The sequence below is a fragment of the Amycolatopsis sp. VS8301801F10 genome (assembly GCF_046195355.1).
GTDB lineage: Bacteria > Actinomycetota > Actinomycetes > Mycobacteriales > Pseudonocardiaceae > Amycolatopsis.
Genome location: NZ_CP176065.1, coordinates 2,830,126 through 2,944,140, shown reverse-complemented (window position 1 = coordinate 2,944,140; position 114,015 = coordinate 2,830,126). Strand labels below are relative to the sequence as shown.

General features: G+C 69.7%; 102 protein-coding genes and 2 pseudogenes (1 of these 104 only partly in view). 39 read left to right on the top strand and 65 right to left on the bottom strand.

Annotated features, from left to right (window positions below; all coding sequences use genetic code 11):
* Positions 1 to 59 precede the first annotated feature (59 nt).
* Complete coding sequence (locus F9C11_RS14170; RefSeq protein WP_409185320.1) at positions 60 to 1,289, top strand: MFS transporter; 1,230 nt, start codon at positions 60 to 62, stop codon at positions 1,287 to 1,289.
* Between the two features lie 126 nt (positions 1,290 to 1,415).
* On the opposite strand, the gene F9C11_RS14165 is transcribed toward F9C11_RS14170, so the two are convergent.
* Complete coding sequence (locus tag F9C11_RS14165; RefSeq protein WP_409185319.1) at positions 1,416 to 2,798, bottom strand: amidase; 1,383 nt, start codon at positions 2,796 to 2,798, stop codon at positions 1,416 to 1,418.
* Positions 2,780 to 3,727, bottom strand: a complete 948-nt coding sequence (locus tag F9C11_RS14160) for a D-2-hydroxyacid dehydrogenase (RefSeq protein WP_409186906.1) — start codon at positions 3,725 to 3,727, stop codon at positions 2,780 to 2,782. Before F9C11_RS14160 ends, F9C11_RS14165 begins: the two co-directional genes overlap by 19 nt.
* 161 nt (positions 3,728 to 3,888) lie before the next feature.
* Between F9C11_RS14160 and F9C11_RS14155 the strand changes: the two genes are divergently transcribed.
* From F9C11_RS14155 to F9C11_RS14140, 4 genes are all read left to right on the top strand, one after another.
* A complete protein-coding gene (locus tag F9C11_RS14155) occupies positions 3,889 to 4,629 on the top strand; it encodes an Asp/Glu/hydantoin racemase (protein WP_409185318.1) in 741 nt (246 codons plus the stop codon).
* 46 nt (positions 4,630 to 4,675) lie between these two features.
* Positions 4,676 to 5,410: a maleate cis-trans isomerase gene (locus tag F9C11_RS14150; protein WP_409185317.1), complete on the top strand. Its 735-nt coding sequence runs from the start codon at positions 4,676 to 4,678 to the stop codon at positions 5,408 to 5,410.
* Positions 5,411 to 5,413: 3 nt separating this feature from the next.
* On the top strand, positions 5,414 to 6,100 hold the full coding sequence (locus tag F9C11_RS14145; protein ID WP_409185316.1) for a GntR family transcriptional regulator: 687 nt from the start codon (positions 5,414 to 5,416) through the stop codon (positions 6,098 to 6,100).
* Positions 6,101 to 6,214: 114 nt separating this feature from the next.
* Entirely contained in the window at positions 6,215 to 6,421 is a 207-nt protein-coding gene (locus F9C11_RS14140) for a hypothetical protein (RefSeq protein WP_409185315.1), read from the top strand.
* 131 nt (positions 6,422 to 6,552) lie between these two features.
* On the opposite strand, the gene F9C11_RS14135 is transcribed toward F9C11_RS14140, so the two are convergent.
* From F9C11_RS14135 to F9C11_RS14120, 4 genes are all read right to left on the bottom strand, one after another.
* The gene (locus F9C11_RS14135) at positions 6,553 to 7,053 is read right to left on the bottom strand and encodes a GNAT family N-acetyltransferase (protein ID WP_409185314.1); all 501 of its coding nucleotides are present in this window, start codon (positions 7,051 to 7,053) and stop codon (positions 6,553 to 6,555) included.
* A 53-nt stretch (positions 7,054 to 7,106) separates the two neighbouring features.
* Entirely contained in the window at positions 7,107 to 7,574 is a 468-nt protein-coding gene (locus tag F9C11_RS14130) for a DUF4262 domain-containing protein (RefSeq protein WP_409185313.1), read from the bottom strand.
* A 70-nt stretch (positions 7,575 to 7,644) separates the two neighbouring features.
* A complete protein-coding gene (locus tag F9C11_RS14125) occupies positions 7,645 to 8,700 on the bottom strand; it encodes a tartrate dehydrogenase (protein WP_409185312.1) in 1,056 nt (351 codons plus the stop codon).
* The gene (locus F9C11_RS14120) at positions 8,697 to 10,160 is read right to left on the bottom strand and encodes an NAD-dependent succinate-semialdehyde dehydrogenase (protein ID WP_409185311.1); all 1,464 of its coding nucleotides are present in this window, start codon (positions 10,158 to 10,160) and stop codon (positions 8,697 to 8,699) included. The genes F9C11_RS14125 and F9C11_RS14120 overlap by 4 nt, the downstream gene beginning before the upstream one ends.
* Positions 10,161 to 10,253: 93 nt before the next feature.
* Here F9C11_RS14120 and F9C11_RS14115 point away from each other — a divergent pair, with 93 nt between their 5' ends.
* The 4 genes from F9C11_RS14115 to F9C11_RS14100 all read left to right on the top strand — a co-directional run bounded on the left by F9C11_RS14115 (position 10,254) and on the right by F9C11_RS14100 (position 15,747).
* Positions 10,254 to 11,510 (top strand): aspartate aminotransferase family protein, encoded by a 1,257-nt coding sequence (locus F9C11_RS14115; protein ID WP_409185310.1) that lies wholly within the window; start codon positions 10,254 to 10,256, stop codon positions 11,508 to 11,510.
* A gap of 3 nt (positions 11,511 to 11,513) precedes the next feature.
* Positions 11,514 to 12,014 (top strand): DUF3830 family protein, encoded by a 501-nt coding sequence (locus tag F9C11_RS14110; RefSeq protein WP_409185309.1) that lies wholly within the window; start codon positions 11,514 to 11,516, stop codon positions 12,012 to 12,014.
* A gap of 779 nt (positions 12,015 to 12,793) precedes the next feature.
* Entirely contained in the window at positions 12,794 to 14,179 is a 1,386-nt protein-coding gene (locus F9C11_RS14105) for an FAD-binding oxidoreductase (protein ID WP_409185308.1), read from the top strand.
* Between the two features lie 5 nt (positions 14,180 to 14,184).
* A complete protein-coding gene (locus F9C11_RS14100) occupies positions 14,185 to 15,747 on the top strand; it encodes an acetolactate synthase large subunit (RefSeq protein WP_409185307.1) in 1,563 nt (520 codons plus the stop codon).
* Here the strand turns inward: F9C11_RS14100 and F9C11_RS14095 are convergent.
* On the bottom strand, positions 15,744 to 17,147 hold the full coding sequence (locus tag F9C11_RS14095) for an MFS transporter (protein ID WP_409186905.1): 1,404 nt from the start codon (positions 17,145 to 17,147) through the stop codon (positions 15,744 to 15,746). The genes F9C11_RS14100 and F9C11_RS14095 overlap by 4 nt on opposite strands.
* Before the next feature lie 122 nt (positions 17,148 to 17,269).
* A complete protein-coding gene (locus F9C11_RS14090) occupies positions 17,270 to 17,431 on the bottom strand; it encodes a DUF3761 domain-containing protein (RefSeq protein WP_409185306.1) in 162 nt (53 codons plus the stop codon).
* Here F9C11_RS14090 and F9C11_RS14085 point away from each other — a divergent pair.
* Positions 17,387 to 17,623, top strand: a complete 237-nt coding sequence (locus F9C11_RS14085; RefSeq protein ID WP_409187105.1) for a hypothetical protein — start codon at positions 17,387 to 17,389, stop codon at positions 17,621 to 17,623. The genes F9C11_RS14090 and F9C11_RS14085 overlap by 45 nt on opposite strands.
* Before the next feature lie 185 nt (positions 17,624 to 17,808).
* Here F9C11_RS14085 and F9C11_RS14080 read toward each other — a convergent pair whose 3' ends face one another.
* The 3 genes from F9C11_RS14080 to F9C11_RS14070 form a co-directional block, all read right to left on the bottom strand.
* Positions 17,809 to 20,631, bottom strand: a complete 2,823-nt coding sequence (locus F9C11_RS14080; RefSeq protein WP_409185305.1) for an ABC transporter substrate-binding protein — start codon at positions 20,629 to 20,631, stop codon at positions 17,809 to 17,811.
* 468 nt (positions 20,632 to 21,099) lie between these two features.
* On the bottom strand, positions 21,100 to 23,271 hold the full coding sequence (locus F9C11_RS14075) for a 3-hydroxyacyl-CoA dehydrogenase NAD-binding domain-containing protein (protein ID WP_409185304.1): 2,172 nt from the start codon (positions 23,269 to 23,271) through the stop codon (positions 21,100 to 21,102).
* 8 nt (positions 23,272 to 23,279) lie between these two features.
* A complete protein-coding gene (locus tag F9C11_RS14070; RefSeq protein ID WP_409185303.1) occupies positions 23,280 to 24,491 on the bottom strand; it encodes an acetyl-CoA C-acetyltransferase in 1,212 nt (403 codons plus the stop codon).
* 160 nt (positions 24,492 to 24,651) lie between these two features.
* Between F9C11_RS14070 and F9C11_RS14065 the strand changes: the two genes are divergently transcribed.
* Positions 24,652 to 25,833 carry a TetR/AcrR family transcriptional regulator gene (locus F9C11_RS14065; RefSeq protein ID WP_409185302.1) on the top strand — a complete coding sequence of 394 codons (1,182 nt, stop codon included), beginning with the start codon at positions 24,652 to 24,654 and terminating at the stop codon, positions 25,831 to 25,833.
* 402 nt (positions 25,834 to 26,235) lie between these two features.
* Complete coding sequence (locus tag F9C11_RS14060; RefSeq protein WP_409186904.1) at positions 26,236 to 27,531, top strand: acyl-CoA dehydrogenase family protein; 1,296 nt, start codon at positions 26,236 to 26,238, stop codon at positions 27,529 to 27,531.
* Between the two features lie 167 nt (positions 27,532 to 27,698).
* Here the strand turns inward: F9C11_RS14060 and F9C11_RS14055 are convergent.
* Positions 27,699 to 28,016 (bottom strand): annotated as a pseudogene (locus F9C11_RS14055) (acyl-CoA dehydrogenase family protein); the annotation flags it as partial.
* On the opposite strand from F9C11_RS14055, the pseudogene F9C11_RS14050 reads away from it, so the two are divergent.
* Positions 28,016 to 28,630 (top strand): annotated as a pseudogene (locus tag F9C11_RS14050) (acyl-CoA dehydrogenase family protein); the annotation flags it as partial. The pseudogenes F9C11_RS14055 and F9C11_RS14050 sit on opposite strands and share 1 nt — an antisense overlap.
* A 47-nt stretch (positions 28,631 to 28,677) precedes the next feature.
* On the opposite strand, the gene F9C11_RS14045 reads toward F9C11_RS14050, so the two are convergent.
* Positions 28,678 to 29,415, bottom strand: a complete 738-nt coding sequence (locus tag F9C11_RS14045) for a hypothetical protein (protein WP_409185301.1) — start codon at positions 29,413 to 29,415, stop codon at positions 28,678 to 28,680.
* A 311-nt stretch (positions 29,416 to 29,726) separates the two neighbouring features.
* On the bottom strand, positions 29,727 to 30,089 hold the full coding sequence (locus F9C11_RS14040) for a winged helix-turn-helix transcriptional regulator (RefSeq protein WP_409185300.1): 363 nt from the start codon (positions 30,087 to 30,089) through the stop codon (positions 29,727 to 29,729).
* A gap of 75 nt (positions 30,090 to 30,164) precedes the next feature.
* On the opposite strand from F9C11_RS14040, the gene F9C11_RS14035 reads away from it, so the two are divergent.
* Positions 30,165 to 31,094 (top strand): NADP-dependent oxidoreductase, encoded by a 930-nt coding sequence (locus F9C11_RS14035; RefSeq protein WP_409185299.1) that lies wholly within the window; start codon positions 30,165 to 30,167, stop codon positions 31,092 to 31,094.
* On the opposite strand, the gene F9C11_RS14030 is transcribed toward F9C11_RS14035, so the two are convergent.
* The 9 genes from F9C11_RS14030 to F9C11_RS13990 all read right to left on the bottom strand — a co-directional run bounded on the left by F9C11_RS14030 (position 31,091) and on the right by F9C11_RS13990 (position 40,784).
* Positions 31,091 to 32,038: an NADPH:quinone reductase gene (locus F9C11_RS14030; protein WP_409185298.1), complete on the bottom strand. Its 948-nt coding sequence runs from the start codon at positions 32,036 to 32,038 to the stop codon at positions 31,091 to 31,093. The two genes, F9C11_RS14035 and F9C11_RS14030, sit on opposite strands and share 4 nt — an antisense overlap.
* 72 nt (positions 32,039 to 32,110) lie before the next feature.
* Positions 32,111 to 33,166 (bottom strand): alpha/beta fold hydrolase, encoded by a 1,056-nt coding sequence (locus tag F9C11_RS14025; RefSeq protein ID WP_409185297.1) that lies wholly within the window; start codon positions 33,164 to 33,166, stop codon positions 32,111 to 32,113.
* Between the two features lie 103 nt (positions 33,167 to 33,269).
* Entirely contained in the window at positions 33,270 to 34,133 is an 864-nt protein-coding gene (locus F9C11_RS14020) for an SDR family oxidoreductase (protein ID WP_409185296.1), read from the bottom strand.
* Positions 34,134 to 34,194: 61 nt separating this feature from the next.
* On the bottom strand, positions 34,195 to 34,704 hold the full coding sequence (locus F9C11_RS14015) for a GNAT family N-acetyltransferase (protein WP_409185295.1): 510 nt from the start codon (positions 34,702 to 34,704) through the stop codon (positions 34,195 to 34,197).
* A 59-nt stretch (positions 34,705 to 34,763) separates the two neighbouring features.
* Complete coding sequence (locus F9C11_RS14010; protein ID WP_409185294.1) at positions 34,764 to 35,921, bottom strand: acyl-CoA dehydrogenase family protein; 1,158 nt, start codon at positions 35,919 to 35,921, stop codon at positions 34,764 to 34,766.
* Entirely contained in the window at positions 35,918 to 37,903 is a 1,986-nt protein-coding gene (locus tag F9C11_RS14005; RefSeq protein WP_409185293.1) for an acetyl/propionyl/methylcrotonyl-CoA carboxylase subunit alpha, read from the bottom strand. Before F9C11_RS14005 ends, F9C11_RS14010 begins: the two co-directional genes overlap by 4 nt.
* A 5-nt stretch (positions 37,904 to 37,908) precedes the next feature.
* A complete protein-coding gene (locus tag F9C11_RS14000) occupies positions 37,909 to 39,522 on the bottom strand; it encodes a carboxyl transferase domain-containing protein (protein WP_409185292.1) in 1,614 nt (537 codons plus the stop codon).
* Positions 39,523 to 39,643: 121 nt separating this feature from the next.
* A complete protein-coding gene (locus tag F9C11_RS13995) occupies positions 39,644 to 40,141 on the bottom strand; it encodes a hypothetical protein (RefSeq protein WP_106964916.1) in 498 nt (165 codons plus the stop codon).
* 52 nt (positions 40,142 to 40,193) lie between these two features.
* Complete coding sequence (locus tag F9C11_RS13990; RefSeq protein WP_409185291.1) at positions 40,194 to 40,784, bottom strand: TetR/AcrR family transcriptional regulator; 591 nt, start codon at positions 40,782 to 40,784, stop codon at positions 40,194 to 40,196.
* 196 nt (positions 40,785 to 40,980) lie between these two features.
* Between F9C11_RS13990 and F9C11_RS13985 the strand changes: the two genes are divergently transcribed.
* Positions 40,981 to 41,751 carry an SGNH/GDSL hydrolase family protein gene (locus F9C11_RS13985; protein WP_409185290.1) on the top strand — a complete coding sequence of 257 codons (771 nt, stop codon included), beginning with the start codon at positions 40,981 to 40,983 and terminating at the stop codon, positions 41,749 to 41,751.
* Positions 41,752 to 41,809: 58 nt separating this feature from the next.
* Here the strand turns inward: F9C11_RS13985 and F9C11_RS13980 are convergent, their stop codons facing one another.
* Positions 41,810 to 42,937, bottom strand: a complete 1,128-nt coding sequence (locus F9C11_RS13980; RefSeq protein ID WP_409185289.1) for a homoserine O-acetyltransferase — start codon at positions 42,935 to 42,937, stop codon at positions 41,810 to 41,812.
* Positions 42,934 to 44,241 carry a bifunctional o-acetylhomoserine/o-acetylserine sulfhydrylase gene (locus F9C11_RS13975; protein ID WP_409185288.1) on the bottom strand — a complete coding sequence of 436 codons (1,308 nt, stop codon included), beginning with the start codon at positions 44,239 to 44,241 and terminating at the stop codon, positions 42,934 to 42,936. The genes F9C11_RS13980 and F9C11_RS13975 overlap by 4 nt, the downstream gene beginning before the upstream one ends.
* A 169-nt stretch (positions 44,242 to 44,410) precedes the next feature.
* Here F9C11_RS13975 and F9C11_RS13970 point away from each other — a divergent pair, with 169 nt between their 5' ends.
* Entirely contained in the window at positions 44,411 to 44,899 is a 489-nt protein-coding gene (locus F9C11_RS13970) for a hypothetical protein (protein ID WP_409185287.1), read from the top strand.
* A 71-nt stretch (positions 44,900 to 44,970) separates the two neighbouring features.
* Positions 44,971 to 46,539 carry a PucR family transcriptional regulator gene (locus tag F9C11_RS13965; RefSeq protein ID WP_409185286.1) on the top strand — a complete coding sequence of 523 codons (1,569 nt, stop codon included), beginning with the start codon at positions 44,971 to 44,973 and terminating at the stop codon, positions 46,537 to 46,539.
* Positions 46,540 to 46,635: 96 nt separating this feature from the next.
* Here the strand turns inward: F9C11_RS13965 and F9C11_RS13960 are convergent, their stop codons facing one another.
* Entirely contained in the window at positions 46,636 to 47,577 is a 942-nt protein-coding gene (locus F9C11_RS13960) for a zinc-binding dehydrogenase (RefSeq protein ID WP_409185285.1), read from the bottom strand.
* A gap of 190 nt (positions 47,578 to 47,767) precedes the next feature.
* On the opposite strand from F9C11_RS13960, the gene ald reads away from it, so the two are divergent.
* On the top strand, positions 47,768 to 48,883 hold the full coding sequence (ald, locus tag F9C11_RS13955; protein ID WP_409185284.1) for an alanine dehydrogenase: 1,116 nt from the start codon (positions 47,768 to 47,770) through the stop codon (positions 48,881 to 48,883).
* 514 nt (positions 48,884 to 49,397) lie between these two features.
* A complete protein-coding gene (locus F9C11_RS13950) occupies positions 49,398 to 53,153 on the top strand; it encodes an ABC transporter ATP-binding protein (protein WP_409185283.1) in 3,756 nt (1,251 codons plus the stop codon).
* A 317-nt stretch (positions 53,154 to 53,470) separates the two neighbouring features.
* On the opposite strand, the gene F9C11_RS13945 is transcribed toward F9C11_RS13950, so the two are convergent.
* The 6 genes from F9C11_RS13945 to F9C11_RS13920 form a co-directional block, all read right to left on the bottom strand.
* Entirely contained in the window at positions 53,471 to 54,232 is a 762-nt protein-coding gene (locus F9C11_RS13945; protein WP_409185282.1) for an ABC transporter permease, read from the bottom strand.
* The gene (locus F9C11_RS13940) at positions 54,229 to 54,999 is read right to left on the bottom strand and encodes an ABC transporter ATP-binding protein (protein WP_409185281.1); all 771 of its coding nucleotides are present in this window, start codon (positions 54,997 to 54,999) and stop codon (positions 54,229 to 54,231) included. Before F9C11_RS13940 ends, F9C11_RS13945 begins: the two co-directional genes overlap by 4 nt.
* Positions 54,996 to 55,379, bottom strand: a complete 384-nt coding sequence (locus tag F9C11_RS13935) for a DUF1048 domain-containing protein (RefSeq protein WP_409185280.1) — start codon at positions 55,377 to 55,379, stop codon at positions 54,996 to 54,998. Before F9C11_RS13935 ends, F9C11_RS13940 begins: the two co-directional genes overlap by 4 nt.
* Positions 55,369 to 55,710, bottom strand: coding sequence for a PadR family transcriptional regulator (locus F9C11_RS13930; RefSeq protein WP_409185279.1), 342 nt, complete (start codon positions 55,708 to 55,710; stop codon positions 55,369 to 55,371). The genes F9C11_RS13935 and F9C11_RS13930 overlap by 11 nt, the downstream gene beginning before the upstream one ends.
* 200 nt (positions 55,711 to 55,910) lie before the next feature.
* Positions 55,911 to 56,183, bottom strand: a complete 273-nt coding sequence (locus F9C11_RS13925; RefSeq protein ID WP_409185278.1) for a hypothetical protein — start codon at positions 56,181 to 56,183, stop codon at positions 55,911 to 55,913.
* A 246-nt stretch (positions 56,184 to 56,429) separates the two neighbouring features.
* A complete protein-coding gene (locus F9C11_RS13920) occupies positions 56,430 to 57,410 on the bottom strand; it encodes an acyltransferase domain-containing protein (RefSeq protein ID WP_409185277.1) in 981 nt (326 codons plus the stop codon).
* 134 nt (positions 57,411 to 57,544) lie between these two features.
* On the opposite strand from F9C11_RS13920, the gene F9C11_RS13915 reads away from it, so the two are divergent.
* Positions 57,545 to 58,579: a ketoacyl-ACP synthase III family protein gene (locus tag F9C11_RS13915; RefSeq protein WP_409185276.1), complete on the top strand. Its 1,035-nt coding sequence runs from the start codon at positions 57,545 to 57,547 to the stop codon at positions 58,577 to 58,579.
* Between the two features lie 61 nt (positions 58,580 to 58,640).
* Here F9C11_RS13915 and F9C11_RS13910 read toward each other — a convergent pair whose 3' ends face one another.
* The 6 genes from F9C11_RS13910 to F9C11_RS13885 are packed head-to-tail and all read right to left on the bottom strand — an operon-like array spanning position 58,641 to position 65,014.
* Positions 58,641 to 59,414, bottom strand: a complete 774-nt coding sequence (locus F9C11_RS13910; protein WP_409185275.1) for a cyclase family protein — start codon at positions 59,412 to 59,414, stop codon at positions 58,641 to 58,643.
* A gap of 17 nt (positions 59,415 to 59,431) precedes the next feature.
* Positions 59,432 to 60,181, bottom strand: coding sequence for an SDR family oxidoreductase (locus F9C11_RS13905; protein ID WP_409185274.1), 750 nt, complete (start codon positions 60,179 to 60,181; stop codon positions 59,432 to 59,434).
* Positions 60,178 to 62,031 carry an AMP-binding protein gene (locus tag F9C11_RS13900; RefSeq protein WP_409185273.1) on the bottom strand — a complete coding sequence of 618 codons (1,854 nt, stop codon included), beginning with the start codon at positions 62,029 to 62,031 and terminating at the stop codon, positions 60,178 to 60,180. The genes F9C11_RS13905 and F9C11_RS13900 overlap by 4 nt, the downstream gene beginning before the upstream one ends.
* Positions 62,024 to 62,983 carry an aromatase/cyclase gene (locus tag F9C11_RS13895; protein WP_409185272.1) on the bottom strand — a complete coding sequence of 320 codons (960 nt, stop codon included), beginning with the start codon at positions 62,981 to 62,983 and terminating at the stop codon, positions 62,024 to 62,026. The genes F9C11_RS13900 and F9C11_RS13895 overlap by 8 nt, the downstream gene beginning before the upstream one ends.
* 13 nt (positions 62,984 to 62,996) lie before the next feature.
* Entirely contained in the window at positions 62,997 to 63,782 is a 786-nt protein-coding gene (gene fabG, locus F9C11_RS13890) for a 3-oxoacyl-ACP reductase FabG (RefSeq protein ID WP_409185271.1), read from the bottom strand.
* Entirely contained in the window at positions 63,779 to 65,014 is a 1,236-nt protein-coding gene (locus tag F9C11_RS13885; RefSeq protein ID WP_409185270.1) for an FAD-dependent monooxygenase, read from the bottom strand. Before F9C11_RS13885 ends, fabG begins: the two co-directional genes overlap by 4 nt.
* A gap of 159 nt (positions 65,015 to 65,173) precedes the next feature.
* Between F9C11_RS13885 and F9C11_RS13880 the strand changes: the two genes are divergently transcribed.
* Both F9C11_RS13880 and F9C11_RS13875 read left to right on the top strand, forming a co-directional pair.
* Complete coding sequence (locus tag F9C11_RS13880) at positions 65,174 to 65,635, top strand: nuclear transport factor 2 family protein (protein ID WP_409185269.1); 462 nt, start codon at positions 65,174 to 65,176, stop codon at positions 65,633 to 65,635.
* Positions 65,632 to 66,054 (top strand): nuclear transport factor 2 family protein, encoded by a 423-nt coding sequence (locus F9C11_RS13875; protein WP_409185268.1) that lies wholly within the window; start codon positions 65,632 to 65,634, stop codon positions 66,052 to 66,054. The genes F9C11_RS13880 and F9C11_RS13875 overlap by 4 nt, the downstream gene beginning before the upstream one ends.
* A gap of 200 nt (positions 66,055 to 66,254) precedes the next feature.
* Here F9C11_RS13875 and F9C11_RS13870 read toward each other — a convergent pair whose 3' ends face one another.
* Complete coding sequence (locus tag F9C11_RS13870) at positions 66,255 to 67,013, bottom strand: SDR family NAD(P)-dependent oxidoreductase (RefSeq protein ID WP_409185267.1); 759 nt, start codon at positions 67,011 to 67,013, stop codon at positions 66,255 to 66,257.
* 169 nt (positions 67,014 to 67,182) lie between these two features.
* On the opposite strand from F9C11_RS13870, the gene F9C11_RS13865 reads away from it, so the two are divergent.
* Positions 67,183 to 68,205 carry a methyltransferase gene (locus tag F9C11_RS13865; protein ID WP_409185266.1) on the top strand — a complete coding sequence of 341 codons (1,023 nt, stop codon included), beginning with the start codon at positions 67,183 to 67,185 and terminating at the stop codon, positions 68,203 to 68,205.
* A 21-nt stretch (positions 68,206 to 68,226) separates the two neighbouring features.
* Here the strand turns inward: F9C11_RS13865 and F9C11_RS13860 are convergent, their stop codons facing one another.
* The 8 genes from F9C11_RS13860 to F9C11_RS13825 form a co-directional block, all read right to left on the bottom strand.
* The gene (locus tag F9C11_RS13860; protein WP_409185265.1) at positions 68,227 to 69,756 is read right to left on the bottom strand and encodes an MFS transporter; all 1,530 of its coding nucleotides are present in this window, start codon (positions 69,754 to 69,756) and stop codon (positions 68,227 to 68,229) included.
* 35 nt (positions 69,757 to 69,791) lie between these two features.
* Positions 69,792 to 70,049 (bottom strand): acyl carrier protein, encoded by a 258-nt coding sequence (locus F9C11_RS13855; RefSeq protein WP_037817205.1) that lies wholly within the window; start codon positions 70,047 to 70,049, stop codon positions 69,792 to 69,794.
* Positions 70,050 to 70,148: 99 nt separating this feature from the next.
* Complete coding sequence (locus F9C11_RS13850; RefSeq protein ID WP_409185264.1) at positions 70,149 to 71,354, bottom strand: ketosynthase chain-length factor; 1,206 nt, start codon at positions 71,352 to 71,354, stop codon at positions 70,149 to 70,151.
* Entirely contained in the window at positions 71,351 to 72,604 is a 1,254-nt protein-coding gene (locus F9C11_RS13845) for a beta-ketoacyl-[acyl-carrier-protein] synthase family protein (protein WP_409186903.1), read from the bottom strand. The genes F9C11_RS13850 and F9C11_RS13845 overlap by 4 nt, the downstream gene beginning before the upstream one ends.
* Positions 72,605 to 72,828: 224 nt before the next feature.
* On the bottom strand, positions 72,829 to 74,916 hold the full coding sequence (locus F9C11_RS13840; RefSeq protein WP_409185263.1) for a BTAD domain-containing putative transcriptional regulator: 2,088 nt from the start codon (positions 74,914 to 74,916) through the stop codon (positions 72,829 to 72,831).
* 123 nt (positions 74,917 to 75,039) lie between these two features.
* Positions 75,040 to 75,762: an SDR family NAD(P)-dependent oxidoreductase gene (locus F9C11_RS13835; RefSeq protein ID WP_409185262.1), complete on the bottom strand. Its 723-nt coding sequence runs from the start codon at positions 75,760 to 75,762 to the stop codon at positions 75,040 to 75,042.
* Positions 75,763 to 75,914: 152 nt separating this feature from the next.
* Complete coding sequence (locus tag F9C11_RS13830; protein ID WP_409185261.1) at positions 75,915 to 77,465, bottom strand: FAD-dependent oxidoreductase; 1,551 nt, start codon at positions 77,463 to 77,465, stop codon at positions 75,915 to 75,917.
* Complete coding sequence (locus F9C11_RS13825) at positions 77,462 to 78,484, bottom strand: methyltransferase (RefSeq protein ID WP_409185260.1); 1,023 nt, start codon at positions 78,482 to 78,484, stop codon at positions 77,462 to 77,464. The genes F9C11_RS13830 and F9C11_RS13825 overlap by 4 nt, the downstream gene beginning before the upstream one ends.
* A 269-nt stretch (positions 78,485 to 78,753) precedes the next feature.
* Between F9C11_RS13825 and F9C11_RS13820 the strand changes: the two genes are divergently transcribed.
* Both F9C11_RS13820 and F9C11_RS13815 read left to right on the top strand, forming a co-directional pair.
* Positions 78,754 to 80,253 (top strand): FAD-dependent monooxygenase, encoded by a 1,500-nt coding sequence (locus F9C11_RS13820; RefSeq protein WP_409185259.1) that lies wholly within the window; start codon positions 78,754 to 78,756, stop codon positions 80,251 to 80,253.
* Between the two features lie 306 nt (positions 80,254 to 80,559).
* Positions 80,560 to 84,246 (top strand): multifunctional oxoglutarate decarboxylase/oxoglutarate dehydrogenase thiamine pyrophosphate-binding subunit/dihydrolipoyllysine-residue succinyltransferase subunit, encoded by a 3,687-nt coding sequence (locus F9C11_RS13815; protein ID WP_409185258.1) that lies wholly within the window; start codon positions 80,560 to 80,562, stop codon positions 84,244 to 84,246.
* 78 nt (positions 84,247 to 84,324) lie between these two features.
* On the opposite strand, the gene F9C11_RS13810 is transcribed toward F9C11_RS13815, so the two are convergent.
* Positions 84,325 to 84,792 carry a nitroreductase family deazaflavin-dependent oxidoreductase gene (locus F9C11_RS13810; RefSeq protein WP_409185257.1) on the bottom strand — a complete coding sequence of 156 codons (468 nt, stop codon included), beginning with the start codon at positions 84,790 to 84,792 and terminating at the stop codon, positions 84,325 to 84,327.
* Positions 84,793 to 84,941: 149 nt separating this feature from the next.
* Here F9C11_RS13810 and F9C11_RS13805 point away from each other — a divergent pair, with 149 nt between their 5' ends.
* From F9C11_RS13805 to F9C11_RS13795, 3 genes are all read left to right on the top strand, one after another.
* Entirely contained in the window at positions 84,942 to 86,180 is a 1,239-nt protein-coding gene (locus tag F9C11_RS13805; protein WP_409185256.1) for an FAD-dependent oxidoreductase, read from the top strand.
* Positions 86,181 to 86,238: 58 nt separating this feature from the next.
* Positions 86,239 to 87,438: an MFS transporter gene (locus F9C11_RS13800; RefSeq protein ID WP_409185255.1), complete on the top strand. Its 1,200-nt coding sequence runs from the start codon at positions 86,239 to 86,241 to the stop codon at positions 87,436 to 87,438.
* Positions 87,439 to 87,552: 114 nt separating this feature from the next.
* The gene (locus tag F9C11_RS13795) at positions 87,553 to 88,080 is read left to right on the top strand and encodes a GNAT family N-acetyltransferase (RefSeq protein ID WP_409185254.1); all 528 of its coding nucleotides are present in this window, start codon (positions 87,553 to 87,555) and stop codon (positions 88,078 to 88,080) included.
* A 22-nt stretch (positions 88,081 to 88,102) separates the two neighbouring features.
* Here F9C11_RS13795 and F9C11_RS13790 read toward each other — a convergent pair whose 3' ends face one another.
* Genes F9C11_RS13790 through F9C11_RS13775 form a run of 4 tightly spaced genes read right to left on the bottom strand, consistent with a single transcriptional unit; the run spans position 88,103 to position 91,474 of the window.
* Complete coding sequence (locus tag F9C11_RS13790; RefSeq protein ID WP_409186902.1) at positions 88,103 to 88,981, bottom strand: ABC transporter substrate-binding protein; 879 nt, start codon at positions 88,979 to 88,981, stop codon at positions 88,103 to 88,105.
* An 11-nt stretch (positions 88,982 to 88,992) separates the two neighbouring features.
* The gene (locus F9C11_RS13785) at positions 88,993 to 89,697 is read right to left on the bottom strand and encodes an ABC transporter permease (protein WP_409185253.1); all 705 of its coding nucleotides are present in this window, start codon (positions 89,695 to 89,697) and stop codon (positions 88,993 to 88,995) included.
* Entirely contained in the window at positions 89,694 to 90,386 is a 693-nt protein-coding gene (locus F9C11_RS13780; RefSeq protein WP_409185252.1) for an ABC transporter permease, read from the bottom strand. Before F9C11_RS13780 ends, F9C11_RS13785 begins: the two co-directional genes overlap by 4 nt.
* Positions 90,386 to 91,474, bottom strand: a complete 1,089-nt coding sequence (locus F9C11_RS13775) for an ABC transporter ATP-binding protein (RefSeq protein ID WP_409185251.1) — start codon at positions 91,472 to 91,474, stop codon at positions 90,386 to 90,388. Before F9C11_RS13775 ends, F9C11_RS13780 begins: the two co-directional genes overlap by 1 nt.
* Before the next feature lie 96 nt (positions 91,475 to 91,570).
* On the opposite strand from F9C11_RS13775, the gene F9C11_RS13770 reads away from it, so the two are divergent.
* On the top strand, positions 91,571 to 92,995 hold the full coding sequence (locus tag F9C11_RS13770) for a bis-aminopropyl spermidine synthase family protein (RefSeq protein WP_409185250.1): 1,425 nt from the start codon (positions 91,571 to 91,573) through the stop codon (positions 92,993 to 92,995).
* Positions 92,996 to 93,142: 147 nt separating this feature from the next.
* Positions 93,143 to 94,396, top strand: coding sequence for an ATP-binding protein (locus tag F9C11_RS13765; RefSeq protein WP_409185249.1), 1,254 nt, complete (start codon positions 93,143 to 93,145; stop codon positions 94,394 to 94,396).
* Positions 94,397 to 94,538: 142 nt separating this feature from the next.
* Here F9C11_RS13765 and F9C11_RS13760 read toward each other — a convergent pair whose 3' ends face one another.
* The gene (locus F9C11_RS13760) at positions 94,539 to 95,720 is read right to left on the bottom strand and encodes an NADP-dependent malic enzyme (protein ID WP_409185248.1); all 1,182 of its coding nucleotides are present in this window, start codon (positions 95,718 to 95,720) and stop codon (positions 94,539 to 94,541) included.
* Positions 95,721 to 96,094: 374 nt separating this feature from the next.
* Between F9C11_RS13760 and F9C11_RS13755 the strand changes: the two genes are divergently transcribed.
* Positions 96,095 to 96,703, top strand: coding sequence for a dTDP-4-dehydrorhamnose 3,5-epimerase family protein (locus F9C11_RS13755; protein WP_409185247.1), 609 nt, complete (start codon positions 96,095 to 96,097; stop codon positions 96,701 to 96,703).
* On the opposite strand, the gene F9C11_RS13750 is transcribed toward F9C11_RS13755, so the two are convergent.
* Positions 96,700 to 98,322, bottom strand: a complete 1,623-nt coding sequence (locus F9C11_RS13750) for a GMC oxidoreductase (RefSeq protein WP_409185246.1) — start codon at positions 98,320 to 98,322, stop codon at positions 96,700 to 96,702. The two genes, F9C11_RS13755 and F9C11_RS13750, sit on opposite strands and share 4 nt — an antisense overlap.
* Before the next feature lie 124 nt (positions 98,323 to 98,446).
* A complete protein-coding gene (locus F9C11_RS13745) occupies positions 98,447 to 98,923 on the bottom strand; it encodes a hotdog fold domain-containing protein (RefSeq protein WP_409185245.1) in 477 nt (158 codons plus the stop codon).
* 86 nt (positions 98,924 to 99,009) lie between these two features.
* Between F9C11_RS13745 and F9C11_RS13740 the strand changes: the two genes are divergently transcribed.
* Together F9C11_RS13740 and F9C11_RS13735 are read left to right on the top strand one after the other, a co-directional pair.
* Positions 99,010 to 99,600, top strand: coding sequence for an acid phosphatase (locus tag F9C11_RS13740; RefSeq protein ID WP_409185244.1), 591 nt, complete (start codon positions 99,010 to 99,012; stop codon positions 99,598 to 99,600).
* Position 99,601: 1 nt separating this feature from the next.
* The gene (locus tag F9C11_RS13735; RefSeq protein WP_037355555.1) at positions 99,602 to 100,084 is read left to right on the top strand and encodes a GNAT family N-acetyltransferase; all 483 of its coding nucleotides are present in this window, start codon (positions 99,602 to 99,604) and stop codon (positions 100,082 to 100,084) included.
* 44 nt (positions 100,085 to 100,128) lie between these two features.
* Here F9C11_RS13735 and F9C11_RS13730 read toward each other — a convergent pair whose 3' ends face one another.
* Together F9C11_RS13730 and F9C11_RS13725 are read right to left on the bottom strand one after the other, a co-directional pair.
* The gene (locus F9C11_RS13730) at positions 100,129 to 101,706 is read right to left on the bottom strand and encodes an alpha/beta hydrolase (RefSeq protein ID WP_409185243.1); all 1,578 of its coding nucleotides are present in this window, start codon (positions 101,704 to 101,706) and stop codon (positions 100,129 to 100,131) included.
* Between the two features lie 120 nt (positions 101,707 to 101,826).
* Entirely contained in the window at positions 101,827 to 102,309 is a 483-nt protein-coding gene (locus F9C11_RS13725; RefSeq protein WP_409185242.1) for a hypothetical protein, read from the bottom strand.
* 349 nt (positions 102,310 to 102,658) lie between these two features.
* Here F9C11_RS13725 and F9C11_RS13720 point away from each other — a divergent pair, with 349 nt between their 5' ends.
* A complete protein-coding gene (locus F9C11_RS13720) occupies positions 102,659 to 103,585 on the top strand; it encodes a diacylglycerol/lipid kinase family protein (RefSeq protein ID WP_409185241.1) in 927 nt (308 codons plus the stop codon).
* A 271-nt stretch (positions 103,586 to 103,856) separates the two neighbouring features.
* Positions 103,857 to 104,111: a WhiB family transcriptional regulator gene (locus tag F9C11_RS13715; protein ID WP_009082948.1), complete on the top strand. Its 255-nt coding sequence runs from the start codon at positions 103,857 to 103,859 to the stop codon at positions 104,109 to 104,111.
* 579 nt (positions 104,112 to 104,690) lie between these two features.
* Here F9C11_RS13715 and F9C11_RS13710 read toward each other — a convergent pair.
* Positions 104,691 to 104,816 (bottom strand): hypothetical protein, encoded by a 126-nt coding sequence (locus F9C11_RS13710; protein ID WP_409185240.1) that lies wholly within the window; start codon positions 104,814 to 104,816, stop codon positions 104,691 to 104,693.
* Positions 104,817 to 104,845: 29 nt separating this feature from the next.
* Positions 104,846 to 106,366, bottom strand: a complete 1,521-nt coding sequence (locus tag F9C11_RS13705; RefSeq protein WP_409185239.1) for a sensor histidine kinase — start codon at positions 106,364 to 106,366, stop codon at positions 104,846 to 104,848.
* Between the two features lie 193 nt (positions 106,367 to 106,559).
* Between F9C11_RS13705 and F9C11_RS13700 the strand changes: the two genes are divergently transcribed.
* Positions 106,560 to 106,634 carry a 50S ribosomal protein bL37 gene (locus F9C11_RS13700; RefSeq protein ID WP_098515123.1) on the top strand — a complete coding sequence of 25 codons (75 nt, stop codon included), beginning with the start codon at positions 106,560 to 106,562 and terminating at the stop codon, positions 106,632 to 106,634.
* 68 nt (positions 106,635 to 106,702) lie between these two features.
* Here the strand turns inward: F9C11_RS13700 and rsrA are convergent, their stop codons facing one another.
* Complete coding sequence (gene rsrA / locus F9C11_RS13695) at positions 106,703 to 107,044, bottom strand: mycothiol system anti-sigma-R factor (RefSeq protein WP_409185238.1); 342 nt, start codon at positions 107,042 to 107,044, stop codon at positions 106,703 to 106,705.
* Positions 107,041 to 107,667 carry a sigma-70 family RNA polymerase sigma factor gene (locus tag F9C11_RS13690; protein WP_409186901.1) on the bottom strand — a complete coding sequence of 209 codons (627 nt, stop codon included), beginning with the start codon at positions 107,665 to 107,667 and terminating at the stop codon, positions 107,041 to 107,043. Before F9C11_RS13690 ends, rsrA begins: the two co-directional genes overlap by 4 nt.
* A 188-nt stretch (positions 107,668 to 107,855) precedes the next feature.
* On the opposite strand from F9C11_RS13690, the gene ybaK reads away from it, so the two are divergent.
* Positions 107,856 to 108,335, top strand: a complete 480-nt coding sequence (gene ybaK / locus F9C11_RS13685; protein ID WP_409185237.1) for a Cys-tRNA(Pro) deacylase — start codon at positions 107,856 to 107,858, stop codon at positions 108,333 to 108,335.
* Here ybaK and F9C11_RS13680 read toward each other — a convergent pair.
* Together F9C11_RS13680 and F9C11_RS13675 are read right to left on the bottom strand one after the other, a co-directional pair.
* The gene (locus tag F9C11_RS13680; RefSeq protein ID WP_409185236.1) at positions 108,332 to 109,027 is read right to left on the bottom strand and encodes a class I SAM-dependent methyltransferase; all 696 of its coding nucleotides are present in this window, start codon (positions 109,025 to 109,027) and stop codon (positions 108,332 to 108,334) included. The genes ybaK and F9C11_RS13680 overlap by 4 nt on opposite strands.
* A 26-nt stretch (positions 109,028 to 109,053) precedes the next feature.
* Positions 109,054 to 110,016 carry an Lrp/AsnC family transcriptional regulator gene (locus F9C11_RS13675; protein WP_409185235.1) on the bottom strand — a complete coding sequence of 321 codons (963 nt, stop codon included), beginning with the start codon at positions 110,014 to 110,016 and terminating at the stop codon, positions 109,054 to 109,056.
* 149 nt (positions 110,017 to 110,165) lie between these two features.
* Here F9C11_RS13675 and F9C11_RS13670 point away from each other — a divergent pair, with 149 nt between their 5' ends.
* Together F9C11_RS13670 and F9C11_RS13665 are read left to right on the top strand one after the other, a co-directional pair.
* Positions 110,166 to 111,062, top strand: coding sequence for an MBL fold metallo-hydrolase (locus F9C11_RS13670; RefSeq protein ID WP_409185234.1), 897 nt, complete (start codon positions 110,166 to 110,168; stop codon positions 111,060 to 111,062).
* A gap of 190 nt (positions 111,063 to 111,252) precedes the next feature.
* Positions 111,253 to 112,683 (top strand): carboxylesterase/lipase family protein, encoded by a 1,431-nt coding sequence (locus F9C11_RS13665; protein ID WP_409185233.1) that lies wholly within the window; start codon positions 111,253 to 111,255, stop codon positions 112,681 to 112,683.
* A 145-nt stretch (positions 112,684 to 112,828) separates the two neighbouring features.
* Here the strand turns inward: F9C11_RS13665 and F9C11_RS13660 are convergent, their stop codons facing one another.
* On the bottom strand, positions 112,829 to 113,437 hold the full coding sequence (locus F9C11_RS13660) for an alpha/beta family hydrolase (RefSeq protein WP_409185232.1): 609 nt from the start codon (positions 113,435 to 113,437) through the stop codon (positions 112,829 to 112,831).
* Positions 113,434 to 114,015, bottom strand: partial view of an SOS response-associated peptidase gene (locus F9C11_RS13655; protein ID WP_409185231.1) — the 3' portion only. Its footprint extends 174 nt past the window's final position; the window shows 582 of its 756 coding nt (coding positions 175-756); the start codon falls outside the window, past its right edge — the gene reads right to left on this strand; the stop codon is at positions 113,434 to 113,436. The genes F9C11_RS13660 and F9C11_RS13655 overlap by 4 nt, the downstream gene beginning before the upstream one ends.

The following is a 114,015-nucleotide window of genomic DNA, read 5'->3' as shown; positions in this document are numbered from 1 at the left end:
CCGGCGCGAATGCTCCCACGTGCTGATTATTCGGTTGACAGTCGCGGGAAACTCAGCCGGTGCGCTTCCTGGAGCCGTTGCGGCACCGCAGTTTCCGCGCCCTCGCCGCCGGCCGGACGCTTGGTGCCTTCGGCAATTCGGTCGCTCCGGTCGCCCTCGCGTTCGCGGTGCTCGACCGCACCGGGTCGGCGGTCGATCTCGGGCTGGTCGTCGGGGCCCGGTCGCTGGCGAACGTGCTCCTGCTGCTTTTCGGCGGGGTGCTCGCGGACCGGCTGCCGCGCGCGGTGATCCTGCAGGGCACCGAGACCGCGGCCGGGCTCAGCCAGGCGCTGATCGCCGTGAGTGTCCTTTGTGGATTCTCCACGCTTCCGTTCCTCGTCTCGCTGAGCGTGGTCAACGGGGCGGTCTCGGCGATGTCGATGCCCGCCGCGGGCGCGATCACCCCGCAGACCGTGCCGAGGGAGCTGCTGGCTCCGTCGAACGCGTTGCTGGGGCTGCTGATCAACGGCGTCCGCATCGCCGGGGCGGGAGTCGCCGGGGTCGTGGTGGCGGCGGCCGGATCCGGCTGGGCGCTGGCGGTGAACTCGCTGCTGTTCTTCGCCGCCGCGCTCGCCTATCACGCGGTCCGGCTGCCGAGCGGCGAACGAACGCCGGGCAGCAGGCCGATCGCCGATCTGGTCGCCGGATGGCACGAATTCCGGTCCCGCACCTGGGTGTGGGCAGTGGTGGCGCAGTTCGCGGTCGTCAACGCCGCCGGATTCGGCGCGCTCTCGGTCATCGGGCCGGTCGTCGCGGACGAGACCTTCGGCCGGTCCGGCTGGGGCCTGGCGCTGGCGACGCAGACCGCGGGCGCGCTGCTGGGCGGGATCGTCGCGGCGCATTGGCAACCGCGGCACGCCCTGTTCCTCGGGGTCGCCCTGGTGGCGTTGGACGCGCTGCCGGTGCTGACGCTCGGCTGGTGGCCGTCGTTCGTCCCGGTGCTGATCGCGATGCTGGCGGCCGGGCTGGCGATGGAGCAGTTCAGCGTCGCGTGGGACGTTTCGCTGCAGGAACACATCCCGCCCGACCGGCTCGCGCGCGTGTACTCCTACGACATCCTGGGGTCGATCGCCGCGATGCCGCTCGGGCAGATCGCGGCGGGTCCCCTCGTGCAGCACTTCGGCCGCGAGCCGGTGCTGGTCACGTGCGGAATGCTGAGCCTGGTCGCGACCGGGCTCGCGCTGTGCAGCCGCGAGGTCCGGAAACTCACGAACCGGCCGGCGGCTCCGGCCGTACCGACCGGAAGCTGACCGCGCTCGCGCTGAACACCAGCTCGTCGTCGCCGTTGAACGGCTCCATCCGAGTGCGCACGAGGCCGCGGTCGGGCTTCGCCTTCGCCTCCGCCGGGTCGACGTGGAAGCTCCGCGGGCCGTACCTCACGGCGCGGCCCAGGGCCGGACCTCCTCCAGCAGCTTCGCGACCGCCAGCACCAGATCGTCCGAATGCCGGGGGCCGACGATCTGCAGGCCCACCGGAAGGCCCGCTTCGGTGCGCCCGGCCGGGACGCTGATCGCCGGCTGCTGCGTCATGTTGAACGGGTAGGTGAACGGCGTCCACTCCGGCCATTCGGTCATCCCGCTGCCCGGCGGCACGTCGTGGCCCGCCTCGAACGGCGGGATCGGGACGGTCGGCGTCAGCAGCACGTCGTAGCGGGTGTGGAACTCGCCCATCAGGATGCCGAGCGCGGCGCGCTCCGCGGTGGCGTCGAGGTAATCGCTCGCGGAGTAGGTGTGGCCGCGTTCCCACACGCGCCGCAGGCCCGGGTCGACCCGCGGTTCGCTGCCCGGCGGGAACGCGTCGAGCGATTTCGCCGCGCCCGCCGACCACAGCACGTCGAACGCGTCCTTCGGGTCGGCGAATCCGGGGTCGGCCTGCTCCACCTGCAGCCCGGCGTCGGCCAGCGACTGCACCGCCGACTGGACGATCGCCGCGACTTCCGGGTCCACGTCGACGAAACCGAGCGACGGCGAGTACGCGGCGATCAGCCCGCGCACGTCGCGCCGCACTGCCTCGCGGTACGCGCTGACCGGCGGCGCGAGCCCGGTCGGGTCGCGGTGGTCCGGCAGCGCGAGGACGTCCAGCAGCAACGCCGTGTCGTCCACGCTGCGCGCCATCGGCCCGGCGTGCGCGAGCGGGCCGAACGGGCTCGCCGGGAACAGCGGGACCCGGCCATGCGTCGGCTTCATGCCGACGATTCCGCAGAACGACGCGGGAATCCGGATCGAGCCGCCGCCGTCGGTGCCGACGGACAGCTCGCCCATCCCCGCCGCGACCGCGGCCGCGCTGCCGCCGCTGGACCCGCCCGCCGTCATCCGCGGGTTCACCGGATTGCGCGTGATGCCCGCGAGCGCGCTGTCGGTGACGCCCTTCCACGCGATCTCCGGCGTGGTCGTCTTGCCGAGCACGACCAGGCCCGCCTCGCGCATCCGCGCCATCACCGGGCTGTCGACGTCCCACGGCTGGTCGACCGGGATGCTCGTGGAACCGCGCAGCGTCGGCCAGCCCTGGGTGAGGAAGATGTCCTTGATCGACGCCGGCACGCCGTCGAGCGCGCCGATCGGATTCCCGTCGCGCCACCGGGCCTCGGCCGCTTTCGCCTGGTCGAGCGCCCGCTCGGCGTCGACGAGGCAGTAGGCGTTGACCTCGCCGTCGCGGTCCTCGATGTTCTGCAGGGCCGCCTTCGTCGCCTCGACCGGCGACAGCTCGCCGGTGGCGTAGGCGGCGACGAGTTCGCTGGCGGTCAGTTCCCGGTCGCCCATCCGGCGCCTCCCTGCGATTCGGACGGCACGTAGCCGAGCCGTTTGTCCACGACGTTCCACAGCGGTTCGCCGGCGAGCCAGCGCCGGAAGTTCCCCTCGAACACCTCGACCAGCGTCCGCCGCCAGCCCAGGAAGTCGCCCGACATGTGCGGGGACAGCAGGACGTCCGGCATGGTCCACAGTGGACTTTCGGCGGGCAGCGGCTCGGTTTCGAAGACGTCGAGCGCGGCGCCGGCGATCTCCCCGGCCCGCAGCGCGGCGATCAGGTCGGAAGTGACCACCAGCTCGCCGCGGCCCACGTTGACGAACCGCGCGGACGGCTTCATCGCGGCGAACGCGGCGGCGTCGAACATGCCCTTGGTCTGGTCGGTGAGCGGCGCGACCGCGACGACGTAGTCGAACTCGGGCAGATACCGCGTCAGCTCGGCGGATTCGCGCACGACGCCGAAATCCGGATCCCCGGCCCGGGCGCGGCGGCCCGCCCCGGACACCCGCATCCCGGCCGCGCGCAGCATCCGCGCGATGGCCCTTCCGATCGGCCCGGTGCCGACCACCAGCACCTCCCGCCCGGCGATCCGCTCGGTCTCGCGGTGCTGCCACGTGCCGGCGCGCTGCAGGTCGAGCGACCGCGCGAAGTCCTTGGCGAACGCCAGCACGACGCCGAGCACGTACTCGGCGATGGCGTCGTCGAACACGCCGCGCGAGTTCGTGAGCACGACGTCGCTCTCGCGCAGCCCCGGGAACAGCACCGGATCGACGCCGGCGCTCGCGATGTGCAGCCACTGCAGCCGGTCCGCCGATTTCCACGCCGCCGGGACCGCGGTGGAGAGGAAATCGTAGACGAACAACGCGTCGGCTCCGGCCAGCGCAGCGGCGAGGCCGCGCTCGTCGGTGTAACGAACTACCGCCGCCTCTTCGATAGCGGCCATGTCCGGTGGTTGGGCCGCCCCGCAGAGCACGGCCAGGACGGGAGTTTCCGGGGCGTTCACGATTGACACGGTAAAAGTGGCTCGTATGATTGTCAACAATCCGAGGACCACCCCCGGAGCACCGGACGGGCATCGGCACAGCGTATTCCGGAGGCTGAACCTTGGATCTGGACTTCCTCGCGTTCGAGGGCCCGCTCGCCCAGCGCGGCATCGGCGTGATCGCGCCGTTCGACCTCGCGCTCGAGCGCGAACTGTGGCGCTGGGTGCCGATGGAGGTGTCGCTGCACCTGGCCCGCACCCCCTACGAACCGGTCCCGGTGAGCATGGAGATGGCCCAGCTGGTGAGCGACAGCCGGCACCTCGCCACGGCCACGCGCGACGTGCTGCACGTGGAGCCCGAGGTGGTCGCGTACCTGTGCACCTCGGGCAGCTTCGTGAACGGCATCGACTACGAACGCTCCCTCACCAAGGCGATCTGCGACGCGGGCGCGCCGGACGCGGTCACCACCTCCGGCGCCCTCGTCGAGGTGCTGCACCAGCTCGACCTGCGCCGGGTCTCGGTGCTCACGCCGTACGACGCCGACCTCACCGGCAAACTCCACGATTTCCTCGCCGAGGTCGGCGTGACCACCGTGTCCAGCGACCATCTCGGACTGGGCGGCGGCATCTGGAAGGTCAGCTACCGCACCATCGCCGAGCGGATCCTGGCCGCGGACCACCGCGAAGCCGAGGCGATCTTCGTCAGCTGCACCAACCTCCCCACGTTCGACCTGATCGAACCGCTGGAGAAGGCGCTCGGCAAACCCGTGCTGACCGCCAACCAGCTGACCATGTGGGCCTGCCTGCGCCGGATGCGGCTGCCCGTCGTGGGACCCGGCCACTGGCTCCGGGAGGTGTCTTGACCGCTCCCGCTAATATTGTCGACAATCTGCGCATCCCGGAGGTTTCGTGACCACGATCGGCTTCATCTACCCCGACCACGCGGCCGAGGACGACTACCCGCTCGCGGAACAGCTTCTCGGCGGCTCCGATTCCGCCGCCGGAGCCATCAGCCTGCCGGTCGCGCACATCTACGGCACCGACCTGCACGCCGTGCCCGAACTGCTCGACCTTGGCAGCGAAACCCGGCTCGCCGAAGGCGCCCGGCTGCTCGCCAAGCACCAGCCGGAAGCGGTGGTGTGGGCTTGCACGTCCGGCAGCTTCGTGTACGGCTGGGACGGCGCGCGCAACCAGGCCGACCAGCTCGCCAAGGCCGCTGGGGTCCCGGCTTCGAGCACCTCGTTCGCCTTCGTGCACGCGGCAAAAGCCCTTGGCGTGCAACGAGTCGCGGTGGCCGCGAGCTACCCCGACGACGTCGCGCGGCTGTTCGTGGACTTCCTCGCCGCGGGCGGCGTCGAGGTGCTCTCGATGTCGAGCGCCGACATCGACACCGCCGCCGAGGTCGGCCAGCTCACGCCCGAGGCCGTGGTCGATCTGGCGGTCAGCCACGACCACCCGGACGCCGACGCGGTCCTGGTGCCGGACACCGCGATGCGCACGCTCGGCGAGATCACCGACATCGAGGCGAAGCTCGGCAAGCCGGTGCTGACCGCCAACCAGGTGACCGTGTGGGAAGGCCTGCGGCTGACCGGCGAGACCCGGCTGGTGCGTTCGCTGGGCGCGTTGTTCCGGACGAGGGGCTGACCCGTGGTCGCACTGCCTGACATAGAACCGGTGAGCCGGGAATCGACCGCCGCCGTGATCGCGCGCCAGCTGCGCGACGCGATCATGACCGGAGCCCTGCCCCCGGGAACCCAGCTCGGCGAAACCGATCTGGCCGCCCGCTTCCAGGTCTCGCGCGGCCCGCTGCGCGAGGCGATGCAGCATCTCGTGTCCGAGGGTTTGCTGCGCAGCGAACGCCACCGGGGCCTGTTCGTGATCGACCTCGAACCGGCGGACGTCTTCGACATCTACCTCGCCCGCTCGGCGGTCGAACGGGCGGCCCTGCTGTGCGCTTTCCGCGGCGACCGCGAGGCGGTGGCCACCACGCTGGAACAGAACGTGGCCGACATGGCGGCGGCCGCGGACGATCCGGCCGCGCTGTCCGAGGCTGATCTGCGCTTCCACGAGGCGCTGATCAACGCGTCGGGCAGCAAGCGGCTGGTGCGCATGGCCCGGACGCTGCTGATCGAGACGCGGATGTGCCTGACGTTGCTGCAGAGCACGTACCAGGGCGTGGAGGACCGGGTGGAGGAGCACACGCGGATCATCGAAGCCCTGCGCTCGGGCGACGAGGAGACCGCGCTGCAGTTGCTGGACGCGCACATGGAGGACGCGATCAGCCGGTTGCTTCCGGGCCGGAGCTTGAAGGACCGGGCGGCGGCCGCGGAGTGAGGTCGCGCTCCGGTGCCTGCCGTGGGCGGAGGTCATAGCCCCAGCACCTCCGCCATCGTGCCGCCCAGGACCCGGTCTCGTACTTCTCCGGGCTGGGTCACGCGTTCGATCGTCGTGCGGGACAAAACTGGGTCGCCGTACGGCGGCGGAGCCGTGCACGACCATCGGGAGTCCACTGTGGTCAGTGGCCGCTCGCAGCACTGGCTCGATCCGCGCGGCGGTGCCGGGAGGCGAGGTCAGTTCGCCGATTCCGGGGAAAACCCGGGCGGCGTGGTCGATTCCGGCGACGAGCTGGCCCGCGGACACGTCCAGGCGGACTGAGCGGAAGCCCAGGAAGCGGCCGCTTGTCCGGGAGCGCTGGGCGAACTCGACCGCCGGGCGGAGGACATCGCGCAGGCGCGGCGCACGCTTCGGGAGGCCATCGCGGCGACGGAGAGCGCCGGCTGAACAGCTCAGGCCGCCGCCGGGTCCACCGTGATCCAGTATCGCCGCACCAGCCCATGGCCGGTCTGGCGAACTTCCTCCAGCACCCCGCCAGCGCGTTCGATCGTCTTGGCGGACGCCAGATTCTCCCCCTCGCACACCAAGAGCACGCGAGACAAGCCCAGCCGCCGCGCTTCGGGCAGCATTTCGCGCAGCGCCCAGGAAGCGAGACCACGGCCGCGCGCGGACGGACGGAGGCCGAAGCCAAGGTGCCCAGCCCAGCGGACGTACTCGGCCGGTCCAGTGCGCAACGCGATTCCGCCGAGCACCCGTCCGTCTTCGACCAGCCAGCGGTGGACAGCATGGTCTGCGGCCAACGAGCCGACCCAGGCGGCGAAGCCGGCCGGCGAATCGACCTGGTCCGCCGCCGAAAGGCCGAAGCCGTCCTCGTGCAAGCCCGGACCCCACTCGCGGTGTGCTTCCAGCCAGGCGCGGTGCAGGCGGACGGTGGGGGCCAGCAGTTCGGGCATGCTCCGATCCTACCGGTGGCAAACGAAGAAAACCCTGGCGCGGCAAGGGAAACTCAACCATGCCGCACCCCCAGCACCGGCTGTCCGCCGCGGCCGGAGTTGTACCGCGGAGACCACGGGAACCAGCCCGCGGAGTCGGCGTACACCAGCTGTCTCGCTTCGATTCCCGCGCCGTAACAGCACACCGCGATATGCAGATGCGCCGCGGGAACGCTGACCTGGACGATTTCCAGCCGCGGCAACCGGGGCAGCAACCACTGTTCGCCGGGCACCGGCGGTCCGGTGCGCAGCGACTGTTCGGCCGCGGCGTTGAGCAGCCGCACCGCGTGGTGCGGCAGCAATCCGGTGACCACCAGCTCGGGCAAGCCCTGCACGGTCAGGCCCGCGGTGTACGCCCAGGGCGGCCGGGAACCCGTTCCCAGCACGCCCTGGACGCACCAGCCGTGCTCCCTGATCTCGTCGAGCACCTCGATCAGGTACTGCTCCTCCGGTCTGTCCGGTTCCTCGCACCTCTGGCACATCGCGCCCTCCTCCCCTCGGGGACCCGTCGGCGGGTCAGGGAAGAGTCAACCGCGCGGCACCGACGAAAAATCAGCGGAGCGAAGCGGCCACCGCGGCGCCGAGCGCGGTTGTGGTAGAGGTTCCGCCGAGGTCGGGGGTGAGCGTTTCGCCCGCGGTCAGCACCTCGTCGACCGAGGCGCGGATCGCTTGTGCGGCAACGGTTTCCCCGAGGTGGTCGAGCAGCATCGCGGCGGCGAGGATCTGCGCGACCGGGTTCGCGATGCCCTGTCCGGCGATGTCCGGGGCACTGCCGTGGACCGCCTCGAACATCGACGGAAACTCACCCGATGGGTTGATGTTTCCGGACGGAGCCATGCCCAGTCCGCCGGTGATCGCGGCCGCGAGGTCGCTCAGGATGTCGCCGAACAGGTTCGACGCCACCACCACGTCGAGCCGGTCCGGGGCCTGCACCATCCGCGCGGCGAGAGCGTCCACATGGCACTGTTCCGCGCGCACGTCCGGGTGCTGGGCCGCGACCTCGGCGAAAATCTCGTCCCAGTACGGCATCGAGTGGATCAGCCCGTTGGATTTGGTCGCCGAGGTGACGTGCCGGGAGCGGGTGCGCGCGAGTTCGAAGGCGTACCGGATGATCCGTTCCACCCCGACCCGCGTGAACACCGATTCCTGCAGCACGAACTCGTCCGGCCGCCCGGCGTTGTGCCGTCCGCCGATTTCGGAGTACTCGCCCTCGGAGTTCTCCCGGACGATCACCATTTCCAGCTCGTCGGCCTTCCGCCCGGCCAGCACCGAGGACGTCCCCGGCAGCAGCCGGACCGGCCGCAGGTTGACGTACTGCTGAAACGCCCGCCGCAACGGGATCAGCAGGCCCCACAAGGAAACGTGGTCCGCGACGCCGGGGAAGCCGACCGCGCCGAGCAGGATGCCGTCGAAACCCGACAGCTGCTCGACGCCGTCTTCCGGCATCATCGCGCCGGTCTTCGTGTACCGCTCGCAGCTCCAGTCGAATTCGGTCCACTCCAAGGAGAAACCGTATTTGTCCGCGGCCGCGTCGAGGACCCGGCGCGCTTCGATCGTGACGTCGACCCCGATTCCGTCGCCCGGGATGCTGGCAATCCGGTGTGTCACAGGCTCACCGCGATGTACTTGGTCTCCAGGAACTCGTCGATGCCGACCGTGCCGCCCTCGCGGCCGAGCCCGGACTGCTTGACGCCGCCGAACGGGGCCGCCGGGTTGGACACGATGCCCTGGTTGAGGCCGATCATCCCGGCCTCCAAGCGTTCCGACACCCGCAGCGCGCGCTTCAGGTCGCTGGTGAACAGGTAGGACACCAGGCCGAATTCGGTGTCGTTGGCCTTCTCGACCGCCTCGTCCTCGGTGTCGAACGGCGTGATCGGCGCGACCGGGCCGAAGATTTCCTCCCTGGCCAGCCGGGCGTCCACCGGCACGTCGGTGAGCACGGTCGCCGGGTAGAAGTGCCCCGGGCCGTCGACCCGCGAACCGCCGGTGAGGACCCGCGCGCCCTTGTCCGTGGCGTCCTTGACCAGCTCGGTCACCTTCTTGACGGCGGCCTCGTCGATGAGCGGGCCGACCACGACGCCCTCCTCGGTGCCCCGGCCCATCGGCAGCGCCTGCATCCGCTCAGTGAGCCGGCGGGAGAACTCCTCGGCCACGCCGCGCTGCACGTAGAACCGGTTGGCCGCGGTGCACGCCTCGCCGATGTTGCGCATCTTCGCCTGCATCGCGCCCTCGACCGCGGCGTCCAGGTCCGCGTCGTCGAACACGACGAACGGCGCGTTGCCGCCCAGCTCCATCGACGTGCGCAGCACCTTCTCCGCGCACTGCTCCAGCAGCTTGCGCCCGACCCCGGTCGAGCCGGTGAAGGACAGCTTGCGCGCGCGTCCGTCGCGGATCAGCGGCTCCATCACGCCGCCCGCGTCCTTGGTGGTGACGACGTTCAGCACGCCCTCGGGCAGCCCGGCGTCGGCGAGGATCTGGGCGAGCGCGAGCATCGACAGCGGCGTCTGCGCGGCCGGCTTGATCACCATCGTGCAGCCCGCGGCGACGGCCGGGCCGATCTTGCGCGTGCCCATCGCCATCGGGAAGTTCCACGGCGTGATCAGCAGCGTCGGACCCACCGGCTGGCGGGTGATCAGGAACCGGCCGTTGCCGTTGGGGGCCACCGCGTAGCCGCCGTCGATCCGCACCGCCTCCTCGGCGAACCAGCGGAAAAACTCGGCGGCGTACGTGATTTCCCCGGCGGCCTCGGCCAGCGGCTTGCCCATTTCCAGGGTCATCAGCAACGCCAGCTCGTCGCGGCGCTCGATGAGCTTGTCGTAGGCCCGGCGCAGGATCTCGCCGCGCTCCCGGGGCGCGACCGCGGCCCAGCCGGACTGCGCCGCGACCGCCGCGTCGAGCGCCGCGAGACCGTCTTCCGGCCCGGCGTCCGCGACCTGGCACAGCACCTCGCCGGTGGAGGGGTCCTGCACGTCGAAGGTCTTGCCGCTGCGCGCGGAGACCCACTTGCCGCCGATGAAGAGTTCCTTGCCGACCGCGCCCACGACGCCGTTCTCGGTGATCCCGCTCATCCAGCTCGCTCCTGTTCCTGTTGTCCCGAACTCATGCTATGGATATTGTCAACAATCGACAACCGTCTCCACCCGCACCCAGGAGGGCGCCGCATGGCCCAGCTTTCCCCGCTGCTCAAGCAGGCAACGCCCGTCGTCGTCGACCACGGTGAAGGGGTTTACCTCTACGACGTCGACGGGAAACGTCACCTCGACTTCACCGCGGGCATCGGGGTGACCAGCACCGGGCACTGCCACCCCCGCGTGGTCGAGGCCGCGCGCGAGCAGATCGGCAAGCTCGTGCACGGCCAGTACACGACGGTGATGCACCAGCCGCTGCTCGAACTGACCCGCAAGCTCGGCGACGTGCTGCCGTCCGGGCTCGATTCGCTCTTCTACGCGAACTCCGGCAGCGAGGCCGTCGAGGCCGCGCTGCGGCTGGCCCGGCAGGCGACGAAGCGGCCGAACGTGATCGTGTTCCAGGGCGGTTTCCACGGCCGCACGGTCGCCGCCGCGACCATGACCACCTCCGGCACGCGGTTCAGCGCGGGCATCTCGCCGCTGATGTCCGGCGTGCACGTCGCACCGTTCCCGTACGCCTACCACTACGGCTGGGACGAGCAGACGGCGACGAAGTTCGCCCTGCGCGAGCTGGACTATCTCTTCCAGACCGTCTCCGCGCCGAGCGAGACCGCCGCGTTCTTCATCGAGCCGGTGCTCGGCGAGGGCGGCTACGTCCCGGCCAACACCGAGTTCATGGCCGGGCTGCGCGAGCGCGCCGACCGGCACGGGATCCTGCTGGTGCTCGACGAGGTGCAGGCCGGGTTCGGCCGCACCGGCAAGTTCTGGGGCCACGACCACTTCGACGTCCGCCCGGACGTCGTGCTGATCGCGAAGGGCCTCGCCAGCGGCTTCCCGCTGTCCGGCATCGCCGCTTCGGAAGAGCTGATGGCGAAGGCGTACCCGGGTTCGCAAGGCGGCACGTACGGCGGCAACGCGGTGTCGTGCGCGGCGGCGATCGCGACCCTCGACGTCATCAAGGACGAAGGCTTGGTCGAGAACGCCGCGGAGCGCGGCCGTCAGCTCCTCGAAGGCGCGCGCGTCATCGCGGACAAGACGCCGGCCATCGGCGACGTACGCGGTCTCGGGCTTCTCGTGGGCACAGAGTTCACCACGGCAGACGGCGAACCCGACACCGCCACCGCGCAGGCCGCGCAGCAGGCGGCGGCGAAGAGCGGACTGCTGCTGCTCACCTGCGGCGCGTACTCGAACGTCGTGCGCATGGTGCCGCCGCTGGTCGTCAACGCGGAACAGGTCGACGACGCCCTGCGCATCTGGGGCGAGGTCGTCACGTCGGTCACGGGGAGCTGAGGCATGGCGCGCTACATCACCATCAGCCTCGACAAGCGCGGCGTCAGCTGCCGTGCCCGGCTGCTCGACGACGAAGCACCGCGTACCTGCAAGGCCGTGTGGGACGCGCTGCCGCAGAGCGGCTCGGCCTACCACGCGAAGTACGCGCGCAACGAGGTCTACACGCTCGTGCCGCCCTTCGCCGAACCCAAACCGGGCCGCGAGAACCCGACCATCACCCCGATTCCCGGCGACGTGGTCTACTTCGGATTCGAGGCCTGGGAAATCGGCAACCCGGCGTACGGCTACGACGAGGGCAGCGAGGCGCACAGCGACCAGGGTGCCACGGATCTCGCGATTTTCTACGGCCGCAACAACCTTCTGATCAACGGCGACGCGGGCTGGGTCCCCGGCAACGTGTTCGCCACGATCGAGGAAGGCCTGTCCGAGATGGCCGCGGCCGCGCAAGACCTGTGGCTGCGGGGCGTGGAAGGCGAGACGCTGTCGTTCGCCCGCGCTGACTGACAGTCGCTCCAGGGCCGGTTCCTCCACCGCGGAGGGACCGGCCCTTTTCGCTGCCCGATCGGGCCAGATTGTCTCTCCAGAGTGAAGCTGGGTTGACCCTCCGCGATCATGGTCGAGACCCCGAATCCCCTGCCGGACAAGGGATCCAGCCTTGATGATCACCCGGCGGTGTGAACCTCGGGAACTCACCAATCGTGGTTTCGCATTCACCGGTTCGAGGGGCGGCTCCGCCCGGTTGCCGCAGCGCGCTTCTGCTACCGAGGGTGAGCGGAGCCGGGGTTCGCTACGAACCGTGGCGAAGAGTCCACAGTGCACCCCCGGCGGCAAACCCGAAAGCCTTACATGTTTAACATGGGAAGATTCCCCGGCCGCCGATCCCTTGCCAGCACAGGGAAATCGGCGTTTTGACACCGCGAGTCCGGCGGTGGAAATCTGCGTTGGCTCCTCGCGAGAGCACCAAGAAAGAACAATCCGAACAAGGAGCCCCTCAATGCAGATGTTCACCCAGCACGCGCACCACGGCCACGACCTGATCTCGGGTCTGCTCGCGCACCTGGCGCACGTGCTCGGCTGGCTCGTCTGACCGGCACCGAGGATTAACCCAGGGGCCGGCCTGTTGGCGCGGGCCGGTCCCTGCTTGGGTTCTCCCCCTTCCTGGCCACGCGCGCGGCGTGGCCTTTTTCGTGCCCGCGTCGGCTAACGTGAAAACTATTCATGGCCAGTCCCGTACCAGAACGGCTAGGCTGCGGCCACGAAGCACGCGCGCACGAGGGAGTGGCATGAGCGAGATCGCAACACAGCTGGCAGGTGCCGTCGGACCGGGAAACCTGCTGACCGGTGACGCGATTTCCGACGACTACGCGCACGACGAGGCGCTCAGCACGCCCGGCCAGAAACCGGCGTACGTCGCGAAGCCGGCCACTGCCGAAGAAGTCTCCGCACTGGTGAAGATCGCCGCCGCCGAGGGCATCCCGGTGACCGCGCGCGGATCCGGCAGCGGCCTGTCCGCCGCGGCGCGTCCGGTCGAGGGCGGCCTGCTCGTCTCGTTCGAGCGGATGAACTCGGTGCTCGAAATCGACACCGGCAACCACGTCGCCGTGGTCCAGCCGGGTGTCACACTGGCCGAACTCGACGCGAAGACCGCCGAGCACGGCCTCACCTACCCGGTTTATCCCGGCGAGCTGAGCGCGAGCGTCGGCGGCACCGTCGGCACCAACGCCGGCGGCATGCGCGCGATCCGCTACGGCATCACCCGCGGCAACGTCTCCGGCCTGCAGGCGGTGCTCGCGACCGGCGAGATCATCCGCACCGGCGGCCGGATGTCGAAGATTTCCAGCGGCTACGACCTCACCCAGCTGATCATCGGCTCCGAGGGCACGCTCGCGCTGGTGACCGAGGTGACCGTGAAGCTGCAGCCCCGGCTGCCGCACGGCGCGACGGTGCTGGCCCCGTTCGACGATTTCGACCAGGTCATGGCCGCGGTGCCGAAGATCGCCGCGAGCGGTCTCGCCCCGCAGATCCTCGAGTACATCGACAACCTGACGATGGCCGCGATGGTCTACAACGACAAGCTCGAACTGGGCGTCCCGGCGGAAATCCGCGACCGGACCCAGGCGTATCTGGCCGTGGCGCTGGAAAACCGGGTGGCCGACCGGCTCGGCGAGGACGTCGAATCGCTCGGCGAACTGCTGGTCGAACTCGGCGCGATCGACGCGTACGTGCTCGAAGGCGGTGCCGCCCGCAAGCTCATCGAGGCCCGCGAAAAAGCCTTCTGGAACGCCAAAGCCGCGGGCGCGGACGACGTGATCGACGTGGTGGTGCCGCGGACCGCGATGCCGCAGTTCCTGGCCAAAGCCCGCGAGCTGGCGATGGCCGCCGGCGGCGGCGCGATCGGCTGCGGGCACGCCGGCGACGGCAACGTCCACCTGGCGATCTTCTGCAAGGACCCGGACACGCGCTCGCAGCTGCTCACCGACATTTTCGGCTACGCCTACGAACTGGGCGGCGCGATCTCCGGCGAGCACGGCCTCGGCCGCACCAAGACCAAGTACTACGCCAAACTCGAGGACCCGGCGAAGCTCGACCTGCTGCGCCGCGTCAAGGAAAGCTTCGACCCGGCCGGGATCCTGAACCCCGGCGTTCTGTTCGCGCAAACCGGAAAGTGAGCACAGTGAGCACGCTCAACGGCGCCCAGTCCCTCATCCGCACGCTCGTCGACAGCGGGGTCGACGTGTGCTTCTCCAACCCCGGCACGTCGGAGATGCACTTCGTCGCCGCGCTCGATTCGGTGCCGGAGATGCGCGGCGTGCTCGCGCTGTTCGAAGGCGTCGTGACCGGGGCCGCGGACGGGTACGCGCGGGTCGCCGGCAAGCCCGCCGCGACGCTGCTGCACCTCGGCCCCGGGCTGGGGAATGGCCTGGCGAACCTGCACAACGCGCGGCGCGCGCACACGCCGGTGGTCAACGTGATCGGCGACCACGCCACCTATCACAAGCAGTACGACGCCCCGCTGGAGTCGGACATCGACGCCATCGCGGGCTCGCTCGAAGGCTGGGTGCGCCGGTCCGGGCACACGAAGGACGTCGGCGCGGACGCAGCGGCGGCGGTCGCGGCGGCGCAGGACGCACCGGGCCGGGTCGCGACGCTGATCCTTCCCGCCGACGCGTCGTGGGGCGAGGGCGGCGAAACCTGCGAGCCGATTCCGCCGCGCGTGCCGCAGACGGTCGACGCGACGACCGTGCAGCGGATCGCGGACGTACTGCGCAGCGGCGAACCGGCGGCGTTGCTGATCGGCGGATCCGCTTGCCGCGAAGCCGGTTTGCGCGCGACCAGCCGGATCGCCGCCGCGACCGGGGTCAAGGCGCTCGCCGAGACCTTCCCGGCGCGGCTGGAGCGCGGTGCCGGCCTGCCGAACATCGAACGGCTGGGATATCTCGCCGAGCAGGCCAAGTACCAGCTGGACGGCATCAAGCACCTGATCGTCGCGGGCACGAAGGCCCCGGTGTCGTTCTTCGCCTACCCCGGCATGCCGAGCGAGCTGACCCCGGAAGGTGCGGAGGTCCACGTCCTCGCGACCGTCGGTCAGGACGTCCCGGCCGCGCTGGAAGCGGTCGCCGCGTTGGTCGCCGCGGACACCGAACCGGTGTTGCAGGAGGCCGGACGGCCGGAGCTGCCGAGCGGCCCGCTCACCGTGCAGAACTGGGTCGACGTGATCGGCGCGATGCTGCCGGAGAACGCGATCATCGTGGACGAGGCGAACACGTCCGGTCTCCTGCTTCCCGCCGCGACGGCGGGCGCGCCGCGGCACGACGTGCTGACCCTGACCGGCGGCGCGATCGGCTACGGAATGCCGGTGGCCGTCGGCGCGGCGATCGCGGCTCCGCGACGGCCGGTGATCAACCTCGAATCCGACGGCAGCGCGATGTACACGATCTCCGCGCTGTGGACGCAAGCGCGCGAGAACCTCGACGTGACCACGGTGGTGCTCAACAACAACGCGTACGCGATCCTGCGGATGGAACTGCAGCGCGTCGGTGCGTCCGGGGACGGGCCGAAGGCGAAGGACCTGCTGGACATCGGCCGTCCGGACCTGGATTTCGTGAAGATCGCCGAGGGCATGGGCGTTCCGGCGACCCGCGCGACGACCGCGGAGGAGCTGGCCGAGCAGTTCCGGCGCGCGGTCGCCGAGCCGGGGCCGCACCTGATCGACGCGGCCGTTCCGCCGCTGCTCTAGACCCGGGCGAGTTCCGGGCTGGCGGCACGGAACCGCGGCACCACCGCGGTCAACGCCAGCCCGGCCACCGCCGCGGCCGCGGCGACCGCGAACGTGGCACGGAACCCGGCGAGCGACGGCACGGTGAACGAACCGACGGTGATCGTCAGGTGGGCGAGCATCGTGGCCATCACGGCACTGGACGTCGAGGTGCCGACGGACCGCATGAGCGAGTTGAGCCCGTTCGCCGACGCCGTTTCGGTGACCGGCACCGCGCTCATGATCAGCGCGGGCATCGCGGCGTACGCGATTCCGACGCCGGCCCCGATGATCACCGACGCGATGATCAGCTCGACCGCGTTGGCCATCAGGAAAATCGCGAAGACATAGCCGACCGCGATCACGATCGCCCCGGTCATGAGCGTGACGCGCGCGCCGTAGCGGTTGGTCAGCCGCGCGGAAACCGGCGACAGCGCCATCATGACCAGGCCGTTCGGCGCGAGGCACAGCCCAGCTTCCACCATGCTGAGCCCGAGCCCGTAACCGGTCGCCGATGGCGCTTGCAGCAACTGCGGGAACGACAAGGACATCGCGTACATCGCGAAGCCGACCAGAACCGACGCGAGGTTCGTGAACAACACCGGCCGCCGCGCCGAGACGCGCAGATCGACCAGCGGGTCCCGGCGACGCAGCTGGTACCAGCCCCAAGCCGCGAGAACGACCACGGCGGTCGCGGCGAACCCGAGCGTCGGCGGACTCCCCCAGCCCCACTCGCCACCCTTCACGATCGGCAGCAACAAGCTGGTGAGGCCGACGATCAACCCGAGCGTGCCGAGGAAATCGAACGGCGCCGGCGTGCGGACCGGCGATTCCGGCACGAACCGCAGGATCAGCAGCGCACAGCCGAGGCCGAGCCCGGCCGCGCCCCAGAACAGGACGTGCCAGTCCGCGTGCTGGGCCACGATCGCCGCGACCGGCAACCCGATCGCGCCGCCGACCCCGAGCGTCGCGCTCATCAGCGAAATCGCGCCGCTGACGCGTTCCGGCGGCAGTTCGTCGCGCATGATGCTGATGCCGAGCGGGATCACGCCCATCGCACAGCCCTGCAGCCCGCGGCCGACGATCATCAGCGCGAGCGAACTGGTCAGCGCCGAGACGACGGATCCGGCGATCAGCACCGCCAGACTGATGAGCAGCACGCGCCGCTTGCCGTAAAGATCCCCGAGCCGCCCGGCGACCGGCGTACACACCGCCGCGGCGAGCAGCGTGACGGTAACGACCCACGACGCGTCCGTCGGCGTGGTGTGCAGGAGTCGCGGAAACGCCGGGATCAACGGGATGACCAGCGTCTGCATGAACGAAGCGACCAGCCCGCACGAGGCGAGCACCACGATGATCGGCCCCGAACCCGCCCGCGCCACCACGTCCCCCGTCCCGTATGCCGTACCGGATTCGCACGCTACCGGTCGGGAGGAGCGGAACGGAGGGTTCGTGATGGATCCGACTTAACGGGGTGGTCCGTTTGGCCCAATGCCGGGCTGGGTCAAAGCCATTGCTTGACGCCGCCGTGGCGGGAGCAGGTTCCGGAGCGGTGCTGGCTGTAGCTGTAGGTGCCGTCGTTGCACTGGGCGGTCGCCCCGGAGGGGTTCGAGTCGGGGCGGTGGACGCAGTTTCCGGAGGAGTTGCGGTAGTAGTCGGGCCGCATTCGGCGGGACCCGGATCCGGCGCGGCCTGGTCCGGCACGTCGGCCTTCGGCGTCGTGCTCCGCGGGACGGTCTTGGGTTTGGCCGCCGTAGTTGGCGGCGCGACCAGCGGTGCGACCGGCTGCGTGGTCACCGGGAGCGCGAACGACGTCGGCGGTGTCGTCAGCGTCGCCGACGTTTCCGGTGCGCTGTAGGTACTCGGCGGCGGCGAATACTCGCTGGTGACCGCCGACGGCGCGGTCCCGGCCGGGGCCGCTCCGCATCCGGCGACCAGAACGCCCGCAGCCAACGCCATCCCCAGTTTTCGCAACACGCGGCACCTCCTCGCGATCCAATGCGAGGAGGTCGAGAATCCGCGGGAAACTGTTACAGCCGAGCCTCAGCCGTCCGCCGGGCACCACGGGTCCGGGGCTCGGGAGACCGCCTTGCCGCAGAAGCCCTGGAGTTCCGGGTCGACCTCGCCGCCTTGGACGCGCAGTACCGCGAGCGGTTTGTCCTGCGGGACGTGCCTGCCGATGTCTCCCCCGTAGTCGATGGTTCCGCTGACTCCCTCGATGTATTTGTTGGTCTGGTTGGCATCCGGCCGCGAGGTGTGGATCGCGGCGATCTCGCGCCATACCGCACCGGGCGTTACCGGGATTTTCGACGACGTCTCCCGCAGGTACGCGGTCGCGGTGATCATCACCAGCGCGGCGTCGTAGGACAGTGCCGCGTGGCCGTCGAACGACCGGCCTTTTTCGGTGCGCTCGAAGGCGAACTTGGCGTTGAGCGTGGCGTAGAAGTCGCGCGCGAGGCCTTTCGCAGGCGTGGCGGGTGCGTTCGCGAGCGCGAAATAGTAGTACGGCAGCGCGCGATGGTCTTCCCTCGCGACGGAATCAGCGACGAAACGCGCGACGTCGTCATCGCCGATGATCGTCGCGGTGCTGCCGCACTGCGCGGCTCCGGTCAGGAACGCTCCGAAATCGGGGACGCCTCGGCCGGCGAAGAACGCGTATCCGTCGTAGGAGCAGCTGTCCCGCCCGGCAGCGCCCGCGTTGCCCACGAGCCGGTCGCCGTACCGGAGGTGCGCGGGCCTCGCCGTTTGCCCTTCGTCCGGTACGAACGCGCGTGCTTCGACCGCGAAACCCTTGTCCTTGAAGGCTTTCAGCAGGTTGTCGCGAAGGTTGGGACTGTAGAAATCGGTGTCGTCGTCGGAGTAGTAGACGCGGAGCGAGCGAGGGCCGGGACGCTCGGCGGCGAACGCCGCGGCCACCGCTGCTTCCCGGCGGTTTTGCGGCGCGACCTGGAAGTAGATCGGGTTCTGGTCCGCGAGCTGGTCTGCCGTGAGCGTCGCGGCGACCACCGGGATGCCCGCGTCGCCGAGCGCGCGGATCGTGTTGGCGGTCGGCTCGCTGCTCATGTCCAGGCCGACCACGCCGACGATGCTGGGGTCCTGTTTCGCCATCTCCAGCAGCGTCCTGGCGACCGCCGCGCCTTGGAGCATTTCCTTGCCGCCGTTGGCGATCAGCATGCGCACGATCGGCTCGGCCGCGGCGGTCGCGTTGAGTTGCCGCGACTGGGCGACCGCGAAGCCTTCCAGCGATTCCCGTTCCGCGGTGAGCCCTTCGGCGGTGCCGTTCGACGACGTCAGCGCCTCCAGGTCGACCAGCGTGATGTACGGCCGTTCCGGATGCTGCTGGTGCAGTTCCTCGGCCCGCCGGTTCTGATCCGCGACCACCGCTTCGACCTGCTGGATCGTCCCCTCCTTGTCGAGCGGGGAGAACAGCGTGAAGGTGCCGTCGGACACCCCGACGCACTGGTCGTCCACCCAGGTCAGCCACTCGCTCGAGGTGCCGCAGTGACTGTCCAGAAAGGACTGATACCGCACGACCGCGAACCCGGCGACCAGCGCGAGCACCACCGCGGGCACCCCGGCCCGGACCCAGCGCGTCGTCCACCACGCCGCGCGTCCGCCGGAGAGGTCGTAGTGCTCGCCAAGGGTCAGCATTCCCTTGCGCACCCCGGTTTTTTCGTCCTCCGTCCGCGGCGGGTCGAGGCAGATCGGCAGGTACCACGCGGTGGGGCGCCGGGCGCGCCGGTCGGCGCCGAGCAGGTTCTGCCACGCCTGGTACGCGATGGCAGCCTCGACGGCATGGAACTTCGGCCGCTCCTCGCTCGGCTCGGCGTCCGGCGGGGGACCCTGGCTCGCGCTCACCACGAGCAGCGGATCGAAGAGACCGACCTGGTTGCGGACCTCGTTGATCAGCTCCAGCAGCCGGTAGCCGCCGTTGGCCGGGCCGACCTCGTCGAGCAGCAGCACCGGGTAGGTCATCCGGCGCCGCCGCCAGAACTGCCACGGCCGCAGCCGGTACTCCCGGCGCAGGTCCTCCAGGAACGAGTTGACCAGCAACCGCGCGACATACTGGGGCGATTCGTTCTGCCATTCGCCGTGGGTGAGACGCATCGCGAAGCGCACGAAGCTGCCGGACATCTCCGGCGCGAGGTGCGGCTGGCGCAGGAACCAGCGGTACCGGCCGGACAGCCCCGGCACGCGCCCGGTGACGGCGACGCGGAAGACGACGAACGTCAGCAATCGCAAGAGCAGCAACGGAAACCGCCAGGCCGGATGCTGCGGCACCAGCTCGCGGCTGGCGCTGTCGATGGCTCCGCGGAAACGGACCAGGAGATTGTTTTCTTGCAGTTCGCGCAGCAGGACTCGCTCAGGATCGGATTCGCCCGGCGAGAACTGCTTCGCCATGAGCTGGTCGACCAGCGTGAACAGCCGGAACCGCAATCGGCTTTCCCGCGTACGGGAGTTGCTGACGAGAGTATTGCGGACCTGCCGAAGAATCTCGCGCACCGCCTCGACGCTCTCCTTGGTCGCCTCGCCCGGCTTGTCGGAATCCGCCCGTTTGGCGAGCGAGAGGTAGGCCGAACGCACCGTGCCCGCCGGCTTCGCGTTCCGCAACCGGGAGGCCAGCTCTTCGAGCACCCCTTCGCGCGCGTCGCCGACGAGGCACACCATGGGCAGTCCGCGCCGCTCGGCGCGCTCCTGGTGATAACCGCGCTGCCATTCCCCGTTGTCCTGCAATTCCCGCGGCCGGTCGCCGACGCGGGGCCGCTGATAAAGCGCCCCGATCAGCTTGACGAGCCGATCCGCCCCAGCGAACGCGAGCTGCTCCCTCGCGACGGCCACCGTCTGGTCCATGCCGAAGTAAACCACGCTCCGGAAGGGAGGGGTCCCGGAATTATGCCGACATGGCAAGGTTTCCCGGTTTTCCGCGAGCGGCTTGCGACTGTTCGAGTGACGGCGGGTTCAGCCATTCTCTGGAAACGTGGTTGCGCTCAGCAACGGGTTTCTCCACGCCGGTTGATCAATTTTCCGCCTTGCTACGAAAATCGTAGATCATCACTTCGGAAATAGAGAATTAATTGTTCGCCTGTCGCGCGATCGTTCCCCGCATCCGCCGCGTGCCGAGGACGTGCCCGCCGCTTCCGATGACGAGCAAGCGGTCGCCAACCCCGAATATTCCAGGAAGCCGAGCCCGGCTCTCGGCTCGGATCACGGTCCGTCCCGCAGCGGGTGTTGTGGAACCTGGTGGTCGGTTCGGTGTGTCGGCCGCCATCGCCCCCTCCACGAAAAACGGGGCCGCCCCGGGAAATCCCGAAGCGGCCCCGCCACCACAGATCCTTATTCGTAGATCTCGCCCTTGGCGGCCTTCTCCACCAGCGACTGCGGCGGCTCGAAGTGGCTGCCGTAGCGCGCGGCCAGTTCTCGGGCGCGGTCCACGAAGCCCTGCAGGCCGCCCTCGTACTGGTTGATGTACTGGATCACGCCGCCGGTCCAGGCCGGGAAGCCGATGCCGAAGATGGACCCGATGTTGGCGTCCGCGACCGAGGTCAGGACGCCCTCGTCGAAGCATTTCACCGTTTCCAGCGCTTCGGCGAAGAGCATGCGCTCCTTGAGGTCCTCGAACGGCACGTCCGCCGAACCCGAGTTGAACGCCTCGCGCAGGCCCGGCCACAGGCCGGTGCGCTTGCCGTTCTCGTCGTACTCGTAGAAGCCCGCCCCGGTGCTGCGGCCCTTGCGGTCGTACTTGTCGATCATCGTGTCGATGACGGCCTCGGACGCGTGCGGCGTCCAGGTGCCGCCCTCGGCCTCGATCGCGGCGCGGGTTTCCGCGCGGATCTTGCGCGGCAGCGTCAGGGTCAGCTCGTCCATCAGCTGCAGCGGCGGGGCCGGGTAGCCTGCCTGCGAACCCGCCTGCTCGATCGACGCCGGCTCGACGCCCTCGCCCAGCGCGGCGACCGCCTCGTTGATGAAGGTGCCGATGACCCGCGAGGTGAAGAAGCCGCGGCTGTCGTTGACGACGATCGGGGTCTTGCGGATCTGCAGCGTGTAGTCGAAGACCTTCGCCAGCGTGGCGGGCGACGTCTTCTCGCCGCAGATGATCTCGACCAGCGGCATCTTGTCCACCGGCGAGAAGAAGTGGATCCCGATGAAGTCCTCGGTCCGCTGCACGCCTTCGGCGAGGGTGGTGATCGGCAGCGTCGAGGTGTTGGAACCCAGCACCGCGTCCGCGTTGACGATGTTCTCGATCTCGCCGAACACCTTGTGCTTCAGCTCGACGCTCTCGAACACGGCCTCGATGACGAAGTCGACGCCCGCGAAGTCGGCCGGGTCGGCGGTCGGCTTGATCCGCGCCAGCAGCGCGTCCGACTTCTCCTTCGTGGTCTTGCCGCGCGAGAGCGCCTTCTCCTCGAGCTTGACCGCGTAGCCCTTGCCCTTCTCGGCCGCCTCCTGCGAGACGTCCTTGAGCACCACGTCGATGCCCGCCTTCGCGGACACGTAGGCGATCGCCGCGCCCATCATCCCGGCGCCGAGCACGCCGACCTTCTTGGCGGTGTACTTCTCGAACCCGTCCGGACGCGAACCGCCGGAGTTGATCGTCTGCAGGTCGAAGAAGAACGCCTTGGTCATGTTCTTCGAGACCTGCCCGATGGCCAGGCTCACGAAGTAGCGCGTCTCGACCAGGATCGCGGTGTCGAAGTCGACCTGCGCGCCCTCGATCGCGGCGGCGAGGATCGCGCGCGGCGCGGGCATCGGCGCGCCCTTGAGCTGCTTGCGCAGGTTCGCCGGGAACGCGGGCAGGTTCGCCGCGAAGCTCGGGTTCGACGGGGTGCCGCCCGGGATCTTGTAGCCCTTGACGTCCCACGGCTGCACGCCGCCCTCGGGGTTGGCCTTGATCCACGCCTTCGCGGCGGGCACCAGCTCCTCGACGGTGTCCACGACCTCGTGCACCAGGCCCACTTCGAGCGCCTTGCGCGGCTTCATCCGCTGGCCCTGCAGCAGCACGTTCAGCAGCGCGTTCTGGATGCCGAGCAGCCGCACGGTGCGGACCACGCCGCCGCCGCCGGGCAGCAGGCCCAGGGTGACCTCGGGAAGGCCGATCTGACTGCCCTTGACGTCGGCCGCGATGCGGTGGTGCGTCGCGAGCGCGATTTCGAGGCCGCCGCCGAGCGCCGCGCCGTTGATGGCCGCGACGACCGGCTTGCCGAGCTGCTCGAGCCGGCGCAGCTGGCCCTTCATCGCGGTGCTGGACGCGGTGATCTCGGCCGCGTGCTCCGGCTTCGCCTGGATCAGGTCGCGCAGGTCGCCGCCGGCGAAGAAGGTCTTCTTCGCCGAGGTGAGCACGACACCGGTGATGTCGTCCTTCTCCGCCTCCAGCCGGTCCACGGTCGCGGCGAGCGACTCGCGGAAGGCCTGGTTCATCGTGTTCGCCGACTGGTCCGGGTCGTCCAGGGTCAGCGTGACGATGCCGTCGGAATCCTTGTCCCAGCGGATGGTCTTGCTCTCGGTCATCTCGGTCCTCACACCCGCTCGATGATGGTCGCGACACCCATGCCGCCGCCGATGCACAAGGTCACCAGCGCGCGGCGCGCCTGACGGCGTTCCAGCTCGTCGACCACGGTGCCGACCAGCATCGCGCCGGTGGCGCCGAGCGGGTGGCCCATGGCGATCGCGCCGCCGTTGACGTTGATCTTCTCGTCCGGAAGGTGCAGGTCCTTCTGCCACTTGAGCACGACGGACGCGAACGCCTCGTTGAGTTCCCACAGGTCGATGTCGTCCGGGGTCAGGCCCGCGGTCTTCAGCACCTTCTCGGTGGCCGGCGTCGGACCGGTCAGCATGATCGTGGGCTCGGACCCGATCGAGGCGGTGGCGACGATGCGCGCCCGCGGCGTGAGGCCGAAGGTCTTGCCCGCCTGCTCGGAGCCGACCAGGACGATGGCCGACCCGTCGACGATGCCGGACGAGTTGCCGCCGGTGTGCACGTGGTCGATCTTCTCGACCTGGTGGTACTTCTGGAGCGCGACGGCGTCGAAGCCGCCCATCTCGCCGATCGTGGTGAAGGCCGGCTTGAGCTTCGCCAGCCCCTCCAGCGTGGTCCCCGGACGGCGGTGCTCGTCGTGGTCCAGGATCGTGACGCCGTTCATGTCCTTCACCGGCACCACGGACTTGGCGAAGTAACCGCCGGACCAGGCCGCCTCGGCCTTCTCCTGCGAGCGGACCGCGAAGGCGTCGACGTCCTCGCGGGTGAAGCCCTCCATCGTCGCGATCAGGTCCGCGCCGATGCCCTGCGGCGCGATGTAGTGGTCGTAGGCGGTGGCCGGGTCCATGAACAGCGCGCCGCCGTCGGAACCCATCGGCACGCGCGACATCGACTCCACGCCGCCCGCGATGACCAGCTGGTCCCAGCCGGAGCGGACCTTCTGCGCCGCGACGTTCGTGGCCTCCAGGCCGGACGCGCAGAACCGGTTGAGCTGCACGCCCGCGACCGTCTGCGGCAAGCCCGCGACGAGCGCCGCGGTGCGCGCGATGTCCGCGCCCTGCTCGCCCACCGGGGACACGACGCCGAGCACGATGTCGTCGATCGCCTGCGGATCGAGGTTCGGGTGGCGGACCTTCAGCTCCTGGATGAGGCCGACCACCAGGTCGACCGGCTTGGTGCCGTGCAGGGCACCGCCCTTGTTCTTGCCCCGGGGCGTGCGCAACGCCTCGTAGATGTAGGCCTCGCTACTCACTGAACACTCCTCCGCGAAGCGGCGTCGTTGGACACTGCGGTGTATCTCGCTCGCCGACTATACCGGCCAGTAGGTGCTAATGGCCATTAACATAGCCCCGGTGAACCCCATGGTGTCAATGGGTTGCTGTCGTTCCGATTAGCGCTATGGTCAGTTCACCATGAGTACGTCTCCCGCCCGCGGCACGCGCCCTCGCGACCGCAAGGCCCAGCTCGCTGCCGTCGCGGCCGAGCTGTTTCGCGCGCGGGGGTTCCACGGCGTAGGGATCAACGACATCGCCGCCGCGGCGGGCGTCACCGGCCCCGCGCTGTACCGGCATTTCTCCGACAAGCAGGCGATCCTGGCCTACGTTGTGCTCGCCGGGATCGACGACATGGAATCGGCCACCGCGGCCGCGCTCGCCGATTCCGCGCCGCCGCCCGAGCAGCTGAACGCCCTGCTCACCGGCCTCGCGACGCAGGCGGTCGAGCGCCGGGAGATCGCCGCGCTGTGGCGCTGGGAAGGCCCGCATCTGCCCCGCGAGCAGCGCCGGGAGATCCGCCGCCGCTCCGGCGCGGTGCTCGACGCGTGGACGAAAGCCCTGCTCACCCTGCGTCCGGAGCTGTCCGCGGACGAGGCCGAGCTGCTGTGCTGGGCCGCGCTGTCGGTGTTCGGAAGCGTCGCGGTGCACCACACCTCGGTGGCGCGCAAACGCTTCGTGCCGCTGCTGGTCGAGCTGGCTCTGGCAGTGCTCGACGTCTCACTGCCGGTTCCGGAAGAGCCCGCGCCGCCGGTCGCGAGCAGCCTCGGCACGCCGTCCCGCCGCGAGCAGGTGCTGACCGCCGCGACCGGCCTGTTCGCCGAACGCGGCTTCCACACGGTGAGCATGGAGGACATCGGTGCCGCGGCAGGCATCGCCGGGCCCAGCGTCTACCGGCATTTCCCCAGCAAGGCCGCGCTGATGGTCGCCATCGGACACCGCGCCGCCGACCGGCTCGCGCTGGCCGCCGAACAGGCGCTGCAGGCCGCCGACGAACGGTCCGCGCTCGGCCGGCTCGCCGCGTCGTACGTGCACATCCTGCTGCGCACCCCGGAGCTGCTGGTGTCCTTCACCGCGGACCGCGTGACCATGCCGGAACGCGACAAGGCCGACCTGCGCCGAGTCCAGCGCGACTACGTCGACCAGTGGGTTTCCTTGCTGTGCGCGGTGTTTCCGGAGCTTCCGGCGCGCGAGGCGAAGATCCGGGTGCACGCCGCGCTGACCATCGCGAACGACCTCAGCCGGACCGGGCGGATCAAAACCAGGCCGAATCTGCAGGCGGAGCTGACCGCGGTGCTGCACACGGTCCTCGGGCTCCGCTGAACGCGGCGAGGTCTTCGAAAGTGGTTTTCTGTTTTGAGTTGTGACTTCAGCAGTGAAGTACTTCAGGGGTGAAGTCACGGCTTCAGAGAGAAGAGAACCTCGCGAGGTCGGTCGCACGCTGTCAGCGAGACCGCTCCGATCGGTCGCCCATCCGGGGCACCCTCTGCCGTGCCCACGAGGTATCGCGCGGACGGAGGCCACCGCGGCACGACCCTCGAGCACAGCTGGCGATGTTCGGCGCGATGGGCGGTGATGTTCCTCGTCACGCACGTCGCTGGCCCGGCGGCCGGTCTCCGAGTGAGCCGGGCCGCACTGGCGGATTCCGGATCGCCACGCTAACCTACTCGTGAGTAGGTAACGTGAGGGAGATGCTGCATGGCTGCGCCAAGGAAACGAGACGCGATGGGCCTCGGCCTGGCCGCGCTCACCCGGTTGGCCGGGAGCAAGGCGATCGACCGGGTCGGGCTGCGCGGACCGGTGCAGAACCTGGTCAAGACGGGGACCCGCAACGGTTTCCGCGTGGCGGGGGCGGCGACCCGGTCGTTCACGTCGGTGCAGCGGCTGGGCAAACCGGCGCGGCTGGCGAAGCCGGACGACCGCGGGCTGTTCGACCTGACGCCGGACGAGGACCAGAAGCTCATCGTCGAGACGGTCAGCGAGTTCGCCGCCGAACAGCTGCGTCCGGCCGCCGCGGACGCCGACGAGAAGCTCGCCGCGCCGGAGGGCCTGCTGAGCCGCGCGGCCGAGCTGGGCATCAGCCTCGTCGGGATTCCGGAGGAGCTGGGCGGCGCGGGCACTGAGCGTTCGGTCGTGACGAACGCGCTGGTCGCGGAAGCGCTCGCGCACGGAGACCTCGGGCTGGCGGTGGCCGTGCTGGCCCCGTCGGCGGTGAGCACCGCGCTGGTCGCGTGGGGCGACGAGCAGCAGCAGGCCGACTACGTGCCCGCGTTCACCGGCGAGCAGGTGCCCGCCGCGGCGCTCGCGCTGCTGGAGCGGACGCCGTTGTTCGACCCGTTCAAGCCCGCCACCAAGGCGAAGCGCACGCCGAAGGGCTACCAGCTCGACGGCGTGAAGTCGCTCGTCCCGCGGGCGGCGGAGGCCGAGCTGTTCCTGGTTTCGGCCGATCTGGAGGGCCGCGGCCCGGCGTTGTTCCTGGTGGAATCGTCGAACGCGGGCGTGACGATCGAGTCCGAACCGGCGATGGGCCTGCGCGGCGCGGCCACCGGGAAGCTGCACCTGGAGAAGGTTTCGCTGCCCGCGGGCGCGCTGCTCGGCGGCGGAAAGGCGGACGTGTTCACCGAGGTCGTCCGGCTTTCCCGGCTCGGCTGGGCGGCGCTCGCCGCGGGGGTCGGCAAGGCCGTGCTGGACTACGTCGTGCCTTACGTGAACGAGCGCACCGCGTTCGGCGAGCCGATCAGCCACCGGCAGGCGGTCGCGTTCTCGGTGGCGGACATCGCGATCGAGCTGGAGGGGCTGCGCCTGGTCACGTTGCGCGCGGCTTCGCGAGCCGAACAGGGCAAGGAGTACGCGCGGGAAGCGGCGCTCGCCCGCAAGCTCGCGACGGACAAGGGCATGCAGATCGGCAACGCCGGCGTGCAGCTGCTGGGCGGGCACGGGTTCGTGAAGGAGCATCCGGTGGAGCGCTGGTACCGCGACCTGCGAGCGATCGGCGTGATGGAAGGCGCCGTCCTCCTCTGACCCGCTCCCCTCGTGAGTGCTCATTGCGGTTCTCACCGGCGTTGCCGCTCACGACCCCCTTCCGAAAGGCACCCCCATGATCAACCTGGAAGCTCCGAAGAAGGCCGGCGCGCTGATCAACCAGGCGTACCAGGCCGCGGCCGAGGTGTTCCGGCCGATCTCGCGCAAGTGCCCTTCTCCACCACGAACGATTTGATCGCGGCGCGGCCCTTCGTGCGGTCGAGCGTCGCCCAGACCACGACGGCGTCGGCGCGCTGGCCGGACGTTACGAAGATCTTCTCGCCGTTCAGGATGTAGTCGTCGCCGTCCTTGGTGGCCGTCGTGGTGATGGCGGCCGAGTCCGAACCGCAGCCGGGTTCGGTGATCGCCATCGCGGCCCACAGGCCCTTGAACCGCTCGAGCTGCTCGTCGGTCGCCACGGAGCCGATCGCCGCGTTGCCAAGGCCCTGCCGCGGCATGGACAGCAGCAGGCCGACGTCGCCCCACGCCCGGCTTCGAGGTCGTGCGCGTGGAGCACAAACTGGGCATCCGCGCGTCCGACACCGCCGTGCTGCGGTTCGAAAACTGCCGCGTCCCTGCCGAAAACCTCCTGGGCACGCCGGAAATCGACACGGCCAAGGGGTTCGCCGGGGTCATGCAGACCTTCGACAACACCCGCCCGCTGGTGGCCGCGATGGCGATCGGCGTCGCCCGCGCGGCGCTGGACGAAACCCGCCGCATCCTGACCGAAGCGGGCGTGGTCATCGACTACGACCGCCCGGCCCTGACCCAGCACGCGGCGGCCGCGACCTTCCTGCAACTGGAAGCGGACTACGAGGCGGCGTACCTGCTGACGCTGGAGTCGGCGTGGATGGCGGACAACCGTCAGCCGAACTCCCTGCAGGCGTCCATGGCGAAGGCGAAGGCCGGCCGGACCGTGGTCGACGTGACGTTGAAGTGCGTCGAGCTTGCCGGGGCGTACGGGTACACGGAGGAATCGTTGCTGGAGAAGTGGTCGCGGGATGCCAAGATCCTGGACATCTTCGAGGGGACGCAGCAGATTCAGCAGCTGATCGTGGCCCGGCGGGTGCTGGGGAAGACTTCCGCTGAACTGAAGTGACCGAGGCCGCTCGGCCCGCCTCACCGGGGGCGGGCCGAGCGGTTCCCTTACTCCATCTGCTTCTTCCCCGTCGACTGCCCGAAGAAGTAGCCCAAAATCAGCAGGAACGCGCTCGACAGCACCTGGTTGATCTCCACGTGCGCGAACATCGCGGCCACCACCGACAGGCACATCACCAGCAGGATCGCCGCTCCGACGTAGGTCGCGACGGATTCCTTGGCCAGGAAGTTCTGCCACACCTTGGCTTTCCGCTCGTACTTGTCGATTTCCGCGGCCATCGCCGCCGCGTCGACCTCGGCGATCTTGCGGCTCGTTTCCTTCAGTTCGCCGTCGATCTCGCCGGTTTTGCTTTCGAACTCGCCGAGCAGCCGGTGGAATTTCTCCTTGGTTCCGGCGTCGTCGACCACCGACACCGCGTTCCTGAGCTTGTCGATCTCCTCTTCGACGGTCAATCCGTTGATCAATTCGAGGATCTGCTCGCGCCGTTCCAGGCAGAACTTCAGCGCGCTGCGGTCGGAGTTCACCTTCCGGGCGGCGTCGGAACGTCCTTTCGCCGCCTTCTCCGTCGCCAGCGCCGCCTTGTGCAGCGCGAGCTTCTTCCGTTGCCGGGCGATGACGGCGTCGAGCCGCTCCAGCGACGAGCGGAGTTCGTCGACGGACTGCGTCTCGAGCGAGGAGCTGTCCAGTCTGTCCTTGACGAATTCCAGCTCCATCCGCCTCCGCAACCGGCCGTTCCGATGGTCGGTTTCTTCGAATTCGACTACGCGATCTTCTGGAACGCTCATGGTATTTCCTGTTTGCTGGAGTGCGTGATTCCGGACCGGGGACGCGCCGTCAGCGACGCGTCGGTCGTCTACGCAGCTCCTGGTCCGCCGCTTCGGACCGCGGCGGCATGCTCGCCCCCTGGAACACCATCGGCCTCCCTCTGCCGACTGCAGTGACCTGCGGATCGCGGGCGGGCCCTCCGGCGTTGCACTCTGTTGCCAGCCGTCGCCGTTCCGAATTCGAATCGTGACCGTGCCTGCCGCGTGACTGATTACGAAAAGCGCAGTTCAGCCGGTATTAAAAGGTGGAATTCACCGTTAACAGGTCTTGCTCAGCCGTTTTGCGCGGCTGAATCCAGTGCGTCCAGAACCGCGTCCCCATTCGCGCGGGCCCACTCCGTCAGGGTGTGGATCGGCTCGATCAGCGTCGCTCCCAGCGGGGTCAGTTCGTATTCGACGCGCGGCGGGGCCTCCGCGTACGCCTGGCGGCGGACGAGACCGTGCGCTTCGAGGCGGCGCAGGGTCTGGGTGAGCACTTTCCGGGAGATGCCGCCGATCAGCTCGACCAGGTCGCCGTGCCGGACTGGGCCCTTGCTGAGACCGGCGAGCACAACCACTGTCCACTTGTCGGCGATCAGCTCTACTGCCAGCCGCGCCGGGCAGTCGGCGAGGAAGACGCCGCGGGAACCGCTCATGGAATCCAAGGTACCCGCAGGTACCTATCGGACTCCTAGCCTGGTTTTCGTTCCCCTCCAGAAATCAGGAGAGTCATGCGAGTCATCACCCAGCATCAGCTCGGCGGCCCCGAAGTGCTCACGATCGCGGACGCGCCCGAGCCCCGGGCCATCCCGACCGAGGTCCTCGTCCGGGTCAAGGCGATCGGGCTGAATCCGTTGGAGGCGCGGCTGCGCGAGGGCGAGTTTCCGTTGCTCGGCGAGCCGCCGTTCGTGCTCGGCTGGGATGTCAGCGGGGTGGTCGAAGAGGCGTTGACGTGGCGGTTCCGGCCGGGCGACGAAGTGTTCGGGATGCCGTTGTTCCCCCGTGCGGCCAACGCGTATGCCGAGGTCGTGGCTGCTCCGGCCCTGCATCTGGTCCGCAAGCCGAAGGAGCTTTCGCACGTCGAGGCGGCGGCGTTGCCGGTCGTCGGGCTGACGGCGTGGCAGGGGCTGGTCCACCTCGGCGGCGTCGAGGCGGGCAGTCGCGTGCTGGTCCACGGCGGGGGCGGCGGCGTCGGGCACGTCGCGATCCAGATCGCGAAAGCCCTTGGCGCGCACGTGATCACGACCGCCAGCGAGAGCAAGCGGGAGTTCGTCGAGGGGCTCGGCGCCGACGAGGTCGTCGACTACCGGAAGGTCGACTTCGCCGAGACGGTGCGCGAGATCGACGTTGTGCTCGACACTCTTGGCGGCGACAGCGCCGAGCGGTCGCTCGGGGTTCTCCGGCCGGGCGGGCATCTGGTGACGGCGGTCGCGGACGAAGACACGGAGTTGATCGCGAAGTTCGAGGCGGCCGGAATGCGGTTCAGCGGCATCGCGGTGGACCCGGATCCGGACGGGCTGCGCGGGCTGGTCGACCTGGTGGAGCAGGGCAAGCTCCGGGTCCACGTGCAGGAGACGTTTCCGTTCGAGCGCGTCGCCGACGCGCATCGGCTGCTGGACCGCGGGCATCTTCAGGGCAAGGTCGTGCTCACGGTGGCTTAAACCGTCAGCACGATCCGGCCTCGCGCCTCGCCTGATTCCTGCAATCGGTGCGCCTCGGCGGCCTCCGACAGGGGCAGGCGAGCGCCGATCCGGGGGCGCAGGATTCCGGTGGACAGCGCGCGGTTGACGACGCGGGCCGCGGAACCCAGTGCGGCGATGCCGGCGTTGCTGATGGCGAAACCGCGAATGCTGGCGTCGCGCGTGTACAGCTGGCCGATCGGCAGGGTCGGGGTCGACTGCATTCCGGCCATCGCCACGATGCGGCCGCCGCGGGACAACCGCGGCACCGCCGAGACCAGGTCGTGGTGTCCGGCGTTGTCCCACAGCAGATCCACTGCCGGGAGCTTGCGGTAGAGATCGGGATCGGCGTAGTCGAAAACCTCGTCGGCACCGCATTCCCGGCACCACTGCGCGTCGTCGGCGCGGGCGGTCGCGATGACGCGTAGACCGGCGGTCGAAGCAAGTTGGACGACCGCGCTGCCGACGCCGCCGCCCGCGCCCAGCACCGCGATCGTCTCGCCGTACCCGGCGTCGGCGTGCTCGAAGAGGCCAAGGTACGCCGTCGCCGCGGTGTGCAGGACGGCTACGGCGTCGTCGGAAACGCCTTCCGGCAACGGGTAAAGCCGGTCTTCCGGCACCGCGCAGAGTTCGGAAAAGGAGCCTTGCCTGCCGTCGTGGCCGAGGCTGTTGCACCACACGCGGTCGCCGGGCGCGAAGCGGTCTACTGGCGATGAGACAACAGTGCCCACCAGATCCCGGCCGATGACGAACGGGAACGTAAGCGCGGTGGGATAAGCGCCGGAGCGGATGAAAGTGTCGACGTGGTTCACCGCCACCGCGGACACTTTCACCAGCACTTCGCGCGGACCCGGCTCGGGATCCGGGAGCTGACCGACCTTGATCTCGGAACTGTCGCCGGGCGACGTCACGTATGCAGCGATCACCGGTTCACGGTACCGCCGGTTTTTCCCGGCCGCGCGCGGATTCCCCGCCGCCCGCGATTCCCGCGGAAACGGTCAGCTGATCCGGTCGTCCAAAAACTCGTCCAGGTAACGCCAGGTCGTGCCCCGCGCGCGGCGTCCGGTCAGCACGCCGAGATGCCCGCCGGGCGCGGTGCGGAACCGGACTTCCGGCGCGTTTTCCAGCAGCTGCACCACGCGTTCCACCGACGCTTGCGGCGCGATGGTGTCGTTTTCGCCCGCCACCACCAGCATCGGCGTCTTCACGTCGGACAGGCTGATCTTGCGCCCGTTCAGGTCGACGGTGCCCTCGGCGAGGTCGTTGGTGCGGAACAAGCGGTGGTACAGCTGGCCGAACGTCCGCCCGGGGTAGGCGTACATGTTGTCCATGAAGTGGTCCACCGCCTCGATCTGCGCGAGGTAGTCGCGGTCGTCGAGGTTTTTCAGGATCGCCAGCGGTTTCGTGATCTCCTTGGAGATCCCGGTGGCGCGGAACACCCGGGTGACCAAATAGGACGGTGCGCCGCCGAACACCCGGTACACCGGGGTGAGCAGATGGCCGCCGGTGAGGTCCACGAGCGGGCGGAACGGCGCGACGATCGGGATCGCGGTGAAATCGACCGGCGAGCCGACCGCGGTGATCGAGTCGATCGGGAGGCCCGGCTGGTCCGCGCTCACCAGCATGGAGAAAATCCCGCCGAGCGACCACGACACCAGGTGCACGCCCTGGCCGCCGGCGTCCTCGCTGACCTTCCGGATCGCCCTGGGCAGCACCTCGTCGATCCAGTGCTCGATGCCGAGGCGGCGGTCGGAGAACGCGACCATGCCGTAGTCCACGAGGTAGGTCGGCCGCCCGCCCTCGACCAGGTGCTCGATGAGGCTGCAGCCGCGGCGCAGGTCGAAGCACAGCGCGGGTGCGGCCAGCGGCGGGACCAGCAGCACCGGCGGGCCCGAGACCTGCGACGCGCCGTGCGTCATCCGGTACACCGACCGGTTGGGCCCCTGGTCGATCAGCACCCTCGGCATCGGCCGCAGATCGGCGACCCCACCCTGGAAAACCTTGCCCACGACGTTGGCCGCCGCGGCAGCCAACCGGGCCGGTGGGGAAACCATCTAGCGCCTCCTGGAACTCGTCTTCTGCCGGGCATCTTGCCGTGCGGGCGGGCGCGGCATCAACACGCCACTCCCGCAAGCACCGGGCAAGCGCATGTCCGGCTCAGCTGCTCTCACCAGGCGGGATGGACGGCGCGCTCCGGGCGGCGCGGCCCTCGTACTCGGCGCGCTCGGGCGAATGCGCGGCCGACGCCAGCAGCTGGTCGCCGCCGAGCGCGCGCACCAGCCACTCGCCGAACGCACGCGGGAACAGCCGGGTGATCCGGCCGGTCAGATCGAGCGATTTCGGGACGAAGACGTCGAACTTCGGCCGCTCCAACGCGTCGACGATCGCCGCCGCGACGTCTTCCGGGCCTACTGACTTGATGAACCGCGCCTCGCCCAGCCCGGACGCGAGTTCCGTGCGCACCACCGCGGGCATCACGCACGACACCTCGACGCCGGTGCCGCGCAGCTCCAGCCGCACCGCCTCGGACAGACCGACCACAGCGTGTTTCGTGGCGCAGTACGTGGCCGCTCCGGAGAATCCGGACTTTCCGGCCATCGACGCCACGTTAACGATGTGCCCGCGGCCGCGCGGCTTCATCCGCTTGACGGCCTCGCGGGTGCCGTGCACGACGGCGTGCACGTTGATCTCCAGCAGCCGCCGCGTGGCCGCGTCGTCCTCCTCGTCCAGCGGGGAGAGCGGCATGATCCCGGCGTTGTTGATCAGCACGTCGAGCGGTCCGACGGTGCGTTCGACGTCGTCCAGGAACGCGGTGAAGGCGGCCGTGTCGGTGACGTCCAGCGGCGCGGCGACCACGTCCGGGGCCAGCTCGCCGGCGGTTTTCTCGGCGCGGACCCGGTCGAGGTCGCCCAGCACCAGCCGGGCCCCTCGCCGGTGCAGCGCGGCGGCGGTGGCCGCCCCGATGCCCTGCGCGCCGCCCGTGATCACGACGACCTTTCCGGAGAGCGACTGCCTGGCCATGGCGGACTCCTCGGCTCTATTGACACTTAGCCAATATCGTCCTCCGGATCAGTCCGGGCCGCTATCCCCCAACCCGCTGTTCGAGGACCTGGCCGAGCCAGCCGTCGACGGTGAACTGCTCGGCCGGCGTGAAGCCCTGGCTCTCGTAGTAGCGCGGCAGATCGCCGTCGCCGCCCGCCCAGCAGTCGACGCGGACGAGATCGATCCCGCGCCGTTTCGCCTCGTCCATCGCGTGCTCAAGCAGCCGCGAGCCGACGCGGTGCCCGGTGAACTGCCGGGAGGTGATCAGCAGCCGCACGTACAGTTCGGGCTCGTCGACCTTCGGCGCGTACGGCATCGCTTCCCCGAGGATCAGCGCGCCCGCGGGCTTTCCGTCGATCTCCGCCATCCGGAACTCGGGATCGGCCGCGTACTCGCGCACCCGCTCGACCCGCTTCGGGATCGTGCTCCACGGTTCGGTGCCCCACTGGCCCGCGCTGCCGCGCGCGACCAGCCACTCGACGGCGTCGTCGAAAAACCCCAGCAGTACGTCTGCGTCTCCGGCGACCCCAGGCCGGACAGTGAACTCCATAGGGACAAGTGAAGCAGCGCCGCCGGGACTCCGCCCGGACGCCCCGGCGGCGCTGGGTCTCAGGCCCCCACTCCGAGGTGGCGCGCGATCAGCATCTTCTGGACCTCGCTGGTGCCCTCGCCGATTTCCAGGATCTTCGCGTCGCGGTAGAAGCGGCTGACCGGGAACTCGTTCATGAAGCCGTATCCGCCGAAGATCTGCGTCGCGTCGCGGGCGTTGTCCATCGCCGCGTTCGACGCCACCAGTTTCGCGATCGACGCTTCCTTCTTGAACGGTTCGCCGCGCAGCATCTTCGACGCCGCCTGGTAGTACGCCAGCCGGGCGGTGTGCGCGCGCACTTCCATGTCCGCGATCTTGAACTGGATCGCCTGGTACTCGCCGATCCGGTGGCCGAACGCGACGCGGTCCTTCGCGTACTTCAGGCATTCGTCCACGCAGCCCTGCGCGAGCCCGACGCTCAGCGCGGCGATCGCCACCCGTCCTTCGTCCAAAATGGACAGGAACTGCGCGTAGCCACGGCCCCGCTTGCCGACCAGGTTGTCCGCCGGCACCCGGACGTCCGAAAAGGACAGTTCGTGGGTGTCCGAGCAGTTCCAGCCGACCTTCGAGTACTTCGGGGCCACCGCGAAGCCCGGCGTGCCGGACGGGACGATGATCGCCGAGATCTCCTTGCGGCCGTTCTCCATCACGTCGGTGACCGCGGTGACGGTGACCAGCTTCGTGATGTCGGTGCCGGAGTTGGTGATGAACGCCTTGCTGCCGTTGATGACCCACTCGTCGCCGTCGAGCCGGGCGCGCGTGCGGGTGGCTCCGGCGTCGGAACCGCCGCCGGGTTCGGTGAGGCCGAATCCGCCGAGCGCCTCGGCCGTGGTCAGCATGGGCAGCCAGGTTTCCTTCTGCTCCTGGGTGCCGAAGCGGTAGATGGGCATCGCGCCGAGCGAAACCCCCGCCTCCAGCGTGATCGCGACCGAGGAGTCGACCCGGGCCAGCTCCTCCAGCGCGAGGCACAGCGCGAAGTAGTCCCCGCCCATGCCGCCGAATTCCTCCGGGAACGGCAGGCCGAACAGGCCCATCTCGCCCATCTTGGCGACCAGTTCGTACGGGAATTCTTCCTTCTCGTACAGCGGGCCGATCACCGGCGCGACCTCCGCCTGCGCGAAGTCCTCGACCGTCTTGCGAAGCGATTCGTATTCCTCGTCCAGCCGGAAGTCGATCACTGCTTCTCCTCTGCTGCGCTCACCACGGCCAGCGTCTCGTCGAGCGCGACCTGCTGGCCGGCCCGCACCGAAAGCTCAGTCACCACACCGTCGATCGGCGCGGTCACGGTGTGCTCCATCTTCATCGCCTCGACGACCAGCAGCGGCGTGCCCGCGCTCACCACGTCGCCTTCGGCGGCCTTGACCACCAGCACCGTTCCCGGCATCGGGCTCTTCACCGGACCGGCGCCCGCCGCCTCGCCGCGCGAGGACAGCGTCACTTCCTGGTCGGCGAACGCGAACGACTTGCCTTCGCGGGCCAGCCACACTGTCCGTTGTGGACCGTCGGCGCAGCGGTAGCGCTCCACGCCGTTCGCCCGGCGGACTTCGAGCAGATCGCCTTCGCGGCGGGCGGAAACCCGCACTGGTTCGGAGTCGTCCACTCGCACCGTAGCGTCCGACGGCGTGCCCTCGACGCGCACCACGGCCTGGTTTTCCCCAGTGCGCAAGCGGAAAGTGATCCCACCGGGTCCGCTGAGCCGCCATCCGCTCGGGATGTCCCACGGGTCCACGACCGCGCCGGTCGGCTGCAGCGCGAGCAGCCGGTCCATGGCCGCGGCGACGAAGAACCCGGCCGGGACTTCCGAGGAGACCAATTCGGACAGTCGCCGGTCGACCAGTTCGGTGTCCAGCCGTCCGGCGCGGACGTCCTCGTCGGCGAGCAGGCCGCGCAGGAACGCGATGTTCGTGCCGAGCCCGAGCAACGCGGTGTCGGCCAGCGCGCGGTCCAGCTTCTGCAGCGCCGACGCGCGGTCCGGGCCGTGCGCGATGATCTTCGCCAGCATCGGGTCGTAGTTCGAGCCGACCACCGCGCCGACCGACATCCACGAGTCCACCCGCACGCCGTCGCCGGAGGGCTCGTGCACGGCCAGCACCGTGCCGCCGGTCGGGATGAACCCGCGCGCCGGATCCTCGGCGTAAACGCGGGCTTCGACGGCGTGCCCGTCGAGGCGCACGTCTTCCTGCGTCAGTCCGAGCGGCTCCCCCGCCGCCACCCGCACCTGCCAGGACACCAGGTCGAGGCCGGTCACCATCTCCGTGACCGGGTGCTCGACCTGCAGCCGGGTGTTCATCTCCATGAAGAAGAACTCGTCCGGGTTGTGCGCGGACATGATGAACTCGACGGTGCCCGCGCCGACGTACCCGACCGACCGCGCGGCTTCGGCGGCCGCCGCGCCCATTTTCGCCCGGGTCGCCTCGTCCAGCAGCACCGACGGCGCTTCCTCGATGATCTTCTGGTGCCGCCGCTGCAGGCTGCACTCGCGCTCGCCGAGGTGCAGCACGGTGCCGTGGGCGTCGGCCAGCACCTGGATCTCGATGTGCCGCGGCGTGGTGACGAACCGCTCCATCAGCAGCGTGTCGTCGCCGAACGAACTCTTCGCCTCCCGGCGCGCGGACTCGATCGCGGCGTCCAGTTCGGACTCATCGTGGACCAGCCGCATGCCCTTGCCGCCACCGCCGGCGGACGGCTTCAGCAGCAGCGGGTAGCCGACTTTCGCCGCCGCTTCGGCGAAGCCGCCTTCCGGAATGTCCACATCGGACGCACCGGGCACCACCGGCACCCCGGCCGCGGACACCGTGGCCTTCGCCCGGATCTTGTCGCCCATTTTGTCGATCGCTTCCGGCGGCGGGCCGATGAACACCAGCCCGGCCTCCGCGCACGCCCGCGCGAACGCGGTGTTCTCGGCGAGGAAGCCATACCCCGGGTGCACCGCCTGCGCGCCGGTTTCCCTTGCCGCGTCGATGATCGCCGGGATCGACAGGTAGCTCTTCGCCGCTTCGGCCGGGCCGAGGCGCACCGCGGTGTCGGCCTCGCGCACGTGCCGGGCATCTGCGTCCGCGTCGCTGTACACCGCGACCGAACGGATCCCGAGCGCACGCAGCGACCGGATTACGCGAACCGCGATCTCCCCGCGGTTGGCGACCAGAACAGTCTCGAACACCCTCATCACATCCGGAAGACGCCGTAGTTGACCTCGGGCAAAGGCGCGTTGGCCGCGGCCGACAGCGCGAGCCCGAGCACCGTGCGGGTGTCCGCCGGGTCGATCACGCCGTCGTCCCACAGCCGCGCCGTGGAGTAGTACGGGCTGCCCTGTTCCTCGTACTGCTCGCGGATCGGGTCCTTGAAGGCCTCTTCGTCCTCAGTGGACCATTCGCCGCCGCGGCCCTCGATCGCGTCGCGGCGGACCGTCGACAGCACCGAGGCCGCCTGCTCGCCGCCCATCACGGAAATCCGCGCGTTCGGCCACATCCACAGGAATCGCGGCGAATACGCCCGGCCGCACATGGAGTAGTTGCCCGCGCCGAAGGAGCCGCCGATGATCACGGTGAACTTCGGCACCCGCGCGCAGGCCACCGCGGTGACCATTTTCGCGCCGTGCTTGGCGATGCCGCCCGCCTCGTACGCGCGGCCGACCATGAAGCCGGTGATGTTCTGCAGGAACACCAACGGGATCGAACGCCGGTCGCACAGTTCGATGAAGTGCGCGCCCTTCATCGCGGACTCGGCGAACAGCACGCCGTTGTTCGCGATGATGCCGACCGGGTGGCCGTGGATGTGCGCGAAGCCGGTGACGAGCGTCGAGCCGTATTCCTTCTTGAACTCCGCGAACCGGCTGCCGTCGACGATGCGGGCGATGACCTCGCGCACGTCGTACGGGGTGCGCGAGTCCGTCGGCACCACGCCGTACAGCTCGCGTTCGTCCACCGCGGGCGGTTCGATCTCCTTGACGTCCCACGGCCGCGGCGTGCGCGGGCCGAGCGTGGAGACGATGTCGCGGACGATGCGCAACGCGTGCGCGTCGTCGTCCGCGAGGTGGTCGGTGACGCCGGACTGGCGCGCGTGCACGTCGCCGCCGCCCAGTTCCTCAGCGGTGACGACCTCGCCCGTCGCGGCTTTCACCAGCGGCGGGCCACCGAGGAAAATGGTGCCCTGATTGCGCACGATGACCGCTTCGTCGCTCATCGCCGGGACGTACGCGCCGCCCGCGGTGCACGAGCCGAGCACGGCGGCGATCTGCGGGATCCCGCGCGCGGACATGGTGGCCTGGTTGTAGAAGATCCGGCCGAAGTGCTCGCGGTCCGGGAAGACCTCGTCCTGGCGCGGCAGGAACGCGCCGCCCGAGTCGACCAGGTAAATGCACGGCAGGTTGTTGTGCAGGGCGACTTCCTGCGCCCGCAGGTGCTTTTTCACCGTCATCGGGTAGTAGGTGCCGCCCTTGACCGTGGCGTCGTTGGCCACGATCACGCATTCGCGGCCGGACACCCGCCCGATCCCGGTGATGATGCCCGCCGACGGGGCCTCGTCGTCGTACAGCCCGGTGGCCGCGAGCGGCGAAAGCTCGAGGAACGGGGATCCCGGGTCCAGCAGCGTGTCCACCCGGTCCCGAGGCAGCAGTTTGCCGCGTTCCACATGACGGGCGCGCGATTTCTCCGGCCCGCCGAGCCGGGCGGCGGCGAGCCGCTTGTGCAGATCCTCGACCAATTCTCCGTGCGAGGTGACGCTCCGGGCGAAGGCGTCGCTGTTCGGGTCCGCGGAACTGCGCAGTACCGGCGTGTCCATGGCTCTCCGTCGAGACGTTAGCGGTCGTTAACTCCGCCGGAGATGTTAGTGCTCGTTAACCGCCGTGTCCAGCCCAGCACGAAGCACCCGGCCGCGCGACCGGGTGAAAGGAGGGAGCAGGTCAGCCCGCGACGGCGTCGGAGATCCAGCCGGCCACCGGCAAATCCCGTTCGAGGCATTCGACCGACAGCCGGATCGTCCAGCGCAGCGCCTGCAGCAGGAGGCTGTCCACCTCGTTCGGCGCGGCGCTCGCCAGCGCGATCTCGACCTGTTCGCGCGCGGCGGCGGTGTTGCCGTGCACCTCGGCGAGCAGCGTGCGAACGGCGGTGCGCACCGGCGGATCCGCCTGGTCGATCGAAACCTCTTCGCCCGCTTCGTCGAAAACCTGCACCTTGACCGGGGCGGTGCCGCCGTCACCGAGCGTGGACACCATCGCGCTGCACTCGCCGAAGAGCAGCAGCATCAGCTCTTTGGTTTCCTCGTCGCGTTCGCCCGGCTCGTCGGACGAGGGCGTGACCTCTTCCAGCGCCTCCGTGTCCTCGCCAAGGCTGATGGCGACGAGCGCGCGCTGTGCCTTCTCGACGAGCCGCTGCTCGCCCTCGCTCCGGTCCGCGGTCACGTGCCTATCAAACACCAGACCGGCGGTCGGCGGGATACCCCGGATCGCGGCCTCAGCCCGCCGCGGAAAGGGCGCCCAGCGCGAGGCGGCACAGCAGATCGGCGAGCGCGCTGTCACCGAGATGGCGGTTGTAGGGCGTGGAGTTGATCAAGCCGAACACGGCGTGTGCCGCCGACCGGGCCTGGCGTTCGCCGAGGCCGGGCACAGCTTCGCGAATCGCCCGCACCCACACCTCGACGTACTGCCGCTGGAGCGCGCGCACCTGCTTGCGGTCACCGTCGGTGAGGTTCGCGAGATTGCGCTCCTGCACGGTGATCAGCGACGGATGCTCGAGCGCGAAGTCGACGTGGAAGCGGACGAGCGCGGCCAGCAGCTCGTCCGGGGCGCCGCCCGCCGCGGCGAGCTTGGTGCCGCCTTCGAGCAGGTAGTGGCTGATCGAGTTGAGCATTTCCCCGAGAATCGCGTCCTTGCTGCGGAAATGCCGGTACAGCGCGGGACCGGAGATGCCGACGGCCGCGCCGATGTCGTCGATGCCGACGCCGTGGAAACCGTGGTGGGCGAACAGCTCCGCGGCGGCGGAGAGGATCTGTTCCCGCCTGTTCGGCTTCGCGCCGTTCACCAGTGGGAGGGAATTCGCCGACATCCGCACATAGTAGGTCCCGCGGTTAGCGAACGCTAACTTACCGTCCTACTTCCTGCTTGAGCCAAGTGGAGGCACCCGGATTTGAGGGGTGTCTCGTGGGGATTGCACCTGGTAAAGCTTTACCGCGTCAAGCTGTCACGACAGGAGTGACCTAATGGCTGCAAACACCCGTCAACCATCACGACGCATCTTTCGGATGTGCGCGGCCCTGGGGGTCGCTCTCGCTGCCTCGCTCGGCTTCGCCACCGGTGCGAGCGCTGCGTCGCAAAACTACGTCGCGCTCGGCGACTCCTACTCCTCCGGAGTGGGCGCCGGGAGCTACGGCGATTCCGGCAGCTGCAAACGCAGTGCCAACGCGTACGGCCAGCTGTGGGCCAACGCCCACTCCGGCACCAATTTCACCTTCCTCGCCTGCTCGGGCGCGAAGACCGGCGACGTGCTGAACCAGATCAGCTCGATGCCGTCCAACGCCACCTTGATCACGCTCACCGTGGGCGGCAACGACGCCGGGTTCACCGACGTGATCAAGACGTGCACGCTGGGCAGCGACCAGACCTGCGTGGACCGGGTCAACACCGCCAAGACCTACGTCCAGAACACCCTGCCCGGGCTGCTGGACAAGGTGTACTCGGCGGCCAAGAGCAAGGCCCCCGGCGCCAAGCTGGTCGTTTTGTCCTACCCGCGCTTCTACACCGTGCCGGGTTCGTGCAACGTCGGGCTGAGCGACACGAAGCGGTCGGCGATCAACTCCGGGGCGGACACGCTGGCTTCGGTGCTGTCGTCGCGGGTTTCCGCCGCCGGCGGCAAGTTCGTGGACGTGCGCTCGGCGTTCGTCGGGCACAACATCTGCTCGTCGGCGAGCGACTACCTGCACAGCTTGACCTGGCCGGTGGACGAGTCCTACCACCCGACCGCCGCCGGGCAGCGGGGCGGCTACTACTCGCCGTTGACCTCGGCGATCGGCTGACAGTTTTCGCGAAGACGCGTGAGGGCCGCCTTGGTTTCGAGGCGGCCCTCACCGCGTCTCAGCCCAGCAGGGTCTTGACCAGCGCGGCGATCTGCTCGGTCTCGATGAGGAACGAATCGTGGCCGTACGGCGAAGTCAGCACCGCGGCCTCGCCCCCGACCGCGCCGGCGATCTCGTGCGACTGGTACGGCGGGTAAAGCCGGTCGCTGTCCACCGCGGCGACCACCGTGCGCGCGGTGACCCGGCCCAGTGCGGCGGCGACCCCGCCTCGGCCGCGGCCGACGTCGTGGGTGTTCATGGATTCGGTGAGCACCACGTAGGAACCCGCGTCGAACCGGCGGACGAGTTTGTCCGCGTGATGGTCCAGATAGGACTCGACCGCGAACCGGCCGCCGGTCAGCGGATCCTCGTCCGGCTGCGGCCGGTTTCCGAAACGCGTTTCCAGTTCGGGTTCGCAGCGGTAGGTGACGTGCGCGATCCGCCGGGCCACGCCCAGTCCGCGGTGCGGGCCCTCGGCGGCGGTGTAGTAGTCGCCGCCGTGCCAGGCCGGATCGCTCCGGATCGCGTGCAGCTGCGGTGCGGCCCAGGCGATCTGCTCGGCGGACGCGCGGGCGGTCGAGGCGAGAACGAGCGCGGAGGCGACCCGATCGGGTTGACTTGCCGCCCATTCGAGAGCCCGCATCCCGCCCATCGAACCGCCCGCGACGGCGGCCCAGCGTTCGATGCCGAGCGCGTCCGCGAGGGCGGCTTCGGCGGCGACCTGGTCCCGGACGGTCAGGGCCGGGAACCGGCTGCCCCACGCCTCGCCGTCCGGAGCGGGCGAGGACGGGCCGGTCGACCCCTGGCAGCCGCCGAGCACGTTAGGGGCGACGACGAACAGCTCGCCGGTGTCGAAAGCCTTGCCGGGGCCGATCAGTCCGTCCCACCATCCGGGACTCGGATGTCCGGGTCCGGCGGGACCGGCGGCGTGGCTGTCGCCGGTGAGCGCGTGCTCGACGAGGACAGCGTTGGACCCGTCGGAGTTGAGCGTTCCCCACGTTTCGTACGCGAGGGTGTAGCCGGGCAGGGTCGCACCGGCCTCCAGCGCGAGCGCGCCGGGGCCGGTGAACCACTGCCGGTTGCCGGGTGGGTCCCCCGCCCGCCACGCGCCGGTGACGGGCGGAGGACTCGCGCCGGGATCCGTCACAGCGCCGCCTTGGCGGCCCGGAAGCCCGCCTCGAGGTCGGCCTTCAGGTCCTCGATGCCTTCCAGCCCGACGGCGAGCCGCACGAGGCCCGGCGTGACGCCGGCGGCGACCTGCTCGTCCGGGCCGAGCTGGCTGTGCGTGGTCGACGCCGGGTGCACGATCAGGCTGCGCACGTCGCCGAGGTTCACCAGCTGGCTGTGCAGTTCGGTGCCGTCGACGAACTTCCGGCCCGCCTCGACGCCGCCGCGCAGCTCGAACGACAGCACCGCGCCGACGCCGCGCGGCAGGTACTTCTGCGCCGCCGCGTGGTACGGGCTCGACGGGAGACCGGCGTAGTAGACCTTCTCGACCTCGTCGCGCTCCTCCAGCCATTCCGCGAGCGCCTGCGCGTTGGCGGAGTGCCGTTCCACGCGCAGCGACAGCGTCTCGATGCCCTGCAGGATGAGGAAGCTGTTCAGCGGGGCGATCGCCGCGCCGGTGTCGCGCAGGATCTGCACGCGCGCCTTGGCCGCGAACGCGCCCGGGCCGAGCGCCTCCCAGTACTTGAGACCGTGGTAGCTCGGGTCGGGCTCGGTGAAGCCGGGGAACCGGGCCGGGTCCTTGCCGAAGTCGAAGGTGCCGCCGTCGACCAGCACGCCGGCGACCGTCGTGCCGTGGCCGCCGAGGTACTTCGTCGCCGAGTGCACGACGATGTCCGCGCCGTGCTCGATCGGGCGGACCAGGTACGGCGTCGGCACCGTGTTGTCCACGACCAGCGGGACGCCGACCTCGTGCGCGACGTCGGCGACCTTGCGGATGTCGAGGACGGCGCTGCTCGGGTTGGCCAGAGTCTCGGCGAAGAACAGCTTGGTGTTCGGCCGGACCGCGGCCCGCCACTGCTCGGCGTCGTCCTGGTCGTCGATGAAGGTGACCTCGATGCCGAGCTTCGGCAGCGTGTAGTGGAAGAGGTTGTAGGTGCCGCCGTAGAGCGACGGGCTGGTGACGAAGTGGTCGCCCGAGTTGGCCAGGGTCAGGATCGCCGCGGTGACCGCCGCCGAACCGGAGGCGAACGCGAGACCGGCGACGCCGCCTTCGAGGGTGGCGACGCGCTGCTCCAGCACGTCCTGGGTCGGGTTGTTGATGCGCGTGTAGATGTGGCCGGGCTCGGCGAGGCTGAACAGGTCCGCCCCGTGCTGCGTGTCGCGGAAGACGTACGAGGTGGTCTGGTAGATCGGCGTCGCGCGGGCTCCGGTGGCCGGGTCGGGCGCCGCCCCCGCGTGGATCTGCTTGGTCTCGAAGGACCAGCTCGTGGTGTCTTCCGGCATGTGCTCGCTCCTAGCGGTCGGGATCGGGTCGGCTGGGCGCGACGCTAACCAGGCCGGACGAAACGCCCAACCGCTCTCACGGGATGAGAGCCCTACGCACCCGGACGTAGGAAGAAATGCCGAGCGCTGACGGACGACGCGACACTCCGGTAAAGCGCACGCTCAGCGCATGGACTGGAGAATGCGGCCGGCGACCCGGAAGTGGTTCCTGTTCGGCCACGTCGTCACGTCGGTCGGCTGGATCGGAGCCGAACTCGCGGTGCTGATCTGCAGCGTTCTCGCGATCGCCGAGCTCGATCCGGTGACCACGCGCAGCGCGAACGTCATCGCCGGGGTGCTCGCCGGGGCGCTCTACTTCCCGGCCAGCCTGCTCGCCCTGGCGACCGGGGTCGTGCTCGGGCTGGGCACGAAATGGAAGCTGGTGCGCTACCACTGGGTGCTGTGGAAGCTGGTGGCGACGCTGGCCCTCTTTGTCGGTGGGAACCTGCTGGTGGTGCCCTCTTTCGTCGCGCACGGCGAGCAGGCGGCGCGCGGCGAGGTCGTCGGCGCGAGCGCGGTGTCCGGCACGGGGGCGATGAGCGTCGGGTTGACGTTGCTGTTGGCGGCGACGCTGGTGTCGTACTTCAAACCCTGGCCGAAGGTGTTTTGCGCTAACTAGTGCCGCGGGTGGCGAAACCGGGGCAGTCTTCTACCGTTCCAGCAAGAACGTCAGAAGCGCTGGAGGTAGCTGTGGTTTCGGTGCGCAGCGTCGTGGACCGGGTCGGTCCCACGCTGCTCCACGCGCTTCTCGTGCCCGAAGGCTGCCCCGCGGTCGGCGACGTGGTGATCGCCGAGCCGGGGGCGGAGTCCGCCATCGCGGCCGGCGACCTGGTGCTCGGCGTGGCGACGGTCGAGGCGGCCGACGCCGCGGAACTCGTCCGGGTGAGCGCCGGCCGCGGTGCGGCGGCCGTGTTGCTGAAACCGCCGCTGGCCGCGAAACAGCCGGTGCGGCGCGCGGCGAAATCGGCGGGGATCGCGTTGATCCAGGTGCACGCGGCGACGTCGTGGGCCCAGCTGGTCTGGCTGTTGCGCACGGTTCTGGACGCGCTCGCCGACGAATCCGAAGCGCTCGAAGAAGGCGGCGACCCGGGTTCCGGCGATCTTTTCCGGCTCGCCGACGCCGTGGCCGCGGTGGTCGACGCGTCGGTGACGATCGAGGACACCAACTCGCGCGTGCTCGCCTACTCCGCGCGCCAGGACCTCACCGACCCGGCGCGCGTCGCGACGATCATGGGCCGCCGCATCCCGGACGACGTGCTGGCCCGGTTCCGCTCGCGCGGCGTGTTCCGCGAGCTTTCCCGCGGCAGGCAGACGATCTTCGTCCCGGCCCAGCGCGACGGCACCCTGCCGCGGCTGATCGTGCCGATCCGGATGGGCGGCGAACTGCTGGGGTCGATGTGGGCGGTCGTCCCCGGTCCGGTCTCGGAGGAACGCGCAGCGGCTTTCGCGGACGCGGCCCCGGTAGTCGCCTTGCACCTGCTTCGCCGCCGCGCGCACACGGACGCGCAGCGCCGGGCATCCGCCGAATTGCTGCGCGCGGTCTTGGAGGGACAGGTCCCGCCGCGGCGGGTGGTCGCCGAACTGGACCTGTCCGACGAGCCGCACCGGGTCGTGGTCGTGGATGTCAGCGGCGGCGACAGCCGGGACGCCGAGGGCCTGTTGCTGGCGTTGCTGGAACGGATTTCGCAGGGTTTCGGACGCCGCCCGGTCGCGGCCGATCTGGGCGGGCTGTTGTACGTCGTGGTGCCGGACCGCCCCGGCGAGGGCGGCTGGCCGGAACTGCGGGAGGCACTGCTAGCCCAACCCGCTTCCCGCCGCGGCGGACTCCCCCGCGCGGCCGCGGGCGCGCCAGGCGACCCGACCGCGCTGGCTGCGTCCCGCGCCCAAGCGGACGAGGCACTGGGCCTGCTGCGAGCCGGGCTGGTCGAGGGCCGCGTCGTGGCTTACGACGAGGCCTGGACCGCCCTGGTCCTGCACCGCGCCGCCGCCGGAGCAGCGGCGGCGCAGGTGTCGGAACTCGGCCCGCTCGGCGTGCTGCGCGAACACGACGAGGCGAGCAATGCGGGGTATGTCGACACTCTTTACGAATGGCTCCGACACCCCGGCGACCCGCGCGCGGCCGCGGAACGGTTGCGCATTCACCCGAACACGTTGCGGTACCGGATGAAACGGCTGCTGGAACTTGTTCCGCTAAACCTGGACGATCCGGATGTCCGGCTTGCTTTGCTTACCCAGCTGATCGCCCTTCGCTGGAGCTGACCCGGTAGCTGAGGTCGTTGGCGCGCAACCGGAACCAGGCTGCGGCTCGGCTTCCGGAGAAGTCCGCCGCCCCGAACGAAACCGCAGCGAACCGCGTCACGCGACCAGCAGCGTCTTCCCGATCGTCCCCCGAGATTCGATCGCCGCGTGCGCGTCAGCCGCCCGTTCCAACGGGAATCGCTGCCCGATCACCGGGGTGAGCTGCCCAGCCGCGGCCGCCGCCAGCGCCGATTCCGTGTAGCCGCGCATCGCCGCCGCGTCGCCGATCGACCGGACCAGCTTGACCCCGCGCGCGGCAGCGTCCTCTTCGGACACTTCCGCCCACGAACCGCTTGCCAGGCCGTAAATCGCCATCCGCCCGCCGGGGCGCACCAGGCTGAACGCCGCGGTGCCGACCGCGCCTCCCACGCCGTCGAACACCACGTCCACCTCCCCGGCCCGCGCGGTCCACTCCGGATCGGTGTAGTCGACCGCCAAGTCCGCACCCAGTTCCCGGGCGCGGGCAAGCTTTTCCGCGCCACCCGCGGCAGCCACGACCTCCGCGCCCGCGGCCTTCGCCAGCTGCACCAGGAGGCTGCCGACCCCTCCGGCGGCGGCCTCGACGAGCACCCGTTCCCCCGGAGCCACCGCGGTCGCGTGCACCAAGCCGGTCGCGGTCCGGCCGTCGGCCAGCAACGCGACCGCCGCGTCGAGGCTCAGCGCGTGCGGCACCGGGAACACCGACGCCGCGTCCACGACCACGCGCTGCGCGTAACCGCCGCTGCCGCCGGTCGACGTCACCACGCGTTTCCCGACCAGCGCCGAGTCGACGCCCTCCCCGGCGCGGCTGATCACCCCGCCGACGCCGTTGCCGGGCACCATCGGAAGCGTGCTGCCGAACGGTCCCGTCCCGGTCGCCCGGAACTGGGTTTCCACGAACGTGACGTTCGCGAACGCCACCTCGATCAGCACCTGCCCCGGCCCGGGAACCGGATCGGGCGCCTCTCCCGCCTTCAGCACCGCCGGCCCGCCGAATTCCCGCAGCCACACCGCTCGCATGTAAGCCCTTCCTCGAAGTCTCCGCCAAGGTCCAGCCAACTACCTCAAGTGCGGTCGAGGTCAAGGGCATTGTCCTGGCAGCACTATCGACCGGGCGCAAGACTGTGGCGGCGGGATGATGACACCGCCGTCCGGGTAGATCACCGTGAGTGGCAACACCTTCGACAGAACCGCCGCCAGGAGGCAAGCAGTGCGCATCGCCGTTCCCCGTGAGATCAAGAAGCACGAGTACCGGGTCGCGTTGACCCCGGCCGGCGTGCACGAACTGGTCGGTCGCGGGCACGACGTCTTCGTCGAGACGGGTGCCGGGACCGGGTCGTCCATCACGGACGAGGAATACGTCGCCGCGGGCGCGAAGGTGCTCGCCACCGCGGAGGAGACGTGGGCCGAGGGCGAGCTCGTGCTGAAGGTGAAGGAGCCGATCGCCGAGGAGTATCCGCGCCTGCGCAAGGATCTGGTGCTGTTCACCTACCTGCACATCGCCGCGGACCGTCCGCTGACCGACGCGCTGCTGGCCGCGGGCACCACCGCGATCGCCTACGAAACGGTGCAGAAGGCGAACGGCGCGCTGCCGCTGCTGGCCCCGATGTCCGAGGTCGCGGGCCGCCTCGCCCCGCAGGTCGGCGCTTACGCCCTGATGAAGCCGAGCGGCGGCCGCGGTGTGCTGCCCGGCGGCATCCCCGGCGTGCACCCGGCCCGAGTCGTCGTCATCGGCGGCGGCGTGGCCGGCCTCAACGCCGCCCGCGTCGCGCTGGGTCTTGGTTCGGACGTGGAAATCCTCGACACCAACGTCGACCGCCTCCGCCAGATCGACAACGACTTCGGCGGCCGCATCCGCACCGTAACCTCCAACCGCCTTTCGGTGGAACAGTCGGTCCTGGAAGCGGACCTGGTCATCGGCGCGGTCCTGGTCCCCGGCGCGAAGGCGCCGAAGCTGGTCTCCAACGACCTGGTCTCCCGCATGAAGCCGGGCAGCGTCCTGGTGGACATCGCCATCGACCAGGGCGGCTGCTTCGCGGACTCGCGCCCGACCACGCACGACGACCCGACCTACACGGTCCACAACTCGGTCTTCTACTGCGTAGCGAACATGCCCGGCGCAGTCCCGCGCACGAGCACCTACGGCCTGACCAACGTGACCCTCCCCTACGCGGTGCAGCTGGCAGACAAGGGCTGGAAGCAGGCCCTGTCCGCCGATCCCGCCCTGGCCCTGGGCCTCAACACCCACTCCGGCGCCCTGACGAACGCCCCAGTGGCCACCGCCCACAACCTCCCCCACACCCCCGTCGAAACCGCCCTCGCATAACCCACCCCCAAACGAAAGCGGCGAGGCCCCATCGGCCTCGCCGCTTCTCTTACACCCAACGCTTTTTGTTCCAACCCACTCCCCCACCCAACCGCCGCCGAACGCACCGTGGGGGTCCGGGGGGCTCGGCCCCCCGGGCAATACGACGCCCCTTCATGGGCGAAGCGCCGCCAGGCGCGAGCACACGAAGGGGAGAAGGGGCGACCCGCTCAACCAGCCTGGGGGTCACTGGGAGCGGGTCGCCGAGTACTAGCTTAAAGAACATTGGGCGGGAGCGCTCGTCCGGGGGTGGATTTGGCCCGGGTTCTCCCCGGTGGCCAGGTGAACGTTCAACCTTCCTCCGGTGCCGCCGGGACCAGGGTTTCCCTGCTCCACGACGCTTCCCGGTCCCCGCGGAACCCGTTGGCGTGCCCTTCGTCACCTCGGCTCGCGGGAGCGCCGGTTGTGCCCGTTTGGTCCGGGCCGGGGGCCGCGCGGGGAATAAATTGTCGGTGCCGCTCCCTAACCTTGTGATGTGACCACCACTGCGACGCCCGCGCGTCAAGACCGTCCGATTGCTGAGACGGCGCCCCGGCACCTCGGCTGGGTGCGCCGGTTGTCCGCTGCCTGCTGGGAGCACCGCGGGGTCGTGGTGCTCGCGATGACGGCGGCGGTGCTGAGCGTCGGCGTGCAGGCGGCGAGCCCGTTGCTGGTGCGGTCGGCGGTGGACGACGCGGTGGCCGGGCACACCTCTCAGCTGACCGGGCTCGCGGTGGCGCTGGTGGCGTTGCAGCTGGTCGCGTTCGGCTCGGCGTTTCTGCGCCGGTATGTCGGCGGGCGGCTGGCGCTGGACGTGCAGCACGATTTGCGGAACCGGGTGTTCGGCGCGGTTTCGCGGCTGGACGGCGGGAAGCAGGACGCGTTGCGCACCGGACAGGTGGTGTCGCGGGCGATTTCGGATTTGCAGCTGGTCACCGGGTTGCTGATGCAGGTTCCGCTGTCGGCGGGGTCGGTGATTTTCGCGGTGCTGTCGCTGGGCGCGATGGTGTGGATGTCGCCGTTGCTCACCCTCATCGCGCTGGTGGTCGCGCCCGCGGTGGGGATTGTCGTGGCGTTGAGCAGGCGGCGGTTGTTCCCGGCGACGTGGTCGGCGCAGCAGCGCGCGGCGGACGTCGCGCAGCAGGTCGAGGAAACCGTCACCGGCGTGCGCGTGGTGAAGGGTTTCGGGCAGGAGGCGCGCGAGGTCGCCCGGCTGGAGCGCACGGCGCGGAAGCTTTTCGCGGAGCGGTTGCGCGCGGCGAAGCTGTCCGCGTTGCCGACGGCGACCACGTCGGCGCTGCCCGCCGCGGGTCAGGTCGCGGTGCTGGCGATCGGCGGCGTGCTGGCGTTGAACGGGCAGATCAGTCTTGGCACGTTCCTCGCGTTCGCCACCTATCTCGCGGCGTTGATCGGCCCGGCGCGGTTCCTGTCCGGTCTGGTCGTGCAGGCGCAGCTCACGCGTGCTGGCGCGGAGCGGGTGTACGAGCTGATCGACGCGCAGCCGGAGGTTGCCGACAGCCCCGACGCGCGGCCGTTGCCGCCGGGCGCGCTGGGCGTCGAACTCGACGACGTGAAATTCGGGTACACCCGCAGCGATCCGGTGCTCGACGGGCTCACCCTGGAGGCGCGGCCCGGCGAAACGCTCGCGCTGGTGGGCACGGCGGGGTCCGGCAAGTCCACGATTTCCCTCCTGCTGCCGCGGTTTTACGACGTGCACTCGGGTTCGGTGCGGGTCGGCGGGCTGGACGTGCGCGACGTGCCGTTGAAGGACCTGCGGCAGGCGATCGGCGTGGTTTTCGAGGAAGCGTTCCTGTTCTCCACGTCGGTGCGCGACAACATCGCGTACGGCCGCCCGGACGCGAGCGACGAGGAAGTCTTCGCGGCCGCCCGCGCGGCGGAGGCGGACGAGTTCATCCGCGCGCTGCCGGACGGGTACGCCACCGAGGTCGGCGAGCGCGGGCTCACGTTGTCCGGCGGGCAACGGCAGCGGCTCGGGCTGGCTCGGGCACTGCTCACCGATCCGCGCGTGCTGATCCTGGACGACGCGACGTCGGCGATCGACACCGTCACCGAAGCCGCGATCCACGACACGCTGCGCGCGGTCACCGCCGAGCGCACCACGCTGCTCATCGCGCACCGACGGTCGACGTTGCAGCTGGCGGACCGGATCGCGGTGCTGGACCAGGGCCGGGTGGTCGACGTCGGCACCGAGGAAGAGCTGCTGGCGCGGTGCGCGCTGTTCCGCGAACTGGTCTCCGGGCCGGGCGACGACGTCGAAAAGCCGCACCGCCGCGACAACCTCGAGCCCGGCGAGGACGGCACCACGGCGGTGCTGTGGCCGGACGACGACCGCGACGAGGTCGACGCTCTCGCCGAGGCCGCGCAGGCCCGCGGCGGCCTGCCCGGCGGCGGCAGCGGTTTCGCGGGCAGCGGCGGCGCGGACGTGCCGCCGACCCCGGAACTGCTGGAAGGCGTCCGCCGGTTGCCGCCCGCGACCGACCGGCCCCGACTGTCCGATGTGGACGTCACGGCCCCGGACCCCGGTTTCCGGCTGTCCCGGATCCTGCGCCCGGTGCGGTGGCCGCTCGTCGGGGTGATCGCGCTGGTCGCGGCCGACGCGGTGGCCTCGCTCGCGTTGCCCGCGCTGTACCAGCGCGGGGTCGACCACGGCGTGCTGCCCGGCGTGGCGAGCGTCGTGTGGCTGCTGGCCGGGATCGGCGCGCTGGTGGTCGCGGCGGACTGGTTCGTCGTGCGCTGGCAGACGCGGCTCACCGCCCGGGTCGGCGAGACCGTGCTGTACTCGCTGCGCGTGCGCAGTTACGCCCACTTGCAACGGCTCGGGCTGGACTATTACGAACGGGAACTGTCCGGGAAGATCATGACCCGGATGACCACGGACGTCGACGCGTTGTCCACGTTCCTGCAGACCGGTCTCGCCACCGCGGTCGTCAGCGCGCTCACGCTGGTGGGCATCACGGTCGCGTTGCTGGTCACCGATGCCGCGCTGGCGGTGTACGCGCTGGGCATGCTGCCGATCCTGCTCGTGGCCACGCTGATCTTCCGGCGGGTCGCTTCGCGGGCGTACAGCGAGGCGCGCGAGAAGGTGAGCGTCGTCAACGCGGACATGCAGGAGAACGTCAGCGGTCTGCGCGTCGCCCAGGCGTACACGCGCGAAGAGCGTTCGGCGAAGGCGTTCGCGTCGCGCAGTGACGACTACCGCCGATCGCGGCTGCGCGCGCAGCGGTACATCGCGACGTACTTCCCGCTTGTCTCGCTGCTGTCGGATCTGGCGACCACCACCGTCCTGGTCGTCGGCGCACACCGCGTCGCGGGCGGCACCCTCGAAGCCGGTGTGCTGCTCGGATTCTTGCTGTACCTGCAGCAATTCTTCTCGCCGATCCAGCAGCTGTCGTCGGTGTTCGACGGCTACCAGCAGGCCCGCGTCGGGCTGAGCCGCATCGGCGACTTGCTGCGCACGCCGACGTCGGTGCCCCCGGCCGAGCACCCGGTCGAACTGCCCGCCCGGCTGTCCGGCGAAGTGCGGTTCAAGGACGTCGATTTCTCCTACACCGGCGCGGAAAAGCCCGCGCTGGAGAACCTGACCCTCGACGTCGCGGCGGGCGAAACCGTCGCGCTGGTCGGCGCGACCGGCGCGGGCAAGTCGACCGCGGTGAAACTCGTCGCGCGCTACTACGACGCCACCGGCGGCTCGGTGCTGATCGACGGGGTCGACGTCCGCGAGTACGACCTGCCCGCCCTGCGCGCGCGGATGGGCGTGGTGCCGCAGGAGGCGCACCTGTTCTCCGGCACCGTCGCGGACAACGTGCGGTACGGCCGCCCGGAAGCCACCGACGCGGAAGTCGAGGCCGCCGTGCGCGCGGTCGGCGCACTGGACGGAGTAGCCGCGCTGCCCGCCGGTTTCCGGCAACCAGTAGGCGAACGCGGCCGCTCGCTGTCCGCCGGGCAGCGGCAACTCGTCGCGCTGGCCCGAGCCGAACTGGTCGACCCGGACGTGCTCCTGCTGGACGAAGCCACCGCCGCCCTGGACCCAGCCACCGAAGCCGCGGTCCTCCGCGCCACGGAACACCTCGCGCGCCGCCGCACCACCTTCGTAGTGGCCCACCGCCTGGCAACCGCCGCGAAAGCGGACCGGATCGTGGTGCTCGACCACGGCCGCATCGTCGAACAGGGCACGCATTCCGAACTCCTCGCCGCGAACGGGCATTACGCGCGGTTGTGGGCGCTGGGGTGAGTCAGGAGAGCTCGCGCCGGTAGCTCGCCTTTTGCCGATCCCGGAAGCGACCGACGAGCGCCGCGCACGCCGCTACCGGACGCGCCACGCGACTACAGCTGCGTCGCCGAACAACACGCCCCGCGCCGACAAGCACGTCGCTTGAACGGCACGCGCCCGGAGGCGACCGTGTGCCCCGCGAGCGCCGCTACCCACCGGGCCCGCGCGGAGGAATCAGGAGATCTTGCACCAGTGAACCGCCTGGCTGATCCCGGAGGGCGACCGACGGACCACGCGAAGCACCGCTACCCACCGGACCCGGCCAACGCGCGCAGGAATCAAGAAATCTTGCGCCGGTAAATCACATTCGCGAAGACATACGCCACCACCAGAATCCCCACGCACCACGCCAGCGCCGTCCAGATTCCGGTGCCGGCTGGGCGTTCCGCGAACAGGTCTCGGATGGTGTTGACGATCGACGTCACCGGCTGGTGTTCGGCGAATGCACGGACCGGGCCGGGCATTGTGGTGGTGGGCACGAAGGCCGAGCTGACGAACGGCAGGAAGACGAGCGGATACGAGAACGCGCTCGCGCCGTCGGCGGATTTGGCCGTCAGGCCGGGGATCACCGCGATCCAGGTCAGTGCCAGGGTGAACAGCACCAGCATGCCGAGCACCGCGAGCCACGCCAGTGGGCCGGCGCTGGTGCGGAAGCCCATCGCGAACGCCACCAGCACCACGACGGCGACCGAGATCAGGTTCGCGATCACCGAGGTCAGCACGTGCGCCCACAGCACCGCCGAGCGCGCGATCGGCATGGACTGGAAGCGTTCGAAGATGCCGGTCTTCAGGTCGAGGAAGAGCCGGAACGCGGTGTAGGCGATCCCGGAGGCGATGGTGATCAGGAGGATCCCGGGCAGCAGATAGGTCACGTATGACTCGGCGCCGGTGTTGATCGCGCCGCCGAAGACGTAGGTGAAGAGCAGCAGCAGCACGATCGGCGTGATCGTCGTCGTGATGATCGTGTCCAGGCTGCGGGTGATGTGCCGCAGCGACCGTCCTAAAAGGACTAAACTGTCACTGGCGAAGTGGCCGCTCATTGTCCGTCCCCCTTGCTTCCGCTGCCGACCAGGGAGAAGAAGACGTCCTCCAGCGTCGGCTGTTTCTCGACGTATTCGACCTTGGCCGGGGGAAGGAGCCGCTTCAGCTCGTCCAGGGTGCCGTTCACCAGCACCCGGCCCTCGTGCAGGATCGCGATCCGGTCGGCGAGGTGTTCGGCCTCGTCCAGGTACTGCGTGGTGAGCAGCACCGTCGCCCCCTGTTCAGCGAGCTCCTCGACCGCGCGCCAGACGTCGTTGCGCGCCTGCGGGTCGAGTCCCGTCGTCGGCTCGTCGAGAAAAATGACCTGCGGGTTCCCGATCAGGCTCATCGCGAGGTCGAGACGACGGCGCATGCCGCCGGAGTACGTCGAGACCTTCCGCGCCCCGGCCTCGGTCAGCGCGAACCGCTCCAGCAGGCCGTCCGCGATCTCGCCGGGGTTCTTGAGGTGCCGCAGTCTGGCGACCAGCACTAGATTCTCGCGCCCGGTAAGGATTTCGTCGACCGCCGCGAACTGCCCGGTGAGGCTGATCGACTCGCGCACCTCCGCCCCCTGGGCCGCCACCGCGAACCCGTTGACCTCCGCCTCCCCCGCGTCGGCCTTGAGCAAGGTGGACAGAATCCGCACGACCGTGGTCTTGCCCGCCCCGTTGGACCCGAGCAGCGCGAAAATACTGCCGCGCGCCACCTCGAATTCAACGCCGCGCAGCACTTCCAGCTTGCCGTAGGATTTCCGCAGCCCCCGCACCCGGATCGCCGGCGCCGTCATGCCGCACCGCCCACCGCGCGGTCGATCGATTCGGTCAGCCGCGCCCGTTCCCGGGAAATCCAGTTCCCCTCGGGATAACTGCGGAGAAACTCCTCGGCGAATTCGACCGGCTCGCCGCCGACGATTTCCCGGACCGTCGTCCCGTTCGCCACGCTCTGCTCGAACAGGTCGATCAGATCGTCCAGCATCCGCAGATGCCCCTCCGCGGTGCCGGGCCCGAAGTACTGCACGTACCGGTGCAGCGCCTTGATCGCCGCCCGGTGATCCGGCGGCAGCTCCTCGACGCGGGCCTTGTACCGCCGGTACCGCTTTTTGTCCTCCAGCGGCCCGGTGACCACTTCCAGATAATGCAGATACCGGCTCTTTCCTTCATTCCCCATGTTCGATCCCCTCCTTGCGCAGCTGTTCGAGCCGGTCCGAGAGAAACCGCCAGTTCCGCCAGAACTCGTCGAGACTCGCCCTCCCTGAGGCGTTCAACGTGTACACCTTCCGCGGCGGCCCTTTTTCGGACGGCACTTTCTCGACGTCGACGAGCCCGCGCTGCTCGATCCGCACGAGCAACGCGTAAACGGTGCCCTCGGCGAGATCGGTGAACCCCCGTTCGCGCAACCAGGAGGTGATCTCGTACCCGTAGGCGGGCCGCCAGGCAAGGATCGCGAGGACGATGCCCTCCAAGGTCCCCTTGAGCATCTCCGTCGCCTGCTTGCCCATCGAACGCCCTTTAGCTAGTCAGTGTTGCGGAGTACCAGTAGATAGTAACACTGACTACCGGCGACAGGGAGCGGCAAACGAGGAGAAGAGTCGAAACCGCATGAGCGAGCGGACCGAGAAGGTCAGCGAACCCCTTGTCTCGCAACAGGAACCCGCGCGGGTTCAGAACCCGCCGGGCAAAGTATCCGTACCGCTGAGGTTCAGGGCAGCTCGCGCCAGCGCAGGTCGCCCCAGCCGGCCGAGGTGACGTCGGCCAGTTCGGCCCAGCGGGTCGTGCCGGGACGGACGTGCGTGTCCGGACCGATGGACCACTCGGGGGCTTCCGGCTCGACGTGGTCGAACTCCTCGACACTGGCCGGGGTCCGCCACACCGCGGTGCAGGAATCGCACATCAGCACGACCTTGCCGTGCTCGGTGACGAGGGGGCGAATCAAGCCCTGGTCCCAGAACGACGGACATTCGACCAGCCACATCGCGTCACCACCGCCTCGCGCCTCGAAAACCGCTGCGTCCGAGTGAGGCCGCAGCCTTTCGACAGCACAACACCGCTCAGTGAACGATCCGCTACCCCCATGCCAACTCGGCCGGAACAGGCGCGGACGACCCCTCTCCGCAACAGCCGGGAGGCCATCTCGAGGGCTGGACCCCCATCACCGCGCAGACAACCCGTCCGCAGGCCGACAGCGCAGGCACAGCTCAGCGAACCGAAGCAGCGGACCTCACCTGCCCAGCGCCTCCCGGCAAGCCGCCACCGCGGCGAGATCCGCCTCCGGACCCCAGGCCCGGGCAGGCAGCAGCGCCAGCACCGAGGCCTCCCCCGCCCGCACCACCGGATGGATCCGCGCGGCCTTGGCCAGCAGCTGCGACGGTCCCGTCTCCACCAGAACCCGCTGCCCCTCCGCCGAGAGCGGCGAATCCGCGCCCAGCAGCGTGCCCAGCGCGGGCCAGAACCGCACCGGTTCGACGGGATGGGAAGCCCAGTACGAAGGGTCCGTCGCCTCGGTGTCGGTGAGCAGGCGGCCGGTGTAGCCCGAGACCATCGGGATTTTCGGCGGCGAAGGCTGTGCCGCGGCCACCGACGGGAGGCACCGGGCGGCGGCCTCGGCCAGGGCGGGGCTGTGGAAGGCCGACGTCGCGGGGACGGGGAGACAGGTCCGGCCGTCGGCGCGCAACTTCGCCGCGGCCTCCGCCAACGGCGCTGCCGGGCCGGAGAGGATCAGCTGCCGGGGAGCGTTGATCGCGCCGATCACTACCTCGTCGGTCAGGACCTCGGCGACGTCGTCGACCGTCGCGGCCACCGCCAGCATTCCGCCGGCCGGGGCGGACGCCAGTTCCTGCACTCGACGCCACATCAGCTCCGCGGCAGCCGGGACTTCGAAGACCCCGGCCAGGGTCGCCGCGGCTACTTCGCCGACGCTGTGGCCCAGCAGCGCGGCTGGCCGCACTCCCCACGAAAGGATCATCCGGCCCAGCGCGTGCCCGACGGTGAAGAGCAGGATTTGCGAGCGGGTCACGTGGTCCAGCGGGACGGCGGGCGAGTCGGTCAGCCAGTCGGCGCGGACGGCGGCGCCGTCGGGGCCCAGCGCCGCGAAGACCTCGTCCGCCGCGGCGGTGAAGACTTCGTCGTGCCCGTACAGGCCGGCGGCCATCCGGACGTGCTGCGAGCCTTGCCCCGGGAACAGCAGTGCGACCTCGGTCATGGAACGAAACTCCCTCCGCCCGGAAACAACCGGATCGTCCGGCACGGCGGTCGACGGCTGCTCGACCCCTGCTGGACCGCCAGGTCGAGCCCGTTCCCACAGGCTGTCGAGAGCCCGCCGGAAGGCTGGCCGGCATGAGATTCGACGGGCTGTACCTCGCCGGGCTCGGGAGCTGGCTGCCCCCGGCGACGACGACCGCCGAAGCGGTGCGGAGCGGGCAGTGCTCGGCCGAGACGGCGCGCAAAAGCGAGATGGAATCGGTCCTCGTCGCCCCGGAAGGGATCGCGCCGCCGGAGATGGCGGCCCGGGCCGCACGGGTCGCCCTCGACCGGTCCGGGGTGGCGCGCGGCGACATCGCGGTGCTGCTGCACGCGACGTTGTTCCACCAGGGCTACGACCTGTGGTCGCCGGCCGCGTACGTCCAGCGGGCGGCGGTCGGCGGGACCTGTCCGGCGATCGAGGTGCGGCAGGTTTCCAACGGCGGCATGGCGGCATTGGACCTCGCGGCCAGCTACCTCCTGGCGGACCCGGCGCGCCAAGCCGCGCTGATCACCGCGGCGGATCGCTTCGACGGGCCCGATTTCGACCGCTGGCACAGCGATCCGGGCACCGCGTACGCCGACGGCGGGACGGCGCTGGTGCTCTCCAGCGTGCGCGGGTTCGCGCGGCTGCGCAGCCTGGCGGTGGTCAGCGGACCGGAGCTGGAAGGCATGCACCGCGCGGGGGCGGCGTTCGGCGAAGTCGAGATGAGTGCCCGGCAATTGGTCGATCTGGACGCGCACAAACGATCATACGTGTCCGAGGCCGGAATGGCACAGACGCTCGCGGCCATTCTCGACGGACAGCGCGAGGCGTTGAAACGCGCGCTGAGCGACGCCGAGCTGGAACTGTCCGATGTGGACCGGTTGGTGCTGCCGCATTTCGGGCGACGCCGGCTGGTGTCGAACTACCTGCGGCACATGGACGTTCCGCTGGAGCGGACCACGTGGGACTTCGACAGCAAGATCGGCCATCTCGGGGCCGGCGACCAGATCGTCAGCCTGGAACACCTGGTGCGGACCGGCGGGTTGCGGCCGGGACAGACGTGTCTGCTGATGGGCGTCGGCGCGGGATTCTCGTGGAGCAGCGCGGTGATCGAGCTGCTCGAAACACCCCGCTGGACCGACTAAAGCCGTGCGGGGAACCCCGGGGGAAGCTGGTTCCCCCGGGGTTCCCCGCACCGACTTTCAGCTACTCGACGATGGCGACCGCGCGAGCCCACCCGGCGCCGGCCCCGGCCAGCTTCACCGGGAAGCACGACAGCGTGAACCCGTGCGCCCGCGGCAGTTCGGCCAGGTTCGCCAGCCGTTCGATCTGGCAGTACTCCCGGTCGCGGCCGCGCATGTGCGCCGGCCACAGCACCGATTTGTCGCCGGTCCGCTGGTAGGTCTCGATGATGTGGGTGAACGGCGCGTCGAGGCTGAACGCGTCGGTGCCGATCACCCGGACCCCGAAGTCCAGCAACAGATCCAGCCCGGACTGGTCGAGGCCGACGAACTCGGTGAAGTACTTCGGCGTGCCGGCGTGCTGGTCGGCTCCGGTGTGGAGCAGGACGATGTCCAGTTCCTTCGGCTGGTAGTCCACTCGGGACAGTTCAGCGCGCACGTCGTCCGCCGTGATGACGCCCGGCGCGCGGCCGGTGAAGTCCAGGACCACGGCGGGACGGTGGAACCAGTCGACCGGCATCTGGTCGATCGTGCGCGGGGCCGAGCCGTACGACGTCGCGTCGCCGTAGTGCGCCGGCGCGTCGATGTGCGTGCCGGTGTGCGTGGTCAGCGACACCGTGTCGTTGGTCAGGAACTCGGCGTCCCGCAGCACTTCCGGGTCGAGTTCCATGCCGAAGTGCTCGCGCATTTCCGACACCAGGTGCTTGGCCCCGTCCTGGGCGGACATGGTGACCAGCGACAGCGGCTCGGGTTCCCAGCCCTGCGGGTCGATCGGCGAGGACAGGTCAATCAGCTGCAACGGAGTTCTCCTTGTCGTCAGGACCGCAGGCCGAGGCCGCCGTCCGCGGTGATCACCTGGCCGTGGATCCAGCTGGCTTCCGGCGCGCTCAGCAGCGCGACGACGTCGGCGACGTCGGCGGGCGTGCTCAGCCGGCCGGCCGGCGTCCGGGCAGCCAGCACCTGCACCATCTCGGGCTGGGTGGTCTCGTCGCCCTTGTCCAGCTTCGCGGTCGTGACGGCGTTGACCGTGATGCCGCGCGGGGCCAGTTCGACCGCCAGGTAGCGCACTAGCGATTCGAGCGCGGCCTTCGCGACGCCCAGCGCGACATAGCGCGGGATGACCCGCTGCGCGCCGGAGCTGGAAACGGCGAGCACGCGGCTGCCCGGTTTCAGCTGGTCGAGAAGCGCGGGAACCAAGCGCAGCAAGGGATCCACCGCGGTAGCCACGTCGGCGTGCAGGTCGGCGACCGAAGCCCCGGCGGCGGGCATCGGATGCCACGACGCGGCGTTGTGCACCAAGACGTCCAGGCCGCGACCGGCCGCCGAAACCGCGGCGGCCAGCTGTGCCGCACCGTCCTCAGTGGACGGATCGGCCCGGATCAAGGACGCCGAACCGGGCAATCCCTCAAGGCTCGCGAGCGCGGCCTTGGCAGCTTCGTCGTCGTGAGCGTAGTCGAGCAGCACGTGCGCGCCGCTCGCACAGAATTTGCGGGCGATGGCCAGCCCCAGCCCCTTGGTGGCGCCGACCACCAGCACGCTGCGGCCGGCCAGCCCGAGATCGCTCACGCCGACGCCTCGGACACCGTCGAGTACAGGTCCGCCTCGACGTCCACCAGCTCGGCGAACTTCTTCACGTGCGCCTGGAATTCCGGGCTGGTCACGACGGCCTTGTGCGCGTTCGCGTCGACCCACTGGCCAATGTTCAGATACACCTTGGGATCGCGCAGCGACCGCACCATCTGGTAGGCGACGAACCCGGGCTGCGCGGCCATGTACTGCGCGTGCTCGGTGAAGACCTTCTCGAACTCTTCCGGCTCGCCCTTGACGGTGAACTTGCTGATGAACGTGACCACGGTATCGGCTCCTAGCAGTGCGGTTCCGGGATTCTGGCTGCCGCGCACGGAGGACAGCGCCTCGCGCAGCTCGCGGCGGACGAGCTTGCCGTTGGGCGAACGCGGGATCGCCCTGGTCAGCTCGACGTGCTCAACGTGCTTGTAATACGGCTGGGCGGCGTTGACCTCCTCGACGATCTCGGCGGCCCGCGGCACCCACTCGTCGCCGGCCGGGACGATCAGCGCGGCCGCCACCGCGCCGGCGAACTCGTCCGGCTGGTCGACCACCGCGCAGTCGGCCACGCCGGGGTGGCGCAGCAGCTCGGCCTCGATTTCGGTGGGCGAGATCAGCCAGTTGTCGCGTTTGAAGACGTCCTTGATGCGGTCGACCAGGAACAGGTACCCGTCGTCGTCCAGCCAGCCGACGTCGCCGGTCGGCAGCCAGCCGTCCGCGCCGATGCCGTCGCCGTCCGGACGGCCGAGGTAGCCGCGCATCACCTGCGGGCCGCGTACCTCGACCTCGCCGCGTTCGCCTGCCGGCAGCGGTTGCCGAGTCGACAGATCGACGACGCGTACCTCGGTGTCGCGCACGACCTGGCCGACCGAACCCGGACGGGGCGCGGCCGGGCCGTCCGACAGCACCAGCGGAGCGGTTTCGGCGAGGCCGTAACCCTGCACGACCGGGATGCCGAACTGCGCGCGCAGCGTTTCCGCGTGTACCGGCGACAGCGCCGAACCGCCGGACAGGATGACCTCGCAGCCGGGCAGATGCAGGTCCGCCAGCCGCGGGTCGGTGGCGAGCCGGGCCAGGCGGAACGGCATCGAGTAGTAATGCGTAACCCCGGCCGCGAGCGGGATCGTGGCGACCGGATCCGGCACCAGGCAGAGCACCTGGGTGGCTCCGGCGAGCAACGCGGAGTTCAGGTGCATCGGGTGGTAGCTGGGCAGGTGGTTGAAGGTCACCGACGTCCCGGTCACCCCGTGCGCCTCGGCGACCTGCACCGCGTTGACCGCGATGTTGCGGTGGGTGAGCCGTACGCCCTTCGACTGTCCGGTGGTGCCGCTGGTGAAGTGGATGCACGCGACCGCGTCCGGATCCAGCTTCACCGGCGCGCCGGCCGGGCCAGCCGCCAGCGCCGCGACCGAATTCGCCCGGTCCGGATTCCCGAAGCACAGCAGGTGTTCCGGCGTCGCGGAGGCGCGAGCGACCGCCGCGGTCATCGAATCGTTCAGCACCGCGACTGCGGCGGAAGATTCGGTCAGCACCCGGCCGAGATCGCCTTCCCGCAGCAGCGGGCTCAGCGGCAGCACGACGTTTCCGCTGCGCAGCGTGCCGTAGTAGGCGATCGCGAACTCCGGGTGCAGCACCGAGGACAGCGCGACGACCGAACCCGCCGACCCGATCCGATCCGCCAGCGCGGCGGCGAACCCGGACGCGGCACGGTCGAGTTCGGCGAACGTCACGGCCGTCTCGCCGAGCCGCACCGCGACCTGGTCCGGGCTGTTCTCCGCAAGGATGCGCAGCGCGTCCGGGAGCAGCGGCGTGTCCGGCAGCGACGCGACTGGGAGGACACCGTCAGCCATTGGCGCGTTCCTCCGCCCAAGCCTTGGCGAGGTTCAGCGTCGCGGTGCTGTTGGTGCCCAGCGCATTGCGCACGAACGCCTTCGCGTCCTCGACCGTCTTTCCTTCGCCAAGGATCTTCTCCACTGCGTCCCGCTTGATCACCACGGTGTGCTCCGAAGTGGCTCGCACTCCGCCCTCTGGCCGCGGCACGATCGTCCAGAGTCCGTTGTGGACAGTCATCAGCGCGGGCAGCACCTGCTGCTTGTACGCGATGGCGTGTTCGTCGTCGAAGCACACGCGCACCGACTTCGTGGTGTGCACGGCGCCGGTCGCGGTCTTCGTGTCCATCTCCATGACCTGCAGGCCCGGGGTCTCCTCGGTCAGGTCGAGGCGCTGGACGTGCGGCAGCCGCTCCGGCCACAGGTCCGACCGGTAGAGGAACTCGTAGACCGCCGCCGCGTCCGCGTCGATGTCGACGCTGTCGGCGAACACCGTGGTGAGTTCTTCGGTCTCGGCAAGGCTTTCCGCGATGCCGCGCAGGTTCTCCAGCTCGTGCTCGCTGTTGCGGTCGACCGCCTTGCTCACCCACTCGACGTTCTCCGGCAGGTCGCGCACCGCGCTGAACGCGTGTTCCAGCACGACCGTGCACGAGTCCGGCCCGCCGGGCTGGATGTTCCACGCCCCGGTCATCGACGCGACCGGATGCTGCGAAACCTCCTGGCGGAAGTCGATGCGCAGGCCGTCCTCGTCGAGGTCGCGGCGCGAGGTCCAGGTCTTGGGCTCGCCGTTCGCGGTGGCCCACAGCCGGATCCGCTCAGTGGTGCCGTCGCGTTCGAGCTGGCGCGCGTGGACGGTCGGTCCGAAGTAGACCGGCCAGCGGGTCACGTCGGCGAGCAGCGCGTACACGGCCGAGGCGGGCGCGGCGATGTCGATCTTGTGTTCGGTCTCGTAGATCCGCAGTGGTGCAGCCACGTGCTCGGTCCTCTCAGTAGTTGCCAAGCCCGCCGCAGACGTTGATCGCCTGCCCGGTCATGGACGCCGCGGTGTCGGTGACGAGGTAGCCGACGAGGCCCGCCACCTCCTCCGGAGTGGAGTACCGGCCGAGCGGGATCTTCGCGGTGAACTTCTCCAGCACGGCTTCCTCGGTGGTGTTCCACGCCGCCGCGTACCGGCCGCGGATCGCCTGCGCCATCGGGGTTTCCACGTAGCCGGGGCACACCGCGTTGACCGTCACCCCGGTCTTGCCCAGTTCGAACCCGAGCGCCTTGGTGAAGCCGACGACGCCGTGCTTCGACGCCGAGTACGGCGCGCCGAGCACCACGCCCTGCTTGCCCGCGGTGGACGCGATGTTGATCACCCGGCCCTTGTCCTTGGCCAGCATGCCGCCCTTGGTGAGCACCTCGCGGGTCATCAGGAACACGCTGTTGAGGTTCGTGTTGATCACGTCGAACCACAGCTCGTCCGGGATTTCCGCGGTCGGCCCGCCGCCGCTGCGGCCCGCGTTGTTGACCAGGACGTCGATCGGGCCGTACCGGTCCACCGCGGCCGCGACGAGCGCCTGGATGTCGTCCTTCTCCCGGACGTCGCAGGTGCTGCCGTCCACGTCCAGTCCCTCGGCGCGCAGGTCCCGCACCGTCTCGTCGACGGATTCCCTGGTGCGGGCGCAGAAGTACACCTGGTAGCCCTGCTGAGCCAGCGATCGGGTCACCGCGAGCCCGATCCCGCTGGTGCCGCCGGTGACCAGCGCTACGCCCCGGCTCTGTTCGGTCATCGTGTCCCTCCTGGGTTGCTCGGCGCGCGGAACAGGTCCGCGCGCACGTCGCGCGGGCGAGCTCCGAACGCGACGAGATTGAGGATCTTGCGGAAGATCGGGGTGTGCGGCAGCAGCTTCGCGACCACCGGCCGCACGGCGTCCACGATCCGGCCGGACGACAGCATTCCCTTGTTCTGCCTCGACTGGAGCGTGAACACGGTGTCCACCGCGGCGCGTCGCTCGGCCTCGAAGCGGGCAAGCGCGGCGGGTCGGTTGTCTTTCGCGGCTACGGCGGCGACGAGTTCCGGGTGCAGCGCGACGGCGTCCGCGATGGCCAGGTTGATGCCCTGCGCGCCGATCGGGCTGTGCGTGTGCGCGGCGTCGCCGATGAGCACGAGGCCCGGCCGGACCCATTCCCGCGCGCGGCCGGAAAAGACGTCCAACGGGGACAGCTCGGACAGCGCGGTCACCTGCTCGCGGATCAGGTCCGCGTGCTGCGGGACGGCGGCGACCAGCTGTTCCCGGACGTGCTCGATGCCCTTGGCGGCCACCGTTTTGTAGCTGCCCTTCGCCAGCGTCCAGCCGATCTGGACGCGGTCCGGATAGGAATCGTGCACCAGCACCGGATCGGCGGCGGTGCGATGGATGCGGACCGCGCCGGCCCGCCGGTCCGGGGCGAGCAGCTTGAACCACACGACGTCGTGCTCGAACTTCTCGAACTTGTCGTAGCCGATCCCGGCGAGCGAACGAGTCTTCGAGTACCGGCCGTCCGCGGCGACCACCCAGCGGGCCCGCACCCGCGTCTCGCCTTCACCGGAGCCGCAGCGGATCCCGGTCACCGCGCCGTTCTCCTCCAGCAACGCCCGCGTCGAGCAGCCGCTGAGCAGCCGGAAGCCCGGCGTCGCCTGGCATTCGTCGAGCAGCCGCTCCAGCAGGAGCCGCTGCGGCAGGCTGAGCAAATGGTCGTACGGCGCGGGAAGCGTCGCGTAGTCGATGTCCAGCAGCGTGCGGTCTCCTTGCACCAGCTGGAAATGCCGCATCGGGTAACCGCCGAGACCGGCGAGGACGCCGAGCTGGTCCAGCGTGCGCAACGCGCCGGGCTGGATGATCTCGCCGCGGTACTCGCGGTCCAGCGACGCGCTGCGCTCCGCGACGACGACGTCCACTCCGGACCGCGCGAGCAGCAGCGCCAGCACCAGACCCGCCGGTCCGCCACCGGACACGCACACGTCCGCTTCGATCTCGCGCACTCGATCCCTCCCGCTGTCGCACCGCCTCGGCACACCCTCCAGCGGCCCGGTCCAAAACGGCTCGACGGCCAGTCGGCCGTCCCGCGCGAGTGGTCCACGAGGAGACTTTGAGCCGGCCGCGCGACTGTCGGACAACACGCGGCCGACGAGGAGGAAACGGTGCCGACAACCGCGCACCCGCGGGTGGGAATGGAGCTGTACCACCAGATCCAGGCCTTCTACGCCAAGCAGATGCAGCTGATGGACGACGGCGAGGTGGAACCGTGGGCGCAGACGTTCACTGAGGACGCCACGATCGCGAACAACGCCAATCCGGCTCCGGCCTCCGGGCGGGAGCTGATCTTGAAGGTGGCCCGGAAGCTAGCCGCGGACGTTGCTTCGCGCGGGGTTCAGCATCGGCATTGGACCGGGATGCTGGTGGTCACCGAGGACAGTGCGGACCAGGTGCGGACGCAGCTTTACGCGATGGTCGCCGAGATTCCCGCTGGGGGCGAGGCGCGGTTGTGGCGTTCCACCTTCTGCCGGGACACGCTCGTTCGCGGGGCCGGCGGGTGGCAGGTTTCGAATCGCGTGGTGACGCATGACGATATTCAGGATTCTCGAGCGGAGGAGCAGGCGTGACTGTGTCGGGCGAGTTGTATCAGGAGATTCAGCAGTATTACGCGTGGCAGATGCAGTTGCTCGACCAGGCTCGCACTGACGAGTGGGCGGAGACGTTTACCGAGGACGGGGTATTCGCGGCCAATGCCGCTCCGGAGCCGGTCAAGGGGCGGGCGGCGATTGCGGCTGCGGCGGCGGCTACGCATCGGCAGCTGGCTGAAGTGCATGAGTTGCGGCGGCATTGGCTGGGGATGTTGACTGTTTCCCCTGGGGCGAATGAGGATGAGCTGCAGACTCGGTGTTATGCGTTGATTATTGCTACACGTAAGGGTGGGGAGCCGCGGATTCACTGCAGTACGTTGTGTGAGGATCAGCTGGTGCGGGTCGGAGATACCTGGCAGGTTAAGCACCGGGCGGTGTCTCGGGACGATATTCGCTGAACCGGCCTTCGGCCGGAAAAAGAGAGTTGCGCTGGGGCACCCCGAAGCCCAAGTGTGACTACGCGCGGAGAGGCTTGTCAAGGCTGGAAAGAGTACCTTGACAAGCCTCTCCGCGCGTGTGTTGGCTTCGTATCGGGGTGCGGGGGAGGTGTGGGTGCCTCGATTGGGTGCGTCTGTTCCGGTTGGTAGTGGTCCGGGGTTTAGCGGGTCATGTCCGAGCCGCCGTTTACCGAGACTACTGTTCCTGCGATGTAGCCTGCTTCTTTGCTGGTGAAGAAGGCCACTAGGGCTGCTACGTCTTCTGGTTCCGCTGCGCGGCCTGCTGGGATTCGTTTTTCGAAAGCGGAGAACCAGTCTGGCGGGGCCTCGCCTACGGCGTCGGTTCGGGTCAGGCCTGGGGAGACTACGTTCGCTACGACGCCGTGCGGGGCACCTTCTCTTGCCGCGAACTTCGCGTAGGAGATCAGTGCGGACTTTGCCGCCGCGTGTGCGACCACGTCTGCGCCGACCGGGCCCTTGCTGGCTTCCGCGGACAGGTAGACGAGGCGTCCGTAGCCCTGGTCCTTCATCAGCTGCCACACCGCGCGGGTGGGGTGGAAGGCCGCGGCCAGCTCGTCGTTCACCTTCGTGGAGAAGGTTTCCCACGGGATTTCCGCTACCGAGCCTTGCGCGAGGCCGACGTTCGCGTTGCAGACCAGCGCGTCCACTCGGCCGTAGGCTTCGACCGTCGCGTCCACCAGCGCTTGCGCGCCCTCGGCGGTGCGGACGTCGGCTCCTACCGCGATCGCTTCGCCGCCTGCCGTGGCGATGGCTTCCGCTGCTTCTTCCGCGGCCTCTTTGGACGTCAGGTAGTTGATCACCACCTGGTCGCCTCGTGCGGCCAGCCGTTTCGCGATGCCGCGGCCGATTCCGCGTGCCGCGCCGGTTACCACCGCGACGCGGCGTACCTGGTCTTCCACCCGCTGCTCCTCGGTTTCGGGCTCCCGGCTTCTCCGGGGGTGCCGTTTCCGCCAATCTATCCGCTGAAACCGTTGCCGCGACACCGCCTTCAGAGATCTTCGAGAACCTTTTGAACGGCGGCGGCGAGCATCGGACGACTGACCGAAACGGCGGAGGAGACTGACCCGGATGTCCGACGATCTCGCGCGCGCCCGCACGCCGCAGCTGGAGCTGATGAATCTCATCATCGGCGACTGGAAAGCCCGTGCCGTCTGCACGGCCGCCGAACTCGGCTGGCCCGACCGGCTCGCCGGCGGGCCCCGTACCGCGGCTCAGGTGGCCGCCGATTCCGGCACGGATCCCGTTGCCACCCAACGATTCCTGCGCTACCTCGCCGCACTCGGCGTGTTCCGCGAGGAGGACGGCGCGTTCGCCCTGACCGAACTCGGCGAGCTGTTGCGCAGCGACCGGGAAGACTCGCTGCGGCCGTACACGCTCATCGCGGGCTCCGAATTCCATCGCGCCTGGACTGACGTCGCCTCCGCCGTGCGAACCGGACAAAATGCTTTCGAAGGCGCATTTCACTCTAGCTTCTTCGAGTATCTTTCGGCGAACCCCGAAAGGCAAAAGCTGTTCGACCGGGCGATGGCGGGCAATACGGCGTTGTTCGACGCGGTCCCCGGTGCCTACGACTTCGGTGCGCACCAGCGCTTTGTCGACGTCGGCGGCGGCAGCGGCGAACTGGCGGTGCGGCTGCTCGCCGCGCATCCGCGCCTGCGGGGCACGGTCTACGACGCCGAACAGTCCGCGGAGAACGCGAAAAAGGCCATCGCGGACGCTGGCCTCACCGACCGGTGCGAGGTGGCGTCCGGGGACTTCCTGGAGTCCGTTCCCGAGGGCGGCGACGTCTATCTGCTCGCTCGAGTGCTGGTGAACTGGCCGGACGAGGACTGCGCCCGGATCCTGGCGAACTGCGCGGCCGCGGCCGCTCCGGGTGCGCGGCTGCTGCTGGTGGAACGCGTGTCCGGGCCGGGCGTGGACAACGCTTTGCTGCTGTCCCACGACACCTTGATGTACGTGCTCTTCGGCGGGGGCGGGATCCGCTCCAGCGCGGAAGTGACCCGGCTGCTCGAGGAAGCCGGGTTCGCGCTGGACGCGATCACTCCGCTGCCGCAGGAGTTCTCGCTGATCTCCGCCACCCGCCGAAGCTGAACGCCCCGGCCCGGGAACGCGTCAGGAAACCTCAGCCGCGCGCCGTTCCCGGGCCGGTACCACCACCAGCACGACAATCGCCGCCAGCACCGCGGCACCAGCGGCGGCGAGAGCCGTCGTCCGCATCGCGACCGTGAACGCGTCCGCGCCCGCGGCGAACAGCTCGGTGCCTTGGTTCCCGCCAAGCGCCGCCGCGGCGGCCTTCGTCGCTTCGATCGAATCGCCCGCCGCGACGCGCGACTGCGCCGGCAGCACCGACAACGCGGGCTCGACCCCGTTGCGGTACACGACAGTCAGCAGCGAACCCAGCACCGCGATGCCGATCGCACCGCCGATGCTGCGGCCCATGTTCGTCAGCGCCGAACCGACGCCCGCGCGCTCGCGCGGCACCGCCGACATGATCGTGGTGGTCGCCGGCGGCATCACGTTGGCCATCGCCAGACCGACCAGGAAGTCGGCGACGAACACCGGCCACAGCGGGCTGTTCTGGTCCAGCAGCGCGAAAATCGCCACGCCGACGGCGAGCAGCAGCAAGCCGCCGACGAGCACGTTCTTGGCCCCGAACTTCGCCGACAGCGCCGCCGAACGCGGCGAGAACACCGCCAGGGCCAGCGCCAGCGGGAGAATCGCCAGGCCGGTCATCAGCGGACTCACGCCGAGCACGCTCTGCAGGTAGAAAATCAGGAAGAACGGCACGCCGAAATTCACGAAGAACGCCAGCGTCACCGCGCTGGTCGCACCGGCGACGCGGCGGTCGGACACCAGCCGCAGATCCAGCGCGGGGGCCGCGGACCGCAGTTCCACCAGGATGAACACGACCAGCAGCAGCACGCCGAGCACCAGCGGGACGTACACCCGCGGATCGGCGACCGTGGCCAGGTTGCCCGCCTGGATGATTCCGTACACCAGCGCGGTGCTCCACGCGACCGACAGCACCACGCCGGGCACGTCGAGCTTGCGCGCGGTCGAAGTGGACTCCGGGACCAGCAGCACGGTCAGCACGATCGCGGCCAGCACGATCGGGCCGTTCACCAGGAAAATCGAGCCCCACCAAGCGAACTGGATGAGCACGCCGCCGAGCACCGGGGCCACCACGGCCGCGATGCCGGCGGCGGACACCCAGTACCCGATGGCGCGCGGGCGCTCCTTGTCGCCGAACACGTGCGAGATGGTCGCGAGCGTGGTCGGCGGGATCGCCGCGCCGCCCGCGCCCATCACGACGCGCCACAGCACCAGTTCGCCCGGGGAGTGCGCGAACGCCGCCAGCACGCTGGAAACGCCGAACACCACGAGCCCGATCAGGAGCACCTTCCGGTGCCCGAGCCGGTCCCCCAGCACGCCCCACGCCAGCAGCAGACCGGCGTAGACGAGCGTGAACCCGTTGACCACCCACTGCAGCTCGTCCGCGGACGCGCCGAGCCCGTCGACCGGATCGGCGAGCGCGCGGAAGGCGATCGTCACGATCGTCGCGTCCAGCACGGTGAGCAGAAAGGACGTCAGCAGCACCGCGAGGATCGCCCAGCGGCGCGGGTTCAGGGCAGGCTCGGACACCTGTCCTCCTTCGGAAGGCTTCGGCGGAATTCCCCTTACACCGCGGAACCGAGCCTGCTGTTCACCAGCTCGACCAGAGCGCGCGGCGTGTCGATGTCGACCACCGTTTCGTCCGGCAGCTCGACCCCGTAGTCGCGCTGGAGCATACTCGCGGTCTCCATCAGCGCGAGCGAGTCATAGCCCAATTCGGCGAACGGAATGTCGCGCGCGTCGGTGGTTTGTGCCATTTCGTCGCTCTCGCCGGCACAGCGGCGGATGATCTCCATCAGGTCTTCGTAGGTCAGCTCGCGCATGATCGCTCCTCCTGCCGCACGAAGGCGGCTATCGGTAGTTTTTCTTGCTGGACAAGGCTTTGCGGTTCGGCCGTTCGGGTGATCTTGAAACCGGCTCGCTCACACTCCGCGCAGCACCAGCGCGGCGTTGTGCCCGCCGATGCCGCGGGCGAGGACGACCGCGGCCCGCACCGGCGTTTCCCGCGCGGCACCGGTGACCAGGTCGATCCCGTGCTCCGGCACCGGATCCGAGACATTCGGCGTCGGCGGCACCACGCCGTGCCGGATCGCCAGCGCCGCGCACGCGACGTCCAATCCGGCCCCGCCCGCGGCCAGCCGGCCGACCCCGGCCTTGGGCGCGGTGACCGGGACCCCGCGTTCGCCGAACACCGCGCCGATCGCTTCGGCTTCCTCGCGGTCGAGCTTCGGATCCCCGGCCGCGTCGGCGAAAACGACGTCCACCTCGGCGGCCGAAAGGCCCGCGTCCGACAGGGCGAGTTCGATCGCCCGCCGCAGTCCCGGCGGACGGCCGCTGCCCGGTTTCGGGTCGAAAGTGGACGCATACCCGGCGATCTCGGCGTACGGCGGCTGCCGGTCCCGCGACGATTCCGCCGGTTCCAGCACGAGCACCGCGCCGCCCTCGCCGGGCACATACCCGGCGGCGGACCGGTCGAACGGCAGATACGCCCTCGCCGGTTCGCTGCTCTTGCTCAGCCGCCCGGAGGTCAACATCGCCGCCCAGCCCCACGGGCACAGCGCGCTGTCGATGCCGCCAGCCAACGCGACCGCGGTCCCGGAACGCACCGCGCGCCGGGCCTTTCCGATCGCGTCCAGCCCACCGGCCTGTTCGGACACCACCACCGCACCCGGGCCGCGCATGCCGTGCCGGATGGAGATCTGCCCGGTGTTGACCGCGTAGAACCACGCGAACGACTGGTACGCGCTGACGTATTTGCCGCCCTTGCTCCACATGTTCTGCAGCTCGCGCTGGCCGAACTCGTAGCCGCCCGCCGAACTGGCGGTGATCACCGCCAGGTCGAACCCGTCGTGCTCCTCCGGGTCGACTCCCGCGTCGGCCAGCGCCCATTCCGCGCCCACGAGCGACATTCGAGTGGAGTGGTCGGTCTGCGGCAGCAACCGGCTCGGCAGGATGCCCTTCGCGCTGAACCCGGCGACCTCGCCGGCGAGCGTGCTCGGGTACCCCGAGGCGTCGAACCGGGTCACCGGGCCGATTCCGCTGGCCCCTTCGAGCGTGGCTTCCCAGAACTGCTTGACCCCGCTTCCGGTCGGCGCGAGCACGCCGAGCCCGGTGATCACCGCGTTCATGCCGGACCGCCGACGTTGCCCGCGAGCACCATGGCGCTCTGGAAACCGCCGAACCCGGAGCCGACCGTCAGCACCGTGTCCACCTTGGCTTCTCGCGCCACCAAAGGAATGTAGTCCAAGTCCAGCTCCGGATCGGGTTCGGTGAGGTTGGCCGTGGGCGGCAGCAGTCCGTCGCGCATGGCGAGCAGGCTGGCGGCGATCTCGATCGAGCCGATCGCGCCGAGCGAATGCCCGACCATCGACTTGATCGAACTCACCGGGACGCGATAAGCGTGTTCTCCCAGCGAGTTCTTGAACGCCTGCGTCTCGTGCCGGTCGTTCTGCTTCGTGCCCGAGCCGTGCGCGTTGACGTAGCCGATCGACTCCGCCGGCACCCGCGCCTGGCCCATCGCCTGCCGGATCGCCTCGGTCATTTCCACGCCGTCCGACCGCAGTCCGGTCATGTGGTAGGCGTTGCAGCGCGTGGCGAATCCGGCGATTTCGCCGTAGATCCGGGCACCGCGGGCGAGCGCCCGGCCCAGTTCCTCCACCACGAACACCGCCGCGCCCTCGCCGAGGACGAACCCGTTGCGGGTGTTGTCGAACGGCCGCGACGCCGTCGCCGCCTCGTCGTTGCGCGGCGAGGTCGCCTTGATCGCGTCGAAGCACGCCACGGTGATCGGCGAGATCGGCGCGTCCGAACCGCCCGCGAGGACGACGTCCGCGCTGCCCTCGGCGATCAGGTCCCGCGCGTGGCCCACCGAGTCCAATCCGGACGTGCACCCGGTCGAGATGACCTGCACCGGACCTTCCGCGCCCGCCTCCCAGGCCACTTCCTTGGCCATCGAACTCGGCACGAAGTGGTCGAACAGATGCGGCACCGCGTACTCCGCGTCGACCTCCCATTTCCGCCCGCCGTCGCTCACCACGACGTACTCGCGTTCGAGGCTCATCGTCGCGCCGACCGCGCTGCCGATCGACACCCCGGTCCGGTACGGGTCCACATCGGACGGTGCGAGCCCGGCGTCGGCCATCGCCTCCCGCGCGCACACCACCGCGAACTGCGTCACCCGGTCCATCCGCCGCACCTGCTGCGGACCCAGCCCGGCCGCCTCCGGGTCGAAATCGCATTCGGCGGCGATCTGCGAGCGGAACTGGGAGGCGTCGAAAAAGGACACCGGCCGGGTGGCGGTCCGCCCGCCCGACACCATGTCCCAGAACGGTTCCCGCCCCGGTTTCCCCGGAGCCACCACACCTATCCCGGTGATCACCGCCCGGCGCGGACCTCCGCCGCCGTGCCGCGCCGGCACTCCCGCTGCCCCGGGGTGCCCTGCACTCGTACTCACTCCGTCTGCACCTGCCCTTCGCGCTCCGAGCGCCCGACGTCGCTGAAACCGAGTCTGGGCCCGGAGTGTCCAAGACGGATCGAAGCGGGGTCGAACGCGCTCCAGCCGGATTCGACCGGAACGACAGCGGATCGACCCCGCCCCGGCGGTCAGCCCGTGGCGACCGCGGCTTCGCGTGCCGCGGGCTCGGCTTCCCTTGCCAGCAGGCGGCCCGCGAACGACGGAAGCCGGGGAACGCGGTACACCGCGTCCGAGACGGACGGACGCAGAATGTCTACATTGGACTCAGCGGCGCGGTACCGGTGCGGGCCCGAACCGCCGCGTTCGCCGATTTCCTCGGCCAGCCCGGCGGATTCGAGGTCCTCGAGCACTTCGCGCACCAGTTCTCCAGGACGGCCAAGGATCTTGACCGCGTCCGGCACGGTGAACTCGTCGATGCTCGCCAGCCGCCGGAACGCCTCCTGCGCCGGCCCGCACAACGTCTGGTAACTCGCCCGGACGCTCGCGTCGACCGTGCCTTCCCCGCACGGCAACCGAAGCACCGCACCGGGATCGCGGGACAACCGGTCGTGCATCCGGCGCAACGACCAGGTCGGCCGGTAAGCCAGATACCCGCCGACCGCCGCGACGGCCAGCGGCAGCCTGCCGCACATCCGCACCAGCGCGCTCGCGCAGTCGAGGTCCTCCAGCATCCGCCGCCGTCCGATGAACTGGCCGAGCAGCTCCAGCGATTCGTTGACCGTCAGCGGCGGCAGATGCACCGGCGCGACCACGCCGCGCAAGTACAGCCGCCGTCTGCTCGCGACCAGCAGCAGGCTGCCCGGACCGCTGGGACGCAACAGATCCACTTCGGACGACCGGGCGGCGTCGTCCACGACGACCAGCAGCCGCCGGGTGGCGGTGTAGTCGCGGTAGACGTTCACCAGCTCGGACATCGACGGCGACGGCGACAGCGGAACGCCGCACGCGCGCAGGCAGCCGGCGAGCACGTCGGCCATCGTCTCCTCGCCGCGGTGCACCGGAGTCAGCGACGCGAAGATCTGCCCGTCCGGGAACGTCGCGCGGACCCGGTGCGCGACGTGCACGAGCAGCGAGGTCTTGCCCGCGCCCGGCCCGCCGGTGATCTCCACGACGGCGCTGCCGCCGGTGAGCTTGGTGCGCGCGGCGGAACATCGCCGCACCAGCTCGCGGATCTCTTCTTCCCGGCCGACGAAATCGGGCACGTCCGACGGCAGGTGATTCGGGCCGCACGCCTCGGGCAGCGCCGGCCGCAGCGGGACCAGGTCACCCTCCGCATCCGGGCGCACCACGGAAACCACTTCGACGACACTGCTCTCAGTCACGGTGCCGTTGTCGTCGATACTCCGGACGACTGCATCCGCAGCGCGCTCGATTTGCCCGTTCTGGTGCGTTTGCCCGTTGTCTAGACCAGTTGTGGCCTCACTCACACTCCCGCCGCGCGGGACCGGAAGGGTGAGCGCGGGATCGTCCACCAGGATCTGCTGGTGCACCGAACGCAGCGTCGCCGACGGCTCGATGCCCAGCTGCGCGATGAAATCGCTGCGCACCCGGTGGTAGACGTCGAGCGCCTCGACCCGGCGGCCGCAGCGGTAGAGCGCGACCATCAGCTTCGCCGAATACGCCTCGTGGGTCGGATTCGCCTTGACCACCCCGGCCAGCTCGTCCACCACGCGGCGGTGCCGTCCCAGCGCCAGCTCGGCCTCGAACCGCAGGTCGAGCGCGGCTTTGCGGCTTTCCTCCAGCTGGGTCGCCCGCGCGGAGAGGGTCGGGCCGAGGGGAAGATCGGACAGCGCGGCCCCGCGCCACAGCGCGAGCGCCTGCCTGGCCAGTTCGGCGCAGGCTTCGAGGTCGCCCGCGTCGTGCCGGTCGCGGGCCTGGTCGAGCAGCGCCGAATAGCGCACCGCGTCGACCACGTCCGCCCGCGGCACCTGCAGTTCGTACCCGTGCGGACGGGTCAGCAGCACGGTCGCGCCCTCCTCGGCCGATCCGGCCAGCCGCAGCGACTTGCGCAGCTGGTAGACGTAGGTCTGCAACGTCGTGGCCGCGCTCGCCGGAGGGTTGTTCTCCCACAGCTCCTCGACGAACTGCTCGAAGTGCACCGCCCGGTTGGCGTTCAGCGCGAGCATGGCCAGCACGGTGCGGAGCTTCGGCGCGGACGGCGTCTTGCTCACCCCGTCCGCGCGCACGGCCAGCGGTCCCAATATCGCGATCTGCATCCGACCCCCAGATACCTGCCGAAAGAGCACGCCAGGCAGCGGCCTCGCGTGCTTCGCTTTCCCCCAGTGAGACGCCAGCGACGCTAGCAGAGAAACGGCTTCCTGATGCCGGGTGCGAAAAACTTAACGTCCGCCTGATACTTCTGCGAACTGCCCGTTCGTATTGCCGTTGGCGGCCGAACACAGGAACACTGCCAGTTGTGCGACATCACCCGGACAGCTCAATCGGCCACTGGGCGTGATGGCTCGCTCGCGCTCCAGCATCTCCTCCGGAACCTGTTGCGCAACACGGGGAGTAACGGTCAGGCCAGGCAGAATGGTGTTGACCAGCACTCCGTCGCGGCCGACGTCCCAGGCGAGGCTCGTGGCGAAACCGTGCAATGCGGACTTCACCGCACCATAAGCCTCGCGGCCCGGCTTGCCCGCGGTCGCTGCGCGCGACGAAATAAATGCGATCCGTCCCCATTTCTTCTCGCGCATACCGGGCAGCACCTTCGCCACCGTGTGGAACACCGGCGCGATATTCACATTGAGGAACGAAACGCAATCCTCCGTAGGTAGTTCTTCGAACAATTTTCCCGGCTTGCGCAGCGCGCCCGGACTGATCGCATTCGCGACCAGCACGTCCACCGGGCCCCAGTGCTCCCGCACGGCCTCGACCGCCGCGTCCACACTGGCCAGATCGGCCAGGTCGTAGTGCACCGCGAAGCCGCGGTCCGGACCGCATTCGCGCGCGACCTCTTCGGCCGCCTCGCGGTTGGCCCGGTAGGTCACCGCGACCTTGGCCCCTTCGGCGGCGAACGTGCGCGCGAGTTCGGCCCCGATCCCGCCGCTGCCGCCGGTCACCAGCACGACCTTGCCGGTCAGCCCCAGATCCACCTTCGCTCCTCGATGTTCTCTCAGTAGTGAGCGCGGCGAAGGTCCGGGAGGGGAACCCGCACGGAATCAGCTTCCCTCAGGATTCCCGTCCCGGACTTCCGCGCGGCCGTCGGACAGGGTCAGACAGAAAGGTGCGCGTGCCGCAGCACGGCGCGCACGACGGCGGCGGACATCCGGTCGCCGCGGTCGGCCACGTAGCCGTCCGGACGCGTCAGGATCCAGCCCGTCGCCGAAAGGCCGAGCGCCCGCCGCAACGCGCCGTCGGCGTCCGGCAGGTCCCCGCCCGGACCCGCCACCCGCGGCACCAGCCAGCCGCCCAAGGACGGCAAGTCTTCTCGCGGGGCGTCCGGGCCGAGCACGAGCGTCCAGCCCGGTTCCCGCAGTTGCGCCAGCAAGGCCTGCCACGCCGGGGTTTCCGCCTCCGCACCGGTGACGGCCGACAGCCGTTCGCCCGGTCGCGGGCCCGGTCCGGCCGGGGCGGAACCGCCGCCGTAGGACAGGCCCAGCGCGGACATCCCGCCCATGATCTTGCGTTCCAGCTTGCCGCGCAGCACCGAAACGTTCCGCAGCACGCCGAACGCCACCGGCAGGACCGCGGCGACGTACGGATTTTTCAGCTGTACCAGGAAAGTCGCCTTCTTCGTGGTGCGCAGCAGCTCCGCGCCCACCGGCACCCGCTCGCGCGAGTAGCTGTCGAGCAGCTGCTCGTCGGCTTGCCCGTCGATGACCATCGCCAGCTTCCACGCGAGGTTGTACGCGTCCTGGATGCCGGTGTTCATGCCCTGGCCGGACGCCGGGCTGTGCACGTGCGCGGCGTCGCCGGCGACCAGACAGCGGCCGGACCGCATCGCCGGCACCATCCGCTGCTGGATGGAGAACACCGAAACCCACGTCGGCGGCGAAACCACGGTCGGCACGCCGGTCGCCGCGGACACCTTCTCCGAGAACCGCCGCGCTACCACCGCGTCGTCGCCGGAGCCGGAGTACTCGACGTCGCGAGTGTCGAGCAGCCGCCATTTGCCCTCGTCCGGGAACGGCACCATCATCACCGAACCTCCCGGAGTCCGGATGAGATGGATGCTGTCGCGCGGCAACGCGGTATCCGCCTGTGCGTCGGCGATCAGCCAAGTCTCCGACGAGTCGCCCTCGAGCTTCAGCCCCAGCTTCTTGCGCACCGCGCTGTGCCCGCCGTCGCAGCCGACCAGCCAGTCCGCCGTGGTCTCCTCGACCTCGCCCTCGCGTTCGAGCCGGACCTGGACGCCGTCCCCAGTGTCGGTGAAGTCCGCCAGCGCGACGCCCCACTCGACCTCGACGCCCTGTTTGGCCAGCGCGGTCCGCAGCACCTCCTCGGTGATGACCTGGTCGACCATCAACGTGAACGGCAACCGCGTCGGCAGCCGCGAGTAGTCCGCCCGGAGCCCGACCATTCGCTTGCCGCGCAGGTGAATGGTGAACGCGCGCACCTGCTGCCCGCGCGGCAGGAGATCGTCGAGCACGCCCATCTGGTCGTAGATCTCCAGCGAACGGGGATGCGTCGCCAGCGCCCGGCTGGTCACCGCCGGACCGGCCGCCCGGTCGACGATCCGCACCCGCACGCCGCGCCGGGCCAGTTCGTGCGCCGCGGTCAGCCCGACCGGACCGGCCCCGACGACCAGCGCCTGCGTGCTCACGGTTTCACCGCGACCACAACGGTGTCGTTGCCGCGCGGCAAGGTCGTGGCGGCACGGAATTCCAGCCCGGCCTCGTCCAGCCACTCGCGCAGCTGCGGCACGGTGTACTCGGAACCGCCGTCGGTGATCAGGCCGACGTTGATGCTGCCGATCAGGCTGCGCAGGTCCGGGTTCTCCGCGTCGAGGATCTGGTCGTACACCACGACCGCGCCTCCGCTCGGAATCGCGTTTTTGGCCCGCACCAACAGTTCCACGCGCCGCTTCGGGTCCCAGTCGTGCAGCACGTGGCCGAACACGACCACATCGGTCTCCGGCAACGGCGTCTCGAAGAAGTCGCCGGCGTGGAACGTCACCCGGTCCGCGACGCCCAGCTCCGCCATCAGCTCGTCAAAGTGCGGTTCGATCGGCGGCAGCTCGAACACGCCGCCATGCAGATGCGGATGCGCGAGGCACAGCTGCGCCGCGACATTGCCGCGCGCGCCGCCGACGTCAACGAAGCTCTTGTACTCCGCCCAGTCCACGTGCTCGGCCAGCTGCGGCGCGACCAACGCGTTGTTCGCGTCCATGTGCACCAGGAAAGCCTTGGCGCGCACCGGATCCTCGTACAGCTTGGCGAACGCGCCGTGCCCGCCGATGTCCGCCTTCGGCTCGCCGTCGCGCAGCGCCTCGGACAACTTGCCCCACATCGCGTAGTGCCGCTCCGACGTCGTGCGGACCCGGGCGCCGAGGTAGCCGCTCCCGGACGCGCCCGGCACCAGCACCTCCGCGGCCGCCGGGGAGTTGCTGAACTTCTCGCCGTCGCGCTCCAGCAGCCCGAGCGCGGCGAGCGCCTGGACGAAATCGCCGGTGAACCGCTGGTGCAGCCCGAGTTCCTGGCGGATCTCGCCGATCGTCCTCGGCGCGGCGGCCAGCAGTTCGAACACGCCCAGCTCGACCGCGCTGTGCAGGATCTTCGACTGGGTGAACAGCATGTTGAGGCGGGCGATCGCCTGCGCGTCCACGGTGGTGTGGGCAGTCATCCCGGGCCGTACCTGCCTTCCGTTTCTGTGGTCCGCGGGCACGACAGCCGCGGAAAACCTCGTGTGCGGCGATGCTTCCGGCCGGGTCTCGAAGGGCCCTCGACACGCTCTCGACCTCCGCCGACGCCCCGCTCAGGCCGTCTCCGGCACCGTCCAAGACCGCTCGGCGAGCGCTGAATCCCCAGCACAGCGCGTATGGCCGCGAACCCGCGCGGCGCCTCAGGCTTGTCCGGACTGAAGACAGGCATGGACACATGGGGAGCACCGGGATGGATGTCGAGTACGACGTGGTGATCGTGGGCGGCGGCCCGGTCGGGCTGATGCTCGCGAGCGAACTCGGGCTGCGGCCCGGCCGGGTGCTCGTGCTGGAGCGGCTCGCCGAGCCGAGCGGGCAGTCCCGCGCGCTCGGCCTGCACTCGCGCACCGTCGAGGTGCTCGACCAGCGCGGCCTGCTTCCCCGGTTCAGCGAGGGCGCGCCGGTGTGGCCGAAGGGGCATTTCGCCGGCATGCGGCTGCTCGATCTCAGCAAGCTCAACGGACGGCACACCTACGCGCTGATGGTCCCGCAGTCGCGCACCGAGGCGATCCTCGAAGAGCGGGCGCGGGAACTGAACGTCGAGATCCGCCGCGGGCACCGGCTCACCGACCTGGAGAACGGGCCCGACGCGGTGGTCGCCACGGTGACCGGCCCGGACGGCGAATACCGGATCCGCTCCCGCTACCTCGTCGGCTGCGACGGCGGGAGCAGCCTGGTCCGCAAGCTGGCCGGCATCGATTTCCCCGGCACCGCCTCCAACATCGACGCGATGCTCGCCGACGTCCACCTCGACCAGGTGCCCGACGGCCCGCACCTGGCCCGCTGCAAGGGCGGCGTATTCGGCACGGTTCCGCTCGGCGGCGACCTCTACCGCGTCGTGTCGGTCGAGTTCCGCCCGCCGACCGCGCACCGCGACGACCCGGTCGAACTGGAGGAACTCGCCGCCTCGGTCAAGCGGGTCACCGACCAGGAACTGCAGATGCGGGACCCGGTGTGGCTGTCGCGCTTCGGCGACGCGACCCGGCAGGCCGCGCAGTACCGCAAAGGCAGGGTCATGCTCGCTGGCGACGCCGCGCACGTGCACTTCCCGGCCGGCGGACAGGGCCTCAACACCGGCATCCAGGACGTGGTGAACCTCGGCTGGAAGCTCGCCTCAGTCGTCAACGGCGGCCCCGAGGACCTGCTCGACACCTACCACGACGAACGCCATCCGGTCGGCGCGCGCGTCTGCTTCAACACCCAGGCCCAGCTCGCGCTGATGGACCCGCGCCCGGAGATCGGCCCGCTGCGCGAGCTGTTCGGGACACTGATGGAGTTCGAGGAGGTCAACCGCTACCTCGCGGAGATGATCACCGCGCTCGACGTGCGCTACCCGGTCTTCCCCGCCTCCGACCACCCGCTGGCCGGGACCCGGGTCCCGGAGTGGTCGGTCGTCGTGGACGGCGCCGCGACCACCACGGTGAAGCTGCTGCACTCCGGCCGCGGCGTGCTCGTCGACCTCACCGACGGCCCCGCCGTCGCCCGCACCGCCGCGCCCTGGCTCGACCGGCTCGACCTCGTTTCCGGCTCCCCGTGCACCAGCGACGTCCCCGCCGCGTTCCTGCTGCGCCCGGACGGGCACCTCGCCTGGCTGGCCGAAAGCCCGGACACCGACCCCGCCGACCTGCGCGAGGCGCTGCGCGCGTGGTTCGGACCGGCACCCGTGCGCTCGCTGCCCGCCACGGCGAGCTGACCCCGGCCGCGCCGCGAGGGCCGAAGCCGCGGCCGCGGTGCGCGTGCGGCAGCCGCGCCGGGGCCGTGCTGTGGCCGTGCTGTGGTCGAGATCACCCCAAACCGGCCGGAGTGACGGCATTCGGCCCTTGCGACGCGTACGGTGGTCCCTGCTGTCTGTCAGGCTGGGCCTCTCAACCGATCCAGACAATGACCTGTCTCACGAGCGTCCAGGTGGCGTGTTTCAGGCCACCGGCAGGGGACTAGCCTGGCGGTCAGCAGATGCTTGTGATATCGGATCGAGAATGGATAGAGGCGAGAGCCAGCCGTGGCCAGCAGCAGTCCCGCATCGCAGTTCGGTGCCAATGAGTGGCTCGTCGAAGAAATGTACGAGCGGTTTCTCGCGGACCCCCAGTCGGTAGACGCCGCCTGGCACGATTTCTTCGCCGACTACAAGCCCACTCCGGGCGGCAACGGCACGCAGGCGGAAGGAAACGGGGAAGCCAAGACCGCCCCCGCCGCCAAGCCCGCCGCGCCGGCCGCGAAGTCCCCGGCGGCTCCGGCCGCCAAGGCCGCGCCCGCACCGGCGGCCAAGGCCCCGGCCGCCAAGCCCGCCCCGGCCGCGAAGCCGGCGGCCTCCGCGCCCGCCAAGACCGCTCCGGCGAAGGACGCCGAACCGGAGTCCAAGCAGCTGCGCGGCGCCGCGGCGGCGATCGCCAAGAACATGGACGCCTCGCTTTCCGTGCCCACCGCGACCAGCGTGCGCGCGGTCCCGGCGAAGCTGATGGCGGACAACCGCATCGTCATCAACAACCACCTCAAGCGCACCCGCGGCGGCAAGATCTCCTTCACGCACCTCATCGGCTACGCCATGGTGCGGGCGCTGAAGGACTTCCCGAACATGAACCGGCACTACCAGCTGATCGACGGGAAGCCGTTCGCGGTCACGCCGGAACACGTGAACTTCGGCCTCGCCATCGACATGAAGGGCAAGGACGACTCCCGCACGCTCGTCGTGGCCTCCATCAAGGCCACCGAGAACATGACGTTCATGCAGTTCTGGCAGGCCTACGAGGAAATCGTCAAGAAGGCCCGCACGAACAAGCTCACCGCGGACGACTTCGCGGGCACCACCATCTCGCTCACCAACCCGGGCGGCATCGGCACCAACCACTCGGTGCCGCGGCTGCAGGCAGGCCAGGGCGCGATCATCGGCGTCGGCGCGATGCAGTACCCGGCGGCGTTCGAGGGCACCAGCGAGAAGACCCTCGTCGACCTCGCGGTCAGCAAGATCATGACGCTGACCTCGACGTATGACCACCGCATCATCCAGGGCGCGGAGTCCGGCGAGTTCCTGAAGCGCATTCACGAACTGCTGCTCGGCGAGGACGGCTTCTACGACGACGTCTTCACCAGCCTGCGGCTGCCGTACGAGCCGATCCGCTGGGTCGCCGACATCCCGGACGGCCCGGTCGACAAGACCGCGCGCGTCATGGAGCTGATCGAGGCGTTCCGGATGCGCGGCCACCTGATGGCCGACACCGACCCGCTGAACTACCGCCAGCGCAGCCACCACGACTTGGACGTGCTCAGCCACGGCCTGACCCTGTGGGACCTCGACCGCGAGTTCGCCGTCGGCGACTTCTCCAGCCGCGAGCGGATGAAGCTGCGCGACATCCTCGGCGTGCTGCGCGACTCCTACTGCCGCACGGTCGGCGTGGAGTACACGCACATCCTCGACCCCGAGGAGCGGCGCTGGATCCAGGAGCGCGTCGAGGTCCGGCACAGCAAGCCGGAACCGTCGGTGCAGAAGTACATCCTGTCGAAGCTCAACGCCGCCGAGGCGTTCGAGACCTTCCTGCAGACCAAGTACGTCGGCCAGCGGCGGTTCTCGCTGGAAGGCGGCGAGACCCTGGTCCCGCTGCTGGACACGGTGCTCGACAAGGCCGCCGAGGCCGAACTCGACGAGGTCGTCATCGGCATGCCGCACCGCGGCAGGCTCAACGTGCTGGCGAACATCGTCGGCAAGCCGATCAGCCAGATCTTCCAGGAGTTCGAGGGCAACCTCGACCCGGGCCAGGCGCACGGCTCCGGCGACGTGAAATACCACCTGGGAGCCGAGGGCAAGTACTTCCGGATGTTCGGCGACGGCGAGACCCGGGTGTCGCTGGCGTCCAACCCGTCGCACCTGGAGACCGTCGACCCGGTGCTCGAGGGCATCGTCCGCGCCAAGCAGGACGTCCTCGACAAGGGCGGCGAGGGCTACACCGTGCTGCCGGTCCTGATGCACGGCGACGCGGCCTTCGCGGGCCAGGGCGTCGTGGCCGAGACCCTGAACCTGGCGCTGCTGCGCGGCTACCGCACCGGCGGCACCGTGCACGTGGTCGTCAACAACCAGGTCGGCTTCACCACCGCGCCGGAGCACTCGCGGTCCAGCCAGTACGCCACCGACGTCGCGAAGATGATCGGCGCGCCGGTCTTCCACGTGAACGGCGACGACCCGGAGGCCGCGCACTGGGTCGCGAAGCTGGCGGTCGACTACCGCCAGGCGTTCCACAAGGACGTCGTGATCGACCTGATCTGCTACCGCCGCCGCGGCCACAACGAGGGCGACGACCCGTCGATGACGCAGCCGGCGATGTACGACATCATCGACACGAAGCGTTCGGTCCGGAAGATCTACACCGAATCGCTGATCGGCCGGGGCGACATCTCCGTCGAAGAGGCCGAGGCCGCGCTGCGCGACTTCTCCAGCCAGCTCGAGCACGTCTTCAACGAGGTGCGAGAACTGGAGAAGCACCCGGCGAAAGCGAGCCCGTCGGTCGAGGGCGAACAGCAGATCCCGGCGAAGGTCACCACCGCCGTGTCGCGCGAGGTCGTCGAGAAGATCGGCGACGCGTTCGTCAACCTGCCCGAGGGCTTCACCCCGCACCCGCGGGTCAAGCCGGTCATGGAGCGCAGGCACAAGATGTCGCGCGAGGGCGGCGTCGACTGGGCGTTCGGCGAACTGCTCGCGTTCGGGTCGCTGGCGCTGGAAGGCCGTCTCGTGCGGCTGTCCGGCCAGGACTCCCGGCGCGGCACCTTCACCCAGCGGCACTCGGTGTTCATCGACCGCAAGAACGGCCAGGAGTACTCGCCGCTGCAGCACCTGGCCGAGGGCCAGGGCCGCGTGATGATCTACGACTCGGCGCTGTCGGAGTACGCGGCGGTCGGCTTCGAGTACGGCTACTCGGTGGCGAACTCCGACGCGCTGGTGATGTGGGAAGCGCAGTTCGGCGACTTCGTCAACGGCGCGCAGACCGTGATCGACGAGTACATCTCCTCCGGCGAGGCCAAGTGGGGCCAGCGCTCGGACGTCGTGCTGCTGCTGCCGCACGGCCACGAGGGCCAGGGCCCGGACCACACGTCCGGCCGGATCGAGCGGTTCCTGTCGCTGTGCGCGGAGGCGTCGATGACCGTCGCGGTCCCGTCGACCCCGGCGAACTACTTCCACCTGCTGCGCAGGCACGCCCTCGACGGCATCCAGCGCCCGCTGATCGTCTTCACCCCGAAGTCGATGCTGCGCAACAAGGCGGCGACCTCGGCCGTCGAGGACTTCACCGGCCAGAGCCGCTTCATGTCGGTGATCGACGACGCCACCCAGGACCCGGCGAAGATCCGCAAGGTGCTGCTCACCTCGGGCAAGCTCTACTGGGAACTGGTGGCCGAACGCGAAAAGCGCGGCGCGGACGACGTCGCCATCGTGCGGATCGAGCAGTACTACCCGCTGCCGAAGAAGAAGCTGCTGGCCGCGGTGGAGCGCTACTCGAACGCGCAGAACATCACCTGGGTCCAGGAGGAGCCGGAAAACCAGGGCGCGTGGCCGTTCTTCGGCCTCAACCTGCCCCGGAAGTTCCCGGAGTTCTTCACCGGACTGGACGTGGTGGCGCGCCGCCCGATGGCCGCCCCGTCGGCCGGTTCGTCCAAGGTGCACGAGGTCGAGCAGAAGGCGCTGATCGCCAAGGCGTTCGACTGATCCTCGTTACCACCGGAGGCCGCCGCGGGAGTCGTTCCCGCGGCGGCCTTCGCCGTGGTGGGGGTCGTGGCGCCGGTTCTAACCGGCAACGCCGTTCACGACCGCCTCCACCCGAAACACTGCGATCCGCCCCGCAGCCTCCGCCACCCCGTCCGGCGTCGGCGACTCAGCCAACCCCGTAGTCACGTAACGCCGCCCCACGCTCGGCGGCCCGCTCGCGACCACCTCCCGCAATACCGGCCCCCGCTCCGCGACCGGCAGCTCCGCGAACCGCACCCGCCGCGACCGCCGCCCCCGGGACAGCGTTCCCTCCCCGGCCGCGCGCACGTTCGCCACCCAAGCCGCCTTCGGGAACGCCTGGATCAGGTACTCCTCGCCCCGGACTTTCAATACTGCCAACGGAAACGTCCGCGGCTCGCCGCTGCGCCGTCCGGCGACGGTGAGCAGCTCCATCGGCCCGAACGCGAGCCCCGCGCGCTGCAGGGCGGTGATGACCCGGTTGATCGTGTTGACCTTGCGCCGGTATCCGGCTGCCTTGGCGTCCATGCCTCGAGCGTACGCCAACTCGTACGAGTTTCATACTTTCTGAAGTCCATAGCTATACCCTCCGGGTATGCCCGGGGTGCCGGAACGGCAGTGGCGGCGCTGTCGCCGGACCCAGTTCACTGGGTGCCAAACACCCGAGGAGGGCTCGAGTGCACTACGACGTCGTCGTAGTCGGAGGCGGTGCTGGGGGTATCGCCTCCGCGGCCGGGGCGGCGCGGTCCGGGGCACGGGTGCTGCTGGTCGAGCAGTACCCGTACCTGGGGGGTGCGGCGACGATCAGTTCCGTGCTGACCCTCTGCGGATTCTTCGACCAGACCGGCGAACAGGTCGTCGCGGGCGTCGGCGAGGAGGTGCTGCAGCGGCTGCGCAGGCGCGGCGCCTACGAAGAGAAGACGATGGGCTGGACCGGCAACAAGATCGTCTTGCTCGACCTGGAAACCACCAAACTGGTCTACGACGAACTCGCCGCGGACGCGGGCGTGGACGTCCTCCTCCACACGAAACTCGTCGGCGCGAAGCGAACCCACGGCGTCGTCACCGAGGTCGGCCTGCACCATCGGGGCGGCCTCGAACGAGTCACCGCCGGCGCGTTCATCGACGCCAGCGGCGACGGCGCGCTCCTGGCCGCCGCTGGGGCCGCCGTCCGCGTCGCCCCGCTGAGCGAGCGGCAAACCAGCACGCTCGTCTGCCGCTTCTCCGGCGTCCCCGAAGACGCCGACCTCTCCCGCGAGGGGCTGCGCGCCGCGATCGCCGCGTACCAACGGGAAACCGGCGTCCAGCTGCCCCGCGATTACGGCATCGCCGTGCATCTTCCGTTGACCCGCAACGTCATCGCGCTCCTGGTGGACGAACAAACCGACGTCCTGGACGCCGCCTCGCTCAGCCGCGACGAAGCCAGCGCGCGCCGGCAAGCGTGGCAATACCTCGACGCACTGCGCAAACACCTGCCCGGCTGGTCGTCGGCCCGCCTTGAAGAAACCGGCCCCCAGCTGGGCATCCGCGAAGGCCGCCACCTGGTTGGCCGCGAACAGCTCACCGGCCGCGACGTGCGGACCGCCCGCAAACGCCCCGACGCGTCGATCGGCCGGTGCGGCTGGCCGATCGAAGACCACGCGGGCCCCGGCGTCACCCGCTACGAACCCATCGCCGGCCGAGGCTGGTACGACCTCCCCTACGGCGCGATCTGCTCCGCCGACACCCCGAACCTGTGGGCAGTCGGCCGCTTGACCAGCTCCGACGACGACGCGTACGCCTCAGTCCGCGTCATGGGCACCGCCTTCGCGACCGGCCACGCGGCGGGGATCGCCGCCGCCCAGTACGTCGGCGGCCGGGCCCACGACGTCCGCGCGATCCGCACCGAACTGCACCGGCAGGGCGCCCTGGCTTGACCCGCACCGCCGGCAACGGGAACCTTCCCTGATCGTCTTCCCGGCCGAAGGAGCCCCCATGCCGAGCCGTTATCGCTGGGTCGTCCTGCTGCTCTGCTGGGCGGTGTTCACGATGACCTCGGTCGACCGGTCGACCTGGGGCCCGGCGTCCTCCGCGGTCAGCGATTCGCTCGGCGTCCCGCTCGCCGCGCTCGGGATTTTCGCCACCTGCTACTACATCGGCTACGTCGTCTCCAACACCGCGGGCGGCTTCCTCTCGGATTGGCTCGGCAGCCGCGCGGTCCTGGGCCTCAGCTCGCTGGTCGCGGGCGCGCTGATGGCGGGATTCGGCTCCACCACCTCCATCGCGTGGGGCTTGGTGCTGCAGGCTTTCCTGGGCCTCTTCGCGGGCGTCGACTTCTCGGCCGGGCTGAAGCTGATCACCACATGGTTCCGCCCCGAGGAGCACGGCTTAGCGAGCGGCATCTTCATGACCGCGACGTCGCTGGGCACGGTGGTAGCCAACGCCGTCGTGCCCACTCTGGTGAAAAACAGCGGCTGGCCAGTGTCGTACCACCTGTTCGGCGGCGTGACTGCCGCACTCGGCCTGTTGTGCCTGGCCTTCCTCCGCAACGGCACTGCCTCCGCGTCCACCGGCCGCGCTCTGCCGAACCCGCGCCCGCTCTTCCGCAACCGCGATTTACTTCTGCTGGGCTTGGCCGGTTTCGGCGGCCTGTGGGGCACCTACGGTTTCGTCACGTGGTCCAACACCCTGATGATCCGCGGCGAACACATCGACCCCGTACGAGCGGGCGTAGTCCTGGTGATTTTCTCCGGCACGGCGGTGGTGATCAAACCGCTGATCGGCTGGCTCACCGACAAAATCGGGCTGGGCAGGCGAATCCCCATCATCGCGGTCCTGATTCTCTTCGGCGCCGCGCTGCTGGTCTTCGGTTCCCTGAGCAGCTACGGCGCTTTCCTAGTGATAGCCCCGATTCTCGGCATCGGCGCCTACGCCTACAGCCCGCTGACCGCCGCCATGATCCCCGCCCTGACCGGCACCCGGCTGACCGGTTCCGCCGCCGGCGCGGTGAACGCGTTCTGGCAACTGGGCAGCGTTGTCGTCCCCGCCGTGGTGGGCCCGGTCTTCCACGCGACCGGCTCGTTCTACTCAGCGTTCCTCACCCTGGCCGCCGGACCGCTCGTCGGCGCGGCCGTCCTCTTCTTCATGCGAGACGACCGCCCGGCGCGGGTCGCTCCGCGGGCAGCCACCGCTTGATCAGGGTGTTCCCGCGGGCACCCGGGCAGTGAACCCGCCGACGACGATGTCCACCGGACTGCACCGCGTCGAATTTCATTTCCCCTCAGCCAGCCGCTCGGGGAAACTGGGCGCATGCAGATCCGCCAGTCGACCACCGACGACGCACCCGCCATCCACGCCGTGCACACCGCCGCGTTCCGCGTCCACAACCCGGACGTCACCGGCGAAATGCCGGAAGCGAAACTGGTCACAGAACTCACCGCCGACGGCGATCTGCTCCCCGCCCTCTCGCTGGTCGCGGTCCGCGACGGCGAAGTGATCGGCCACGCCTGCTCCAGCCCAGGCCGCCTCGGCGACGACACCGAATCCGCCATCGGCTTCGGCCCGCTAGGCGTGCACCCCGGCCACCAGCGCAGCGGCGCGGGCTCCGCCCTGGTCCACGCCACGATCGGCGCCGCCAACGCACTCGGCTACAGCCTGATCGTGCTCTTAGGCGACCCCGGCTATTACTCCCGCTTCGGCTTCGTACTGGCCGACACGCTGGGCATCACGCCGCCGGTACCGGAGTGGAAACCACACTTCCAGGCCCTCCGGCTGGCCGCGTACCACCCGGGAAACCAAGGGGCATTCCGCTACGCCGCCGCTTTCGATCGGCTTTGAGCGAGGCGAGCGGCCAAGCCACTCACGAGGACTTCAACCCGTTCCTCCGCAAAAACTCCTCAGCGATATCCTTCGCATTCCGCTTCTCATCCGTGTACTGCACGTTCAACTCAGTCAGCTGTTCCGTAGTCAACGCCGCCGAAACCCGGTTCAGCGCCGCCGTCTCGGCGGCGTTCAACGTGCCTCGGGCCACCAGCGGCACGATGTTCTGCGCCGGGAACATGTGCTTGTCGTCCTCCAGCGGCACGAAGCCGTTCGACGCGATAGTCGCCGAGGTGCTGAACAAATCCGCCACCTGCACCTCGCCCGATTTCAGGGCCGCCACCGTGACCGGGCCGCCGGTGTCCGTGGTGCGGATTTCCTTGAATTCGCATCCGTACAGCTGCTTGATCCGGTCCTTCCAGCGGGTGCTCCACTGGCCCGGCCCGCCCATCACCAAGTCTTTGCAGCGGGGTCCGAGGTCGGAGAACGTCTTCACCCCGGTGGCCGCGAGTTCCTTGCCCACCACCAGCAAATCCTTGTCCTGCGCGGGCGACTGGTCGAGTACCTCGAAACCGCCCGGGATCTTTTGCTTGAGCTGCGCGTAAACATCTTCCGAAGTAGTCGCCGCGGTATTCTTGTCGAAGTAGCGCAGCAAATTCCCGGAGTAATCCGGCACTACCGACAAAGACTTGTCCTGCAACGCTTTCACCACGACTTCGCGACTGCCCACCGGCGGTCGCACCGTCACGTTGTGCGCGCCGACATTCCGCAGTGCCCCGGCGTAAATCTGGGCCAGCAAAGAACTTTCCCCGACATCGGACGCGCCGATGATGATATCGCCGGTACTCCCGCCCTCGCCGCCGCCGGACAGCGGGTTTCCGCAGGCCGATGCCAGCAGCGCCAGCCCGGCCACCACAATCCCCCACCGCTTCACGCCGCTCCTCCCGCCGCCGCTGCCCGGCCGGACGCCGCCTGTGCGGCCAGCCGGACTCCCTTGGGCACCAAGGCCCGCTGCGCCGCGGCGAGCAGCAAGTCGACCACGATCGCCAGCAGCGCGGTGAGAATCGCGCCCGCGACGACCTCGGTGTAGTCCAAAATGGCCAGTCCGTCGAGCAGGAACCGGCCGAGGCCGCCGAGACCGACGTACGCGGCCACCGCGGCGGTCGCGATCAGCTGCAGCACGGCGTTGCGAATTCCGCCCAGCACCAACGGAAGCGCGATCGGCACCTCGACCTGCCACAGCCGTTGCCAGCCGGTCATTCCGATGCCCTGCGCGGCGTCCACGACGTCGTGTTCGGCCGCCTGCAAACCGGCGTACGTGCCCGCCAGCACCGGCGGGATCGCCAGCACCACCAGGCCGATGATCGTCGCCGTGGTGCTTTCGGTGAAGAGCAGGAACAGGAACGTGACGAGCCCGAGCGTCGGCAGCGCGCGGATCGCATTGCCCGCCCCCACGAGCACGACGCCGCCGCGGCCGGTGTGGCCGACGAACAGTCCGATCGGGATCGCGATCACCAGCGCGATGACCAGCGCCAGCGCGATGTACCCGACGTGCTGGGCGAGCCGGGCGAGGATGCCTCCCGGGCCCTGCCAGTGCGCGGCGGTGGTGAACCACGCGAAAACGTCGCCGATCATCCCGCCACCTCCTCGGCCGGCGCGCGGCCCGCTCTCTCCCAGGGCGTCAGCAGATTGCGCAGCAGCACCAGCAGCAGGTCGACGACCAATGCGAGCAGCATCGTCAGCACGATCCCGACGACGATCGGCGAGAAGTACTCCCGCTGGAATCCGTCGGTGAACAGCACGCCGAGCGCCCCGGTCCCGATCAGCGCGCCGACGCTGACCAGGCTGATGTTGCTCACCGACGCCACCCGGACCCCCGCCGCGAGCACCGGCACCGCGAGCGGCAGTTCGACGCTGAAAAACCGGCGCGGCGAGCGGTACCCGATCGCCGTGGCGGCCGCGACGATGTGCGGCGGCACGGCTTCCAGCGCGTCGAGCACCGGGCGCACCAGCAGCGCGGTCGTGTAAATGGTCAGCGCGACGAGCACGTTGACGCTGTCGAGAATCTTCGTGCCGATCAGGCCGGGAATCACCACGAAAAGCGCCAGCGACGGGATCGTGTACAGCAGATTCCCCACCACCAGCAGCACGCTGCGCGCGGGCCGCCAGCGATGTCCGAGCCAGCCGAGCAGGATCGCCAGCACGATGCCCGCGACCAGCGGCACCAGCGCGAGATAGATGTTGTCGAGCAGGTTGGCGAGGATTTCGCCGCGGTTGCTGGAACTCGACAGGTACCGGCCGAGTTCGCCGAAGAAGTCGCCCATCAGGACGCCTGCGGGGAGGCCTCGATCACATCCAGCACCTGGTGCGCGACCACCGTCCCGAGCACGCGGTTCTCGTCGTCCACCACGACGCCGAGGCTGGCCGGCGACGACAGCGCCGCGTCGAGCGCCCCGCGGATCGGCGTGCCCTGCACGTACAGCGAACCGCCTGCCACGAGGTCGGTTTCCGCCAACGGTCCGTCCACAGTGGAGCCCGGCGGCAGCCAGCCGCGCGGCTGCTTCTCGTCGTTCACCGCGAGCAGCCAGCCCTCCGACGGACCGTCGACCTTGCTGCCGAGGTCGATCGTGCGAGCCGGCGACACCTCGACGCCGCTGCCCGGAAGGAACGAAAGCCCGCGATACCCGCGGTCGCGGCCGACGAACGACGCGACGAAGTCGTCCACCGGATGCCGCAGCACGTCGGCCGGCGTGCCGTACTGCGCGAGCTTCCCGCCGACGCGCAGCACCGCGACCTTGTCCCCGAGCCGCACCGCCTCGTCGATGTCGTGCGTGACGAACACGATTGTCTTGCCCAGCTGGGATTGCAGCCGCAGCAGCTCGTCCTGCAGTCCTTCGCGGACCACCGGGTCGACCGCGGAGAACGGCTCGTCCATCAGCAGCACCGGCGAATCCGCGGCGAGCGCCCGGGCGACGCCGACGCGCTGCTGCTGCCCGCCGGACAGCTGCGCCGGGTACCGCTTCCCGAGTTCCGCGGGCAGGCCGACCGTCTCGAGCAGCTCGGCCGCGCGGGCGCGCGCTTTCCGTTTGTCCCATCCGGACAGCAGCGGCACGGTCGCGACGTTGTCGAGCACTGTCCGGTGTGGAAAGAGCCCCGCGTGCTGGATCACGTAACCGATGCCGCGGCGCAGCACCGCCGGATCGCCTTCGCTGACGTCCTTGCCGTCCAGCAGCACGGTGCCCGACGTCGGCTCGACCATCCGGTTGATCATCCGCAGCGAGGTCGTCTTGCCGCACCCGGACGGGCCGACGAACACCGTGATCGTGCCGTCTTCCACGGTCAGCGAGAGGCCGTCGACCGCGACCGTGCCGTCCGGATAGCGCTTGACGACGTCTCGGAATTCGATGGTCACAGACTTCTCCCCACGTCCGGTACAGAGTCCGACGGTAGCCGACTCGCGCGGCCTTGGCAGCCTGTCCCGCAGGGTGGCCTACTACTCTCGGACCCCGTGACCGCCCTAGACGACGTCCTCGCCGCACACGGCGCCGCCGTCCGCCCGCTCTACGAAGTGCTCACCCTGCTGCGCAGCGGTTCGTACGAGCTGGCCGACCTGGTGCGCCTCACCGCCGCCCCGCGGCGAAGCGTCGAAGACCTCCTGTCGGCCCTGGAATCGGACCTGGAACGCTCCCCGGCCGGCGTCCGGATCGCCCCGGATTCGCGGTCCGCCTACGCGGCGTACTCCTTGCCCGCCCTGCCCGATCCCCTCGACGCGGCAGTCGCCGCCCAACCGGCCTTGCTCACCATGCTGGCCGAACGCATCGCCGCCGTCCCGCCGCCGCTGGCCGCGCTGGACCACGTGCAAGCGACCCCGGAGACGGTGCTGCGCCGCGCGTTGTGGCTGAACTCCCGCTACGACCTCCGCCGCGGCAAGGTCCTCTTCCTGGGGGACCACGATCTGACGTCGCTGGCCGTGCGCGCGGTGTGCCCGGAGGCCGATCTGTCCGTAGTGGACCTCGACGAACGCGTTCTGTCCTACCTGGACACCACCGGCGAACGCGGCATCTTCACCGCACACGCGGATCTGCGCGTCGGCCTGCCCCCGGCCCTGACCGGCAAAGCGGACCTGGTCTTCAGCGACCCGCCCTACACGCCGGAAGGCATGGGCCTCTTCGCCGCCCGCGCGGTGCAGGCTTTGCGGGAGCCCACCGAAGGCCGGATCCTGCTGGCCTACGGCTACAGCCCGCGCCACCCCGCCCTGGGCGCGCAGGTACAGCGTTCTCTGGCGACCCTGGGCCTGACCTTCGAGGCGATCCTCCCGGACTTCAACCGCTACACCGGCGCCCAGGCAATCGGCAGCGCGGCGGATCTGTACGTCTGCCAGCCGACCGCGAAGGCGAAGAAATCCTTCGCCCGCAAGGCAAGCTCCGCGATCTACACGCACGGCCCGCAATCCGTCGAATCGGCCGGCACCAAACCGGGCTTGTTCGCCGCCGCCAGGGAACTCGCCTCCGAAGGCGGCCTGGCACTGGAAACCCGCCCGGTAGGCTGGGCCACGTCCGCCCCGGAGGGCGACGCGGTCGCGATGGACCTCTCCGCCGACCCCGGCCCGTGGCTGCTGCGAACCCTGCTGGGCACGAACGCCCGCCGCCTGGCGCTGCTGCTGCCGAACAACCACCCAGACCTCGCCGACGCCGCCGCACAGTCGTCGCTCACCTCGCTGGTGGCGGACAAGTACCGCCTCCGCCTGCTGCGCAGCACCCCGGACAACCGCCACGCGATCGTTGTCGCCGACCTGGTGGACCACCCGTCAGAACTGCTCACCCGCGCCCACGCCCGCCTGGCGAACGCGGCTTTGCAGGTCCCGGAAGACTTGGCCGACCTGCGCCTGGTGGACGTCCCCCGACACCGGCTGGCGGAGCTGCTTCCAGGCTGATTCGTCCCGCGTTCGCGGGGTGCCCGAGTGCGGCAACCGGTGCGGCCAGATTGAACGCAGCCTAGCGGCCAGATTGCAGGCTACCTAGCGGCCACATTGAAGATCAACTCATCGCCTTGCGGCCCCTGCCTGCTAGAATGACTGACCGTGACCTCTCGAATCGACCTGCTCGGCAGGCGGGCACAGGACCTGGTCGCCGAGGCGCTCGGCGACACCCGAGTCGTCTTGATCAACGGGGCACGCCAGGCGGGCAAGAGCACGCTCGCCCGCATGATCGCGAACGATTCGTCCGTCGAGGTCCGCAATCTCGACCATCCTCAGGATCTGGCGGCAGCCCGCGCCGACCCCAGCGGGTTCGTCGACTTCGACAGGCTGATGGTCATCGACGAGATCCAGCGGGCACCGGAGCTTTTCCTGCCGATCAAGGCCGCGGTCGACGCGGACCCTCGTCCGGGCCGCTACCTTCTCACCGGCTCGTCCCAGATCCTTGCCCTTCGAGGACTCCCCGACACGTTGCCGGGCCGCAGCGAAACCCTTGAACTGTGGCCGCTCTCGCAAGGCGAGATCGACGGGACCCGAGACGATTTCGTCGACGCCGCGTTCGCGCTGGGCCCCGACCTCCATCACCGCTCCGAACTCAGCCGTCAGGACTATGCCGAGCGAGCGGTTCGAGGAGGGTTCCCCGAGGCAGTCCGGCGAACCGCGCCGCGCAGGCGCGCCCGGTTCTTCCAATCCTATCTCGAAGACTTGATCACCCGGGACATCCGGCAGCTGGGCGAGATCGAAAAGCTCACCCAACTGCGTGCACTGCTGCGGCTGCTGGCGGGCCGGAACGCCGGATTGCTCGTGCCGAATTCCCTCGGGAACGACGCCGGGCTGACTTATCACACCACCCAGCGATACCTCAGTTTGCTGGAAGAGATCTTCCTGATCAAGCGCATCCCCGCGTGGTCCCGCACCGTCACCGGACGCGCGGTCGACACGCCCAAGGTCGCGTTCGTGGACACCGGGATCGCGGCGGATCTCGTGCAAGCCGAACCCGCCGCCCTCATCCGGCCGGGCGGCGAATTCGGTTCCCTGCTCGAAGGATTCGTCCTCATGGAACTCGCCAGGCAGCTGACGTGGTCCGGCAACCGGGCCGAGTTGTACCACTACCGGACGAAAGACAAAGTCGAAGTGGACGCCGTCCTCGAAAATCCGCGCGGCCAGGTAGTCGCCATCGAAGTCAAGGCAGCCACCACGGTGACGTCCGGCGACTTCCGCGGCCTCCGGCATCTCGAACAACGGCTCGGGGACGACTTCCTAGCCGGTTACGTGCTCCACACCGGACCCGGCACACTTCCGTTCGGACCGAAATTCCGCGCACTGCCGATCAGCGCGCTGTGGCAGCTCACAGTGTGACCCGCACCTTGCCCGGGTAATCCGCCAACCCCGGACAAGGACGCTCCACTCGAGCCCGAGCACAAACCGCCCAGGAAAGTCCAAAACCGCCCACAAAGAAAGGGCCCCCAGCACAAGCCAGAGAGCCCTTCCCGGCAAAACCTCAGCCAGTAACACCGTCCTGCTCAGCCGCCTTCGCCACCGCGGCCGCCACCTCCGGCGCGACCCGCGGGTCCAGCGGGCTGGGCACGATCCGGTCCGGCCCCAGGTCGTCCGAAGCCACTGCCACGATCGCCTCCGCGGCGGCCAGCTTCATGTTCTCCGTGATCGCCCGGGCCCCCGCGTCCAGCGCGCCGCGGAACACGCCCGGGAACGCCAGCACGTTGTTGATCTGGTTCGGGAAGTCGCTCCGCCCGGTCGCCACGATGGCCGCGTGCTGGGCGGCGACCGCCGGGTGCACCTCCGGGTCCGGATTGGACAGCGCGAACACGATCGAGTCATCCGCCATCGTCGACAGCAGCGACGGGTCGATCGTCGCCCCGGACAGCCCGAGGAACACGTCCGCCCCGCGCAGCGCCTCGGCGAGACCGCCGGTGAGCCCGGCCTTGTTCGTGGTCTCCACCAGCTGCCGCTTGATCGGGTTCAGGTCGTCGCGTCCGGCGTGCACGATGCCGCGCGAGTCGAGCACCGTCACGTCCGCGACGCCGGCCGCGAGCAGGATCTTCGCGCAGGCCACGCCCGCCGCGCCGGCGCCGGACACCACGACCCGCTCGCCGGCGATGTCGCGGTCGAGCACCAGGTTCGCGCCGCGCAGGGCGGCGAGGGTGACGATCGCGGTGCCGTGCTGGTCGTCGTGCATGACCGGGCAGTCCAGCGCTTCCTTGAGCTTGTCCTCCAGCTCGAAGCAGCGCGGCGCGGAGACGTCCTCGAGGTTGACCGCGCCGAACGACGGGCGCAGCCGGACCAGGGTCTCGACGATCTCGTCGACGTCGGTCGTGTCGAGCACCAGCGGGATCGAGTCCAGCCCGCCGAAGGTCTTGAAGAGGACCGATTTGCCCTCCATGACCGGCAGCGACGCGCTCGCGCCGATGTCCCCGAGGCCGAGCACCGCGGTGCCGTCGCTGACCACTGCCACGAGCCGGTCCGCCCAGGTGTACCGCTTCGCCTTGGCCGCGTCCTCGGCGATCGCGCGGCTCACCTTCGCCACGCCGGGCGTGTAGGCGATCGAGAGGTCGCGCGGGTCGGAGATCGGCCGGGTCGCCGCCACGGAGAGCTTGCCGCCCTCGTGCCCGGTGAAGATCTCGGCGTCGGTCACGGCCGCGACGGTGCTGGCCTGGTCGGTCATCGGGTTTCCTGTCGTAGGAATGACGGAAGCGGGCGGATGGGTCTGGGTCATCGAACGTACTCCTGGGACTGCGAGCGGGGGACCACCTGGTCGACGGGTGCGTAACGCGCGCGTCGAGAGTGGGAACTCGTCCTCCGGACGGCAGCCCAGCGCGGTAGCGCCGGCCTGTCGGCGAGGCGTCTGCGCGGCCATCCGATCCGTGGGGTGTGGCGATGGCCGCCGACGCTGCGGTCCGTCAATCATGACAGGCCCCCGGTCGGGCCCGACCCCTCGGTGCGGCTCATGTCACAGATTCGCGATTCCCAAGACGTCCGTCCGGTTTCGGAAGCAGTTCCGTTCCGGGTCCGGAAAACGCACTCGATAGGGTGGCCGTCATGGACTTCCGCCCGCTCAAGGTCTCCGGCGCTTTCGAGTTCGTCCCGCGCGTCTTCCCCGACGAACGCGGACTGTTCGTCGCGCCGTTCCAGGAGGAGGCGATGATTCGCGCGGCCGGGCATCCGCTGCGGGTCGCGCAGACGAACCACAGCGTTTCCCGCGCCGGCTCGATTCGCGGCGTGCACTTCGCCGACACCCCGCCGGGTCAGGCGAAGTACGTCTACTGCCCGGGCGGGTCGCTGCTGGACGTGGTGGTGGACCTGCGCGTCGGGTCGCCGACGTTCGGCGAATGGGACGCGGTGCGGCTCGACTCGGCCGAATTCCGCGCGGTGTACGTGGCCGAAGGAATCGGGCACGCCTTTATCGCGCTGGAGGACAACACCGTGATGGCGTATCTGTGCTCGGAGCCGTACAACCCGGCAGGCGAGCACGGCGTCAACCCGCTCGACCCGGCACTGGACCTGCCGTGGCCCGCCGATCTGGCACCCATTGTGTCCGAAAAGGACAAAGCGGCGCCGACCCTGGCCGAAGCGCTCGACCAGGGCCTGCTGCCGTCCTATGCCGATTGCGTGGCGTACTACGAAAAGCTGCGGTCAGCGCACCGCTAGGCGCGCACGCCGTCCTCGGCGATGACCCGTTCGATATTGCGCTCGGCCAGCGCGGTGATCGTCACGAACGGGTTCACGCCGGTGCTGCCCGGAATCAGCGAGCCGTCCGTCACGTACAGATTCCGGTACCCCTTCACCCGGCCGTAGTTGTCGGTCGCGGCGCCGAGCACCAATCCGCCGAGCGGGTGGTAGGTGAAGCGATTCTCGAACGCCCGCGTGTCGCCGAAGAGGTCGTAGCGGTAGATCGTGGAGTTCGCCTTGTTGATCCGGTCGAACAGCGATTTCGCCGCGTCGATCGACGGCTGCCCCTGATCCGTCGTCCACTGCAGTTTCGCCGAATCGCTCGCGGCGTCGTAGGTGAAGTGGCCGCGTTCGGGGTTCTTGGTGATCGCCAGGTACAGGCTCGCCCACGTTTCGAGCCCGGCAGGCACCGGCGCGATCTCGGCGAACACCGGATGCGTCGGGTTGTCCCAGTCGTCGATGCCGAGCGCGGGCATTCCGGCTTCGAGGCTGCCGGTGGTGTCCCACACGTGGTTGGCGCGGCCGAGCATCACGTTGCCGTTGGTGCCCCAGCCCTGCCCGACGGCCTCGGACAGCCGCGGCAGCCGTCCGGTGTCGCGGGCGCGCACCAGCAGTTCGGTCGAGCCGAGGCTGCCCGCGCCGAGGAACAGGTACTTCGTGGACAGATGCTTGGTGGAGAGCACATTGCCGAGCGCGTCGGACTCGCGCACGACGAGCGTGTACGTGCCGTCCGGCTGCTGGATGATCTCGCGGACCTCGTGCAGCGTCTGGATGGTCACGTGCCCGGTGCCGAGCGCGGCGGCGAGATACGTCTTGTCCAGCGAGCGTTTGCCGTGGTTGTTGCCGTAGATGACCTCGGACGCCAGCGCCGAGCGTTCGACCGTGCCGGCCTCTTCCTTCTTCAGGTACTCGAAGTCGTAGACGCTCGGCACGAACGTGGTCTTCAGGCCGGTTTTCTGCGCGGCTTTCCGGGAAACGCGCGCGAACTGGTAGGACTGGCAGGTCTCGAACCAGTCCGGGTCGATGTGGTTGACGCCGAGGCCGGCGTTGGCGCGCGGGTAGTACTTGCCGTACATCTCGTCGGCGTCCACCTGCGGCAGGATTTCCTCGAAGTACGAACGCTTCGGCTGCACCGCCATCGCACCGTTCACCAGCGACCCGCCGCCGACGCCGCGGCCGACGTACACCGACATCCCGCCGTAGTTCACCCGGTCCAGCACCCCGGCGTACGGATCGATGTCGTGGTTCGCGACGTCCAGCCACAGGAACGACGCCAGCGGCGCTTCAGTGCGCTTCTTGAACCACATCGACCGCCGGTCGGGCTTCAGCATGTCGCAGAAGACCTTGCCGTCCGGGCCCGGTTCGTTCCACAGCTGGCCCATTTCGAGCATCACCGTGGGCACGCCCGCCTCGCCGAGCCGCAGCGCGGTGACCGCCGCGCCGTACCCGGTGCCGATCACCACCGCGGGCGAATAGTCCGGCAGCTTCGCCACGGTCGCGGCGCGCGCGGAGGTCGCCGAAATGCTGGTCAGTCCAAGGGCCGCGGCGGAGTTCAGCGCGGCGAGGCCGAGAAATCGGCGACGGTTGAGGGAGGCCATGCCCGGCATGCTGACGCGGTGCCGCACACCCTGGCAAGGTTAAAACGAACGCAATTCGCATTTGCCCAGTAAACGGTGTTAAGTTTCACTCGGCCGGGGTAACGGGACGTCCGGCTTTCGCCGGTCAGGCGGCTTTCCGGGGAGTGACCCACACCGTGATCGTCGCGGTGACCACCTCGGTCCCGCGCGCGTCCACGATCCGCACCGGGACCGGAAGATCGAATCCCTTGTCTCCGAACTCGGGGATCTCCGGCAATTCGGCGATCGCCCGCAGCCCCGTTCCGGCTTTCGCGACGTAACTCACTTCCATGCCCTTGGGCAGCCACCGGTGCGTGGCCGGGACAGTGGCCTCGGCCAGCATGCCCATCGCGATCTCGGCGAGGTTGCAGGCGGCGATCGCGTGGAACGTGCGGATGTGGTTGTGCACACCCCACCACTTCGGCGCGGTCACCGAGCAGTGGCCGGGACGGATCTCCCGGATGCTGGGCAGCACGGTGCCGAAGTAGGGCACGCGCAGGCACATCGCGGCGGAAAACAGCTGCTTGCCGCCCGGTTTGCCGGCCAGCTTGCGCCACAGCCCGTACGTCGACGGCGTACCCATCGGCACCTCCCAGGTGAAGTTACTCCCCAGTAGCCAAGCACACGACGAGCCTGCCGGGCAAACCCGCCCCGGCTATATTCGGCCGCGTGGCACATCGGCTCTTTCTTCTCCGGCACGGCCAGACCGAATGGTCGTCGAACGGCAAGCACACCGGGCGCACCGACATCCCGCTGACCCCGGCGGGCGAGGAACAGGCGCGCGCGGCGGGCGGCACCCTGCGGACCCTGCTCGGCGGACCCGGGCTGGTGCTGTCCAGCCCGCGCGGCCGCGCGCTGCGGACGGCGGAACTCGCCGGCCTGCGCGTGGACGAGGTCACCGAGGACCTGGCCGAATGGGACTACGGCGATTACGAAGGCGTCACCACGCCGGAAATCCGCGAGACGGTTCCGGACTGGACGGTGTGGACCCATCCGGTGCCCGGCGGCGAAAGCGCGGCGGACGTGCAGGCACGCGCGGACAAGGTGCTCGACCGAGCCCGCCGCGAGATCGAGAACGGCGACGTCGTCCTGGTCGGGCACGGGCACTTCAGCCGCGTGCTCGTCGCGCGCTGGCTCGGCCTTCCCGGCGCCTCGGGTGTCCACTTCGGACTGGACCCGGCCGGGCTCGCGGTGCTCGGCGACGAGCGCGGCGAACCGCAGATCGAGCACCTGAACCTGCTGCCCGCGTTGGAGGGATGAAGTGACCGACCCCCGCGTACGGCGGATCCGGCCGGAAGACGTCGACGCCGTCGTGGAGCTCGTCTACGCGCTGGCCGAGTACGAACGCGCTCCGCAGGAATGCCATCTGACTTCCGAGCAGCTGCACGGCGCGCTGTTCGGCGAGTCCCCGGCGCTGTTCGGGCACGTGGCCGAAGTGGACGGTGAGATCGCCGGATTCACCTTGTGGTTCTTGAACTTCTCGACCTGGCGCGGCACGCACGGGATCTATCTGGAAGACCTGTACGTGCGCGAGGAACAGCGCGGTTCGGGCCTCGGCAAGGTACTGCTGGCGACGCTGGCCGCGGAATGCGTGGAGAAGGGCTACCACCGGCTGGAGTGGTCGGTGCTGAACTGGAACCCGGCGGTCGGGTTCTACCGGGCGCTGGGCGCGCTGCCGCAGGACGAGTGGTCGGTGTACCGGCTGACGGACGAGCCGTTGAAGGTGCTGGCCAAAGAGGCGTGAGTGCTGACCACGGTTCTCCCCGTGATCAGCACTCATGCGGTCTTTTACGGCAACGGCAGCCCCGGCAGGCTCTGGTCCCGCGGCACCACCCCGTCGACCAGATACTTGTCGACCACCTCGTCCACCGCCTGGTTACCGCCAATCCCGTAAATCCCGTGGTCGCCTTCCCCGGTCACGGTCAGCATCCGCGAGTTCTGGAAAGCGGCATGCGCCTTCCGCGCGCCCTCGATCGGCGTGGCCGGGTCGTGCTCGGACTGGACGAGCACCACCGGCGGCACGCCCTTGCCGTCCAGCACCGGCCTCGGCCGGGTCTGGCCCGGCCAGAACGCGCAGACCTGGAGCCCCATCCACAGCGAGCTGTGCAGGGTGATCCCACGGTCGAGGTACTCCTGCGACCGGCGGATCAGCGACTGCCGGTCGCCCTTCCACGGCCCGTCGTTGCACAGGGTCGTGATCAACGTCGACACCATCGCGTCGTCCGCACCGGCCTGGGCCGCGACGCCCATCGGACCGGTCTTCTTCGCCTCGGACAACGTCTTGCCGAGCTTCGCGCGAGCGTCCTGCTTGGCCTCGGCCGAAGCCCGCGCGTCGGTCAGCGTTTTGACCTGGACCAGCACCGCGGCGATCGCCGGGAACTGGCTCTTGGCCTTGAGCGCGCCGACGAGGAACGAATCCAGCTTGACCGCGCCGATCTTCGTGCCGTTCACCTCGACCGGCTCGCGGGTCAGCGCGTACCGGACGCTCTCGTAGGTTTGCCGGGCCGCCTCGCCGCTGGCGCCGAAGTGGTACTTGGCGTCGGAGCGGGCCAGCCAGGGCAGGAAATCCTGCCGCCAGCGGCGTTCGTAGCCCAGCGGCTGATAGTCGAACGACTGCTGCCAGCTGCCGGTGAACTGGGTCGAGGAATCGAGCACGAACCGGCCGGTGTGCCGCGGGAACTGCTGGGCGTAGTGCGCGCCGAGCCAGGTGCCCGCCGAGTACCCGATCCAGTTGATCCGGTCCCGGCCGAGCAGGGTGCGCAGCAGGTCGAGGTCCCGGACGTTCTGGAAGGTGCTGATCAGCTCCCCCAGCTCGCCGGCGGCCTGATGGCAGGCGGTCGCGAGGTACCGGGTCGCGTCGACGATCTGGTTCAGATTGCGCGGATCCCGGTCGCGCGGGTCGAGATCGGCCCCCGTGCTGGCCGCGCCGCCGCAGGTGACGTTAGTGCTGCGGCCGGTGCCGCGGGTGTCGATGCCGATGATTTCCTGATGCTCGCGCAGTTTGCGCTGGCCGCGCAGTTCGACCGGGAACCAGCGGCCGGGACCGCCCGGGCCGCCCGGGTTGGTGAGCACCGAAGCGGTCGTGGTGCCGGTGGACTTGAGCCTGCTGATCGCGATGGTCAGGTCCTGTCCGTCGCCCGGCCGGTCCCAGTCCCGCGGCGTGCGATACGTGGCGCATTCCAGCCCCGCGATATCGGTGCCCGGCGGCAGATCGGCCAGCTCGTCCGGCGCGCAGGCGTGCCAGTCCAGGGTTTGGCCGGTGTAGCGGGCCGGGACCCGGGCGGTGTCCGCCGCTGCCGGCAACGCCGCGGCGAGCAGCCCGCACACGACCGCGGTGCTGGTCACGACGAGACGCAGTCTCCTCATGGGTCCCCCTCTTCGGAATTCGGGCGCATTCGGTTGCGCAGTCCCGATTCCATCGGCTGAGGGGTGCCGCTACCAGTGCCGCCGCGTCACCTGCCCGCCATGACGTGACGTCACTGTCGCTCAGTCCTGTTCGCGCCGCTCCCGCTCGGCCCGCCGTCCCGCGAGACCACCGCGTTCGGCGGCTTCTTCCTCGGTTTCGCCGTCGTGCATTCCGAGCGCCCACGCCCGCGAGGGACGGCGGAACAACAGCACCAGAGCGGCCAGCCCGCACAGCCCGATCGGCACGCCCCACAGCGGCTGTCCGGACGGCCCGAGGAGGTACCAGCCGACCCCGATCAGCATCAGCGCGACGACGACGCCCGGCGAACGCGCCCACGTCTGCCCGAGCAGCAGCCCGACCGAGGCGGCGAGGAAGATCAGCGCCAGCACCGCGTACGTGCCGAACTCGGCCCACACGTTGTTGCCCGGGATCGGCGGGGTCGACAGTCCGTGCACGAGCAGCACCACGCCGAGGACCAGCAGGCCCAGCCCGGGCAGTCCGGTCAGGACGCCGGCGAGGCGGACCTCGAACGGGGTGGGCGGAGGGTTCTCGGGATGCGACACGGGCGCTGCCCTTTCAGCTGCGGGGCGGGGGAACGTGCGGGGCGCGCACAGCCACCCGACCAGCGCGAGTCACCGTGCGTGAGCACTACTGATCGTATGCCACCCGGTCGGCCGTTTTCCCGGGGCGGCGGCCGAAGAGAAAATCGGGGCAGTCGTCGATGAGCGGGCGGTCGGCCCGGGTGCACTTGTCACGACGCGCGGAGTTTTCGCCGTCTGCGAAGGAGGACCGCCCGCCACAGGGTTGCCACAGGTCACCGGGACAGGACGGCGTGCGCAAGCGGCTGAGCTTCGCGTCACCATGTGGCGCTGGAGGTACGTCCGCCGGGCGAAAAGCACTTACCCTGCGGTAGTGCGCGCCATCCTCGTCGTGAACCCCCAGGCCACCTCGACCACCGCGGGCGGCCGGGACGTGCTGGCGCACGCGCTGGCCAGCCAGGTGAAGCTCGACGTCGTCGAGACCGACTACCGCGGGCACGCGCTCGCGGTGGCCCGTTCGGCGGCGCGCGACGGCTACGACCTGGTGGTGGCGCACGGCGGCGACGGCACGGTCAACGAGGTCGTCAACGGCCTCCTCGCCGATTCCGCGGGCGCTCCCGGACGCTCCGGGTCCGTTCCGATGCTCGGCGTCGTGCCGGGCGGCTCGGCCAACGTGTTCGCCCGCGCGGTCGGCCTTCCCGCCGATCCGGTCGAGGCGACCCACCAATTGCTCACCGCGCTGGAAACCGAACGGACCCGGCGGATCGGCCTCGGACTGGCCGACGGGCACTGGTTCACCTTCAACGCGGGCCTCGGCTGGGACGCCGACGTCGTCGGCCGCGTCGCGAAACGGCGCGGCAAGCAAACCAGCGCGGGCCTGTATCTGCGGGCCGCGGTGCGCTCCTACTTCCGCCCGCCGCTCGGGCGGCCGACGCTCACCGTCCGGATCCCGGGCGAGGAACCGGCCGAGGCGGTGACGGCGTTCGTGTCCAACACCGATCCGTGGACTTACCTCGGGGAACGCCCGGTCCACCTCAACCCGGGATGCTCGTTCGAGACCGGATTGGGCCTGTTCGCGTTGAGCGGTCTGCGATTGCCCACCGTGTTCACGCATGTACGGCAAGCTCTGCTCACGGAGAGCGATCAGCACGGCCGCCGTCTGCTCCGCCGCGACGATGTGCCTCTGATCCGCATCGACGCAGCTGAACCGGTCAACTTCCAGGTCGACGGTGACCTCGTCGGACAACGCACCCGGGTCGAGTTCCAGAGCGTCCCGGATGCACTCACCGTAGTCGGATAGCCCGGCGACCGCTGATCGCCCGCGGCAAAGTGCGTTCTGCCGCTCGGCGACGCAAACCCTCCGTTCACCGCACGACCCTTCCGGCGAGCGGAGCTTTTCAGAACGAAACCGCAGGTCAGAGGCATAGCTCGGCCGGGTGAGCTGACTCACCGATCTTGTCGAAACCCTTGTCGAACGCGGTGCTTCGTGAAAGCATTCACAAGCACCCAAAAACACGACCGCCACTACTGTGGCGCGGCCCTCCCGCGTCACTGTGAAGGAGCTCACGAACATGGACTGGCGCCACGACGCGGCCTGCCGAGACGAGGACCCCGAGCTGTTCTTCCCGGTGGGAACCAGCGGTCCGGCTCTGTTGCAGGTCTCCGAGGCGAAGGCCGTGTGCCACCGCTGCCCCGCGGCTTCCGACTGCCTGGCCTGGGCTCTGGCCAGCGGCCAGGACGCCGGCGTCTGGGGCGGAATGAGCGAAGACGAGCGACGCGCGCTCAAGCGCCGCCGTACGCACATCGGCACGCGTACCACCGCCTGAGTCTTTCGACTCAGCTGTAGCACCCAGAATCAGCTGCACCACCTCGGACCGGACTTTCGCCCGGCGGGCATTCGCGTGCCCGTGCCGCACATGGCGACACATACCCGGTACGAGCGTAACAACCGAGGTCGGCCACCCCGCATCCGGGTGCCGCCTCGCCCAGGACTATCCCAGTCCTCCCGCGGAACGTTGAACGGGCCGGTACCGCCACGCTTGACTGGTACCGGCCCTTCACCGTGTCTGGAGTCCGATGTGGACACTCAGACTTCGCGCACCCAGCGCATCTTCGGGGTGAACCCGGCGCGCTCGAAAAGCCCGGGGGGCTCCGGAAGCTCTCGCCGAATCAACGGGGAGGCTGGCTTGGTCGTACCCGTGTTCGGCGGCAGCCCGCGACGACCGTGCTGGCCAGTCCGCGGTTTCCGGTAGCAGAAAACTGATCTCGCACTGGAGCGGGTGGCTGGTGAACTTGTTCTGCCACGCGTTCGCGGCCAGCGGGGTCGCCCCCCCCCATCGGTCCGGAATCCGTTCGGGAGCGCCGACTCGCCGACTGTCCCAAGTGGATGTTCCCTGCGCTGGAAGTTACGGGCAGGCGAAAAGCCTTGCGCGGCAAAGAGTTCTTCCGTCCGGATGGACTCCGCCGTCCAGCAAAACCCGATGGACCTTCTCCGGGTACTGCTCGTGCCGGCCCTTCACGTAGCCGGCCATCCGGTCACCGTCGGAGAACGGGTCGATTTCTAGAGCCGCCGCGACAACGGAATCCGCAGCGCGGCTTCAGTGCCAGGCACCCGGTTGCCCGCCTCGTCGGTCCGGACCTGGCGCAGCGAAAGCGACCCGCGCAGCTCCGATTCCACCAGCGTCCGCACGATCTGCAGCCCCAGCCCGTCGCTGCGTTCCAGTGAGAACCCGGACGGCAGGCCCCGGCCGTTGTCTCGGATCAGGATGTCCAGCCAGCGCGCCGACCGCTCCACGATCAGCTCGACCTTGCCCGGCCGCCCCTGCGGGAACGCGTGCTCGATCGCGTTCTGCACCAGTTCGGCGAGCACCATCACCAGCGGCGTCGCGATCTCGGCCACGACCACGCCGAACGAACCCGTGCGGCTCATCCCGACCTTCGATTCCGCGGTGGCGACCTCGCCAACCATCGGGAGCACGTTGTCGAGCAGTTTGTCCAGGTCGACCCGCTCGTCGACGGAGATCGACAGCGCCTCGTGCACCATCGCGATCGACGACACCCGGCGCACCGATTCGCCCAGCGCCAGCCGGGCCTCTTCGCTCGTGGTGCGCCGCGACTGCAGCCGCAGCAGCGCGGCGACGGTCTGCAGGTTGTTCTTCACCCGGTGGTGGATCTCGCGGATCGTGGCGTCCTTCGACATCAGCGCGCGGTCGCGGCGCTTGACCTCGGTGACGTCGCGGACCAGCACCAACGCGCCCGCGGGCTGTCCGGCCGGGCGCAGCGGCAGCGCACGGAAGAGCACGACCGCGCCCCGCTTCGAATCGGCCTCGGTGCGGGTGGACGGCTTGCCGTCGAGGGCCTCGATGATCCGGTGCGACACCTCGGTGGCGTCGAACGGGTCGCGGATCAGCGACCGGGTGAGCGGGGCCAGCCGCTGCCCGACGAGGTCGGATTCGTGCCCCATCCGGTGGTAGGCGGACAGGCCGTTCGGGCTGGCGAACACGACGGTGCCGGCCTGGTCGAGCCGGACGAGACCGTCGCCGACGCGCGGGCTGGTGTGCGTGTCGGTCTGGTTGCCGCCGGCGGGCGGGAAGGTGCCGTCCACGATCATCTGGCACAGGTCGCCCGCGCTGCCCAGGTACGCGATCTCCAGCGGGCTCGGCACGCGCGGCGCGGCGAGGTTGGTCTCGCGGCTCAGCACGGCGATCACCTCGCCGCCGAAGCTCACCGGCACCGCTTCGCGGCGCATCGGCAGGTCGCGGTACCAGTGCGGGTCTTCCTCGCGGCAGATCTTGACCTCGCGCATGGCCTTGGCCAGCTGCGGGTGCTCGTCCACGGTGAACCGGGTGCCGACGACGTCCTCGGGATGCGCGGTGGGCGCGGTCGTCGGCCGGGCGTGCGCGACGCACACGAAATCGCCGCCGTCGGGCTGGTGCTCGGCGGAAACCGGAACCCAGAGCAGGAAGTCGGCGAACGAAAGGTCGGCCAGCAGCTGCCACTCCGCGACGACGGTCTGCAGGTGGTCGGCCGCTTCGCCGGGGAGGCCGGTGTTCTCGGCGAGCAGGTCGGAAAGGGTCGACACGGCTACCGGCCGCCCTCGAATGCGGTGGGTTCGTTCATGCCTGCGCACCTCCTGAGTCCATCCAACCAGAGCGTAGGCGCGGGTGCCGCCGAGGAGCGCGGGGGCCGCATGACACACTGGAACGGTTGACCCGTTCCCGGTCGGTGTGTCGAACCCCGCCCCGGGACATTCAGCGGACACCCGAGGAGAGAACATGTCGAAGCGCGCCCGCAAGCGTCGCGACCGCAAGAAGAACGGCGCCAACCACGGCAAGAAGCCCAACGCCTGAGTCCGCGCCCGGACGTGACACGGCCCCCGCACCGGAACCGGTACGGGGGCCGTTGTCGTGAGCGGGGCTCAGTCGCTGGTGGTGCGCTGTTCCACGGTGATCTCGGTGCGCTCAGTGCGCTCAGTGCGCTCTATGGTGACGCCGCCCTGCGTGGCGACGGTCTGCCGGATGGAGGCGCGCAGCCTGCTCTTCAGCTCGGCCGGGGCGAGGTCGCCGCCGCACTTGCGGGCCAGCAGGTGCTTGATCTGCTCGTCGATGCCGTATTCCTCGAGGCACGGCGGGCAGTCCTCGATGTGCCTGCGCAGCTCGGCGTCCCGCTCCGGACTGCATTCGCGGTCCAGCAGCAGGTAGATCTCCGCGAGCGCGTCCTCGCAGGGCATCTTCTCCGCCGGCACGTCTTCCGAGCTCATCGTTTCGCCACCTCCTCGCGGGTCCCCCGGATGAAGCCGCGCTCGCGCGCGACGTCGGCCAGCAGGTCGCGCAGCTGGGCGCGGCCGCGGTGCAGCCTGGACATCACGGTGCCGATCGGAGTGTCCATGATCTCGGCGATCTCCTTGTACGCGAAGCCCTCGACGTCGGCGAGGTAGACCGCGAGCCGGAACTCCTCGGGCAGCTTCTGCAAAGCGGCCTTGACGTCGGTGTCCGGGAGATTGTCCATCGCCTCGACCTCGGCCGAGCGAAGACCGCCCGAGGTGTGGCTTTCCGCCCGGGCGATCTGCCAGTCGCTGATCTCGTCCGTGGGCTGCTGCACCGGCTGCCGCTGACGTTTGCGATAGCCGTTGATGTAGGTGTTGGTGAGGATGCGGTACATCCACGCCTTGAGGTTCGTTCCCGCCTTGAAGGACGCGAACGCCGCGTACGCCTTCAGGTAGGTTTCCTGGACCAGGTCCTCGGCGTCGGACGGGTTGCGGGTCATCCGCATCGCGGCCGCGTATAGCTGGTCGAGCAGGGGCATCGCGTCGCGCTCGAAGCGCTCCGCGAGCTCCAGTTCGTCGGCCGCCGTCTCCGGCGCGGAGTTGGGGGTGCTCGGCAAACCGTTCCCTTCCCGTTCGGCGTCGATGCGCGTCTGCGCATACGGCAGCACCGAGTTTACGCGGGGGTTGCCGAAGCCGGTCCCGGGACGGCTCCTGCCGGGGCGGGGAATGGCGAGCGTCGTGGTCACGATGTCTACAACAGAGCGTGCCGACCGGGCATTCCCGGCCGCTTCGTAGACTCGCTCGCATGGCGGGCAAGGGCACTCCGGCGACGGCGCTGCTGCAGAAGCAGAAGGTCGCGCACACCGTGCACACCTACGACCACGATCCCCGCGCGGAGTCGTTCGGCCTCGAGGCAGTGGAAGCGCTGGGCCTGGAGCCAGGGCGGGTGTTCAAAACGCTGGTCGCGGACGTGGACGGGAAACTCGTCGTCGGCGTGGTGCCGGTCACCGGCCAGCTGGACTTGAAGGCGCTGGCCGCGGCGGCCGGGGGCAAGAAGGCGAAAATGGCCGATCCGGCGGCGGCCCAGCGGGCCACCGGATACGTGCTCGGCGGGATCTCGCCGCTCGGCCACCGCAGCCGCCTGCCGGTCGTGCTGGACGGTTCGGCGCTGGACTACCCGACGATGTTCTGCTCCGGCGGACGGCGCGGCCTCGAGGTGGAACTGGACCCGGCCGAGCTGGTCCGGCTGACCGGTGCGGTGGTGGCCGCGATCGCGGCGGGTTAACCGGCTTCGAGCACGAAGAACAGGAAGCAGAGGAAAGCTTCCTTGCCCTGCATTTCGTCGGGGAACTTCTCCTTCGCCCCCTCGGCCGGATAGGGCTCGCTGAGCACCGACACGCGGAACCCGGCTTGGGTGAACGCGTCGGTCATCGCGTGCAGCGGGCGGTGCCAGTACGCGAGCACGCCCTTTTGGCCGTTGAAGGTGTATTCCTCGGACCATTGCTCGACGGCGAAGTAGTTTCCCTCGGGGCGGACGAATTTGTAGATGTGCGGGTGATTCACGGCCAGGATCAGCCGTCCGCCGGGCCGGAGGATCCGCCGCAGTTCGGCCAGCGGGGCGGTCCAGTCCTGCAGGTAGTGCAGCACCAACGCCACGATGACGTCGTCGAACTCCTGGTCGGCGTAGGGCAGCGGCTGGCTGAGGTCGGCCACCCGGAGGTCCGCGTCCTCGCCAAGCCTTTTCCGGGCCAGGTCGACCATGGTGGCGCTGAAATCGAAGCCGCTCACCTGCGCGCCGCGGTCCCGCAGCGAGGCGAACAGCGGTCCGGCGCCGCAGCCCGCGTCGAGGATCTTCCGGCCGCTCACGTCGCCAGCGAGATCGAGAATCGCCGGGCGGGTGTAGTAGGCGTTGATGAGGCTGTGCTCGGTCTCGATCGCGTAGGCCTCGCCGAAAGTGTCGTAGTCGTTGGCCGGCATGGGAACCACCCTGGCACGACCTCCGATCAGGCGGTCGCGCGCCAATAGCGTTTCAGGACCTCGAGCTGGAGGGTGCACTCGACAGCGGTGACGTCGTCGCTGCCGGGGAAACCGCCGCTGACGAAGTCGGCCAGGTCGGCTTCGCCGCGGAAGACGCCGTCGTAGACGAAGGTGGACGACGCCGCGGTGAGCGCGAGGTACCGAGTGGTCGGATGCGCGGCGATCGCGGCACCGAGGCGGGCCGTCGCGGACGGCGGGCAGGAAATGCCGATGACGGCCTCGACCCGGTAGCCGAGCTTTCCCGGCTCGATCTCGACGCGAGGCCGCAACAGTCCGGAACCGAACATCGCGGTCGCGACCCGGCGAGCGCGGGATTCGGAAATGTCGAGCACACGCGCCACGTCCGAGTACGGCGTCCGGGCGTCGTCGCGCAACACCGCCGCGACCTCGCGCTCCAGCGGGCCTAGCTCGGCGCCGGATTCCTCCACCGCGGTCCCGGCGAGCATCTCCTCTTGCTCACGGGTCAGCCTCCGCAACCGCCACGCCGCGGAGCTGGTGAGCCGACGTAGCGCCGACTCCGTACGCACCGAGCGGATGCCGGGCATCGCGGGGATCTCGTCAACCAACGCGCGGGCCGCCGCGGCGCGGGTCATCCCGTGGACCACCGCATAAACCTCGCCACGGCCCGCGGCGAGCGCGACGTGCGTGGTGTCGTCGCGCCGCACCAGCGCCTCTGCCACCTCGCGAGCGCGACCGGGTTCGGTGCCGAGCCAGACGTGCGCGGGCGGTCCCTCGGCGAGCAGCGACCAGTCGACCTCGCAGATGACGCGCAACAGGCCGTCATCGAGCATCCGGCCGTAGCGCCGCCCGACTGTGCGCGCCGAACTGTCCAGGACGCGGGCCAGCACGTCGAACGGCGCGCGAGGCGCGTGCTGCAGCGCGGCGACCAGGTCGAGGTCGATGCCGTCCAGGACGCCGTCGTCGGCCACCGTCGCCTCCTTCAGGTTCGGCAGCAGCCTACCTAAGCTGGATGCTGACTGAATCAGGCGTATTCTTGTTCTGGTTGAATGAATACGGCGTTCTATGATGAAGTTTCGCAGGAACCAGTCAACCAAGCCTGGTTTGGAGGGAGAGCTGCTTGACCGCCACGATCGCCTTGGGCTCCGTGACCGCGACCCGCGTCCTGGAGTACGAAGGAACCACCCGCCCGCCCGAAGCGATGTTCCCCGGCCTCGCCGAAGGAACGTGGCAAGAGCACGAATCCCGGCTGCCCGCGGATTCCTGGGACCGCGAGTCCGGGCTGCTGCGCACCTGCGTGCAAACCTGGGTGCTGCGCAGCGAAGGCGCCACGATCCTGGTCGACACCGGAGCCGGCGACCGCAAGGACCGCCCCGGAACCCCAGCGTTCCACCAGTTGCGCACCGGCTTCCTGGACCGGCTGGCCGCGGCGGGCGTCGCCCCCGAAGACGTCGACATCGTCGTGAACACCCACCTGCACGCCGACCACGTCGGCTGGAACACCCGCCTCGACAACGGCGAATGGCGCCCGACCTTCCCGAACGCGACGTACCTGCTGCCCCGCGCCGACCACGATTTCTGGAACCCAGCCGGCCCGCATCGGCCGAAAATGGCCCACACGAACGAGAACGTCTTCGCCGACAGCGTCGCCCCGATCGTCCACAGTGGACAGGCGCGGCTGTGGGAGGACAGCTACGACATCGACTCCGCCCTCCGCCTGGAACCGGCCCCCGGACACACGCCCGGGTCGTGCGTGCTGACCGTGCGTTCCGGCACCGACCGCGCACTGTTCGTCGGCGACCTGCTGCACCACCCGCTGCAATTCGCCGAACCCGACCTCAACAGCTGCTTCTGCGAAGACCCACCCCTGGCCGCCACGACCCGGCACCGCCTGCTGGGCCAAGCCGCCGACGAGCACGCGCTGGTCTTCCCCGCCCACATCGGCTCCGCACCAGCGGCCGAGATTGCCCGGGAGGGATCGAAATTCACCGTCACTCGATGGGGGATCGACGCATGACCGTCGTTTCCCGCACCGACCAGACGCTGCTCCTCGGCAGCCCACTCCCCTCCACCAAACCCAGCCACAGCCGCTTCCCCGAAACCCCGACGCGCGCCGCTGCAACTCAGTCCGCCGCCACTCAAAGGGCCAACGCATGACCACCGCGCCCAGCACCAACCACACGCTGCCCCCAGCTCACCGTCACCCGATGGGAGTCCCCCGCATGACCGTCGTTTCCACTGCCTCCGGACGAGTCCGAGGCACCGCGGCGAACGGAGTGCACACGTTTCGCGCCATTCCTTACGCCGCACCGATGTCCGGCCCCACCCGGTTCCAAGCACCCGCACTGGCACCGCGCTGGGACGGCGTGCGCGACGCCACCCGGCCGGGTCCGACCGCTCCGGCCGCGCGGCGGGATTTCGGTGGCGTCGACCTTCGTCCGGTGCTGGGTTCCGGCTGGGTTCCCGGCGCGGACTACCTGTCCGTGACAGTCAGCACGCCCGATCCGGGGACCAGCGGCCTGCCCGTGCTGGTCTTCTTCCACGGCGGCGGGTTCACCGCGGGCACGGGACAGTCCGAGCTTTACGACGGCGACACCTTCGCGCGCGACGGCGTCGTCCTCGTCACGGTGCAGTACCGCCTCGGGGTGACCGGGTGGTTGCGGCTTCCGGACGCCCCGGCCAACCGCGGGCTGCTCGACGCACTAGCGGCTCTGCGCTGGGTCGCCGAGAACATCGCGGCGTTCGGCGGCGACCCCGGCAACGTCACGGTCGCCGGGCAGTCCGCTGGAGCCATGCTGGTCTCCGCCCTGCTCGTGAACCCGGGCGCCGAGGGCTTGTTCCACCGGGCGATCAGCCAGAGCGGCAGCGGCGAATGCGCCTTCCCCGTCGAAAAGGCAGACCTGATCACGCGCGCGACGGCCGACGCGCTCGGCGTGGCACCCACCGCGGCCGCGCTGAGCGAGCTGTCCGACGAGCGGCTGGTCGCCGCACCGGCCGCGATGCCAGCGGCGGCGATCGCCGGATTCCGCGATACGTCGCTGGGCACCAGCGCGTACAAGCCAGTCCTGGACGCGGAGACCCTGCCGGCCCAGCCCGCGGCCGGGAACACAGCCCCGGTCAGCCTCCTGATCGGCACGAACGCCGACGAGGCGAACCTGTACACCGCGAACCTGGACGACGCCGGCCTGCACGCCGCGGCGGCTCGCCGGTTCCCGGACCCCGCCGCGGCCGTCGCCCGCGTCCGCGAGCGGCACCCCGGCGCGTCCCCCGCCGAGCTGGCCGCGCGCTTGATGACCGAGGCGTACGCAGCGAGCAACCGGCTCCTCGCGGACGCGCACAGCAGCGCCGGAAACCCCACCCACGTCTACGAATTCGCCTGGCCCCCGCCCGGGCCGGACCATCCGCTGGGAGCGTGCCACTGCGTCGAGCTGCCGTTCGTGTTCGACCACACCGCGCTGCCGGGCCTCTACGGCCAGCCGGGCCTGCTCGGCATGGAACGACCGGATCCCGCATTGGCCGCCCGCACCCACGCGGCCTGGGTCTCCTACGTCACGAACGGCGACCCGGGCTGGCGGGCCTACCGGCCGGACGCGCCCGCGATCATGCACATCGCCGAAGATTGGTACCTCAAGTCCTGACTCCGCTGCCCAGCCTACCCGGCACGCGCGCCCCGGACCCGGCCTCCGCGCCAGTTGCCCACAGGCCACCCAAGTTGTGGACAACTCCGATGAAAGAACCCTGACCAGCGGAAATGCCTTCAAGAACTATCCACAGCCAGCACCGTCACAGATGCGGCCGGACCACCCGTCGCAACCACTCCGCGGCGGCCCGCGCCACCGCGTCCAAATCCGCCGACAGCGTATGGTCCCCCGCCACCACGACGACCTCGTGGTGCGGAGCCGCCGAAGGCCGCCCGAACGGATCCCGCTCCCCCTGGATCACCAGCGCGGGCACCTCGACCGCGTCCAGCTCGGCCTGCCGCGACTTCTCCGGCTTCCCCGGCGGATGCTCCGGAAAAGCCAAGCACAGCACCGCGACGGCTTGCCCGGCCGAAGCCGTCCGGCAGGCCACCCGGGCTCCCGAGGACCGACCCCCGAACACCAGCGGCAAGTCGTCGAACCGCGCGGAAATCTCGTCCGCCACCGTCAGCCACGCCGTGTCCAGCTGCTTGGCCGGAGCCGGAGCCCGCCGGCCGGCCACCCGGTACGGCTGTTCCACCAGCGCCACATGCATCCCGGCCGCCTTCGCCGCCTGGGCCACCGCTACGAGATCCTTCGCCCCGATGCCGCCGCCCGCGCCGTGGCCGAGCAGCAGCACCGCGTCGCCGTCGGGCGCGCAGTGCAGTTCGGCTCGCGCGAGTCCGTGTTCGGTGTCGATCTCGAGCGTGGTCATGGCACGTCGAACAGCGAGTCGACGGGCTGCTCGGTTTCCGCGCGGCGCAGCAGCTCGGGGCCGTTGTTGCGGACGTTGTTCACCAGGCTCGACACCGGCCGCAGCTCCAGCGATTCGACGAGGTCGGGCGGCGTCGGCGTCATCAGTTCGTCCACTTCGGACCGGTCCGGGTCGAGCCAGCCCGCCCAGTTGCCGCGCGGCACGATCAGCGGCATCCGGTGGTGGACGTCGGTGAGCTGGCCCGCCGCGTCGGTCGTCAGGATCGAGAAGGTGATCAGCGGTTCGGCGTCCGCGTCGTCCTTCGGCCGCCAGCTTTCCCAGATTCCGCCGAAGGCGAGCGATTTCCCGGAGGGATCCGTCATGTAGAACGGCTCCTTCTCCTTGCCCGTGCGCCGCCACTCGAACCAGCCGTCGGCGGGAACCAGGCAGCGCCGCGACGCCAGCGCGCGCTTGAACGCCGGCTTCTCCTTCGCGGTTTCCGCGCGGGTGTTGATCATCCGCGAACCCACCGAAGGATCCTTGGCCCAGAACGGAACCAGGCCCCACCGCATGATCCGCAGCGAGCGTTCCGCGGGCTC

Excerpts from the sequence above, each read along its gene's own strand:
- F9C11_RS14060 (WP_409186904.1), top strand. The coding sequence starts at position 26,236 with ATGGGCCTCGGCCTGGCCGCGCTCACCCGGTTGGCCGGGAGCAAGGCG.
- F9C11_RS13660 (WP_409185232.1), bottom strand. The coding sequence starts at position 113,437 with ATGACCACGCTCGAGATCGACACCGAACACGGACTCGCGCGAGCCGAA.
- F9C11_RS13945 (WP_409185282.1), bottom strand. The coding sequence starts at position 54,232 with ATGAGCGGCCACTTCGCCAGTGACAGTTTAGTCCTTTTAGGACGGTCG.
- F9C11_RS14075 (WP_409185304.1), bottom strand. The coding sequence starts at position 23,271 with ATGACCGAGAGCAAGACCATCCGCTGGGACAAGGATTCCGACGGCATC.
- F9C11_RS13920 (WP_409185277.1), bottom strand. The coding sequence starts at position 57,410 with ATGACCGAGGTCGCACTGCTGTTCCCGGGGCAAGGCTCGCAGCACGTC.
- F9C11_RS14105 (WP_409185308.1), top strand. The coding sequence starts at position 12,794 with ATGAGCGAGATCGCAACACAGCTGGCAGGTGCCGTCGGACCGGGAAAC.
- F9C11_RS13975 (WP_409185288.1), bottom strand. The coding sequence starts at position 44,241 with ATGCCGGAAGACACCACGAGCTGGTCCTTCGAGACCAAGCAGATCCAC.
- F9C11_RS14130 (WP_409185313.1), bottom strand. The coding sequence starts at position 7,574 with ATGTGCCAGAGGTGCGAGGAACCGGACAGACCGGAGGAGCAGTACCTG.
- F9C11_RS13985 (WP_409185290.1), top strand. The coding sequence starts at position 40,981 with ATGTGCGCGGCCCTGGGGGTCGCTCTCGCTGCCTCGCTCGGCTTCGCC.
- F9C11_RS14160 (WP_409186906.1), bottom strand. The coding sequence starts at position 3,727 with ATGGCCGCTATCGAAGAGGCGGCGGTAGTTCGTTACACCGACGAGCGC.
- F9C11_RS14025 (WP_409185297.1), bottom strand. The coding sequence starts at position 33,166 with ATGGTTTCCCCACCGGCCCGGTTGGCTGCCGCGGCGGCCAACGTCGTG.
- F9C11_RS13960 (WP_409185285.1), bottom strand. The coding sequence starts at position 47,577 with ATGCGAGCGGTGTGGCTGCGGGAATTCGGCGGGCCGGCGGTGCTGAAG.
- F9C11_RS13820 (WP_409185259.1), top strand. The coding sequence starts at position 78,754 with ATGGATGTCGAGTACGACGTGGTGATCGTGGGCGGCGGCCCGGTCGGG.
- F9C11_RS14040 (WP_409185300.1), bottom strand. The coding sequence starts at position 30,089 with ATGAGCGGTTCCCGCGGCGTCTTCCTCGCCGACTGCCCGGCGCGGCTG.
- F9C11_RS13840 (WP_409185263.1), bottom strand. The coding sequence starts at position 74,916 with ATGCAGATCGCGATATTGGGACCGCTGGCCGTGCGCGCGGACGGGGTG.
- F9C11_RS13935 (WP_409185280.1), bottom strand. The coding sequence starts at position 55,379 with ATGGGGAATGAAGGAAAGAGCCGGTATCTGCATTATCTGGAAGTGGTC.
- F9C11_RS13850 (WP_409185264.1), bottom strand. The coding sequence starts at position 71,354 with ATGAACGCGGTGATCACCGGGCTCGGCGTGCTCGCGCCGACCGGAAGC.
- F9C11_RS13990 (WP_409185291.1), bottom strand. The coding sequence starts at position 40,784 with ATGTCGGCGAATTCCCTCCCACTGGTGAACGGCGCGAAGCCGAACAGG.
- F9C11_RS13810 (WP_409185257.1), bottom strand. The coding sequence starts at position 84,792 with ATGGACGCCAAGGCAGCCGGATACCGGCGCAAGGTCAACACGATCAAC.
- F9C11_RS13855 (WP_037817205.1), bottom strand. The coding sequence starts at position 70,049 with ATGCGCGAGCTGACCTACGAAGACCTGATGGAGATCATCCGCCGCTGT.
- ybaK (WP_409185237.1), top strand. The coding sequence starts at position 107,856 with ATGGCGGGCAAGGGCACTCCGGCGACGGCGCTGCTGCAGAAGCAGAAG.
- F9C11_RS13970 (WP_409185287.1), top strand. The coding sequence starts at position 44,411 with ATGGACTGGAGAATGCGGCCGGCGACCCGGAAGTGGTTCCTGTTCGGC.
- F9C11_RS13940 (WP_409185281.1), bottom strand. The coding sequence starts at position 54,999 with ATGACGGCGCCGGCGATCCGGGTGCGGGGGCTGCGGAAATCCTACGGC.
- F9C11_RS13915 (WP_409185276.1), top strand. The coding sequence starts at position 57,545 with ATGAGATTCGACGGGCTGTACCTCGCCGGGCTCGGGAGCTGGCTGCCC.
- F9C11_RS13785 (WP_409185253.1), bottom strand. The coding sequence starts at position 89,697 with ATGATCGGCGACGTTTTCGCGTGGTTCACCACCGCCGCGCACTGGCAG.
- F9C11_RS13795 (WP_409185254.1), top strand. The coding sequence starts at position 87,553 with ATGCAGATCCGCCAGTCGACCACCGACGACGCACCCGCCATCCACGCC.
- F9C11_RS13750 (WP_409185246.1), bottom strand. The coding sequence starts at position 98,322 with ATGGCCTCCCTCAACCGTCGCCGATTTCTCGGCCTCGCCGCGCTGAAC.
- F9C11_RS14065 (WP_409185302.1), top strand. The coding sequence starts at position 24,652 with ATGAGTACGTCTCCCGCCCGCGGCACGCGCCCTCGCGACCGCAAGGCC.
- F9C11_RS13900 (WP_409185273.1), bottom strand. The coding sequence starts at position 62,031 with ATGGCTGACGGTGTCCTCCCAGTCGCGTCGCTGCCGGACACGCCGCTG.
- F9C11_RS14110 (WP_409185309.1), top strand. The coding sequence starts at position 11,514 with ATGGCGCGCTACATCACCATCAGCCTCGACAAGCGCGGCGTCAGCTGC.
- F9C11_RS14035 (WP_409185299.1), top strand. The coding sequence starts at position 30,165 with ATGCGAGTCATCACCCAGCATCAGCTCGGCGGCCCCGAAGTGCTCACG.
- F9C11_RS14115 (WP_409185310.1), top strand. The coding sequence starts at position 10,254 with ATGGCCCAGCTTTCCCCGCTGCTCAAGCAGGCAACGCCCGTCGTCGTC.
- F9C11_RS14120 (WP_409185311.1), bottom strand. The coding sequence starts at position 10,160 with ATGAGCGGGATCACCGAGAACGGCGTCGTGGGCGCGGTCGGCAAGGAA.
- F9C11_RS13865 (WP_409185266.1), top strand. The coding sequence starts at position 67,183 with ATGTCCGACGATCTCGCGCGCGCCCGCACGCCGCAGCTGGAGCTGATG.
- F9C11_RS13710 (WP_409185240.1), bottom strand. The coding sequence starts at position 104,816 with ATGGCCGGCTACGTGAAGGGCCGGCACGAGCAGTACCCGGAGAAGGTC.
- F9C11_RS14165 (WP_409185319.1), bottom strand. The coding sequence starts at position 2,798 with ATGGGCGACCGGGAACTGACCGCCAGCGAACTCGTCGCCGCCTACGCC.
- rsrA (WP_409185238.1), bottom strand. The coding sequence starts at position 107,044 with ATGAGCTCGGAAGACGTGCCGGCGGAGAAGATGCCCTGCGAGGACGCG.
- F9C11_RS14090 (WP_409185306.1), bottom strand. The coding sequence starts at position 17,431 with ATGCGGCCCGACTACTACCGCAACTCCTCCGGAAACTGCGTCCACCGC.
- F9C11_RS13715 (WP_009082948.1), top strand. The coding sequence starts at position 103,857 with ATGGACTGGCGCCACGACGCGGCCTGCCGAGACGAGGACCCCGAGCTG.
- F9C11_RS14020 (WP_409185296.1), bottom strand. The coding sequence starts at position 34,133 with ATGGCCAGGCAGTCGCTCTCCGGAAAGGTCGTCGTGATCACGGGCGGC.
- F9C11_RS14135 (WP_409185314.1), bottom strand. The coding sequence starts at position 7,053 with ATGCCCGAACTGCTGGCCCCCACCGTCCGCCTGCACCGCGCCTGGCTG.
- F9C11_RS14000 (WP_409185292.1), bottom strand. The coding sequence starts at position 39,522 with ATGGACACGCCGGTACTGCGCAGTTCCGCGGACCCGAACAGCGACGCC.
- F9C11_RS13760 (WP_409185248.1), bottom strand. The coding sequence starts at position 95,720 with ATGACCGACCAGGCCAGCACCGTCGCGGCCGTGACCGACGCCGAGATC.
- F9C11_RS13925 (WP_409185278.1), bottom strand. The coding sequence starts at position 56,183 with ATGTGGCTGGTCGAATGTCCGTCGTTCTGGGACCAGGGCTTGATTCGC.
- F9C11_RS13680 (WP_409185236.1), bottom strand. The coding sequence starts at position 109,027 with ATGCCGGCCAACGACTACGACACTTTCGGCGAGGCCTACGCGATCGAG.
- F9C11_RS13800 (WP_409185255.1), top strand. The coding sequence starts at position 86,239 with ATGCCGAGCCGTTATCGCTGGGTCGTCCTGCTGCTCTGCTGGGCGGTG.
- F9C11_RS13930 (WP_409185279.1), bottom strand. The coding sequence starts at position 55,710 with ATGGGCAAGCAGGCGACGGAGATGCTCAAGGGGACCTTGGAGGGCATC.
- F9C11_RS13825 (WP_409185260.1), bottom strand. The coding sequence starts at position 78,484 with ATGACTGCCCACACCACCGTGGACGCGCAGGCGATCGCCCGCCTCAAC.
- F9C11_RS13745 (WP_409185245.1), bottom strand. The coding sequence starts at position 98,923 with ATGGGTACGCCGTCGACGTACGGGCTGTGGCGCAAGCTGGCCGGCAAA.
- F9C11_RS13665 (WP_409185233.1), top strand. The coding sequence starts at position 111,253 with ATGGGAGTCCCCCGCATGACCGTCGTTTCCACTGCCTCCGGACGAGTC.
- F9C11_RS13780 (WP_409185252.1), bottom strand. The coding sequence starts at position 90,386 with ATGGGCGACTTCTTCGGCGAACTCGGCCGGTACCTGTCGAGTTCCAGC.
- F9C11_RS13730 (WP_409185243.1), bottom strand. The coding sequence starts at position 101,706 with ATGAGGAGACTGCGTCTCGTCGTGACCAGCACCGCGGTCGTGTGCGGG.
- F9C11_RS14045 (WP_409185301.1), bottom strand. The coding sequence starts at position 29,415 with ATGAGCGTTCCAGAAGATCGCGTAGTCGAATTCGAAGAAACCGACCAT.
- fabG (WP_409185271.1), bottom strand. The coding sequence starts at position 63,782 with ATGACCGAACAGAGCCGGGGCGTAGCGCTGGTCACCGGCGGCACCAGC.
- F9C11_RS13755 (WP_409185247.1), top strand. The coding sequence starts at position 96,095 with ATGGACTTCCGCCCGCTCAAGGTCTCCGGCGCTTTCGAGTTCGTCCCG.
- F9C11_RS14015 (WP_409185295.1), bottom strand. The coding sequence starts at position 34,704 with ATGGAGTTCACTGTCCGGCCTGGGGTCGCCGGAGACGCAGACGTACTG.